This window comes from Streptomyces sp. NPDC021019, assembly GCF_044333295.1.
GTDB lineage: Bacteria > Actinomycetota > Actinomycetes > Streptomycetales > Streptomycetaceae > Streptomyces.
Genome location: NZ_JBIRQR010000004.1, coordinates 275,613 through 387,844 on the forward strand (window position 1 = coordinate 275,613; position 112,232 = coordinate 387,844).

General features: G+C 71.8%; 103 protein-coding genes, 1 tRNA gene and 3 pseudogenes (2 of these 107 cut by a window edge). 46 read left to right on the forward strand and 61 right to left on the reverse strand.

Annotated features, from left to right (window positions below):
* From glmU to ACH4RG_RS23920, 5 genes are all read left to right on the forward strand, one after another.
* Window positions 1-298, forward strand: the final stretch of a protein-coding gene (glmU, locus tag ACH4RG_RS23900; RefSeq protein WP_397921073.1) for a bifunctional UDP-N-acetylglucosamine diphosphorylase/glucosamine-1-phosphate N-acetyltransferase GlmU. 1,151 nt of this gene lie to the left of the window's left edge; 298 of the gene's 1,449 nt are visible here — the last part of the coding sequence; the start codon falls outside the window, past its left edge; its stop codon occupies window positions 296-298.
* 119 nt (window positions 299-417) lie between these two features.
* Entirely contained in the window at window positions 418-1,395 is a 978-nt protein-coding gene (locus ACH4RG_RS23905; protein WP_015609053.1) for a ribose-phosphate diphosphokinase, read from the forward strand.
* Between the two features lie 207 nt (window positions 1,396-1,602).
* Window positions 1,603-2,187 carry a 50S ribosomal protein L25/general stress protein Ctc gene (locus ACH4RG_RS23910; protein WP_397921071.1) on the forward strand — a complete coding sequence of 195 codons (585 nt, stop codon included), beginning with the start codon at window positions 1,603-1,605 and terminating at the stop codon, window positions 2,185-2,187.
* A 155-nt stretch (window positions 2,188-2,342) separates the two neighbouring features.
* Entirely contained in the window at window positions 2,343-2,936 is a 594-nt protein-coding gene (pth, locus tag ACH4RG_RS23915; RefSeq protein WP_397921069.1) for an aminoacyl-tRNA hydrolase, read from the forward strand.
* A gap of 104 nt (window positions 2,937-3,040) precedes the next feature.
* Complete coding sequence (locus ACH4RG_RS23920) at window positions 3,041-3,511, forward strand: hypothetical protein (RefSeq protein WP_397921068.1); 471 nt, start codon at window positions 3,041-3,043, stop codon at window positions 3,509-3,511.
* 30 nt (window positions 3,512-3,541) lie between these two features.
* Here the strand turns inward: ACH4RG_RS23920 and ppc are convergent, their stop codons facing one another.
* Window positions 3,542-6,271: a phosphoenolpyruvate carboxylase gene (gene ppc / locus ACH4RG_RS23925; RefSeq protein ID WP_397921066.1), complete on the reverse strand. Its 2,730-nt coding sequence runs from the start codon at window positions 6,269-6,271 to the stop codon at window positions 3,542-3,544.
* Window positions 6,272-6,667: 396 nt separating this feature from the next.
* On the opposite strand from ppc, the gene ACH4RG_RS23930 reads away from it, so the two are divergent.
* From ACH4RG_RS23930 to ACH4RG_RS23940, 3 genes are all read left to right on the forward strand, one after another.
* Window positions 6,668-7,654, forward strand: coding sequence for an acyl-CoA desaturase (locus tag ACH4RG_RS23930; protein WP_397921064.1), 987 nt, complete (start codon window positions 6,668-6,670; stop codon window positions 7,652-7,654).
* Window positions 7,651-8,337: a TetR family transcriptional regulator gene (locus ACH4RG_RS23935; protein ID WP_397921062.1), complete on the forward strand. Its 687-nt coding sequence runs from the start codon at window positions 7,651-7,653 to the stop codon at window positions 8,335-8,337. The genes ACH4RG_RS23930 and ACH4RG_RS23935 overlap by 4 nt, the downstream gene beginning before the upstream one ends.
* Before the next feature lie 102 nt (window positions 8,338-8,439).
* Window positions 8,440-9,045: a Uma2 family endonuclease gene (locus ACH4RG_RS23940; protein ID WP_398540281.1), complete on the forward strand. Its 606-nt coding sequence runs from the start codon at window positions 8,440-8,442 to the stop codon at window positions 9,043-9,045.
* A gap of 10 nt (window positions 9,046-9,055) precedes the next feature.
* Here the strand turns inward: ACH4RG_RS23940 and ACH4RG_RS23945 are convergent, their stop codons facing one another.
* Window positions 9,056-9,871: a trans-aconitate 2-methyltransferase gene (locus ACH4RG_RS23945; protein WP_398540220.1), complete on the reverse strand. Its 816-nt coding sequence runs from the start codon at window positions 9,869-9,871 to the stop codon at window positions 9,056-9,058.
* An 89-nt stretch (window positions 9,872-9,960) separates the two neighbouring features.
* Between ACH4RG_RS23945 and ACH4RG_RS23950 the strand changes: the two genes are divergently transcribed.
* Window positions 9,961-10,458 (forward strand): MarR family winged helix-turn-helix transcriptional regulator, encoded by a 498-nt coding sequence (locus ACH4RG_RS23950; protein WP_047177062.1) that lies wholly within the window; start codon window positions 9,961-9,963, stop codon window positions 10,456-10,458.
* On the opposite strand, the gene ACH4RG_RS23955 is transcribed toward ACH4RG_RS23950, so the two are convergent.
* Window positions 10,414-11,190, reverse strand: a complete 777-nt coding sequence (locus tag ACH4RG_RS23955) for a DNA-binding response regulator (RefSeq protein WP_397928329.1) — start codon at window positions 11,188-11,190, stop codon at window positions 10,414-10,416. The genes ACH4RG_RS23950 and ACH4RG_RS23955 overlap by 45 nt on opposite strands.
* A gap of 246 nt (window positions 11,191-11,436) precedes the next feature.
* Here ACH4RG_RS23955 and ACH4RG_RS23960 point away from each other — a divergent pair, with 246 nt between their 5' ends.
* Window positions 11,437-11,877, forward strand: a complete 441-nt coding sequence (locus tag ACH4RG_RS23960) for a GNAT family N-acetyltransferase (RefSeq protein ID WP_397921054.1) — start codon at window positions 11,437-11,439, stop codon at window positions 11,875-11,877.
* 18 nt (window positions 11,878-11,895) lie between these two features.
* Here the strand turns inward: ACH4RG_RS23960 and galK are convergent, their stop codons facing one another.
* The 3 genes from galK to galT are packed head-to-tail and all read right to left on the reverse strand — an operon-like array spanning window position 11,896 to window position 15,133.
* Complete coding sequence (gene galK, locus ACH4RG_RS23965; RefSeq protein WP_397921052.1) at window positions 11,896-13,098, reverse strand: galactokinase; 1,203 nt, start codon at window positions 13,096-13,098, stop codon at window positions 11,896-11,898.
* On the reverse strand, window positions 13,095-14,093 hold the full coding sequence (galE, locus tag ACH4RG_RS23970) for a UDP-glucose 4-epimerase GalE (protein ID WP_397921050.1): 999 nt from the start codon (window positions 14,091-14,093) through the stop codon (window positions 13,095-13,097). Before galE ends, galK begins: the two co-directional genes overlap by 4 nt.
* Entirely contained in the window at window positions 14,090-15,133 is a 1,044-nt protein-coding gene (gene galT / locus ACH4RG_RS23975) for a galactose-1-phosphate uridylyltransferase (RefSeq protein ID WP_397921048.1), read from the reverse strand. The genes galE and galT overlap by 4 nt, the downstream gene beginning before the upstream one ends.
* A 234-nt stretch (window positions 15,134-15,367) precedes the next feature.
* Between galT and ACH4RG_RS23980 the strand changes: the two genes are divergently transcribed.
* A complete protein-coding gene (locus ACH4RG_RS23980) occupies window positions 15,368-17,038 on the forward strand; it encodes a sodium:solute symporter family protein (RefSeq protein ID WP_397921046.1) in 1,671 nt (556 codons plus the stop codon).
* 15 nt (window positions 17,039-17,053) lie between these two features.
* Window positions 17,054-17,410, forward strand: a complete 357-nt coding sequence (locus ACH4RG_RS23985; protein WP_397928334.1) for a hypothetical protein — start codon at window positions 17,054-17,056, stop codon at window positions 17,408-17,410.
* Window positions 17,411-17,452: 42 nt separating this feature from the next.
* Here the strand turns inward: ACH4RG_RS23985 and ACH4RG_RS23990 are convergent, their stop codons facing one another.
* The 5 genes from ACH4RG_RS23990 to ACH4RG_RS24010 form a co-directional block, all read right to left on the reverse strand.
* Complete coding sequence (locus ACH4RG_RS23990; protein ID WP_397921042.1) at window positions 17,453-18,163, reverse strand: LuxR C-terminal-related transcriptional regulator; 711 nt, start codon at window positions 18,161-18,163, stop codon at window positions 17,453-17,455.
* 271 nt (window positions 18,164-18,434) lie between these two features.
* Window positions 18,435-20,285 carry a PQQ-binding-like beta-propeller repeat protein gene (locus ACH4RG_RS23995; protein WP_397921040.1) on the reverse strand — a complete coding sequence of 617 codons (1,851 nt, stop codon included), beginning with the start codon at window positions 20,283-20,285 and terminating at the stop codon, window positions 18,435-18,437.
* An 85-nt stretch (window positions 20,286-20,370) separates the two neighbouring features.
* The gene (locus ACH4RG_RS24000) at window positions 20,371-22,317 is read right to left on the reverse strand and encodes a PQQ-binding-like beta-propeller repeat protein (protein WP_398540221.1); all 1,947 of its coding nucleotides are present in this window, start codon (window positions 22,315-22,317) and stop codon (window positions 20,371-20,373) included.
* 237 nt (window positions 22,318-22,554) lie between these two features.
* A complete protein-coding gene (locus ACH4RG_RS24005; RefSeq protein WP_398540222.1) occupies window positions 22,555-24,273 on the reverse strand; it encodes a PQQ-binding-like beta-propeller repeat protein in 1,719 nt (572 codons plus the stop codon).
* Window positions 24,274-24,340: 67 nt separating this feature from the next.
* On the reverse strand, window positions 24,341-26,158 hold the full coding sequence (locus tag ACH4RG_RS24010; protein WP_397921034.1) for an ABC-F family ATP-binding cassette domain-containing protein: 1,818 nt from the start codon (window positions 26,156-26,158) through the stop codon (window positions 24,341-24,343).
* Between the two features lie 146 nt (window positions 26,159-26,304).
* On the opposite strand from ACH4RG_RS24010, the gene ACH4RG_RS24015 reads away from it, so the two are divergent.
* From ACH4RG_RS24015 to ACH4RG_RS24025, 3 genes are all read left to right on the forward strand, one after another.
* Window positions 26,305-27,039, forward strand: coding sequence for a lipoprotein (locus ACH4RG_RS24015; RefSeq protein ID WP_398540223.1), 735 nt, complete (start codon window positions 26,305-26,307; stop codon window positions 27,037-27,039).
* Window positions 27,040-27,137: 98 nt separating this feature from the next.
* Window positions 27,138-28,262, forward strand: a complete 1,125-nt coding sequence (locus ACH4RG_RS24020) for a hypothetical protein (protein WP_397921030.1) — start codon at window positions 27,138-27,140, stop codon at window positions 28,260-28,262.
* Window positions 28,259-29,341, forward strand: coding sequence for a hypothetical protein (locus tag ACH4RG_RS24025; protein ID WP_397921028.1), 1,083 nt, complete (start codon window positions 28,259-28,261; stop codon window positions 29,339-29,341). Before ACH4RG_RS24020 ends, ACH4RG_RS24025 begins: the two co-directional genes overlap by 4 nt.
* A 27-nt stretch (window positions 29,342-29,368) precedes the next feature.
* Here the strand turns inward: ACH4RG_RS24025 and ACH4RG_RS24030 are convergent, their stop codons facing one another.
* The 5 genes from ACH4RG_RS24030 to ACH4RG_RS24050 form a co-directional block, all read right to left on the reverse strand.
* Window positions 29,369-30,736: an acyltransferase gene (locus ACH4RG_RS24030; protein ID WP_397928345.1), complete on the reverse strand. Its 1,368-nt coding sequence runs from the start codon at window positions 30,734-30,736 to the stop codon at window positions 29,369-29,371.
* A gap of 82 nt (window positions 30,737-30,818) precedes the next feature.
* Window positions 30,819-31,718 carry a 4-(cytidine 5'-diphospho)-2-C-methyl-D-erythritol kinase gene (locus tag ACH4RG_RS24035; protein ID WP_397921024.1) on the reverse strand — a complete coding sequence of 300 codons (900 nt, stop codon included), beginning with the start codon at window positions 31,716-31,718 and terminating at the stop codon, window positions 30,819-30,821.
* A complete protein-coding gene (rsmA, locus tag ACH4RG_RS24040) occupies window positions 31,715-32,587 on the reverse strand; it encodes a 16S rRNA (adenine(1518)-N(6)/adenine(1519)-N(6))-dimethyltransferase RsmA (protein WP_397921022.1) in 873 nt (290 codons plus the stop codon). The genes ACH4RG_RS24035 and rsmA overlap by 4 nt, the downstream gene beginning before the upstream one ends.
* 113 nt (window positions 32,588-32,700) lie before the next feature.
* Window positions 32,701-33,576, reverse strand: a complete 876-nt coding sequence (locus ACH4RG_RS24045) for a TatD family hydrolase (protein ID WP_397921020.1) — start codon at window positions 33,574-33,576, stop codon at window positions 32,701-32,703.
* Between the two features lie 133 nt (window positions 33,577-33,709).
* Window positions 33,710-34,081, reverse strand: coding sequence for a hypothetical protein (locus tag ACH4RG_RS24050; protein WP_398540224.1), 372 nt, complete (start codon window positions 34,079-34,081; stop codon window positions 33,710-33,712).
* Between the two features lie 461 nt (window positions 34,082-34,542).
* Here ACH4RG_RS24050 and ACH4RG_RS24055 point away from each other — a divergent pair, with 461 nt between their 5' ends.
* The 5 genes from ACH4RG_RS24055 to ACH4RG_RS24075 are packed head-to-tail and all read left to right on the forward strand — an operon-like array spanning window position 34,543 to window position 38,506.
* Window positions 34,543-34,719 (forward strand): hypothetical protein, encoded by a 177-nt coding sequence (locus tag ACH4RG_RS24055; protein ID WP_007455151.1) that lies wholly within the window; start codon window positions 34,543-34,545, stop codon window positions 34,717-34,719.
* A 10-nt stretch (window positions 34,720-34,729) separates the two neighbouring features.
* On the forward strand, window positions 34,730-35,443 hold the full coding sequence (locus tag ACH4RG_RS24060) for a hypothetical protein (protein ID WP_397921016.1): 714 nt from the start codon (window positions 34,730-34,732) through the stop codon (window positions 35,441-35,443).
* Window positions 35,440-36,516: a DUF6895 family protein gene (locus ACH4RG_RS24065; RefSeq protein WP_398540225.1), complete on the forward strand. Its 1,077-nt coding sequence runs from the start codon at window positions 35,440-35,442 to the stop codon at window positions 36,514-36,516. The genes ACH4RG_RS24060 and ACH4RG_RS24065 overlap by 4 nt, the downstream gene beginning before the upstream one ends.
* A complete protein-coding gene (locus tag ACH4RG_RS24070; RefSeq protein WP_398540226.1) occupies window positions 36,513-37,442 on the forward strand; it encodes a DUF6895 family protein in 930 nt (309 codons plus the stop codon). Before ACH4RG_RS24065 ends, ACH4RG_RS24070 begins: the two co-directional genes overlap by 4 nt.
* Window positions 37,439-38,506 (forward strand): serine hydrolase domain-containing protein, encoded by a 1,068-nt coding sequence (locus ACH4RG_RS24075; RefSeq protein WP_397921010.1) that lies wholly within the window; start codon window positions 37,439-37,441, stop codon window positions 38,504-38,506. The genes ACH4RG_RS24070 and ACH4RG_RS24075 overlap by 4 nt, the downstream gene beginning before the upstream one ends.
* 65 nt (window positions 38,507-38,571) lie before the next feature.
* Here ACH4RG_RS24075 and rsmI read toward each other — a convergent pair whose 3' ends face one another.
* A complete protein-coding gene (gene rsmI, locus ACH4RG_RS24080) occupies window positions 38,572-39,480 on the reverse strand; it encodes a 16S rRNA (cytidine(1402)-2'-O)-methyltransferase (protein WP_398162930.1) in 909 nt (302 codons plus the stop codon).
* Window positions 39,481-39,533: 53 nt separating this feature from the next.
* Between rsmI and ACH4RG_RS24085 the strand changes: the two genes are divergently transcribed.
* The gene (locus ACH4RG_RS24085) at window positions 39,534-41,303 is read left to right on the forward strand and encodes a dolichyl-phosphate-mannose--protein mannosyltransferase (protein WP_398540227.1); all 1,770 of its coding nucleotides are present in this window, start codon (window positions 39,534-39,536) and stop codon (window positions 41,301-41,303) included.
* Window positions 41,304-41,456: 153 nt separating this feature from the next.
* On the opposite strand, the gene ACH4RG_RS24090 is transcribed toward ACH4RG_RS24085, so the two are convergent.
* Both ACH4RG_RS24090 and ACH4RG_RS24095 read right to left on the reverse strand, forming a co-directional pair.
* Entirely contained in the window at window positions 41,457-41,612 is a 156-nt protein-coding gene (locus tag ACH4RG_RS24090; RefSeq protein WP_397921004.1) for a hypothetical protein, read from the reverse strand.
* Window positions 41,613-41,772: 160 nt separating this feature from the next.
* On the reverse strand, window positions 41,773-42,186 hold the full coding sequence (locus ACH4RG_RS24095) for a hypothetical protein (RefSeq protein ID WP_397921746.1): 414 nt from the start codon (window positions 42,184-42,186) through the stop codon (window positions 41,773-41,775).
* Window positions 42,187-42,490: 304 nt separating this feature from the next.
* On the opposite strand from ACH4RG_RS24095, the gene ACH4RG_RS24100 reads away from it, so the two are divergent.
* Window positions 42,491-43,336: a hypothetical protein gene (locus ACH4RG_RS24100; protein WP_398540228.1), complete on the forward strand. Its 846-nt coding sequence runs from the start codon at window positions 42,491-42,493 to the stop codon at window positions 43,334-43,336.
* A 66-nt stretch (window positions 43,337-43,402) separates the two neighbouring features.
* Here ACH4RG_RS24100 and ACH4RG_RS24105 read toward each other — a convergent pair whose 3' ends face one another.
* Window positions 43,403-44,794: a hypothetical protein gene (locus tag ACH4RG_RS24105; RefSeq protein WP_398540229.1), complete on the reverse strand. Its 1,392-nt coding sequence runs from the start codon at window positions 44,792-44,794 to the stop codon at window positions 43,403-43,405.
* A gap of 234 nt (window positions 44,795-45,028) precedes the next feature.
* Between ACH4RG_RS24105 and ACH4RG_RS24110 the strand changes: the two genes are divergently transcribed.
* Window positions 45,029-46,666 (forward strand): penicillin-binding transpeptidase domain-containing protein, encoded by a 1,638-nt coding sequence (locus ACH4RG_RS24110; protein ID WP_397920998.1) that lies wholly within the window; start codon window positions 45,029-45,031, stop codon window positions 46,664-46,666.
* Window positions 46,667-46,682: 16 nt separating this feature from the next.
* On the opposite strand, the gene ACH4RG_RS24115 is transcribed toward ACH4RG_RS24110, so the two are convergent.
* Window positions 46,683-47,246, reverse strand: a complete 564-nt coding sequence (locus tag ACH4RG_RS24115) for an exonuclease domain-containing protein (RefSeq protein WP_398540230.1) — start codon at window positions 47,244-47,246, stop codon at window positions 46,683-46,685.
* 31 nt (window positions 47,247-47,277) lie between these two features.
* On the reverse strand, window positions 47,278-48,480 hold the full coding sequence (locus ACH4RG_RS24120; protein ID WP_398540231.1) for an MFS transporter: 1,203 nt from the start codon (window positions 48,478-48,480) through the stop codon (window positions 47,278-47,280).
* 51 nt (window positions 48,481-48,531) lie between these two features.
* On the opposite strand from ACH4RG_RS24120, the gene ACH4RG_RS24125 reads away from it, so the two are divergent.
* The 3 genes from ACH4RG_RS24125 to ACH4RG_RS24135 all read left to right on the forward strand — a co-directional run bounded on the left by ACH4RG_RS24125 (window position 48,532) and on the right by ACH4RG_RS24135 (window position 50,830).
* The gene (locus tag ACH4RG_RS24125) at window positions 48,532-49,353 is read left to right on the forward strand and encodes an AraC family transcriptional regulator (RefSeq protein ID WP_397920994.1); all 822 of its coding nucleotides are present in this window, start codon (window positions 48,532-48,534) and stop codon (window positions 49,351-49,353) included.
* 110 nt (window positions 49,354-49,463) lie between these two features.
* Window positions 49,464-49,982, forward strand: coding sequence for a YbaK/EbsC family protein (locus tag ACH4RG_RS24130; protein WP_397920992.1), 519 nt, complete (start codon window positions 49,464-49,466; stop codon window positions 49,980-49,982).
* Window positions 49,979-50,830, forward strand: coding sequence for an EamA family transporter (locus tag ACH4RG_RS24135; RefSeq protein ID WP_397928367.1), 852 nt, complete (start codon window positions 49,979-49,981; stop codon window positions 50,828-50,830). The genes ACH4RG_RS24130 and ACH4RG_RS24135 overlap by 4 nt, the downstream gene beginning before the upstream one ends.
* A 159-nt stretch (window positions 50,831-50,989) precedes the next feature.
* On the opposite strand, the gene ACH4RG_RS24140 is transcribed toward ACH4RG_RS24135, so the two are convergent.
* From ACH4RG_RS24140 to ACH4RG_RS24155, 4 genes are all read right to left on the reverse strand, one after another.
* Window positions 50,990-52,531: an alanine/glycine:cation symporter family protein gene (locus tag ACH4RG_RS24140; RefSeq protein ID WP_397928369.1), complete on the reverse strand. Its 1,542-nt coding sequence runs from the start codon at window positions 52,529-52,531 to the stop codon at window positions 50,990-50,992.
* A gap of 483 nt (window positions 52,532-53,014) precedes the next feature.
* Window positions 53,015-53,893: an alpha/beta fold hydrolase gene (locus ACH4RG_RS24145; protein ID WP_398540232.1), complete on the reverse strand. Its 879-nt coding sequence runs from the start codon at window positions 53,891-53,893 to the stop codon at window positions 53,015-53,017.
* A gap of 67 nt (window positions 53,894-53,960) precedes the next feature.
* Window positions 53,961-54,170: a DUF397 domain-containing protein gene (locus tag ACH4RG_RS24150; RefSeq protein WP_397920984.1), complete on the reverse strand. Its 210-nt coding sequence runs from the start codon at window positions 54,168-54,170 to the stop codon at window positions 53,961-53,963.
* Window positions 54,167-55,045 (reverse strand): helix-turn-helix domain-containing protein, encoded by an 879-nt coding sequence (locus ACH4RG_RS24155; protein ID WP_398540233.1) that lies wholly within the window; start codon window positions 55,043-55,045, stop codon window positions 54,167-54,169. The genes ACH4RG_RS24150 and ACH4RG_RS24155 overlap by 4 nt, the downstream gene beginning before the upstream one ends.
* Before the next feature lie 165 nt (window positions 55,046-55,210).
* On the opposite strand from ACH4RG_RS24155, the gene ACH4RG_RS24160 reads away from it, so the two are divergent.
* Together ACH4RG_RS24160 and ACH4RG_RS24165 are read left to right on the forward strand one after the other, a co-directional pair.
* The gene (locus ACH4RG_RS24160; protein WP_397920980.1) at window positions 55,211-55,651 is read left to right on the forward strand and encodes an ATP-binding protein; all 441 of its coding nucleotides are present in this window, start codon (window positions 55,211-55,213) and stop codon (window positions 55,649-55,651) included.
* A gap of 330 nt (window positions 55,652-55,981) precedes the next feature.
* A complete protein-coding gene (locus ACH4RG_RS24165) occupies window positions 55,982-57,055 on the forward strand; it encodes a hypothetical protein (RefSeq protein WP_397920978.1) in 1,074 nt (357 codons plus the stop codon).
* Between the two features lie 118 nt (window positions 57,056-57,173).
* On the opposite strand, the gene ACH4RG_RS24170 is transcribed toward ACH4RG_RS24165, so the two are convergent.
* Together ACH4RG_RS24170 and ACH4RG_RS24175 are read right to left on the reverse strand one after the other, a co-directional pair.
* On the reverse strand, window positions 57,174-57,836 hold the full coding sequence (locus ACH4RG_RS24170) for a DUF1345 domain-containing protein (protein WP_397928379.1): 663 nt from the start codon (window positions 57,834-57,836) through the stop codon (window positions 57,174-57,176).
* 173 nt (window positions 57,837-58,009) lie between these two features.
* The gene (locus tag ACH4RG_RS24175; RefSeq protein ID WP_398540234.1) at window positions 58,010-58,444 is read right to left on the reverse strand and encodes a hypothetical protein; all 435 of its coding nucleotides are present in this window, start codon (window positions 58,442-58,444) and stop codon (window positions 58,010-58,012) included.
* A 514-nt stretch (window positions 58,445-58,958) separates the two neighbouring features.
* On the opposite strand from ACH4RG_RS24175, the gene ACH4RG_RS24180 reads away from it, so the two are divergent.
* Complete coding sequence (locus ACH4RG_RS24180) at window positions 58,959-59,501, forward strand: nucleotidyltransferase domain-containing protein (protein WP_397920972.1); 543 nt, start codon at window positions 58,959-58,961, stop codon at window positions 59,499-59,501.
* Window positions 59,502-59,648: 147 nt separating this feature from the next.
* Here ACH4RG_RS24180 and ACH4RG_RS24185 read toward each other — a convergent pair.
* The 4 genes and pseudogenes from ACH4RG_RS24185 to ACH4RG_RS24200 all read right to left on the reverse strand — a co-directional run.
* Window positions 59,649-59,845, reverse strand: a pseudogene (locus ACH4RG_RS24185) (hydroxymethylbilane synthase); the annotation flags it as partial.
* Between the two features lie 133 nt (window positions 59,846-59,978).
* Window positions 59,979-60,446 (reverse strand): GNAT family N-acetyltransferase, encoded by a 468-nt coding sequence (locus tag ACH4RG_RS24190; protein WP_397920970.1) that lies wholly within the window; start codon window positions 60,444-60,446, stop codon window positions 59,979-59,981.
* 61 nt (window positions 60,447-60,507) lie between these two features.
* Entirely contained in the window at window positions 60,508-61,314 is an 807-nt protein-coding gene (locus ACH4RG_RS24195; protein ID WP_397920968.1) for an SDR family NAD(P)-dependent oxidoreductase, read from the reverse strand.
* Window positions 61,311-62,477, reverse strand: coding sequence for a serine hydrolase domain-containing protein (locus ACH4RG_RS24200; RefSeq protein WP_018961067.1), 1,167 nt, complete (start codon window positions 62,475-62,477; stop codon window positions 61,311-61,313). Before ACH4RG_RS24200 ends, ACH4RG_RS24195 begins: the two co-directional genes overlap by 4 nt.
* A 569-nt stretch (window positions 62,478-63,046) precedes the next feature.
* On the opposite strand from ACH4RG_RS24200, the gene ACH4RG_RS24205 reads away from it, so the two are divergent.
* Both ACH4RG_RS24205 and ACH4RG_RS24210 read left to right on the forward strand, forming a co-directional pair.
* Window positions 63,047-63,523 carry an SsgA family sporulation/cell division regulator gene (locus ACH4RG_RS24205; RefSeq protein ID WP_397920966.1) on the forward strand — a complete coding sequence of 159 codons (477 nt, stop codon included), beginning with the start codon at window positions 63,047-63,049 and terminating at the stop codon, window positions 63,521-63,523.
* 145 nt (window positions 63,524-63,668) lie between these two features.
* Window positions 63,669-63,761: pseudogene (locus tag ACH4RG_RS24210) on the forward strand (ABC transporter permease); the annotation flags it as partial.
* A gap of 196 nt (window positions 63,762-63,957) precedes the next feature.
* Here the strand turns inward: ACH4RG_RS24210 and ACH4RG_RS24215 are convergent.
* Together ACH4RG_RS24215 and ACH4RG_RS24220 are read right to left on the reverse strand one after the other, a co-directional pair.
* Window positions 63,958-66,189: an MMPL family transporter gene (locus tag ACH4RG_RS24215; RefSeq protein WP_397920964.1), complete on the reverse strand. Its 2,232-nt coding sequence runs from the start codon at window positions 66,187-66,189 to the stop codon at window positions 63,958-63,960.
* A 120-nt stretch (window positions 66,190-66,309) separates the two neighbouring features.
* On the reverse strand, window positions 66,310-66,882 hold the full coding sequence (locus ACH4RG_RS24220) for a TetR/AcrR family transcriptional regulator (protein ID WP_397920962.1): 573 nt from the start codon (window positions 66,880-66,882) through the stop codon (window positions 66,310-66,312).
* Window positions 66,883-67,075: 193 nt separating this feature from the next.
* Here ACH4RG_RS24220 and ACH4RG_RS24225 point away from each other — a divergent pair, with 193 nt between their 5' ends.
* On the forward strand, window positions 67,076-70,489 hold the full coding sequence (locus tag ACH4RG_RS24225; protein WP_397920960.1) for a S41 family peptidase: 3,414 nt from the start codon (window positions 67,076-67,078) through the stop codon (window positions 70,487-70,489).
* A 279-nt stretch (window positions 70,490-70,768) separates the two neighbouring features.
* On the opposite strand, the gene ACH4RG_RS24230 is transcribed toward ACH4RG_RS24225, so the two are convergent.
* From ACH4RG_RS24230 to ACH4RG_RS24245, 4 genes are all read right to left on the reverse strand, one after another.
* Window positions 70,769-70,963 carry a hypothetical protein gene (locus ACH4RG_RS24230; RefSeq protein WP_397928391.1) on the reverse strand — a complete coding sequence of 65 codons (195 nt, stop codon included), beginning with the start codon at window positions 70,961-70,963 and terminating at the stop codon, window positions 70,769-70,771.
* A gap of 100 nt (window positions 70,964-71,063) precedes the next feature.
* A complete protein-coding gene (locus tag ACH4RG_RS24235) occupies window positions 71,064-71,957 on the reverse strand; it encodes an SDR family oxidoreductase (protein WP_397920956.1) in 894 nt (297 codons plus the stop codon).
* A complete protein-coding gene (locus ACH4RG_RS24240; RefSeq protein ID WP_397920954.1) occupies window positions 71,954-72,907 on the reverse strand; it encodes an alpha/beta fold hydrolase in 954 nt (317 codons plus the stop codon). The genes ACH4RG_RS24235 and ACH4RG_RS24240 overlap by 4 nt, the downstream gene beginning before the upstream one ends.
* A complete protein-coding gene (locus ACH4RG_RS24245) occupies window positions 72,904-74,514 on the reverse strand; it encodes a flavin-containing monooxygenase (protein ID WP_397920952.1) in 1,611 nt (536 codons plus the stop codon). Before ACH4RG_RS24245 ends, ACH4RG_RS24240 begins: the two co-directional genes overlap by 4 nt.
* A 168-nt stretch (window positions 74,515-74,682) precedes the next feature.
* On the opposite strand from ACH4RG_RS24245, the gene ACH4RG_RS24250 reads away from it, so the two are divergent.
* The gene (locus ACH4RG_RS24250; protein WP_397921741.1) at window positions 74,683-75,327 is read left to right on the forward strand and encodes a MerR family transcriptional regulator; all 645 of its coding nucleotides are present in this window, start codon (window positions 74,683-74,685) and stop codon (window positions 75,325-75,327) included.
* Between the two features lie 94 nt (window positions 75,328-75,421).
* Here ACH4RG_RS24250 and ACH4RG_RS24255 read toward each other — a convergent pair whose 3' ends face one another.
* Window positions 75,422-76,237, reverse strand: a complete 816-nt coding sequence (locus tag ACH4RG_RS24255) for an exodeoxyribonuclease III (RefSeq protein ID WP_397920950.1) — start codon at window positions 76,235-76,237, stop codon at window positions 75,422-75,424.
* Between the two features lie 50 nt (window positions 76,238-76,287).
* On the opposite strand from ACH4RG_RS24255, the gene ACH4RG_RS24260 reads away from it, so the two are divergent.
* Entirely contained in the window at window positions 76,288-76,779 is a 492-nt protein-coding gene (locus tag ACH4RG_RS24260; protein WP_398540235.1) for a GNAT family N-acetyltransferase, read from the forward strand.
* Between the two features lie 69 nt (window positions 76,780-76,848).
* On the opposite strand, the gene ACH4RG_RS24265 is transcribed toward ACH4RG_RS24260, so the two are convergent.
* Window positions 76,849-77,310: a GNAT family N-acetyltransferase gene (locus ACH4RG_RS24265; RefSeq protein ID WP_397928392.1), complete on the reverse strand. Its 462-nt coding sequence runs from the start codon at window positions 77,308-77,310 to the stop codon at window positions 76,849-76,851.
* Between the two features lie 46 nt (window positions 77,311-77,356).
* Window positions 77,357-78,904 (reverse strand): sigma-70 family RNA polymerase sigma factor, encoded by a 1,548-nt coding sequence (locus tag ACH4RG_RS24270; protein ID WP_398540282.1) that lies wholly within the window; start codon window positions 78,902-78,904, stop codon window positions 77,357-77,359.
* A gap of 139 nt (window positions 78,905-79,043) precedes the next feature.
* Between ACH4RG_RS24270 and ACH4RG_RS24275 the strand changes: the two genes are divergently transcribed.
* Complete coding sequence (locus ACH4RG_RS24275) at window positions 79,044-80,177, forward strand: multiprotein-bridging factor 1 family protein (RefSeq protein ID WP_397928394.1); 1,134 nt, start codon at window positions 79,044-79,046, stop codon at window positions 80,175-80,177.
* Window positions 80,178-80,233: 56 nt separating this feature from the next.
* Here the strand turns inward: ACH4RG_RS24275 and ACH4RG_RS24280 are convergent, their stop codons facing one another.
* The 4 genes and pseudogenes from ACH4RG_RS24280 to ACH4RG_RS24295 form a co-directional block, all read right to left on the reverse strand.
* Window positions 80,234-81,457: a S1 family peptidase gene (locus ACH4RG_RS24280; protein WP_398540236.1), complete on the reverse strand. Its 1,224-nt coding sequence runs from the start codon at window positions 81,455-81,457 to the stop codon at window positions 80,234-80,236.
* A gap of 362 nt (window positions 81,458-81,819) precedes the next feature.
* Window positions 81,820-82,102: pseudogene (locus ACH4RG_RS24285) on the reverse strand (ATP-binding protein); the annotation flags it as partial.
* Window positions 82,103-82,212: 110 nt separating this feature from the next.
* Complete coding sequence (locus ACH4RG_RS24290; RefSeq protein ID WP_397928396.1) at window positions 82,213-82,884, reverse strand: hypothetical protein; 672 nt, start codon at window positions 82,882-82,884, stop codon at window positions 82,213-82,215.
* Window positions 82,881-83,282 (reverse strand): hypothetical protein, encoded by a 402-nt coding sequence (locus ACH4RG_RS24295; protein WP_398540237.1) that lies wholly within the window; start codon window positions 83,280-83,282, stop codon window positions 82,881-82,883. The genes ACH4RG_RS24290 and ACH4RG_RS24295 overlap by 4 nt, the downstream gene beginning before the upstream one ends.
* 77 nt (window positions 83,283-83,359) lie before the next feature.
* Here ACH4RG_RS24295 and ACH4RG_RS24300 point away from each other — a divergent pair, with 77 nt between their 5' ends.
* Window positions 83,360-84,904 (forward strand): DUF4157 domain-containing protein, encoded by a 1,545-nt coding sequence (locus ACH4RG_RS24300; protein WP_397920937.1) that lies wholly within the window; start codon window positions 83,360-83,362, stop codon window positions 84,902-84,904.
* 604 nt (window positions 84,905-85,508) lie between these two features.
* Here the strand turns inward: ACH4RG_RS24300 and ACH4RG_RS24305 are convergent.
* The 7 genes from ACH4RG_RS24305 to galU form a co-directional block, all read right to left on the reverse strand.
* A tRNA-Ala gene (locus tag ACH4RG_RS24305) sits at window positions 85,509-85,582 on the reverse strand.
* Between the two features lie 98 nt (window positions 85,583-85,680).
* Entirely contained in the window at window positions 85,681-86,898 is a 1,218-nt protein-coding gene (gene glpR / locus ACH4RG_RS24310) for a gephyrin-like molybdotransferase receptor GlpR (protein ID WP_397920935.1), read from the reverse strand.
* A gap of 162 nt (window positions 86,899-87,060) precedes the next feature.
* Complete coding sequence (locus ACH4RG_RS24315) at window positions 87,061-87,684, reverse strand: GNAT family N-acetyltransferase (protein ID WP_397920933.1); 624 nt, start codon at window positions 87,682-87,684, stop codon at window positions 87,061-87,063.
* Window positions 87,685-87,701: 17 nt separating this feature from the next.
* Complete coding sequence (locus tag ACH4RG_RS24320; protein ID WP_397921736.1) at window positions 87,702-88,202, reverse strand: molybdenum cofactor biosynthesis protein B; 501 nt, start codon at window positions 88,200-88,202, stop codon at window positions 87,702-87,704.
* A gap of 134 nt (window positions 88,203-88,336) precedes the next feature.
* Window positions 88,337-88,837, reverse strand: coding sequence for a cyclic pyranopterin monophosphate synthase MoaC (gene moaC, locus ACH4RG_RS24325; protein ID WP_397920931.1), 501 nt, complete (start codon window positions 88,835-88,837; stop codon window positions 88,337-88,339).
* Window positions 88,838-88,939: 102 nt separating this feature from the next.
* A complete protein-coding gene (glp, locus tag ACH4RG_RS24330; protein WP_397920929.1) occupies window positions 88,940-90,250 on the reverse strand; it encodes a gephyrin-like molybdotransferase Glp in 1,311 nt (436 codons plus the stop codon).
* Window positions 90,251-90,254: 4 nt separating this feature from the next.
* Window positions 90,255-91,157, reverse strand: a complete 903-nt coding sequence (gene galU, locus ACH4RG_RS24335; RefSeq protein ID WP_397920927.1) for a UTP--glucose-1-phosphate uridylyltransferase GalU — start codon at window positions 91,155-91,157, stop codon at window positions 90,255-90,257.
* Window positions 91,158-91,250: 93 nt separating this feature from the next.
* Between galU and ACH4RG_RS24340 the strand changes: the two genes are divergently transcribed.
* A complete protein-coding gene (locus ACH4RG_RS24340; protein ID WP_397920925.1) occupies window positions 91,251-91,862 on the forward strand; it encodes a 5-formyltetrahydrofolate cyclo-ligase in 612 nt (203 codons plus the stop codon).
* Between the two features lie 2 nt (window positions 91,863-91,864).
* Here ACH4RG_RS24340 and ACH4RG_RS24345 read toward each other — a convergent pair whose 3' ends face one another.
* Complete coding sequence (locus ACH4RG_RS24345) at window positions 91,865-94,609, reverse strand: penicillin acylase family protein (RefSeq protein WP_397920923.1); 2,745 nt, start codon at window positions 94,607-94,609, stop codon at window positions 91,865-91,867.
* A gap of 277 nt (window positions 94,610-94,886) precedes the next feature.
* On the opposite strand from ACH4RG_RS24345, the gene ACH4RG_RS24350 reads away from it, so the two are divergent.
* The 6 genes from ACH4RG_RS24350 to ACH4RG_RS24375 all read left to right on the forward strand — a co-directional run bounded on the left by ACH4RG_RS24350 (window position 94,887) and on the right by ACH4RG_RS24375 (window position 101,116).
* The gene (locus ACH4RG_RS24350) at window positions 94,887-96,512 is read left to right on the forward strand and encodes a potassium/proton antiporter (protein WP_398540238.1); all 1,626 of its coding nucleotides are present in this window, start codon (window positions 94,887-94,889) and stop codon (window positions 96,510-96,512) included.
* Window positions 96,513-96,870: 358 nt separating this feature from the next.
* Window positions 96,871-98,151, forward strand: a complete 1,281-nt coding sequence (locus ACH4RG_RS24355) for an MFS transporter (RefSeq protein ID WP_397920919.1) — start codon at window positions 96,871-96,873, stop codon at window positions 98,149-98,151.
* Between the two features lie 66 nt (window positions 98,152-98,217).
* Window positions 98,218-98,574: an FmdB family zinc ribbon protein gene (locus ACH4RG_RS24360; protein WP_397920917.1), complete on the forward strand. Its 357-nt coding sequence runs from the start codon at window positions 98,218-98,220 to the stop codon at window positions 98,572-98,574.
* Window positions 98,575-98,675: 101 nt separating this feature from the next.
* Window positions 98,676-99,560: an S-methyl-5'-thioadenosine phosphorylase gene (locus ACH4RG_RS24365; RefSeq protein ID WP_397920915.1), complete on the forward strand. Its 885-nt coding sequence runs from the start codon at window positions 98,676-98,678 to the stop codon at window positions 99,558-99,560.
* A gap of 303 nt (window positions 99,561-99,863) precedes the next feature.
* The gene (locus tag ACH4RG_RS24370) at window positions 99,864-100,460 is read left to right on the forward strand and encodes a hypothetical protein (protein WP_397920913.1); all 597 of its coding nucleotides are present in this window, start codon (window positions 99,864-99,866) and stop codon (window positions 100,458-100,460) included.
* 113 nt (window positions 100,461-100,573) lie between these two features.
* The gene (locus ACH4RG_RS24375; RefSeq protein WP_397920911.1) at window positions 100,574-101,116 is read left to right on the forward strand and encodes an MscL family protein; all 543 of its coding nucleotides are present in this window, start codon (window positions 100,574-100,576) and stop codon (window positions 101,114-101,116) included.
* Between the two features lie 16 nt (window positions 101,117-101,132).
* On the opposite strand, the gene ACH4RG_RS24380 is transcribed toward ACH4RG_RS24375, so the two are convergent.
* The 6 genes from ACH4RG_RS24380 to ACH4RG_RS24405 form a co-directional block, all read right to left on the reverse strand.
* The gene (locus ACH4RG_RS24380) at window positions 101,133-101,357 is read right to left on the reverse strand and encodes a hypothetical protein (RefSeq protein ID WP_097865675.1); all 225 of its coding nucleotides are present in this window, start codon (window positions 101,355-101,357) and stop codon (window positions 101,133-101,135) included.
* A 64-nt stretch (window positions 101,358-101,421) separates the two neighbouring features.
* Complete coding sequence (locus tag ACH4RG_RS24385) at window positions 101,422-101,817, reverse strand: hypothetical protein (RefSeq protein WP_397920909.1); 396 nt, start codon at window positions 101,815-101,817, stop codon at window positions 101,422-101,424.
* On the reverse strand, window positions 101,814-102,521 hold the full coding sequence (locus tag ACH4RG_RS24390; protein ID WP_398162952.1) for a ubiquinol-cytochrome c reductase iron-sulfur subunit: 708 nt from the start codon (window positions 102,519-102,521) through the stop codon (window positions 101,814-101,816). Before ACH4RG_RS24390 ends, ACH4RG_RS24385 begins: the two co-directional genes overlap by 4 nt.
* Window positions 102,518-103,120: a 4Fe-4S dicluster domain-containing protein gene (locus ACH4RG_RS24395; RefSeq protein WP_003968479.1), complete on the reverse strand. Its 603-nt coding sequence runs from the start codon at window positions 103,118-103,120 to the stop codon at window positions 102,518-102,520. The genes ACH4RG_RS24390 and ACH4RG_RS24395 overlap by 4 nt, the downstream gene beginning before the upstream one ends.
* A 6-nt stretch (window positions 103,121-103,126) precedes the next feature.
* The gene (locus tag ACH4RG_RS24400; RefSeq protein WP_397928411.1) at window positions 103,127-105,454 is read right to left on the reverse strand and encodes a molybdopterin oxidoreductase family protein; all 2,328 of its coding nucleotides are present in this window, start codon (window positions 105,452-105,454) and stop codon (window positions 103,127-103,129) included.
* Window positions 105,451-106,560 carry an MFS transporter gene (locus ACH4RG_RS24405; protein WP_398540239.1) on the reverse strand — a complete coding sequence of 370 codons (1,110 nt, stop codon included), beginning with the start codon at window positions 106,558-106,560 and terminating at the stop codon, window positions 105,451-105,453. Before ACH4RG_RS24405 ends, ACH4RG_RS24400 begins: the two co-directional genes overlap by 4 nt.
* Before the next feature lie 218 nt (window positions 106,561-106,778).
* Between ACH4RG_RS24405 and ACH4RG_RS24410 the strand changes: the two genes are divergently transcribed.
* Window positions 106,779-107,885 (forward strand): P1 family peptidase, encoded by a 1,107-nt coding sequence (locus ACH4RG_RS24410; protein WP_397920901.1) that lies wholly within the window; start codon window positions 106,779-106,781, stop codon window positions 107,883-107,885.
* 379 nt (window positions 107,886-108,264) lie between these two features.
* Entirely contained in the window at window positions 108,265-109,020 is a 756-nt protein-coding gene (locus ACH4RG_RS24415) for a DUF6227 family protein (RefSeq protein WP_397920899.1), read from the forward strand.
* 122 nt (window positions 109,021-109,142) lie between these two features.
* Here the strand turns inward: ACH4RG_RS24415 and ACH4RG_RS24420 are convergent, their stop codons facing one another.
* Window positions 109,143-110,747 (reverse strand): MFS transporter, encoded by a 1,605-nt coding sequence (locus tag ACH4RG_RS24420; protein ID WP_397920897.1) that lies wholly within the window; start codon window positions 110,745-110,747, stop codon window positions 109,143-109,145.
* A 61-nt stretch (window positions 110,748-110,808) separates the two neighbouring features.
* On the opposite strand from ACH4RG_RS24420, the gene ACH4RG_RS24425 reads away from it, so the two are divergent.
* Window positions 110,809-111,858, forward strand: a complete 1,050-nt coding sequence (locus ACH4RG_RS24425; RefSeq protein WP_397920895.1) for a helix-turn-helix transcriptional regulator — start codon at window positions 110,809-110,811, stop codon at window positions 111,856-111,858.
* 131 nt (window positions 111,859-111,989) lie between these two features.
* Here ACH4RG_RS24425 and ACH4RG_RS24430 read toward each other — a convergent pair whose 3' ends face one another.
* A protein-coding gene (locus ACH4RG_RS24430) for a sigma-70 family RNA polymerase sigma factor (protein WP_361879720.1) crosses the window boundary here: on the reverse strand, window positions 111,990-112,232 show its 3' portion. It continues 759 nt past the right edge of the window; 243 of the gene's 1,002 nt are visible here — the last part of the coding sequence; its start codon lies off the right edge, out of view; its stop codon occupies window positions 111,990-111,992.

Genomic DNA, 112,232 nt, shown 5'->3' on the forward strand with positions numbered 1-112,232 from the left:
CAACATCGGTGCGGCGAGCGTCTTCGTGAACTACGACGGTGTCGCGAAGCACCACACGACGATCGGCTCTCACTGCCGTACCGGTTCGGACAATATGTTTGTGGCGCCCGTCACGGTCGGGGACGGGGTCTACACCGCCGCCGGGTCGGTCATCACCAAGGACGTGCCCGCCGGTTCGCTGGCCGTGGCGCGGGGCCAGCAGCGGAATATCGAGGGTTGGGTGGCCCGGAAGCGGCCGGGCAGCGCCGCCGCGCAGGCCGCTCAGGCGTCGTCGCAGGAGACCGACGGGCAAAGCTGACCGGAAACAGGTGCGCCGGTGACGGCGTACCGTGATAGATGCTCACCCATTTCGGCTGGCTCGTTGCACATCGGGACCTATGCGTGCAGCGCCAGATACACGTCTGAGGAGACTGTGCTGTGACCGGGATCAAGACGACCGGCGAGAAGAAACTGATGCTCTTCTCCGGCCGCGCCCACCCCGAGCTTGCCGAGGAGGTCGCCCATCAGCTGGGAGTCGGTCTCGTGCCGACGAAGGCCTTCGATTTCGCCAACGGTGAGATCTACGTGCGGTTCCAGGAGTCGGCACGTGGCGCGGACTGCTTCCTGATCCAGAGCCACACGGCTCCGATCAACAAGTGGATCATGGAGCAGCTGATCATGCTGGACGCGCTGAAGCGCGCTTCGGCCCGCTCCATCACGGTGATCGTGCCGTTCTACGGCTATGCCCGCCAGGACAAGAAGCACCGTGGCCGTGAGCCGATCTCGGCGCGCATGGTGGCGGATCTGATGGCGACGGCGGGTGCGGACCGGATCCTCACCGTCGATCTGCACACGGACCAGATCCAGGGCTTCTTCGACGGCCCGGTGGACCACCTGTTCGCGCTGCCGATCCTGGCGGACTACGTGGGCGCGAAGGTCGACCGTTCCAAGCTGACGATCGTCTCGCCGGACGCGGGCCGGGTGCGGGTCGCCGACCGTTGGTGCGACCGGCTGGACGCGCCGCTGGCGATCGTGCACAAGCGTCGTGACAAGGACGTGCCGAACCAGGTCTCGGTCCACGAGGTCGTGGGCAACGTCGAGGGCCGGGTCTGTGTGCTGGTCGACGACATGATCGACACCGGTGGCACGATCTGCGCCGCCGCGGACGCGCTGTTCGCGCACGGGGCGGAGGACGTCATCGTGACGGCGACGCACGGGGTGCTGTCGGGTCCGGCGGCGGACCGGCTGAAGAACTCGAAGGTGAGCGAGTTCGTGTTCACGGACACGCTGCCGACCCCGGGTGAGCTGGAGCTGGACAAGATCACGGTGCTCTCGATCGCGCCGACGATCGCGCGTGCGGTGCGTGAGGTGTTCGAGGACGGTTCGGTGACGAGCCTCTTCGAGGAGCAGGGCTGACAGCAGTGACGATCACCCTCCGGTGATCCACTTTGGGGTGCGGCCTCCCCGCCGGGTAGACTCAGCGAGTTGCTCGGCGAGGGAGGCCGTACCCGTGTGTACGGCGGTCCGTTATCGACGCGCTCTTCGTAGCAGGCCTGTCGTGGGCCGGGTGACCGTCCGTGTTCCGTCTCCCGACGGCTCACCCACCTGACGAGGAGTGCAACCATGGCTGAGATCAAGCTCGCCAGCGAGGTCCGTACCGAGTTCGGCAAGGGCGCCGCCCGCCGCGTGCGTCGCGCCAACCGTGTTCCCGCGGTCGTCTACGGCCACGGCGCCGAGCCGGTCCACATCACGCTGCCGGGTCACGACCTGCTGCTGGCGCTGCGTACGGCGAACGTCCTGATCGGTCTGGAGATCGACGGCAAGGACGCGCTGGTCATCCCCAAGGCTGTGCAGCGTCACCCCCTCCGCAGCACCATCGAGCACGTCGACCTGCTGACCGTGAAGCGCGGCGAGAAGGTCGAGGTCGAGATCGCGGTGCACGCCGAGGGTGACCTGGCGCCGGGCGCCAACCTTCTTGAGTTCGTGCTGAACACGCTGCTCGTCGAGGCCGAGGCCACTCACATTCCCGAGTCCGTGACGGTCTCCGTCGCGGGTCTGGACGCCGGTGACTCGATCCAGGCCAAGGACATCAAGCTGCCGAAGGGCTCCGTGCTGGCCGGTGACGAGGACGCCATCGTGATCCAGGTCGTCGCCGCGCAGGCCGAGGAGCCGGCCGCGGACGGGGCCGGCGAGACCGCCGAGGCCTGAGCCGTACCGCTCACCGTTCCACCTGCTTGACTGACGGGGTGGTGGTTCCCTTCCGGGAGCCGCCGCCCCGTTTGCCTGCCCTGTGTGCCATGCGCGCCCTGTGTGCCATGCGTGCCAGTCCTGCCATCCCCTGCGTGCGAGGAGACCGAGCGCTGATGTCCGACGCCACCGACCCCTGGCTCATCGTGGGCCTGGGCAATCCCGGTCCCGACTACGCGGCGAACCGGCACAACGTCGGGTTCATGGTCGCCGATCTGCTGGCGACGCGGATCGGCGGGAAGTTCAAGCGGGCGCAGAAGGCGCAGGCGCAGGTCGTCGAGGGGCGGGTGGGTCCGCCCGGGCCGGGGAGCCGTCGGGTGATCCTGGTGAAGCCGATGTCGTACATGAATCTGTCGGGCGGGCCGGTGACGGCGCTGCGGGACTTCTACAAGGTGCCGACGGATCATGTCGTGGCGATCCATGACGAGCTGGACGTCGATTACGGGATGCTGCGGCTGAAGCTGGGTGGCGGTGACAACGGACACAACGGGCTGAAGTCGATGACGAAGGCCATGGGTCCGGACTATCACCGGGTGCGGTTCGGGATCGGGCGGCCGCCGGGGCGGATGCAGGTCGCGGATTTCGTGCTGAAGGACTTCTCGTCGACCGAGCGCAAGGAGCTGGCGTTCCTGGTGGACCGGTCGGCGGACGCGGTGGAGTGTCTGCTGGCGGAGGGGCTGGAGCGGGCGCAGAGCGCGTACAACTCCTGAGGCGCCCCGCCTCCCTCCACAACTCCTGACATTCCTGGTGCTGGTGGGGCGTTTTTCGGCCACAGGTTGACCGCGGGTGGGGGTCTGGCCAAGGATCGGCCCCCATGAAACGGAGCTCTTCCCAGCGTGCGGCGCTCGCGGGCCGCCGGGTGGCCATGGGGCTGGTCGTCCTGGTGCTGCTGGTCGCCGGTGCGTGGTCGTCGTGGAACACGGCGCACCACATCGTTCTGGCCAAGGGGCGTGACCACGGCACCGTGACGGTGACGGGGTGCGGCGAGGAGACGTGCACCGGTTCGTTCGAGCCGGACGCGGTGTCGCGGGAGCGGGCGCGGGTGAGCGTGGGCCGGTCCGTCGCGGCGCGGGAGGGGGATCGTTTCCCTGTCGTGGTGAAGCCCGGTTCCGATGCGGTGGTCCGCACGGGGGTGCCGGGCTTTCTGCATGCGTGGGTGCCGTTGGGCGGGGCGATGGTGCTGGCCGCGTTCGTGGTCGGCGGCGGGCTGCGGATGTCGCGGACGGCGTGGGGGGTGGGTACGGCGGGGGCGGTCCTGCTGGTGGCGACGTTCGTCGCGCTGTAGCGGGACCGCCCCTTTCCGGCGTGCGTGCGGTCAGCCGGTGTTGCGGAGTCCTGCCGCGACGCCGTTGACGGTGAGCAGCAGGGCGCGGGCGAGCAGCGGGTCGGCTTCCTCGCCGCGCTCGGCCGCCTGGCGCTGGCGGGCCAGCAGGGAGACCTGGAGGTAGGAGATCGGGTCCAGGTAGGCGTCGCGGATGGCGAAGGTCTGCTGGAGTACCGGGCTGGTGCCGAGCAGTTCGGTGGAGCCGGTGACCTTGAGGACCTCTCGTACGGTCAGGGCGTGCTCGGCCTCGATGGCCTCGAAGACGTGCTTCAGCTCGTCGGGGACGAGCGTGTCGACGTAGTGCCGGGCGATGCGCAGGTCGGTCTTGGCGAGCGTCATCTCCACGTTGGAGAGGAAGTTGCGGAAGAAGTGCCAGTGCTCGTGCATCTCGTCGAGGACGGTGTCGAGTCCGGCTTCGCGCAGGGCCTTGAGGCCGGAGCCGACGCCGTACCAGCCGGGCACGATCTGCCGTGACTGGGTCCAGCCGAAGACCCACGGGATGGCCCGCAGGCCGTCGAGGGAGACGCCGGAGCCGGGGCGGCGGGAGGGCCGGGAGCCGAGGTGGAGGTCGGCGAGCTGGTCGACGGGGGTGGAGGCGAGGAAGTACGCGGGCAGGTCGGGGTCCTCGACGAGCTTGCGGTAGGCGCTGTGGGCCGCGTCGGAGACGGTGTCCATGGCCGCGTCCCAGCGGGCGAGGGCCTCGTCGGACTGGCGGGGTGCGGTGTGCAGGGCGGAGGCCTGGAGGGTGGCCGCGACGGTGAGTTCCAGGTTCTCGCGGGCGAGGGCGGGGATGAGGTACTTGTCGGAGATGACCTCGCCCTGTTCGGTCACCTTGATCTCGCCCTCCAGGGTGCCCCAGGGCTGGGCGAGGATCGCGTCGTGGGAGGGGCCGCCGCCGCGGCCGACGGTGCCGCCGCGGCCGTGGAAGAGGCGCAGGCGCACGCCGTAGCGGTGGGCGACGTCGCGAAGGCGTCGCTGGGCGCGGTGGATCTCCCACTGGGAGGTGGTGATGCCCCCGAACTTGGAGGAGTCGCTGTAGCCGAGCATGACCTCCTGGACGTCGCCGCGCAGGGAGACGAGGCGGCGGTAGGAGGGGTCGGCGAGCATGGCGTCGAGGATGACGTCGGCGGCCTTGAGTTCGTCGGTGGTCTCCAGGAGCGGGACGATGCCGATCTTGGCCCAGCCGGCGTGGAGGTCAATGAGTCCGGCCTCGCGGGCGAGGACGGCGGCGGCGAAGACGTCGTCGGCGCCCTGGCACATGGAGATGATGTAGGACTCGATGACTTCGGGGCCGAAGCGTTCGAAGGCCTGCTTGATGGTGTGGAAGACGCCGAGGGTCTTCTCGCCGGCCGCGTCGAGCGGGGCGGGAGTGGGGGCGAGCGGTCGGCGGGAGCGGAGTTCCTTGGCGAGGAGCTTCTGCCGGTAGTCGCGGGGCATGTCGGTGTAGCGCCAGGATTCCTCGCCGAGCCGGTCGAAGAGCTGGCCGAGGGCGTGGTGGTGGGCGTCGGCGTGTTCGCGTACGTCCATGGTGGCGAGCTGGAGGCCGAAGGCGCCGAGGGTGCGGATGGTGCGGTCCATGCGGCCGTCGGCGAAGAGGCCGCCCTTGTGCGCGCGCAGGGAGGTCTGGATGAGTTCCAGGTCGGCGATGAGCTCGGCGGTGCCGAGGTAGTCGCAGCCGGGGCGGTGGGGGGTGCCTTCGGCGAGGCGCTCGCGGGTGTTGACGAGCTTCTGGCGGATGCAGGTGGCCTTGAGGCGGTAGGGCTCTTCGGCGTTCAGCCGCTTGTAGCGGGGGCTGATGCCGGGGAGGCGTTCGAGGTCGGCCTGGAGGGAGGTGAGGAGTTCCTCGGTGGCTCCGGCGTAGCGGATGGAGTTGGAGAGGAGGCCGCGGAGGTGGTCGATCATCTCCAGGGCGTCGGTGATGCCGTGCTCGTGCTGGAGGATCAGGACGTCCCAGGTGACGGCGGGCGTCACGTTGGGGTTGCCGTCGCGGTCGCCGCCGATCCAGGTGCCGAAGGTGAGGGGGCGGGTGCCGGCGGGCAGTTCCACGCCGACGCGTTCCAGTTCGGCGGCGAGGTCCTCCAGGACGTCTCCGACGGCGCCCGCGTGGAGTTCGTCGAGGTAGTAGATGGCGTTGCGGGCCTCGTCGGCGGGTTCCGGGCGGACGACGCGGAGTTCGTCGGTCTGCCAGATGAGGTCGATGTTCTCGGCGAGGCGGAGGTCCAGGCGGCGGCGGTCGGCCTCGATGACCGGGGTCTCCAGGAGGGCCCCGATGCGGCGCAGCTTGTTGAGGACCGAGCGGCGGGCGGCTTCGGTGGGGTGTGCGGTGAAGACGGGCCGGACGTTGAGGTTCTTGACCGTTTCGCGGAGGTGCTCGGGGTCGGCGTCCTTGAGCCGGTCGGCGGTGCGGGCGAGCAGGCCGCCCTCGGCCGCGCGGCGGTCGCGCATCTCGTGGGCGCGGTGGACCTGCTCGGTGACGTTGGCGAGGTGGAAGTAGGTGGAGAAGGCGCGCACGAGCTGTGCCGCGGTCTCCAGGTCCGTGTCGCCGAGGAGTTCGGCGGCGGCCTCGCCGTCGGTTCGGGTCAGGGCGCGGACCCGCTCGACGAGGTCGAGGAGCTCCTGGCCCTCCTGGCGGACGAGGGTCTCGCCGAGGAGGTCGCCGAGGCGGCGGATGTCGGCGCGCAGCGCGGGGCTGGCGGCAGGGGTCTGGTCGGCACTGCTCACAGTGTGCGGCTCCTTGCAGTGAATGAGGAGGTGCGTTCGCTTCGCCGTCCCCACAGGGGTGGTGGGGGCGGGTGGCGGGGTCCGGGGCCCTGCGGCTGGCAGCGGTGCTGTCGCCACGCCCCGACGAGCGGGTGCGGACCGCGCTGTCCGACGCTCCCAGGATAGGTGTCGTCGCAGGCGGCGTGTCCGTTGCCCCGACGGGCGTCGCGGTCGCCGCCCGGGACACCCGGGCCTCTATCCCCTTACCCATCGGGCGGGCGGGGTATCGCGGGTGACGGGTCCGAGCGGCCTCTCGTGTTGTGGTGCCCGTCACTGCCATACTTACCAAGCCGTAGGTTACGGAACCGTAGCCACGGCCGTCCGAGTCTTCTCCCTCACCCTCAGAGGTATCCCCCCATGGCGAGCACCCCCCGTGTGATCGACGAGACCGAGCCTCCCGGTGCGGCCGGAGCCTCGTTGCCCCCCGGCACGCTGGGCGGCGACAAGAAGCGGTCGATCGAGCAGTTCGCGCTGCTGGCGTTCATCGTGGTGCCGTTCGTGGCCCTGGTCGCGGCGGTGCCGTTGGCGTGGGGCCGGGGGGTGAGCTGGCTGGATCTGGGGCTGCTGGTGGTGATGTACTTCGTCGGCTGTCACGGGATCACGATCGGCTTCCACCGGTATTTCACGCACGGTTCGTTCAAGGCGAAGCGGCCGTTGCGGATCGCGCTGGCCGTGATGGGTTCGCTGGCGGTGGAGGGGCCCCTGGTGCGGTGGGTGGCCGATCACCGCAAGCACCACCGGTTCTCGGACGCGGAGGGTGATCCGCATTCGCCGTGGCGGTTCGGGGAGAGCCTGCCGGCTCTGATGAAGGGGCTGTGGTGGGCGCACATCGCGTGGATGTTCGACGAGGAGCAGACGCCGCAGCAGAAGTACGCCCCCGACCTGATCAAGGACCCGGCGATCCGGGGCATCTCGCGCCACTTCCTCTCCTTCACGATCGTCTCACTGGCGATTCCGCCGCTGGTCGGCGGCCTGGTGACGATGGAGTGGTGGGGTGCGGCGACGGCGTTCTTCTGGGGTTCGCTGGTGCGGGTGGCGCTGCTGCACCATGTGACCTGGTCGATCAACTCGATCTGTCACGCGGTGGGCAAGCGGCCCTTCAAGTCCCGTGACCGGTCGGGGAACGTGTGGTGGCTGGCGGTGCTGTCGTGCGGCGAGTCGTGGCACAACCTGCACCACGCGGACCCGACGAGTGCCCGGCACGGGGTGATGCGGGGGCAGATCGACTCCAGCGCCCGGCTGATCCGCTGGTTCGAGATGCTGGGCTGGGCCACGGATGTGCGGTGGCCGGATGGAGCGCGTATCGACTCCCGGCGCACGTCCGCACCGGCCGACGCGGCATGATTGACGACGTGGCGACCGACGGCAGCACGAGCAGCGAGAAGAGCACGACCTCCCCCTCCCGGCGGGCCCGGCGGGTCCGGATGACGGGCAAGGAGCGCCGCGAGCAGCTGCTGGACATCGGGCGCGCCCTCTTCGCCGACAAGGGTTTCGAGGGCACTTCGGTAGAGGAGATCGCGGCGCGTGCCGGGGTGTCCAAGCCGGTGGTGTACGAGCACTTCGGCGGCAAGGAGGGCCTGTACGCGGTGGTGGTCGACCGCGAGATGCGCCAGCTGCTGGACATGGTGACGGGGGCGCTGACGGCGGGTCATCCGCGCGAGCTCCTGGAGCAGGCGGCGTTCGCGCTGCTGGACTACATCGAGTCGTACACGGACGGTTTCCGGATCCTGGTGCGGGATTCGCCGGTGGCGCAGTCGACGGGCACGTTCGCGTCGCTGATCAGTGATATCGCCACGCAGGTGGAGGACATCCTGGGCCTGGAGTTCAAGGCCCGGGGCTTCGATCCGAAACTGGCCCCGCTGTACGCGCAGGCGCTGGTGGGGATGGTGGCGCTGACGGGCCAGTGGTGGCTGGACGTGCGCAAGCCGAAGAAGGCCGAGGTGGCCGCCCATCTGGTGAATCTGTGCTGGCACGGGCTGGAGAACCTGGAGGCGAAGCCCCGGCTGATAGGGCACCGGAAGAGCTGACCGCGCGACCCTTCCGCACGTCGTCACCCGTTGTGATGACGGGTGCGGATTTCCCGCCGTACTGTGGTCGGGAGGGCAGAGGATCCGTCCATGGGAGGAACCATGACCGCCGAGCCGACCACCGCGCACAGCTCCCGCTGGCCGGTGCCCCCGCAGGACGGATACACCGTGAACGATCTGTTCACGCTGCCCGATCTCCCGCCGCACACAGAGCTGATCGACGGGAGCCTGGCCTTTGTGAGTCCGCAGCGCAAGTTCCACAGCATGGTGATCGATTTGCTGGTGGCAGGGCTGCGCAGTACGGCGCCACCGGAGGTGAAGGTCCGTCGCGAGATGACCGTGGTGCTGGACCGGCGGAACGGGCCGGAGCCGGACGTCTCCGTCGTTCGCACCGAGGCTGACACCAAGGGGATGGAGCAGACGTCGTACGCCGCCGCCGACGTCCTCCTCGCCGTGGAAGTCGTCTCCCCCGACTCCGAGGCCCGCGACCGCGAGGCCAAGCCGCACAAGTACGCGACGGCCGGCATCCCGCACTTCTGGCTGGTGGAGATGACCGGCACCGACCAGCACCCCGTGGTGCGGGTCTACGAGCTGGACCCGGTGACGAAGGCGTACGCGCTGACCGGGACCCATCACGACCGGCTGAAGACGGGTGTGCCGTTCCCGGTGGACATCGACGTCTCGGCGGACGCGCTCAAGGAGCTGTAGGGCCCGTCGGTCACGCCTCCGGCTTCTTGCGGGCGACGGCGAAGATGCGGCGGAACGGGAAGACCGTGCCGTACGGGCCGGGCGGGTAGGCCTCGCGGAGCAGGTCGCCGTATTCGGTGAGGAACGCGTCGCGGGCCGCCGGATCGTCGGCCAGGGCGGTGAGGACGGGGCGCAGGGCGGTGCCCTTGACCCAGTCGAGGACCGCGTCGTCGCCGGACAGGGTCTGGAGGTAGGTGGTCTCCCAGACGTCGGCCGTGCAGCCCAGGTCGCGGAGGCGGGTGAGGTAGTCGGCGGGGTCCAGGGCGGAGGCGGTGCGGTCGCCGATGCCGTGGAGCAGGGGGCGCCAGCGGTCGGATTCGCGGAGGGCGGCCAGGAGGGTGTGGCTGGGGGCGGTGAAGTTGCCGGGGAGCTGGAAGGCGAGGGTGCCGCCGGGGGCGAGGGCGTCGAGCCAGCGGGGGAAGTGTTCGGCGTGGCCGGGGATCCACTGGAGTGCGGAGGTGGAGACGATCAGGCCGTACGTCTCGGTGGGTGTCCAGGTCGCGGCGTCGGCCTCGGCGAAGTCGAGCAGGGGAAGCCGGGCGTGGGCGGCGGCTTCGGCGAGCATCTCGCGGGAGGTGTCGTAGCCGGTGATCCGGGCGTCCGGCCAGCGGTCCGCCAGGAGGGCGGTGACGTTGCCCGCGCCGCAGCCGAGGTCGGCGATGCGGGGTGCGGGGTGGCCGGGGAGGTCGCCGACGCGGGCCAGGAGGTCGTGGAAGGGGCGGGTGCGGTGGTCAGCGTGGCGGAGGTACTGCTGGGGGTCCCAGGAGGGCTGGGCGGGTGCGGTCATGGGGGACAGGATCACGCCGATAATCTCTTGATGTCAAGACACTTGAATTCAAGAGACTTCATGTCGAGGGACCCTCTACACTGATCGGTATGGAGGACGAGGTCGACCGACTGGTCGCTGCATGGCGCCGAGAGCGCCCCGACCTCGACGTGGAACCACTCGAGGTGCTCAGCCGTGTCTCCCGACTGGCCCGCCACCTCGACCGGGCCCGCCGCATAGCCTTCTCCGAGCACAACCTGGAGCCGTGGGAGTTCGACGTGCTGACGTCGTTGCGCCGGGCCGGAGCTCCGTACCAGCTCTCCCCCGGGCAACTGCTCACCCAGACCCTGGTCACCTCCGGCACGATGACCAACCGCATCGACCGGCTGACCAAGAAGAACCTCGTCGAGCGGCTGCCCGACCCGAGCGACCGACGCGGCGTCCTCGTCCGGCTCACGGCCGAGGGGCGCGACAAGGCCGACCAGTCGCTGGCCGGACTGCTCGACCAGGAACGCGCCATCCTCGGCGAGCTCTCCCGCCAGCAGCGCGGCGAACTGGCCGGGCTACTGCGCCAGTTGACCGCCCCGTTCGACAACATTCCGACTTAGCGGCGGTTCGGCGGGGCCGACCCCCGCCCGGCGGGCCAGCGCCACCGCGGCCAGCGTCGAGTGCACCCCGAGCTTGCCCAGCACGTTCTGCATATGGGTGCGCACCGTGTGCGGGGAGAGGAACAGGCGCTCGGCGACCGCCTTGCGGCCGAGTCCCGCCACCATGCAGCGCAGCACCTCCCGCTCCCGGGGCGTCAGCGACTCCACCAGCAGCTCGCTCTCGGTGCGGTGCTTGCGGGCGGCGGTCAGCTCCCGCAGTACGCCGGTGAGCAGCGCGGGCGGCAGGTGCGTCTCGTCGCGCAGCACGCCCCGTATCACCGCCAGCAGCCGCTGCAACGAGCAGTCCTTGGCCACCCAGCCCGAGGCTCCCGCCTGGAGCGCCCGTGCGGCGGCCCGCGGATCGTCCTTCTCGGCGAGCACCACCGACCGGACGGCGGGCCGGCCCGAACTGACCTCGGCGACCAGGGAGATGCCGTCGACGACGCCCGCCCCCTCCTGCCGGGGCACGGGGACGGCGTGCGCGCCGTCGGCCGTCCCGGCGCCCAACTCGGCGTCCACCAGCAGCACGTCGTAACCGCGCCCCTCGGCGGCGGCCCGCTCCAGGGCGCGCAGCGCGGCCGGGCCGCTGCCCGCCGCGGACACGTCCACGTCGGGCTCGGCCGCGAGGGCCGCCGCGAGCGACTCGGCGAAGATGCGGTGGTCGTCGACCACCAGAACCCGGATACGCGCCACAGAACCCCCATCGGTGGGGGCGGACAGCTGCGGGTACGGCGTCCGGAGGCCTCGGCGCGGCCCGCCGTGCTCCGGCCGCCGCCTTCGCACCGCCTGCCGCCCCGCCCCCGGGCGCCGTACCCGGCTCTCTCGCTCCCCTGAATGAGCACCGGCCCCCACCGGTGCTGAGCATCAGCGTACGGGTGGGGGCCACGGGCGGAAGGCGATTCGCCGAACTGGTTGCCCAGGGTGTTTAGGGTGTGCTTCATGTTCCGTCTTGAGACAGAAGTGGACAAAGAACGTCGTATTCTGCTGAGCGGGCGTCTGCACGAGGACAACATCGCGGCCGCGGCCGGCCTGCGTGCGCTGCTCTCCACCCCCGCCGAGCACGAAGTCCCGCTGGAGGTCTGGGCGTTGGACGAGCTCGGGGCCCTGGCCGGTGGGCTGACCGGGCGCACCTGGGCGTACTGGCTGCATGTCGACCTGCTCTGGGTCGACGCCCCGCACCGAGGCTCCGGCCTCGGCGCGCGTCTGCTCGCCGAGGCCGAACGGACCGCCCGCACCGAGCGCGCCTGCACCCGGTCGCGGTTGGAGACCTGGGACTTCCAGGCCCCCGGCTTCTACCGCGGACAGGGGTACGAGGAGATCGGCCGGGTCGCGGACTACCCGCCGGGCGTCACCGAGTTCATCCTGGTCAAGGAGTTGTGAGCGCGGTGCCCCGGGGGCTCACCGCAGTCGGCGCGCTCCTCCCGAAGGAATGGCGTCGAAGATCCCCGGGGCCGTGTGCCCGGCCGCCGCGAACGCCTCGCTGACGGCCTTGGCCACGGTGCCGGCCGCCGCCGCCTCCACCAGGACGACCGCCGAGCCGCCGAAGCCGCCGCCGGTCATCCGGGCGCCGAGCGCCCCGGCCTCGTTCGCCGCCTCGACCACCAGGTCCAGTTCGGGGCAGGAGACCCGCAGATCGTCGCGGAGCGAGCGGTGGCCCTCGTTCAGGACGGGGCCCGCGGCGCGGACGTCGCCCGCGTCGAGCAGGGCGATGACCTGCTCGACCCGGCGGTTGTCGCCGACGACATGGCGTACGTAGCGGACGACGGACTCGTCCGCCCCGGCGTCGGCGAGCGTGGTGAGCGCCGCGTCGAGACCGGCGTACGGCAGGTCGCGCAGCATCGTTATGCCGAGCAGCCGGGCGCCCTCCTCGCAGCCTGCCCGGCGCTCCGCGTACGCCCCGTCGCCGAGCGCGTGCTTGACCCGGGTGTCGACGACCAGCAGCGTCAGGCCCTGGGCGGCCAGGTCGAAGGGGACCTGGCGCACGGAGAGGTCGCGGGTGTCCAGGTGGAGGGCGTGGCCCTCGACGCAGCAGGCCGAGGCCATCTGGTCCATGATCCCGCAGGGCACGCCGACGAAGTCGTTCTCGGCGCGGCGGCCGACGACGGCGAGTTCGGGGCCGGTGAGGCCGAGGTGGAAGAGGTCGTTCAGTGCCAGCGCGGTGACGACCTCCAGGGCGGCGGAGGAGGAGAGTCCGGCGCCCGTGGGCACGGTGGAGGTCAGGGAGATGTCCGCCCCGGTGACCGGGTGCCCCGCCTGGCGCAGCGCCCAGAGCACCCCGGCGGGGTAGGCGGCCCAGCCGTGGCCGGAGTGCGGGACGAGTTCGTCGACGCGCAGGGAGACGACGCCGCCGGGGACGTCGGAGGAGTACAGGCGCAGGACGCCGTCGTCGCGGCGGGCGACGGCCGCGACGGCGGTGTGCGGGAGGGCGAGCGGCATGACGAAACCGTCGTTGAAGTCGGTGTACTCGCCGATCAGGTTCACTCGTCCGGGTGCCGCCCAGACGCCGTCGGGCTCGCCCCCGTACAGCTCGGCGAAGGTGACGGCGGGGTCGGTCCGGTCCGGCTCCGCGAGGGGCGTGGACGGGGCGGTGGTCTCGGTCATGGGGTGGTCGTGTCCTCTCGGCGGGCGAACTGCCAGGCGTCGGCGATGATTCCGGCCAGGTCGGCGCGGGAGGGCTGCCAGCCGAGGCGCTCGACGGCGGTGGTGGCGGAGGCGACGAGGACGGCCGGGTCGCCGCCGCGGCGGGGGGCGGCGGTCTCGGGGACGGGGTGACCGGTGACCTTGCGGGCGGTCTCGATGACCTCGCGGACCGAGAAGCCGTTGCCGTTGCCGAGGTTGCAGATGAGGTGCTCGCCGACGGCTGCGGCCTCCAGGGCCAGCAGGTGGGCGTCGGCGAGGTCGGCGACGTGGATGTAGTCGCGGACGCAGGTGCCGTCGGGGGTGGGGTAGTCGTGGCCGTACACGGAGATCGACTCGCGCTTTCCCAGGGCCACTTGGAGGACCAGTGGGATGAGGTGGGACTCGGGCGCGTGGCGTTCGCCGCAGTTGCCGTAGGCCCCGGCCACGTTGAAGTAGCGCAGCGAGACGGCGGCCAGGCCGTGGGCGGTGGCCTCGCCGCTGATCATGTGGTCGACGGCGAGTTTGGACGCGCCGTAGGGGCTGGTGGGGGCTGTGGGGGCGGTCTCGGTGATGGGGCTGGAGACCGGTTCGCCGTAGGTGGCGGCGGTGGAGGAGAAGACGAGGGTGCGCACGCCGTGCTCGCGCATCGCGGCGAGCAGGGCAGTGGTGCCGCCGACGTTGTTGACCCAGTACTTCTCCGGGTCGACGACGGATTCGCCGACCTGGGAGAAGGCGGCGAAGTGCAGGACGCCGTCGTAGGAGGGGTCCAGGTGGCGGGCGGCGTCCTGGACGCGGCCCTCGATGAACGCGGCTCCGGCCGGGACGCCCTTGCGGAAGCCGGTGGAGAGGTCGTCCAGGACGGTCACCGTGTGCCCGGCCTCCAGCAGGTGCTGGGCGACGACGCTCCCGACGTAGCCGGCTCCGCCGGTGACCAGGTACTTCTTCGGGAGCTTGCCGGCCTTCGGGGAATCGCTCACTTGCTCGCTACCTCTCGCAGTCGCTCGGCCGCGGCCTCCGGCGGCACGTCGTTGATGAACACGCTCATGCCGGACTCGGACCCCGCGAGGAACTTCAGCTTGCCGGAGGTCCGGCGAATGGTGAAAAGCTCCAGGTGCAGGGCGAGGTCCTCCCGCCCGGGAACGCCGAACGGCGCCTGGTGCCAGGCGGAGATGTACGGGGTCGGCGGCTCGCCGGGGCCGAAGATCCGGTCGAAGCGCCTCAGGAGTTCCAGATAGACCCGGGGGAACTCCGTCCGCGCCCGCTCGTCCAGCTCCCGCAGGTCGGGGACGCGGCGGCGGGGGTACAGGTGGACCTCGTAGGGCCAGTGGGCCGCGTACGGGACGAAGGCGGTCCAGTGGTCGGTGGCGAGGACGACGCGCGAGCCGTCCTTCTCCTCGCGGGCGACCACGTCGTCGAAGAGGTTGCGGCCGGTCTCCTCGCGGTGGCGGGCGGCCGAGCGGAGCATCAGCTCGGTGCGCGGGGTGACGAAGGGGTAGCCGTAGATCTGGCCGTGCGGGTGGCCGAGGGTGACGCCGATCTCGGCGCCCCGGTTCTCGAAGCAGAAGACCTGGGTGACCTGGTCGAGTGCGGCGAGTTCGGCGGTGCGGTCGGTCCAGGCGGCGAGGACGAGGGCGGCCTGTTCCTCGGTGAGGTCGGCGAAGGAGGCGTCGTGGTCGGCGGTGAAGCAGACGACCTCGCAGCGGCCGGAGTCGCCGGCGAGGGAGGGGAAGCGGTTCTCGAAGACGGCGACGTCGTAGTCGCTGCCGGGGATCTCGCCGGCGCGTCCGTCGCGCGTGGGGCAGAGCGGGCAGGCGTCGGCCGGCGGGTGGTAGGTGCGCGCCTGGCGGTGCGAGGCGACGGCGACCGCGTCACCGAGCAGGGGGTCGCGGCGGATCTCGGACGAGGTCGAGACGGGATCCAGCGGGCGGTGGTCGACGGCGTCGCGGACGGTGTCGTCGGCGGAGTCGTAGTAGATCAGCTCACGGCCGTCGGCGAGGGTCGTAACCGTCTTCTTCACCAGGGTCCTCCACCAGGGTCCTCCAACATAATCGCACATAACAAATCACAAGCAAACACGCGCGTCAATGGCCGCGACCATCCCCAGCATGGCGCGATCCCGGATGGCATACCCGGACATTCACCCGCACTCGATCACGATCGAACAAAGAACCCCAACGAGACTGTTCATTTCCCGAATGCAGAGGCGTAAGTTCCGACGGGTTCAGTTCGCGCAACGAAGCGAGTACCCCCCATGCACACACTTGCCGAAGGGCTCCGGCTCCCCACGAACGGGCTCGACTACGCCATCCTGGCGATCTACTTCGTCGTCGTGCTCGGCATCGGCTTCGCGGCCCGTGCCAGTGTGAGGACGAGCCTCGACTTCTTCCTCTCCGGACGGTCCCTGCCCGCCTGGGTGACCGGGCTCGCCTTCGTCGCGGCCAACCTCGGCGCCACCGAGATCCTCGGCATGGCGGCCACCGGCGCGCAGTACGGCGTCGCGGTGGTGCACTGGTACTGGATCGGCGCGATCCCGGCCATGGTCTTCCTCGGCCTGGTGATGATGCCGTTCTACTACCGCTCCAAGGTGCGCTCCGTGCCGGAGTTCCTGCTCCAGCGGTTCGACAGGTCCGCGCACCTGCTGAGCTCCGTGCTCTTCGCCTTCGCGGCGATCCTCATCGCGGGCGTCAACCTCTACGCCCTGTCCATCGTCGTGGAGGCGCTCCTCGGCTGGCCCCAGTGGGTCGCGATCGTCGTCGCGGGCCTGTTCGTGCTGGTCTACATCACGATCGGCGGACTCTCCTCGGCGATCTACAACGAGGTGCTCCAGTTCTTCGTCATCCTCGCCGCGCTGATCCCCCTCACCGTCCTCGGCCTGAAGCGGGTCGGCGGCTGGGACGCGATGAGCGACTCGCTGACGAAGCAGCACGGCGGGGACTTCATGACCGCCTGGGGCGGCACCGGCATCGGTGACGCCAACCCGCTGGGCGCCAACTGGCTGACGATCATCCTGGGCCTCGGCTTCGTGCTGTCCTTCGGCTACTGGACGACGAACTTCGCCGAGGTGCAGCGCGCCCTGTCCGCGAAGAACCTCTCCGCCGCCAAGCGCACCCCGCTGATCGCCGCCTTCCCGAAGATCTTCATCGTCTTCGCGGTGATGATCCCGGGCCTGGTCGCCGCCGTGATCGTGCCCAAGATCGGCACCCCGGACTCCGACCTCACCTACAACGACGCGATACCCCTGCTGATGCAGGAGCTGCTGCCCAACGGCGTGCTCGGCATCGCGGTGACCGGTCTGCTCGCCGCGTTCATGGCGGGCATGGCGGCCAACGTGTCCTCGTTCAACACGGTGTTCACCACCGACATCTGGCAGCGGTACGTAGTGAAGGACAGGCCGGACGCCTACTACCTGCGCTTCGGGCGGCTGATCACGGCGATCGGTGTGCTGGCCTCGATCGGCACGGCGTTCATCGCCGCCAGCTTCTCGAACATCATGAGCTACCTCCAGACGCTGTTCTCGTTCTTCAACGTCCCGATGTTCGTCGTCTTCATCATCGGCATGTTCTGGAAGCGGGCCTCGATGAAGTCCGGCGTCTGGGGCCTGGTCGCGGGCACCGGGGCCGCGATGGTCAACTACTTCTGGATCTACCAGGGCGGGATCATCGACATCCCGTCCGACCAGGGCGCCAACTTCGTCTCCGCGATCGTCGGATTCGTCGCCGGAGCCGTCGTCATGGTCGCCGTCACCCTCTTCACCGCGCCGAAGCCCGAAGCGGAGCTGGCCGGTCTGGTGTACGGGACCGAATCGCCGGATGCCGACGAGGCGCTCGACGAGGCCGACAGCGCCTGGTACCGCAAGCCCGCACTGCTCGGCTGGGGCGCGGTCGTCCTCGCCGCCGCCTGCTACGTCCCCTACTCGTTCTGATCGGAGGCACTCACCATGTCCGACCCGCACCTGTCCGAACCGCGCACGTCCGACCTGCACAAGGAAGTCTCCGAGCTGGAGCGCGAGTCCGCCACCGCCGCCCGTCTCTTCGACATCCGGCGGATCATCGGCGGCCTGTTCGTGGTCTACGGCGTGATCGTCACCATCGCCGGCGTCAGCCCGTCCGACGCCGACCTGAAGAAGGCCGAGGGCGTCCACATCAACCTGTGGACGGGTCTCGCCATGCTGGCGCTCGGCCTGTTCTTCCTGGTCTGGATGAAGCTGCGCCCGGCCGAGGCCCCGACGGCCCCGGAAACCGGTCCGGACCCGGCTTCGGGCCCGGGCCCCACGCCGGAGTCCGGCGCGGGCTGACCCGCCCCACCGCTCGTCCGCGCTGCCCGCAGGGGCCGTACGTCACCCGCGCTGACCGGGGATGTACGGCCCCTGCGGCGTGCCGCCGTCGTCCGCGGCCCGCTCCAGCAGTCCCGTACGGGCCGCGAGGGCGGCCGCCTCCAGCCGGGAGCCGACGCCGAGCTTCATCAGGACCCGCTGGACGTGGGTGCGGGCGGTGCTCGGGGCGATGTCCATGCCGGCCGCGATCAGCCGGGTGCCCTCGCCCTCGGCGACCCGCACGAGCACCTCCGCCTCGCGCGGCGTCAGCATCCGCAGCAGCCGCCGCCCCTCGTCGTCGGGCTGGGCCGTCGGATTGAGCAGTTCGGCGAAAGCCCCCCGCAGCAGCTGCGGGGCGATGGCGCTCTCCCCCGCCCTCGCCTTGAGCATGGCCCGCTCGACGCCCTCGATGCGCTCGTCGTGCCGGACGTACCCCGCGGCCCCGGCGGCGAACGCCGCGGCGATCCCGCGCGGGCTGGGCACCGGTCCGAGGACCACCACCGCCACCTGCGGGCGCTCCTGGCCGATGCGCGCGATCGGGTCGAAGACCCCGGGGGCGGCGGGCGTGGCCGTACCGAACAGACAGACCTCCGGGGCCCTGCTGACGACCAGCTCCGCCGCCCCGGACGTCGGCGCCGCCGCCGCGAGCACCCGGTGCCCGCGCAGTTTCAGCGCCGAGGCGAGTGCCTCGGCGAGCAGCCGGTGATCATCGACCACCATGAGCCGCACACCCACGGTCCTCACCCCTCAAAGCCCTGTGTGCCCGGCCCCCCGGACTCCTGCCCCGGCAAGTTACACGCTTGTTCGACGCCGCGCGGCCCTTACGTGGGAGAAGCCCCCGGAAGGCCGAATTCTGCGCCACGCGGGCCTCGTCGACCTGCGTTCACGGCTCGTTGACCGGGACTTCGCGATCACTTCACGGGCGGAGAACGATCGGCCCCGCCGGTGAGGTGATCGACCGGCGGGGCCTGGCACTGCGGGACGCTCCCCGGGGAGAGCGCGGTGATCAGTCGGTGCGGTAGGCGACGACGAGGTAGCGCTTCTCGTCGGGGTTGACGGTGCTGGGCTTGTGGACCGAGCTGGTCGCCATGTAGAACCGGCCGTCGGTGTAGTGGAGTTCGGCCGAGCCGATGTTGAACCGCTTCTCGGCCTCCCGGACGGTCTCGTCGCTCGGGTTCTCCATCAGCAGGGTCTGCTTGAAGGTCTCGCCGTCGATGGAGACGACCTGGCCGCCCTTGTCGTACGGGCCCTCCTTGTAGGCGATGATGCTGGTGCCGTCCATCCGGAGCGGCGTCAGGGTGTGGCGGTCGCCCGCGTCCGCCCGGCCGCCGAGGAGCTTTCCGGTGGTCAGGTCGAAGGCGACGATCTCGTTCGTGTCGCCGTACTCGCTGGTGCCGTCGTGCCTCTCGGTCGGCAGGTAGAGCCGGTTGTTGCCGACGGCCATGTGCTGGCACTGCTCGACATCGGTGGAGCCGCACTCCGCCGCGTACTTGTCCGCGTCGGCGGGAATGCGGACGATCAGCTTGCCGGTGGCCGCGTCGATCGAGAAGAAGTCGGAGATGCTGCTGCCGTCGCCGGCGGTGTCGCCGACGTCGGCCGCGACCACCAGCGGCTTGGTGGAGACGATGCTCGCGTAGTCGACGCCCGCGGGCATCTGGAACGAGGACAGCGGCGCGCCGGTCGTCGGGTTCAGCGCCTGCACGGTGAGCTGCGGGCTGTCGGACGTGCCGCACCTGCGGACCACGGCGAGGGCTTCGCCTCCCGCGTAGCCACGGTCGTAGCAGCCGTCCGCGCCGACCTTCGGCTTCCAGAGTTCGGCGCCGTCGGCCAGCTTGAAGGCCGCCCCGCCGGAGGTTCCGCCCGCGGCGACGGTGGTCCCGCTGAGCGTGACCTCGTCGAAGCGGATCGGCCGGTCGCCGCCGGTGGCGGAGGTGACGCTCTTGCTCCACAGGAGCTTGCCGGCGCTCAGGTCGATCGCGCCGACCTGGTTGCACGACGGGTACTTGTTCTCCTTGGTCGCCTTCGTCTCCTGGAAGACGATGGCCGCCTTGTAGTCCTTGCTCATGTGCCGGGACACGGTGCAGATCTCGCCGGCGAGCGGGAAGGACCAGAGCTTGGTGCCCTTGTCGCGGTCGTATCCGGTGATCTCGGCGATGCCGGACTTGACGTACGCCTTGTCGGTGACCCAGGAGCCCGCGACCGTGGTGATGTCGGTGACCACCGGCTCCGGGAACTGGAAGGCGACCTTGGACTTGGTGTTGGCGGGCGCCTTCTCCTCGCCGCCGGCCAGGCCGCCCTCGCCGCCCTTGGCCTCGCCGCCGGTGGCGCCGGACGAGGAGGCCTCGTCCTTCCCGCCCTTGTCGTCGCCGGTGGAGGCGTAGATGAGCCCGCCGCCGATGATCAGCACCACGGCGACGGCCGCGGCGACGATGATCTGCATCTGGGTGGAGAACTTCTTGCCGCCGCCGGCCGGCTGCGGGGCCCCGTACTGCGGCTGCATCGGCTGGGTCGGGTAGCCGTAACCCTGCTGGGGCATCCCGGGCTGGCCGGCGGGCCCCTGCGGGTAGCCGTAGCCCTGCTGCGGGGCCTGGGGGTAGCCGTACCCGTTGGGCTGCGGCGCGGGCGGGGTGGGGTAGCCACCGGCCGGGGGCGGGGTGCCGTAGCCCCCGGCGGGCGTGCCCTGCGGGGCGGCTGGCTGCTGCGGCGGCTGCTCCGGCTGCTTGCCGAAGGGGTCCGCGGGCGGCGGGGTCGGCCCGCCGAACCCTCCCGGCGGCGGGTCCTGCGGCGCGCCGAAGCCACCGGAGGGCGGGGGCGTGTTCGGCGGTTCGTTGGGCGGCTGCTGCGGTGGCTGGGTCATGGCGTGCGTACCTCGGGAGACGAGTGGGTGTGGGGGCGCGTGGGGCCGGGAGGGGCCGGCCTCGGTCGGATGCCGCGGCGGACCGTCACTTGGTGAACACCAGCATCGTCGACTGCTCCAGCTCTTCCTTGTCGTTGCTCGCGCTCACACGCTTGCTGAAGATGTAGGAGCGGCCGTCCTGGTAGAGGACCTTGGACGAGAAGAAGCCGTTCTCGATCCGCCCGGCGGACGCCGGGTGCTGGAGCAGCGTCTTGGGAGTGCCGCCGGTCGGCGGCAGGGTCACGAGTGCGCCGGCGGTGTCGTACTTCGGCCGCATGTAGAGCAGCACGTCGCCGCCCTCCATGCCCAGCGGCTTCACAACGCGCTCGGCCGGGGCGGGCGCCTCCCACTTGGGCTTCCCGGTGTTCAGGTCGAACGCGATGACCTTGTTCGTCCGCGAGGTACCGCTGCTGTCGTCCTCGGTCGCGATGTAGAAGGTGTTGGCGTCGGCGGCGACGCCGCTGCACCCTTCGAGATGCGTGCCGAAGACCGCGAACCTGCCCCCGCAGTCGGCGGTGAGCTTGTCGCCCTTCGCGGGCGCGAGCTGCGAACGCAGCTTGCCGCTCTCGGTGAGCGCCGCGATGCCGTACTGCTTCTTCGCCTCGTTGTCGAACCTGACGACGAGCGGGTTGACCGAGTAGACCTTGCTGACCTCCCAGCCGCGCGCGGGCTGGTACGTCCACTTGGTCTTGCCGGTGACCGGGTCCAGCTCCTGGACCTGGTGCTGCGGGTTCTTGACGTCGTCGGTGCGGCAGCTGGCGGCGGCGATCAGCTTCGCGCCGCCGGCGAAGGCGAAGGGCTTGCAGTTGCCCTCGGGGTTGCCGAACAGCTCCTTGCCGTCGCTGACGCGGTAGGCGTTGGCGTTGCCGGTGCGCCCCACCGTGACGGTGTCTCCGCTGATGGCCAGACCGATGTCCGACAGGAAGTCCCAGGTGCCGTTCTTCTTGATCGTCTTCTTCCAGCCGGCCTTGCCGGTGTTGAGGTCGATCATCTGGAGGACGGAGCACTTGGCCCGGTCGGTGGTGCCGTCCTTCACTCCGATGACGAGCTTGCCGTCGGCGGTCGCGGTGTTGGGCGTGGCGCACACGTCGGCGGGGAGCTCGAGGGCCCACTTCTGCTTGCCGTCGGCGACGGCGTAACCGGAGACGCCGCGGTACATGGCCTTGGCGACCAGGTCGCCGGTGAACCAGGGGCCCTCGACGGACGCGCCGCCGCGCGGCAGGTCGACGTCGTTCTTCTGGAGCCAGGCGACCTTGGCCTCGCCCGGCTTGCGCCCGGCGTTGAGGTCGTCGTTGCCCTCGCGGCCGTCACCGGTGCCGTCGCCCTCGTCGACCGTCGGCGACTCGCTGGGGGGCTTGGGGTCGTTGCTCGTGCCGGCGACGGGCTTCTTGGGGTCGTCCCCGCCGTCGCTCACGAGGAACCAGGTGCCCGCCCCGGCGACCAGGACCACGGCGAGCGCCGCCGCGACCACGATGCCGGTCTTGTTCTTGAGGAACCCGCCGGGACCGGAGCCCGGTCCGCCGGGGGCGGGGGCGCCGGGGTGCTGCTGCGTCGGGTAGCCGTAACCGGACTGGGGCTGCTGACCGTACGGACCGGGAGCCTGCTGACCGTAGGGGCCCGAGGCCTGCTGACCGTACGGTCCCGGCGCCTGCTGACCGTAGGGGCCGGGCTGCTGGCCGTACGGTCCGGGCTGCTGGCCGTACGGTCCGGGGGCCTGGCCGGGCTGCTGCGGATAGCCGTAGCCGGGCCCGGCCGCGGGCTGCTGCTGCGGATAGCCGTACGCCGGGGCGCCCGGCGGGGGCGTCTGCGGCGGGCCGGCCGGGGGCCCGGGCGGCTGCGCGGGGGGCGGCCCCTGGGACGGCTGACCGGGCGGCGTCCGCGGCGGCTTCGCCAGGTTCGGCTGGTCCTGGGGCTGCTGAGGAGCTCCGTTCGGCGGCTCCTGCGGAGCCCCGAAGCCTCCCTGCGGCGGTTGCTGGCTGGGCGGCTGGCTCATATCAGCACGTCCCCCTTCGTGCGGCCCGGTGCGCGAATCGGTCTCCCCCGCATTCCCAAGGGGGTGAATTCCCCTCGGAAAGGAGCGAATCGGGCATGGCTTCCGCGGTGTTACGACAGTCGGGCGGGGCTTCTTTCTACCACCCGCCCGCCACTGGGCACCGGTTCGGGCCAAACCCTGTTCCCAAGGGAGAACCGCCTTGTGATGCCTCCGTTACGCCCCGGCGGGAGGTGATGGTCAGTCACCGAAGGCGATCATCACCGGCAGCTCCCTCTCCTCCTCGTCGGTGGCCGCGGAGACGAACGGGAGCATGAGCAGCGAGCGGCCGCCGGTGTAGAGGACGAGCGGATCGGTGAAGGTGCGCTCGGTCACCGCGGCCGACGCCGGGTGGCGCAGGACCTGGCGCGGTGCGCCGCCGTCCGGCCCGAGCGCCACGATGCCGCCGCCGACGCCCTTGGTCCCGCTCTTCGCGCCGGGCGGGCTGAGGTAGATCAGCGCCCTGCCGCCTTCGACGCGCAGCGGCATCAGGGTCTGGCCGGCGGGTGCGGGGACCTTCCATTTCTTCTCGCCGGTGCTCATGTCGAAGGCGACGACGTCGTTGGTCAGCACCCCGTCCGCGAACCGGTGCTTCGTGGCGGTGTAGAGCGTGTCGGCGTCGGCGGTCACTCCGACGCAGGTGTCGAGGTTCGCGCCCACGTTCCGCCGCATGCCGGTGCACCGGGCCTCGGGGACGTCGTCGCCGGCGGCGGGCCGGGAGCGGAAGGTTCCGTCGGCGTTCAGGACCGTGATCGCCCACTCGCCCGCCACCGCCCCGCCCTTGCGGAGCGAGATCACCGGCGGGTCGACGGAGTGGACTTCGTCGATCAGCCAGCCCTTCTCGGCCTCGTACGTCCACAGGGTCCGGCCGGTGGACGGGTCGATGCGCCGCACTTCCTCGACGACATCGTCGGACTCGGACTCGGACTCGCCGGCCGGCTGATCGCGGCAGCTGACAGCCGCGAGCAGGACGGCTCCGCCGGCGAGACCGTACGACTGGCAGGGGCCGGGCAGCTTGTCCCACAGGTGCTTGCCGTCTCCGACCCGATAGGCATCGGTGCGGCCGACGCGCCCGATCGTCAGGACGTCGCCGCTGATCGCCATGACGATGTTCGCGAGCCCGTCCTGCGTCGGCGCGCGTTCGAAGGTCGCGGACCAGCCCGCCTCGCCGGTGACCAGATCGATCATCTGGAGCTTGTCGCAGACCGAGTTCTCCGTGGAGGTGTCGGTCAGGAGACCGACGACGATCTTCCCGTCCGCGGTCGGCCGGGTGGGCGCCGCGCAGACGTCGGAGGGCAGACGCAGGCTCCACTTCCGCGCGCCGTCGTCGAGGGAATAGCCGGACGCCGTGCGGTACATGGCCTTGGCCACGACGTCGCCGGCGACCCAGGGGCCGAGGGCGGAGGCTCCGCCCCCCGGCAGGTCCACGCCGTTCCGCTGGACCCAGCGGACCTTCGCCTCGCCCTCCTCGCGGCCCTTGTTGATCTCCGCGGCCCCCGGGGCGGGCGTCGCCTTCGGGCCCGGCTCGGCGCCGGGCCGCTTCGAGGCGGCGCTCTCCCTCACGACGGGCTTCCCGTCGTCGGCGCCGTCATCGCCGCCCACCACGAACCAGACGCCGGTCCCGATGACGAGGACTCCGGCGAGCACGGCGGCGACGAGACCCGCGACCCGGCCCCGCGAGCGCCCACCCGGAGGCGAGGGCCGGGGCCCCGGCCGGCCGTACGACATGGCGGGCGGCTGCGGCTGCGGCTGCGGCTGCGGGTAGCCGTACGGCGCCGTGGGCGGCTGACCGTACGGGCCGGGCCGGGGCTGCGGCTGGGGCTGGGGCGGCACGGGGTTCCCGTACGCGCCGGGCTGCGGTTCGTACGGAGCGCCGAAGCCCTGCTGCTCCCCCGGCCCGCCCTGCGGCGGCTGCGACATCGGTGTGGTCCCCCTCGAACGTACGGTCCCTGCCGTCCCGTTCTACCACCTGCCGCATCGCCGTCCGTCAGGCGTCCTCGGCCAGCTCCAGCCAGCGCATCTCCAACTCGTCCCGTTCGGTGACGAGTTCACGCAGTTCGGCGTCGAGCCCGGCGACCTTCTCGAAGTCGGTGGCGTTGTCGGCGATCTGCTTGTGCAGCGCGGTCTCCCGGGTGGAGAGCTTGTCGAGCTGCCGCTCGACCTTCTGGAGCTCCTTCTTCGCGGCGCGGGCCTCCTGCGCCGAGACGGCCGGGGCAGCGGCGGAGGCGGTGGACGTACGGGGCGCGGCCGCGGAGGGGGTGGACTCCTCCTCCATCCGCTGCCGGCGCTCCAGGTACTCGTCGATCCCGCGCGGCAGCATGCGCAGGGCGCGGTCGCCGAGGAGCGCCATGACCCGGTCGGTGGTCCGCTCGATGAAGAACCGGTCGTGGGAGATCACGATCATCGACCCGGGCCAGCTGTCGAGGAGGTCCTCCAGCTGCGTCAGGGTCTCGATGTCGAGGTCGTTGGTGGGCTCGTCGAGGAAGAGGACGTTGGGCTCGTCCATCAGCAGCCGCAGGATCTGGAGCCGCCGGCGCTCGCCGCCGGAGAGGTCGCCGACGGGCGTCCACTGCTTCTCCTTGGTGAAGCCGAACTGCTCGCAGAGCTGACCGGCGGTCATCTCGCGGCCCTTGCCGAGGTCGACCCGGTCGCGCACCTGCTGCACGGCCTCCAGGACCCGGAGGTTCGGGTTGAGCTCGGTGACCTCCTGGGAGAGGTAGGCGAGCTTGACGGTCTTGCCGACGACGACCTTCCCGGCGGCGGGCTGCTCGTCCCCCTGGGTGCGGGCGGCCTGGGCGAGCGCGCGCAGCAGCGAGGTCTTGCCCGCGCCGTTGACGCCGACCAGGCCGATGCGGTCGCCGGGGCCGAGCTGCCAGGTGAGGTGGGTGAGGAGGGTCTTGGGGCCGGCCTGGACGGTCACGTCCTCCAGGTCGAAGACGGTCTTGCCGAGGCGGGCGTTGGCGAACTTCATCAGCTCGCTGGTGTCGCGCGGCGGCGGCACGTCGGCGATGAGTTCGTTGGCGGCCTCGATGCGGTAGCGCGGCTTGGAGGTACGGGCGGGGGCGCCGCGGCGCAGCCAGGCCAGCTCCTTGCGCATGAGGTTCTGCCGCTTGGACTCCTCGGTGGCGGCGATGCGCTCCCGCTCGGCGCGGGCGAACACGTAGTCGCTGTAGCCGCCCTCGTACTCGTGGACGGTGCCACGCTGGACGTCCCACATACGGGTGCAGACCTGGTCGAGGAACCACCGGTCGTGGGTGACGCAGACGAGGGCGGAGCGCCGGGTCCGCAGATGGCCGGCCAGCCAGGAGATGCCCTCGACGTCGAGATGGTTGGTGGGCTCGTCGAGGACGATCAGGTCCTGCTCGTCGATGAGGAGCTTGGCCAGCGCGATCCGGCGGCGCTCGCCGCCGGAGAGCGGGGCGATGACGGTGTCGAGCCCGTGCTCGAAGCCGGGGAGGGCGAGGCCGCCGAAGAGCCCGGTGAGCACGTCGCGGATCTTGGCGCTGCCCGCCCACTCGTGGTCGGCGAGATCGCCGATGACCTCCTGGCGGATGGTCTTCCCGGGGTCCAGGGAGTCGTGCTGGGTGAGGACGCCGAGTCGCAGCCCGCCGTTGTGGGTGACGCGGCCGGTGTCCGCCTCCTCCAGCTTGGCGAGCATCCGGATGAGGGTGGTCTTGCCGTCGCCGTTGCGGCCCACGACACCGATCCGGTCGCCCTCGGACACCCCGAGGGATACGCCGTCGAGCAGGGCACGGGTGCCGTACACCTTGCTGACCTGCTCGACATTGACCAGATTGACGGCCATTTCACTCCTGTCCCGGGGGTCCCTGCGGTGAGGACCGCTCGACGTACCAGAGTAGTCGCCGCGCGGAGCGCGATAACGTGCCGCGATCGATCACGGGAGCGGCCCGGGGTCGGAGCGGTGCGGAAGACATGCGGGGTGGGGACTTCATGACGAGGGCGCGTGGAGCGGCACGGGGCCTGATACCGGCGGCCCTGGCGGCGGTGACACTGGCCGGCTGTTCGTCGTCGACCGGGGCGGGCGACGGGGGCCCGGGCGGACCGGCGGTCAGCAGCACACCCGCCCCGGCCCCGGCCGGGGCCGGGGCCGGGGCGGAGAAGACCGGGGCGGACGAGGCCGGGGCGGACGCCACGAAGGCGGCGGAGAAGGGCGGGCGGGTCGGAGGCGCGGGGTCGGCGTGCGACCTGCCGGTGACCTTCGACATCGCCGCGCACTGGAAGCCGCGGGGGGCCTCGATGGACCTGGGCTCCGGGCTGGACCCCGAGCTGGCCGAGGAGCTGGCCGACCTCGCCGAGCAGGGCACGGTGAAGGTGGTCTGCGAGATCGACGCCAAACCGGCGGGGAACATCGGCTTCCTCCGGGTGTGGCGGGGCGAGGCGTCCGAGGACGACCCGCGCGCGGTTCTGAAGGCCTTCGTGGCGGATGCCCCGAATGTGAGCGAGGCCGTCTACACGCAGGTGACGGTCGGTGCGCTCGCGGCCGCCGAGGTCGGATACACCGGCCACAGCGAACTGCTGGACGAGCCGAAGAAGGAGCGCGCCTTCGCCGTCGTGACGCCCGACGGTCCGGTCGTGGTGCACCTGGGCGGAATGGACTCCGAGGAGCACGTGGCGATGCTTCCGGCGTTCGAACTGGCGAAGAAGACCCTGGAGCTCCGCCGATGACGGGTCGGTGAGCCGCGCTCGGCGGCCCCCGTGCTCGCCGGGGGAGGCAGGACATGCGGTAGCGTGCGCCGACTGATCATGGGGCCAGGGGGGTCGGAGTGGCGGCAACGGCATGGGAACGGTTCATCGGTCACCGGGTGCTGCCGAAGGCGACCGCCGTGGTGCTCGCCGCGGTGCTGGCGGCCGGGTTCCTCCTCGTCCGGTCCGAGCGGCGCGACGCCCATAACGCCGACGTGCTGGACACGGCGTGCGGGGGTGTCCTGCCGCGCGAGGCGGTGCGTGGCCTGCTGCCCGGGGACGAGACCTGGGAGCTGCGCGACGACCTGGACCTGACCGGGCCGTCCGGGCGGGGACCGCGCACCCTGCTGCGGTGCTCGCTGTCCTGGGGCGAGGACGGCACGCTGGATCTCGCGGCGGTGCCGGTGCTGGACGTTCCGCTGTCCGGCGTACGGCTCCGGGACGTCCTCTCCACGGCGGCCGCGAAGGAACCCGACTGGGCCACCGCGTACCGGACCGCCACCACTCAGGTCACCGCCGCCTGCCCGGCCGGTCTGCCCGGCTATCCCCGGCCGGTGACGCGCTTCCGCGTCCATGCCTCGTTCGGGGCGGACGGGTCGCGGGGCGTGCGGGCGGCGGAGGAGCTGGGCGATGCGGTGGCGACGGTCGCCAACCACGTGCGAGACCGCGGCCGCTGCGGAGGTACGGCGGTGGAGCCCTCGGACGTACGGCCGCCGCCGGGGCCCGAGGCGGAGGACTCCGAGAACTCCGACGAGGTCCCGCAGGCCTGCCGTTGGTTCCGGCCCGGGATGCTCGACGGCAGGACCCGGGGGCGCGACGACCGGGAACCTGACGGCGTCACGGCCGACGACGCGGACGCCTGCTCCCTGAGGGTGCCGCGTGCGAAGCCGGCGAATCGGCTGGACCACTTCGCCGAGGTGAGTTCGGTGAGCTGGCGGGGGCCGCTGCTGCCCGAGGCGCGCACGGCGTACGGGGCCGAGCTGGCCGCACTGTCCCTGGCCCCGGAGCCGGGGAGCGGTGGGGAGTCGTACACGCTGGCCGTCTGGGCCGAGTCCTCGTGCTCGGGGGCCCGGACGCTGAGCCGGGTGACGGTGACGACGGCCGCGGCCGCTCTCGCGGCCGACCGGGCCGACGGGATCCTCGACGCGTATCTGACCTCGTCCGGCTGCCGTGCGGCGAAGGTCCTCGGAAAGGTGTGGAAGTGAGCGACGTCCGTTCCCGGCGCAGGCGATCGGTGCGGCGCACGGCGGCCTGGACCACGACCGCGGCGGTGCTGGCGGGAGGACTCTTCTGGGTCTCCGGCGGCTACGACTCCTGGCGCGACGACCGGGCCCTGGACACGGCCTGCGACGGTGATCTGGCGGCCGGGGCGGTACGGGAGCTGTTCGACGGCGTATCCCTGACCTCGTCGGCCCGCTGGGGCGACCGCCGGCACTGCACGGTCAGCGCGGCCGACGACGACACGGACGCCGGCCTGGTGCTGTGGGCCGGGAGGACGGAACGCATGACGAACCTGGAGGACTCCGACGGGTTCGACGCCCCCCTGGGCCACGGCTGGACCGGTTCCTTCCGGTTCGACCCGGACAGCGAGGACAGGGACGAGGCGAGGGCCGTCCTGATGCTGAACTGCGGCAAGGAGTCCGGTCATGGGCAGCTGATGACGGCGGAGGCCGACCTCGGCCGCGGTGGTTTCGACGACCCGGTGCCCCGGGAGCGGCTCGTCGCCGTCCTCACGGAGACGGCCTCGGCGTACGCCCGGCGCACCGGATGTGCGGCTCCGGTCGGCGGGCGGGTGAAGCAGGTCGGCGTCACGACGAACCGCAGGGACCACAAACCCGTCGCCGCGGCCACGGGAAGCTGCGCGGGCCTGCTGGACGGGAAGACGGCCGCCCGGTGGGGCGTGCGCACGGTGCAGGAGATCACGGCGGCCCCGGCGCCTCTGGAGAACTGCGTCCTGGGCGGTCTGCGCGGTGCGTTCCTGTACGGGTTCACCGCTTATTACGGGCCGTCCGCCCGGGATGCGCACTTCCGGCTGGACACCCGGCTGGACCGCGACGCCGCCGCCCGCAGGGGCCCGGACGCGCCGACCGGGCACTATGCGCTGGCCGCCCGATGTCCCGGCGCGGGCGGGACCGCCCTGTACGAGGTGGACACCCTCGGCGACGAGAACGACCGGAAGCTCGCGGCGCCGGTCGTGGACCACCGGGGGCTGCGGGCGGCCCTCCAGCGCTTCGCCGAGCGCTCGGCGGAGAACCACGGCTGCGAGGCGCCCCGGGCGGTGTAGGGGCGGGATCGCCGCCTGCCGGTACCACTACGGCCGCTGAAGCCCATCGCGCCCCGGCCCCCGCCCCGCCCGCTCCACCAGCAGCCAGCCGCCCAGGGTCATCGCGACGGCGGCCGGTGCGCTGACGGGGATCGCGATCAGCAGGGCGGTACGGCCGTCCAGCAGGCCGCCGAAGCCGACCATGGACAGGCCCAGCACGCCGAGCAGGCAGAGCGTCGCGCCGAGGGCGGCGAGGGGGCCGGCTCCCGTGGCCCCGGCGGCTCCGGCGGCTCCGGGTGGAGCGGGGACCGGACGTTCGACAGCGCGGAAGGCGGCGACGAGCCCGGCGGTGAGGACCGCCGCGAGGGCGAGCCGCGGCGGGACCTGGGCCCACCAGGCGGCCGACGCCGGTTCGGGCAGCTCGACGTCGAGGGCGAGCAGCGCCCCGTACACCCCGAACATCGCGGTGAGGTGCCAGAGGAACGCGGTCATCGCCACCCCGTTGGCCGCCACCACCGTGCGCCAGACCCGGGGGCGCTCCAGCAGGCGGGCGGCCGGGGCGCGGAGCAGTTCGACCGCGCCGACGAGCCAGAGGCCGTGGCAGAGCAGGGCGAGGGTGGGCGGGGCCATGTTGCTGACCTTCTCGCCGGGCATCCCGACCATGGACAGCGGGTACGGCCCGAAGGCCACCAGCGCGCCGGCGGTGGCCAGGCCCGCCCCGGCGAGGAGCGCGGGGCGGCGGATGCGGCCGTCGGCGCGCAGGAAGCCGAGCTGGTGGACGGCCAGCCAGACGAACGCGAAGTTGAGGAACTCGACGTACGGCACTCCGGCCGCGAAGCGCAGCAGGTCCACCGCGAGCGCCGCCCCGGCCAGTCCGGCGAAGGCCCCCCAGCCGTGCCTCTCGTGCAGCTTCAGCAGCGGCGGGGTGAACGCGACCATCGCCAGGTAGATGCCGATGAACCAGAGCGGCTGGGTCACCATGCGCAGGGTGACGCCGGTCAGTCCGCCGCCCCCGCCGAGGAGTTGGACCAGGAGCGCCGCCGCACCCCACACCAGGACGAAGACCATGGTCGGGCGCAGCAGCCGCTGGAGGCGGGCGCGCAGGAAGGCCGAGTAGACGGAGCCCGTGGAGACCTCCGAGGCGGCCTCGGGTCGCTTGCGGAGCAGGGAGCGGTAGGACAGCGCGTGGGAGAAGCCGCCGACGAAGAAGAACACCGGCATGACCTGGAGCAGCCAGGTCAGCGGCTGGAGCTCCGGGACGACGGCGAGCAGGTTGCCCACCCCGTCGGGGGTGACGGCGGCCATCAGCCAGTGGCCGAGCACGACCGCGCCGAGCGAGGCGACCCGCAGGAGGTCGACGTAGCGGTCCCGGGTGGCGGGCGTCGCCCCGGCCAGTTCACGAACACTTGATCCCATGGGCGTACGGTCGCGCGGGCCGGGCGGGGCGCTGCAGCGCGGCCGTACTCAGATCCTGGGTGAGTACGAGGGGGCCGGGAGCTCAGATGACGTGTGCGCCCGGCGCGGACGAGGCCGCCACACGCGTGTCGCGGCAGGTCCCGGACGCCAGCAGCGCGGCCGCCACCTTCTCGGCCGCCGCCTCGTCCGCCACCAGGAACGCCGTCGTCGGCCCGGACCCGGAGACCAGGGCGGCCAGGGCCCCCGCCTCGGCGCCCGCGGCCAGGGTCGCGGCGAGGGAGGGGCGCAGAGAGAGCGCGGCGGGCTGGAGGTCGTTGCCCAGGGCCTTGGCGAGTGCGCCGGAGTCGCCGGAGCGCAGGGCGGCGAGGAGGACGGGGGACGCGGTGGGCTCCGGGACCTCGGTGTCGGCCGTGAGGCGGTCGAACTCCCCGTACACGGCGGGCGTGGAGAGGCCGCCGTCGGCCATGGCGAAGACCCAGTGGAAGGTCCCGCCGACCTCGATCGGGGTCAGCTTCTCGCCGCGTCCGGTGCCGAGCGCGGCCCCGCCGACCAGGCTGAACGGCACGTCGCTGCCCAGCTCCGCGCAGATGGCCAGCAGCTCGTCGCGGCTCGCGCCGGTCCCCCACAGGGCGTCGCAGGCGACGAGCGCGGCGGCCCCGTCGGCGCTGCCGCCCGCCATGCCGCCCGCGACCGGGATGTCCTTGGCGATGTGCAGGTGGACGGCGGGTTCGACGTCGTACCGCTCGGCCAGCGCGAGGGCGGCGCGGGCGGCGAGGTTGGTGGTGTCCAGCGGGACCCGGGCGGCGTCCGGGCCCGAGCAGGTGATGCGCAGTCGGTCGGCGGGGACCGCGGTGACCTCGTCGTACAGGCCGACCGCGAGGAAGACGTTGGCCAGGTCGTGGAAGCCGTCGGGGCGGGCGGCGCCCACGGCCAGCTGGACGTTGACCTTGGCGGGGACGCGGACGGTGACGGCGGCGCTCATTCCGACACCTCCGGCTTGTTCTCCGCGATCGCCGCGAACTCCTCCACCGTGAGCGCCTCCCCGCGCGCCTGCGGGGAGACCCCGGCGGCGACGAGCGCCGCTTCGGCGGCGGGCGCGGAGCCCGCCCAGCCGGAGAGCGCGGCGCGCAGGGTCTTGCGGCGCTGGGCGAAGGCGGCGTCCACGACGGCGAAGACCTCGGCGCGGCTCGCGGTGGTGGCGATGGGCTCGGTGCGCCGGACCAGGGAGACGAGCCCGGAGTCGACGTTCGGGGCGGGCCAGAAGACGGTGCGGCCGATGGACCCGGCGCGCTTGACCTCGGCGTACCAGTTGGCCTTCACCGACGGCACGCCGTAGACCTTGTTGCCGGGGCGGGCGGCCAGCCGGTCGGCGACCTCGGCCTGGACCATGACGAGGGTCCGCTCGATGCTGGGAAAGCGCTCCAGCATGGTCAGCAGGACGGGCACCGCCACGTTGTACGGGAGGTTCGCCACGAGCGCGGTCGGGGCCGGGCCCGGCAGTTCGGTGACCAGCATCGCGTCGGAGTGGACCAGGGCGAAGCGGTCGGCGCGCTCCGGCATCCGGGCCCGGACCGTGGCGGGCAGCGCGGCGGCGAGCACGTCGTCGATCTCGACCGCGACGACGCGGTCCGCCGCCTCCAGCAGCGCCAGGGTCAGCGAGCCGAGCCCGGGGCCGACCTCGACGACGGTGTCGTCCGGGCGGACCTCGGCCGTGCGCACGATGCGGCGGACGGTGTTGGCGTCGATGACGAAGTTCTGACCGCGCTGCTTGGTGGGGCGTACGCCCAGCTTCGCGGCCAGGTCGCGGATGTCTGCGGGGCCCAGGAGGGCGTCGGGCTCTGTGCTGCTCACCCGGTAAGCCTACGGCCGCGGCGCGACCCGGCCACCAGGCGTGCCCGCGGGGCCCGGCCCGCCGGTCGGAAGCCGGACCCGCCCGAAGGGCGGAAGCCGGGCACGCCCGAGGGTCAGAAATCGAACGCGCGCGCGGTGTTGTCGTAGACCGCGGCGGCCAGCACGTCCTCGTCCAGACCCTTCACCTCGGCCATGGCGCGGAGCGTGACCGGGATGAGGTACGGCGCGTTGGGCCGCCCCCGGTACGGGGCGGGGGTGAGGAAAGGGGCGTCCGTCTCGACGAGGACCAGCTCGGTCGGGGCGACGGCCAGGGCGTCCCGCAGCGGCTGGGCGTTCTTGAAGGTCACGTTGCCCGCGAAGGACATGAAGTACCCGGCCCGCGCGCAGGTCCGGGCCATGTCGGCGTCGCCGGAGTAGCAGTGGAACACGGTCCGCTCGGGCGCGCCCGCGTCGAGCAGGACCCGCAGGACGTCCTCGTGCGCGTCGCGGTCGTGGATGACCAGGGCCTTGCCGTGCCGCTTGGCGATCTCGATGTGGGCCCGGAAGGACTCCTCCTGGGCGGCGACGCCCTCGGGTCCGGTGCGGAAGAAGTCCAGGCCCGTCTCGCCGACCCCGCGTACGTGGTCGAGGGCGGCCAGCGCGTCGATCTCCGCCAGCGCCTCGTCCAGCGCCGCCCTGCCACCGGGCTCCCTCGCCCCCTGCCGCGCGGTGCCGGCGGTGCCCTCGACGCACCCGTGGACGATGCGCGGGGCCTCGTTGGGGTGCAGGGCGACCGAGGCGTGGACGGCGGGGTGCGCGGCCGCGGTGTCGGCGGCCCAGCGGGAGCCGGTCACGTCGCAGCCGACCTGGACGACGGCCGTCACGTTTACCGCTGCGGCCCGGGCGAGGGCCTCCTCGACGGTGGCGTCCTGCATGTCCAGGTGGGTGTGGGAGTCGGCGACCGGAACCCGCAGGGGCTCGGGCAGCGGCGGGGCTTCGGTACGGCTCATGCCGACGATCGTACGAGGGCCCCACCCTCGTACGACCGTCGGCTGGGGAAGCCACCCGGGTACGTCATCCGCGACGGAAGGCCCCACTCCATCCGCGCTGGAGGATCACGTCACCCGCAGTGGTCGGTCTGTGTCACCTGCGGTGGAAGGGGTGGAGCAGGTCGGACAGGCGCCAGTGGCGGACCGGGGTGGCGGCGGTCGACACCGCCCGGTCCTTCGCGGCGGCCTCCGCCGCGCGCGGCGTCCGCTGCTTCCGCAGCAGTTCCTGGACGCCGGCGACCCGCCCCGCCCGCATGATGCGCACCACGTGTCCGCCGCAGTTCGTGCAGGTGGGCGTGGAGAGCGGGGACGGCACACGCTCGCCGTCCGCCGTGTAGACGACGAAGGCGTGTCCGTGGACGTCGACATGGTGCTCTATCTCGTAGGACTGCTCCCAGCCGTACCCGCACTTCATGCAGGCGAAGGCATACGCCTCATGGACGGTGGTGGCTGCGATCTCGCTCATGCCTGCTCCTCGTGGCCGCGGGTCACGCGCTCCGGGGCGGGCGGCCCGCCCGAGGAATTTCGAGCAGGTGGCCCGTCCCTTCCAGTGGACACCTGCACCCGTACGGACGCACCAGCTCGGAGCCAATATTGGTGCGTTCTTGGCCTCCTTTGGAGGCCCTTTGCCGACGCATGGCAGTGGACGGGACCAAGGGAGGGCGGAGCGTGACCGCCGGGCCCGCCCGACCACCGAGCGCCCCCGAGCGCGCCGTGCGCCGGACCTGAATGCGCCCGGCGCACCACCCCGGCCCGCCCGCTGCTCCTCCCTGAATCCCCGGGCTTTTCCGCTCCCCGCGCCCCGTGAATTCACCATTCAATTGAAATCGCGATTTCCCCGGATGTCGCACGCCGATTTGCGGCGCCCCTCTTCTTCCTTTTCACTCATTACGTCCACCCCATTTCCCACAGGACGGGGAACAACCCATGTTCACCACGGACACCACTGCCACCGACATCGAGCTCGACCTCGACGCCGCACTCAACCCGGGCGAGGTCGAGGGCCTGTACCGCGACTCCCGCGAATGCGCCTATCTCGCGCTTCTCGCGGGCGGCGGCGCGCTGCTGCTCTCGCCCCCGACCCCGCGCCCGAAGAAGGGCTAGTCGACGGCACATGGACCAGACACATGCTTCGTCGCCCCTCGCGGGCGCCGTGCATGACCTGGCAACAGAGGTGGTCCTCGCTCTTCGGAGCGGGGACCACCTCGCCACGGTGTGCGGCGCGGCGGGAATCGACGAGGGAAATCGGACCGGAATCGCGGCGGCACGGGTCATCGGGGCCGACCTGCTGCTGCCCAGTGTTCTCTACGGACGTCACCCGCACCCGGGTGACGTCGCCGTGCTCGACCGGGCGGTGCGGGAGTTCCCGCCGAAGCCCGACGCTCCGGCCGCGACGGCCTGGAGCCACTGGCACATGATCTCCACGCTCCAGCGGCTGGCGCCGCCTCCACCGGGTGCGGCCGCGGCCGCTCCCGCGACGTACGCCGAGCCCGACGCCGCCTGGCTGGAGGGGGCGCCCTGGCAGGCGTTCACCCACCAGCTCTCGGTCCTCGCGCCGCTGGCCGTTCCGGCCGCCCCCTCGGCCGTGCGGCAGGCCGCGACGGGCCGGGCCGTCGACCTGTCGCGCGGCTTCGTCCGCGCGGTCCGGCGGCGCGACTGGCTCCAGGCGGCGGGCGCGGGGCGCTGGCTCGCGGCGATCGGCGGCGAACCGGCGACGCTGGGCCTGGAGCGCGGCCTGGACTTCGTCGAGCTGATGGGCGGCCACGACCCCCGGGTCGCCCTCCATACGCGGGCCGCCCGGCTGATGGCCGAGGCGAGGACGCGGTGACCACGACCGCGACCGAGGGCCCCTCCCAGGACCGTCCGGCCGAGGGCCCGCGGGGACGCCGGGCGCCGGGGCCCGGGGCCGCGGCCCACCGGGAGCGCCCGGCCCCCGGCGCCGCGCTCGCGGCCCTCCCCGGCGTCCTGGCCGGAGCCCTCGCCTGGACCGACGCGCACCGGGCGCACTTCACGCTCCCCGACGACGTCCTGGAACCTCACACCCAGGTCAACGCCACGCTGAAACCCCTGGGCGAGCTGGCCCAGCTCGGCTCCACGATCCGCCGCACCACCGCCCCCGGCAGCCCGGAACACGAGCTGGCCGGGGATCTCGTCACGTACGCCTGGGAGCAGGTGGAGGAGGGCGAGCTACTGCTGGAGCTGCTGCGCGTTGAGCCGTTCGCCGCGTACCCGTACGAGATCTACGCCGCCTTCGCCGGGTACGGGCTGCGCCACGAGGGCTTCGAGGCCCTGGCCCGCCCGCTCACCGCGACCCGTGCCTGGGCCCACACCGAGCAGCACGCCAACCGGCAGCTGGGCCTGGTCAACTCCGAGCGGCGGGTCGGCGTGGTGCCCCACACCGACGCGGGCGCGGTCCTGTCCCGGACCTGGCTCGGCGGCCTGTCGGAGCCCTGGATGTTCGAGGGCTCCTCCGGCTACGCGCTGACCCACACCGTCTTCCACCTCACGGACTGGGGCCGGATGCCCGACCGGGTCCCCGCCGGGGTCGACGGCTATCTGCGGACCTGGCTGCCCGCGTGGGCCGACGGCTGCCTGGAGAGCGGCCAGTGGGACCTCACCGGCGAGCTGCTGGCGGTGGCGGCGTCGTTGCCGGCCCCCGCGCCCGTCGAGCTGCTGGACGCGGTGTGGCCGGTGCTCGCCGACGTACAGCACGGAACCGGCTGTGTCCCGGAGACCGGCCCTCCGGTGCGGGACGCGACGGCCCCGGACCCGTACCCCTTCATCGACTGCTACCACTCCACACTCGTGACGGCCTTCGCCGCGGCCCTGTCCCTGCGGTCGCTGCGCGGGACGGCCGGGGCCGGCGAGGCCGTGCCCGACCGGGAAAGGCGGACCGCATGAGCAGCGGCATCCAGCAGATCCACGACGTGGGGGCGAAGGCCCTGGGCTGGCTGTACGAACACCGGGAGGGGTTCCGGCTGGAGGCCGACCCGTCCCCGGAGGCGGGGATGCTGGACCGCTTCAAGCCGCTGGGCGAGCTGGCGCTGATCGGCAAGGTCATCTTCCGCGAGGGCGTGGCCGGCTCGCAGCAGTCCTCCCTGGCCCACAAGCTCCTGGACCACGCCTGGCACGAACTGCTGGACTCCGGTGCGCGGCTGCTGGAGGGCCAGCGGCGTGAACCGCTGTCGCCGGTGCCGCTGGAGGTCTACGTACCGTTCCGGGAGCTGGGCTACCGGCAGCCGGACCTGGAGTCCGCGATCCGGCTCAACCACCGGCTGGCCAGCTGGGCGGCGCTGGAGGTGCTGCCGGTGCGGCGGCTCGGCCTGAGCGCGATCGAGCGGCGTTTCGGGGTGGAGCCGAGCATCCCGGAGACGGCGGCGCTGGCCCACACCTGGCTGGCGCGGCGGGCCGAGCCGTGGACGGTCGAGGGCCACATCGGCTACGACGTCACGCACACGGTCTTCCACCTCACCGACTGGGGTGAGAAGCCGGCCGGGCTCCCGGCCGACATCGCGGAGTACCTGGCGCTGTGGTTGCCGGTCTGGCTGGACGACTGGCTGGACCTGAAGCGCTGGGACCTGCTGGGCGAGCTGCTGGTCGTCGACGCGTGCCTCCCCGGACCGACGCTGGACCCGGCGGCCTGGCAGGGGTTCGCGCAGGCCCAGCAGCCGGACGGGGCGATGCCGGTGGTCGGCGGGATGCCGGAGGGCGACGAGGAGTCGGTGTTCGACCTCGTCTACCACCCGACGCTCGTCGCCGCGTTCGCCTCGGCGCTCGCGATGTCCCGGGCCCTGTCCGACCTCTCCGCCACCCCGGCCCCGCCATGACCGACACGACGGCGGTCCGCGTGGACACCCCCGGTTCCCCGGCCACCGCACGCCTCCTGGCCGAGGCCGCCGGTGCGGTCGACGCGCCCGACCTGGTGCTCGCGGTCAGCCGGAACGGGGTGCGCACCGTCCACACCGGGGGGAGCGGGGAGCCGGGCCCGGTCCCCCGTGAGCTGCTGGGCCACGAGCTGGGCTCGGCGTCGAAGCCGTACGCGGGGCTGCTGCTGGCCCGGTTGGTGGCGCAGGGCCGGGTGCGGTACGCGGACCGGGCGGCGGACCTGCTGGCCCCGGGCCTCCCGGTGCACCCGGCGGTGCGCCGGATCACCCTGCGCCATCTGCTCACCCACACCTCGGGGCTGCCGGGCCTGCCCGCCGACTTCTACCCGCAGGCGGTGCCCCGCTGGTCCACCGACCCGTACGGCGGCTACCCGGCCGACCGGGTGGTCCGGGCCTTCCTGCGGGCCCGCCCGCGCCACCGGCCCGGGACCCGCTGGCACTACTCGAACTTCGCCGTCTCGGTCCTCGGCCACACCCTGGCGGCGGCCACCGGCACGCCGTGGGAGGTGCTGCTGCACCAGCAGGTGCTGGCTCCGCTGGGCCTGGCGGCGACCCGGGTGCGCCCGGGGCCGGAGGGCACGGAGGCGGTCGGCCACCGCCGCGACGGGACGCCGGTGCCCGCGCTGGACACCGGGGGCTTCACGGCGGCGGGCGCGGTCCGGGCGACCCCGCTGGACCTGCTGACGTTCCTGGAGGCGCATCTGGAGGACCGGCCGGGCGGGCCCGACCTCCGGGACCCGACGCTGGGCGCCGCGCTCGCCGACGTGTCCCGCCCCCTGCTGCGGCGGGGCCTGCGGCACGCGCACACGCACACGCTCACGTGGTTCCACCACCCGTCCCCGTACGGCCCGGTCCTCTTCCACGCGGGGGCGACCCTCGGCCAGCAGGCGTTCCTGGGCTTCCGCCCGGACACGGGTCTCGCGGTGGCGGCGACGGCGACGCGGCGGGTGCACCGGGCGGACACGTTCGTCGCGACGGCGTACGGCCTGCTGACCGAGACGCCGTAGGCGCTACGGCCTGCTGACCGAGACGCCGTAGGCGCTACGGCCTGCTGACCGAGACGCCGTGGGCGCTACGGGTTCGGCAGCTCGCCCTTCCCCGCGCTCTTCTCCGCGCCCTTCTCCGCGTTCTTGGCGGCCACCACCGCGTCGAAGACGTCCCGCTTGGGCAGGCCCGCGGCGGCGGCGACCGCGGCGATCGCCTCCTTGCGCCGCTCCCCCGCCTCCTCGCGCACCCGCACGCGCCGCACCAGCTCCTCGGCGTCCAGCCCCTCGTCGCCGGAGTCGGTGGCGCCCTCCACGACGACGGTGATCTCCCCGCGTACGCCGTCGGCGGCCCACACGGCCAGCTCGCCGAGCGGACCGCGCTTGACCTCCTCGTACGTCTTGGTCAGCTCCCGGCACACGGCGGCGCGGCGCCCGTCGCCGAAGACCTCCGCCATCGCGGCGAGGGTGTCGTCGAGCCGGTGCGGGGCCTCGAAGAAGACCATGGTGCGCCGCTCGTCCCCGACCTCCCGGAGCTTGGAGAGCCGTTCACCGGTCTTGCGCGGCAGAAACCCCTCGAAGCAGAACCGGTCCACGGGCAGCCCGGAGAGCGCGAGCGCGGTGAGGACGGCGCTGGGCCCCGGGACGGCGGTGACGCGGATGTCCTTCTCCACGGCGGCGGCGACGAGCCGGTAGCCCGGGTCGGAGACGGACGGCATGCCCGCGTCCGTGACGAGCAGGACACGCGCGCCGCCGGTCAGGGCTTCGACGAGTTCCGGCGTACGGGCCGACTCGTTCCCCTCGAAGTAGGAGACGACACGCCCCGAGGTGTGGATGCCGAGCGCCTGGGTGAGCCGGCGCAGCCGCCGGGTGTCCTCGGCGGCGACGACGTCGGCCCGCTCCAGTTCGGCGGCGAGGCGTGGCGGGGCGTCCGCCACGTCACCGATGGGGGTCCCTGCGAGCACGAGCGTTCCAGTCGTTCCAGTCACATCAGCCATCCTCGCAGCACGGGCAGCGCCCTTCCTACAGATGCGTTCCCTACGATGGCGCGGTGACGAGTACCGCACCCGAGACCCAGCGGGGCCAAGACGCCGGGGACCCGCTCGGCGAACAGCCGACCTCCTGGCAACGGCGGCTCCGCCGCTTCGGCCATGTTCCCCGCCCGGAGACCTCTCTCCGCGACCGGCTGGACCCGCCGTACAACCGGCCCGGGCGGCAGGTGTGGTCGGTGCTCGCGATCCCGCCGCACGTCGCCGACCGGCTGGTGCGGTGGTCCGGCTGGGGCGGCCCGCTGCTGGTGACGCTGGTCGCCGGGCTGCTGCGCTTCTGGCGGCTGGACCAGCCGCACGCGGTGATATTCGACGAGACGTATTACGCGAAGGACGCGTGGGCGCTGGTCAACCAGGGATACGAGGGGTCCTGGCCCAAGGACGTCGACAAACTGATCCTGAAGGACCCCTCGTCCGTCCCGATCCCGACCGACCCGGGCTATGTGGTGCATCCGCCGGTCGGCAAGTGGATCATCGGGCTGGGCGAGCAGTTGTTCGGCTTCACGCCGTTCGGCTGGCGCTTCATGGTGGCGGTGCTGGGCACGATCTCCGTGCTCCTCCTCTGCCGGATCGGGCGACGGCTGTTCCGCTCCACGTTCCTGGGCTGCCTGGCGGGGCTGCTGCTCGCGGTGGACGGGCTGCACTTCGTGATGAGCCGGACCGCGCTGCTCGACCTGATCGTCATGTTCTTCGTGCTGGCCGCGTTCGGCTGCCTGGTGGCCGACCGGGACCATGCCCGCCGCCGACTGGCCGACGCGCTGCCGGTCGACGCGGAGGGGGTGCTGCGCCCGGACGCCCGGATCGCGGAGACCCTGCGCCTGGGGTGGCGGCCGTGGCGGCTGGCGGCGGGCGTGATGCTGGGTCTGGCCTTCGCCACGAAGTGGAACGGCCTGTACGTCCTGGCCGCGTTCGGCCTGATGACGGTCCTGTGGGACGTCGGGGCACGCCGCACGGCAGGGGCCGTGCACCCGTACCAGGCGGTGCTGCGCCGCGACCTGGTCCCCGCGTTCCTCTCCACGGTGCCGGTGGCGATCGTCACGTACGTCGTGTCGTGGACCGGCTGGATCGTCACGGACAAGGGCTACTACCGGAACTGGGCGGCCACCGAGGGCAAGGACTCCTCCTGGAGCTGGCTGTTCCCGGACTGGCTGCGCAGTCTGTGGCACTACGAGAACCAGGTGTACGACTTCCACGTCGGCCTGACCTCGGGCCACACCTACGAGTCCAACCCGTGGAGCTGGCTCGTGCTGGGCCGGCCCGTGTCGTACTACTACGAGGAGCAGGCGGGCTGCGCGGAGTCGGCGACCGGCAAGTGCGCCAGCGAGGTCCTCGCCATCGGCACCCCGCTGCTGTGGTGGCTGGCCTGCTTCGCCCTCGCGTACGTGCTCTGGCGCTGGTTCTTCCGCCGCGACTGGCGGGCGGGGGCGATCGCCTGCGGTGTGGTGGCGGGCTGGCTGCCCTGGTTCTTCTACCAGGAGCGGACGATCTTCCTCTTCTACGCGGTGGTCTTCGTCCCGTTCCTGTGTCTGGCCGTGACGATGATGCTGGGCGCGATCGCGGGCCCCGCGACGGGCACGGGCGCCCGGGCCGAACTGGGCCTCACCACCCAGGACCCCACCGGCGAACGCCGCCGCACGCTGGGGGCGATCGCGGTGGGCGTGCTGGTGCTCCTGGTCGTCTGGAACTTCATCTACTTCCACCCGCTGTTCACGGGGACCTCGATCCCGGAGGACCTGTGGCGGGACCGGATGTGGCTGGACACGTGGGTGTAGCCGGGAGAACGGCGTGACCGGCCCAGGAGCCGACATGCGGGCGGGCCGCGACGCATCGTCGTCGCGGCCCGCCCGCATGTCACAGGATTCCGTCCGTTCGACGGAATTCCCGGATCCCTCTTCCGGACCGACCGTCAGGAGTGGACCCGAAGGTCAGAAGAAATGCTTTCGCCCGCCCACCGCGCGGCCGGTCGCACCCAGGATCCACAGGATGGCACCGACCAGAATGAGAATGCCGCCGATGGTCGTCAGGAGCCCCACACCGACAAGCAGGCCGATGATCAGCAGAATAAGCCCAAGGATGATCATTTTCGTTTCCCATCGTCAAGTCAGTTCAGACGCGTATGCGCCTGCGCTTCACAACGGCCTCAGTGCACCTCACCGGTACCGCCCGGTTCCGAATGTCGCCAGAACCTCGTTGCGAAGGTCCTGGTGCCCGGCAATTCGGCATTCACACATCGCTCTCACATCATCGCAATGACGCGCGCCGCTGTCGCGCCAGATAGATCGCGGCCGCCCCCGAAAGCACCAGGAAGAGCGCGGCGGCCCCGCCCGACATCCACGCCAGCAGGGCCGCGCCGCCGCCCCCGACGTCCTCCTCGCGGGCGACCACCTGCGGGTTGTCCGCCTGGTACCGGACGGTCATGGGAGCGCCGACGGACCGCTTGCCGCCTCCACTGCCCACCGGGAGGTCCGCCACCACGGTCTGCCCGCCGGCCTCGAACTCGACCTCGCACTGGCCCGCCATGCACGCGCCGCTGGTGTGCAAGGTCGCCTGGGCGCGCTCGCCGTCCTGGAGGGAGCGCAGGTGCTCCGCCGCCGGAAACATCACCATCGCCGACAGCGCCCCCAGCAGCAGGCCGAGAGCCAACGACATCAGCATGGACATGCGGGGCCCCAGCCCGCTCGCTCCGCCGCCGGCCGCAGCCGCGTTCGCCGGGGCGCGCACTGCGGACGCGCCCCCGTTCGCTTCGCCGTCCACCTGGCTCGCCCCCTTGCCCGTCGGCGCCGAGCCGACGTACCGCTTCGTCGTGTCCGAGCAGGGTAGGCGGGTGACCAGGGGACTTTCACGGGGTGATGTCGGCACAACCGGGCCGACCCCGGCTGCCTGTTGTCGGCAACCGCGGCCGGGGTGTCAGAGCCCTCGCGTAGGTTGAGCGCCGTCGCAGTCGAAGGGAAGGCACACAGTGAAGGCGTACGAACTGGCGTTCGGGGAATCCGCGGACAAGTTGACGGTCCTCCCCGGCAAGCCCATCGAGACCGAGCTGCCCGGTGCCCGCGTCGCCGGGTGGTGCGGCGGTCGTGCGCCCGGCATCGGGACGGCCGCGTGGCCGCGGAGCCCCGTCACCGGACTGCCGATGATTCACGTCATCACCCTCGAACTGCCGGAGGACTACCGGCGCAAGGGCGAGGACCTGGTGGCCATCTCCTTCTTCCAGGCCGACGACCATGTCGCCGACGACATCGAAGGCGTCACCGAGCTGCTGGAGGGCACCGCGCCCACCGCCGAGCAGGCCGCCGATCCCTTCCTCGCGGCGGTGGCCGCGACCGCCGCGGCGCGCCATCCTCAGCACCGGGACCTGGAAGACCTCATCGGCGGCGCGCACGCGCTCCTGTGGCTCACCGCCGAGGAGTTCGCCGCGCCCCGCATCGGCCCTCCGGCCGACATCCGCCCCGCCGACCTCGGCGATCACTACAGCCGCGGCCAGAACGCCTGGGACGACAGCGCGCCCGAGACCACCGTCTGGCTCGGCGAGCGCACCGGCGACCCCAACACCGGCATCGCCCCTTCGGAGGACGGCGCGGGCGGCTATACGGCCGCCTGGTCCTCCGAGGACGAGCAGCTCCAGGAGTTCTGGTCGTGCGTCGAGGGAACCTCGCACCTGGGCGGAACGATCATGCCCTGCCAGGGGATGCCCGAGGGGCTGACCCCGTACGTCTTCGAGCTGGAGGACGGCGTCGGCGGGCTCAACCTCGGCGGCGGCACCGCGCAGATCGACCTGGAGTCGGACGTCTTCGACTGGGCGCAGTAGGGCGACAGGGCAGGGCGGCAGCGCGGTGGCCGGCACGACGGGTTGCCGCACAGGGCTCAGCCGGGGTCAGTCGCCCCCGCAACCGCCCCCGCAGCTCGACCCGCAACCGGACCCGCAGCCGCCCCCGCTGTGCCGGTCGCCGGAGCCGCTCCCGCTCGACCCGCGCGACGGGCGGGGCGGTGGGTTCCTGCGGCGCTCCTCCGCCTCGCGCTGTGCCCTCCGGTGGCGTTCCGCCCGCTCCCGGCCCTCGCGCAGCCGCTCCTGCTGCCGGGCGGCGCCGTCCGCCGGTTCCCACGGGCCCAGCCGGTGGCGGCGGTCCGGCCGGAGCGGGGCCGTGGTCACGGTGGCGTACATCCGCCCCATCTCCTGGTGGCGGTGGTATTCGGCGCAGGCGTAGGCGACGACGACCTCGTCGCCCTCCGCGAGGGTGCCGTACAGGACCGCTTCGAAGGGCTCGTGTTTCGGGTCGATGTCGTGGTGCCCGTTCCCCACCCCGTACGCCGAGCCGCCGCCCAGGAGCCGCGTCCGGTCGCGGGTGTCTCTCGTCCGGGGGATGTACGCGATCAGGGGCGGCGCGGTGCGGGTGCGGGCGTCCGCGCAGATCCAGTGGCGCCCGTCGGCCCCGGCGCGCACGCCCACGATCAGGGCCGGCTGCTCCTTCTCGTGCAGCCGCCGCGCAGCCCGGTGGGCGAGATGGCCCCAGCCGCCGAAGGTCGTGCCGACGACGAGGAGCACCAGGCCGATGCGCTGCTGCCCGACGGCGTCGTACCCGACGCCGCCCGAGGTCAGGTCTGCGACCAGGCCGTCGGTCAGGATCCCCACGGCGACGAGGCAGAGCGCCAGCCCGAGGTACACCTGCGCGTGACCGCGATGTCCGTCCGATTCCGGGACGCGGTCGGGCAGCGGGAAGCGACGCTTCCCGGCCGCTTCGAGGGCCAGGGCACGCTGCCGCCCGCGGGACCGTAGCCGGAGGCTGCTTCCCGCGAGCGCCACGGCGCAGACGGCGAGGACGACCAGGTGACCGGCTGTCGCCGGCCGGTCGGAGTCTCCGGGCCGGGCCAGGGACAGCCCCGCCGCCGCGGCGACGTACAGCGCGGCCGGAACGGCCGCGACCGGAACGTACCGGTACCAGAACGGCAGGGCGGTCAGCAGGACCACGCCCGGGTACCTCAGCCAGTCCGTCCCGGCCCCTCCGCCCCAAACCGCGGCCCCGGAGGAGATCCCGAACAGGAGGACGTACGCCACCACCACCAGGGCGGCGAGGATCCAGCCGCCCGCGACCGGGGCGAGCACGGCCGGGACCCCCGCTCTCCGCCACCGTTCGGCATCGGCGGCGGGCCAGACTGCGACGCCGCCGGACAGCCGGGAGACCGTGCCGCCTCCGGTCACGGACCAGGTGACGGAGGCTCCGTCGGGCAGGATCTCGGGGGGCAGCCGCTTGATGTGATACGCCGTCACCGGTCCGCCACCCGCCCGCATATGCCCATGCCGCACGCCCCCCGACGCTCGCTCCCCCGTGCATTCCCGGCCAGTCTGCCCACCACGGGCGACCGCCACACGGCGGAGAGCGCTTTCCGGCCAAGCATTCCGGTCCGGTAACAACGCCCTCACCGCCCGCCACAAGCCCTTAGGGTTCCTCACAGTTGCCCCTTGAACGTGTTCGAGGGGTCTCCTGGGGAGGGGGACTGCGAGATGCGCAGTGGAGCGAAGGTCGCCGTGATCGGCGGAGCGTTCGTCCTGGTGGCCGGCGGGATCGGCTACGGGGCGTACAGCATGCTCGGGGACACCGTCGGCGGGGACGGCGGTACGCGGAGCGCGTCCGAGTCATCGAAGGTGAAGACGGGGCCGCCGAGCGCGGAGGAGATAGCGGAGACGTCGAAGGGCTTCTTCGACGCGTGGGCGTCCGGTGACGCGACGGCCGCGTCGCTCCTCACCAACAACGAGGCGGGCGCGGAACCGGTGCTCGCCTCCTACGGCGAGGACGCCCGCATCGGCAAGGTGAAGATCACCCCGGGCCCGGCGGTCGGCACGAAGGTGCCCTACACGGTCAAGGCGACCGTCTCGTACGACGGGAAGTCCAAGCCCCTGTCGTACGCCTCGGAGCTGACCGTGGTGCGCGGCCTGACGACGGGCAAGGCGCTGGTCGACTGGGCCCCGACGGTCGTGCACCCGCAGCTGACGGAGGGCGCGACGCTGAGGACGGGCGAGGCCTCGACGCCGACGATCGAGGCCGTCGACCACAACGGGAAGGTACTGACCAAGGAGGAGTACCCCTCGCTCGGGCCGATCCTGGACACGCTGCGCGAGAAGTACGGTAAGAGCGCGGGCGGTTCGCCCGGCATCGAGACGTGGATCGAGCCCGCCGACGAGACCCAGCCGGACGTCAACCTTCTGACGCTGGCCGAGGGCAAGCCCGGCGAGGTGCGGACGACGATCGACGCGGACGCGCAGGCGGCGGCCGAACGGGCGGTGAAGAAGTACCCGGAGGCGTCCGTGGTCGCGGTGAAGCCGTCCACCGGGGCGATCCGCGCGGTGGCCAACAACCCGGCGACCGGGTTCAACGCGGCGATGCAGGGGAAGCAGGCGCCCGGCTCCACGCTGAAGATCATGACGGCGGCGATGCTGCTGGAGAAGGGCCTGGTCACGGCCAACGGGGCGGCGGAGTGCCCCAAGGAAGCCCGGTACTACACCCGCACGATCCACAACCTGAAGCACTTCTCGCTGCCGGACGGCTCGACGTTCACGCAGAGCTTCGCCAGGTCGTGCAACACCGCCTTCGTCAAGCTGATCGACGACGTCGACGACGACTCGGCGCTCGCCAAGGAGGCGCGGGAGGTCTTCGGGATCGGTCTGGACTGGAAGTCCGGTGTCGTCACGACCGACGGCAGCGTGCCGGAGGAAGTGCAGGGTGAGGCCGCCGCCCAGTACATCGGTCAGGGCACGGTCCAGATGAACGCCCTCAACATGGCGTCCATCACCGCCACCGCCATGACCGGCACCTTCAACCAGCCGGTCATCGTCCCGAAGTCCCTGGACAACCGGCAGTTGGCAGAGGCCTCGCGCTCGCTGTCGCCCTCCGTCACCCAGCAGCTCAAGACGATGATGCGCGCCACGGCCGCCTGGGGCACCGGCGCGGAGGCGATGGCCTCGGTGGGCGGCGACAAGGGAGCCAAGACGGGTTCGGCGGAGGTCGACGGACAGGACACCTCCAACAGCTGGTTCACCGGCTTCAGCGACGACCTCGCGGCGGCGGCGGTCGTCCAGACCGGCGGCCACGGCGGCGACGCGGCGGGCCCGGTCGTGGCGGAAGTGCTGAAGGCGGGCCGCTGAGTCCGCGGCCGAGGGCTTACCCCGCCGGCCAGTCCCCCCGCCCCGCCAGGTCCAGCACCAGGGCGGCGATATTCCACGCGTCGTCGTCGCCCCGGTGGTGGCGGCCCTCCAGCGGGAGACCGGCCACCTCCAGCGCCTGGGCCATGCCGGGGCGGCGGCGCAGCCCGTACGCGGCGGTGAAGGCGACCTTGGCATTCGTGTGCCGCTGCCCGAAGGGGTACTCCGCGCCCGCCGCCCGGCACTGGCGCGTGAACTGGTTACGGTCGTAGTCGCCCCAACTCGCCCACGGCAGGAGCCCGGTACGGTGCTCGGCAGCCAGCACCCGGCAGGCCTGGGCGAAGGGCAGGCCGCCGTTCACCTCCGCCTGCGTCAGCCCGGTCAGCTCCGTGCAGAAGGGGCTGACCTTCGAGCGCGCGGGCCGGACCAACAGCCGGTGCCTGGCCAGCCGTCGGCCCGCGCGCAGGTCAACGACGGTGAGGCCGATCTCGATGATCTCGCTCACCTGGCCGGGCGGCGGCTGCCCGTCCCAGCAGGTCGCCTCGACGTCGACCACGTTCAGCAGCTGCTCGCCCATGCCCATGGGGTGAGCGTAGGAGCACCCCCGCCCCGGGTCATCCGGGTTTCGCCGCCCCGCTCCCGGAGCGCGCGGCGACGACGCCCCCGGGCAATTCCGCCCCCGGCAGACCCGGTTCGGGCAGGGTGCGGAAGAACAGCCAGCTCAGCAGGGGCATCGCCACGAGCGGCGCCAGGGCGGTCCGCAGGGACGTCGCGTCGGCGAGCGCCCCGACGGCGGGGCTTGCCAGGCCGCCGATGCTGACGGTCAGGCCGAGGGTGATACCGCTGGCGGTGCCGACCCGGGAGGGCAGGTAGTCCTGGCCGAGGGTGACCTGGAGCGAGAAGGGCACGTACAGGCCGGCCGAGGTCAGCGCGAGGAACAGGAAGACGGCCGGGCCGGGCACCCACACCACGCCCGCGACGGCCGCGACCGTGGCCAGGTACGACCAGCGCGCGACCGCCACCCGGTCCCACCGGGCGGCGAGGGACCCGCCGAGCACCGCGCCGACCGTGCTGCCGAGGTAGAGCATGAACAGGGCCGCGGTCCCCACGGCGGTGCCGCCGCCCAGGCGTTGCCGGACGTACAGCGAGATGAAGGTGCTCAGGCCGATGAACGCGATCGACCGGAAGACCACGGCCAGGGACAGCCGCACGAAGGAGGCGACGTCGTCGCTCCCGGCCGGCGGCGGCGTCGGGGGCGCGGCGGCCTGCCGCTGCTGAAGGACGCGCACGACCGGCAGGCACAACGCGGCGCCGACGAGGGCCGGCAGCACCAACAGCGGCGTCCAGCGCAGCCCTCCGACGCTCATCACGGCGGCGACCATGAGCGGGGCGAGCGCGAAGCCGACCGTGCCGCCCGTGGAGAACCAGCCCATCGCCCGGTGACTGCCCCGGCCGGCGATCCGGGCGACCCGGGCGGATTCGGGGTGGTAGGCGGCCACCCCGATACCCGACAGCGCGACGAACACCAGGGTGAGCGCATAGGAGCCGCTCAGCCCGCTGAGCGCGATGCCGGCACCACCGAGCAGCGTGCTGACCGGCAGAAGCCACGGCATGGCCCAGCGGTCGGTGAGTACGCCGAACAGCGGCTGCGCCACGGAGGAGAGCAGCGAGGCGGCCAGCACGATGCCCGAGGCGACCGCGAGGGAGTAGGAGCGCTCGGCGATGAAGAACGGCACCAGGGCCGCGACGGAGCCCTGGTAGATGTCGACACAGGCATGGCCCACGGACAGCAGGACGATCGGCGTGTTCCTTCGCATCCCGCCATGTTCCGGCCCCGGGCCGCTGTCGCGCTTTCGATAAACTGCCACATGATGACGGACATCCGCCAAGCGTCCAGCGGCCGGGCTGCCACCCACCGGCCTTCCGTCCGGCAGGCCGTCACACCGCAGGCCGCCGTCCGGCACGATCCGGTGGCTCCGACCCGCACCCGACGGCTGGCTCCCGGCGGCTCGATCGACGCCCACCGGCACGACGACCACCAGATCGTCTACGCGGGCCGCGGAGTGCTGACCGTCACGACCAGCGCGGGGTCCTGGGTCGCCCCGGCCACGCGCGCCATCTGGGTGCCCGCCGGCACCGTGCACGCGCACCGGGCCTACGGCGAACTCGATCTGCACCTGGTGGGGCTCCCCGTCACCGAGAATCCGCTCGGCCTGGACACACCGACCGTGCTGGCCGTCAGCCCGCTGCTGCGCGAACTGCTCATCGCCTACACCCGGGCCGAGGGCGACGACCGCCCCGAACGGGCCCGCCTCCGCGCCGTGCTCCTCGACCAGCTGCGAGCCTCGGCCCAGCAGCCGCTGCACCTGCCGACACCCGCCGCCCCGCTGCTGCGCGCCCTGTGCGACATCCTCCGGGCCGACCCGGGCGACAGTCGTACGCTCGCCGAACTCGGCCGCCTGGTCGGGGCGAGCGACCGGACCCTGTCCCGGCTGTTCCGCAGCGACCTCGGCATGACCTTCCCGCAGTGGCGCACGCAGCTCCGTCTCCACCACGCCCTGATCCTCCTGACCGGGCGGACGCCGGTGACCTCGGTGGCGCACCAGTGCGGCTGGTCGTCCACCAGCGCCTTCATCGAGGTGTTCCGCCGCACGTTCGGCCACACCCCGGGCTCCCACCGGGCGGAGTGAGGGCCTCTGCCCGTCCGAGGGGAACGGCGTACGCGCCGGGGCGCGACCGCCTCGCGCCCACCGCCCGGAACCCCTCGCATGCATACTGCACCGACCGCTAGCGTGCAGCCATGAGCACTCCCGAACCTCTCGAAACCCCTCCCGCCGCCCCCGTCTCCCACGCCCACCCCCGGTTCGCCGAGGCGCTGGCCGAGCTGGGCCTCCAGGTCGAGGTGCGCCGCTTCCCCGACGCGACCCGTACGGCGGCGGAGGCCGCCGCCGCGATCGGCTGCTCGCTGAGCGAGATCGTCAAGTCCCTGGTCTTCACGGCGGACGGCGCCCCGGTGCTGGTCCTGATGGACGGCTCCTCGCGGGTGGACGTCGGGCTGGTGCGGCGTGAACTGGACGCACAGAAGGTGCAGCGGGCGGACGCGGACCTGGTCCGGGAGACGACCGGGTACGCGATCGGCGGCGTACCGCCCTTCGGCCACGCCACCAGGACCCGTGTCCTGGCCGACCGGCGCCTCCTGGACCACGCGGTGGTGTGGGCGGCGGCGGGCACCCCGCACACGGTGTTCCCGCTCGACCCGAAAACGCTGATCACCCACGCGGGCGCGACGGTCGCGGATGTGCGCGAGCCCGCCAAGTGACCCCTCTGGTCGCGCTCGCGGTCCTCATAGCCGCCGTCACGCACGCCAGTTGGAACGCCATCGCCCACGCGATCAAGGATCAACTGCTCTCGTTCACGCTGATCTCCGGCGGCGGTCTGCTGATCGGCGCGGCGATGGCCCTCTTCGCCCCGTTCCCGGCGGCGGAGGCCTGGCCGTATCTGGCGACCTCGGCCGCCCTGCATGTCCTGTACATGCTGCTGCTGATGCGCTCGTTCACGCTCGGCGACTTCGGGCAGATGTACCCGATCGCCCGGGGCACGGCCCCGCTGGTGGTGACGGTCCTGGCGGCGGTGTTCGTCGGCGAGCGCCCGGACGCCTGGGCCACGGCGGGCGTCGCGGTGGCCTCGGCCGGGCTGGTCGGGCTGGCGCTGTGGGGCATCCGGGGCTCCGGCAAGCGCCCGCACTGGCCGGCGATCGTGGCGGCCCTCGGCACCGGTCTGGCCATCGCCGGGTACACCACGGTCGACGGCGTCGGCGTGCGCGCCTCGGGCACGCCGCTGGGTTACGTCGCCTGGCTGATGGTCCTGGAGGGCCTGGCGATCCCGGCGTACGCGTACTACCGCCACCGCGCCGAACTGGTGACGCAGCTCAGGCCGTTCGCCGTACGCGGCCTGCTCGGCGCGGCCCTCTCGGTGGCCGCCTACGGGCTGGTCCTCTGGGCCCAGACGAAGGCCCCGCTCGCCCCGATCGCGGCGCTGCGCGAGTCGTCGATCATCGTGGGCGCGGCGATCGGCACGCTGTTCTTCAAGGAGCGCTTCGGGGCCCCGAGGATCGCGGCGGCGGGGCTGATGGTGGTGGGCATCGGCTTGATGCTGCACACGAGTTGACGCCTCCTGCCCTGCGTACGCACAGGACGGGAGGCGCCAGGAGGGGCCGGGCCGACCAACCAGTCCCGGCAGGTCAGGCAGGCAGGCCGGGGAGGTCAGGCAGGCAGGTCAGGCAGGTCAGGCAGGTCAGGCAGGTCAGGCAGGTCAGGCAGGTCAGGCTCAGACGCTCGCCTTCGCCGGCGCCTCGTCCTTGCCCCCGTCGTCCCCGCCCGTTCCGCCGGCCTTGCGCGTGCGGACGTACTCGAGGAAGGTGTTCAGCTCGCGCTTGACGACGGGCGCGAGGAGGTAGAGGCCGATGATGTTGATGACGGCCAGGGAGAAGAGCACCGCGTCGGCCAGGTCGATGAGGGTCTGCAGGGTGAGCAGGGACCCGGCGACGGCGAGCAGGGTGTAGAGCGACTTGAAGACGGTCTCGCTGGTGCGGCTGCGGCCGAAGAGGTAGGTCCAGGCCTTGAGGCCGTAGTAGCCCCAGGTGAGCACCGTGGAGAACGCGAAGAGAATCACCGCGACGGTCAGGACGTACGGGAACCAGGGCAGCACGGTCTCGAAGGCGTCCGAGGTGATCGTCACGCCGCCGATGGAGTCGTCGTTGCGGGCCTCGGCCCAGCTGGCGGGGTTGGCGATGACGATGGTCAGCGCGGTCATGGTGCAGATGACGACCGTGTCGATGAACGGCTCCAGCAGGGCGACCAGGCCCTCACTGGCGGGGTGCTTGGTCTTCACCGCGGAGTGGGCGATCGGCGCGGAGCCGAGGCCGGCCTCGTTGGAGAACGCGGCGCGCTTGAAGCCGATGATCAGTGCGCCGAGCACACCGCCCGCGACCCCTTCGGGGTTGAAGGCGCCGTCGATGATCCTGCCGATCGCGTCGGGCACGGCGGTGACGTTGACGAGGATGACGACGAGGCAGGCGACGATGTAGATGCCGGCCATCGCGGGGATGAGCCGACTGGTGACCGACGCGATGGAGCGGATGCCGCCGAGGAGCACGATGCCGACGAGGGCGGCGACGAGGATGCCGAAGAAGAGGGCGCCGGCGGAGGAGCCCATCGCCCCGTCCTCGCCGCCGGTGACGGAGACGAGCTGCGCGTAGGACTGGTTGACCTGGAAGAGGTTGCCGCCGAAGAGCCCGAAGAACAGGATCATGATCGAGGCGAGGACGGCGAGGACCTTGCCGAAGCTCTTGCCGTTCTTCCCGAAGCGTTCGGCGAGCCCCTTGGGCAGGTAGTGCATCGGTCCGCCGGAGACGGTGCCGTCGGCGTGGACCTCGCGGTACTTCACACCGAGGGTGACCTCGACGAACTTGGTGGCCATGCCGAGGAGACCGCAGAGGATCATCCAGAACGTGGCTCCGGCACCGCCGATGGAGACGGCGACGGCCACGCCGGCGATGTTGCCGAGGCCGACCGTGCCGGAGACCGCGGCGGTCAGGGCCTGGAAGTGGCTGACCTCGCCCGCCGAGTCCTTGTCGTCGTACTTGCCGCGCACCACGTCGATGGCGAGACGGAATTTGCGTACCTGGACGCATCCGAACCAGCCGGTGAAGACGAGGCCCGCCACCACCAGCCAGGCGACGATGAGCGGGAGGTCCGTCCCGCCGACGGGGACGGCGTAGAAGACGATCTTGCCGAGCCACTCGGCTATCGGTTCGAAGAACCCGCTGACGGCTTCGTCGACGTTCTCGGTTATGGATTCGAGTGACACGTTGGCTACCTCGATGACGCGGGAACGGCGGACAGGTGGGGTGTCTTCGCCGGTCGGTGTGCGATGGGGGGACGTTGGGGACGTTTCCGGAGGGATGAGCGAACGTCGTTGTCCGGTCGGCGATCCGGCGTGTCCCATGGGGTGGACGACGGCGACGGTCGCTCTGGCCTGCCACCGGGGCGGTCCCGGCGCACCTCTTCGGCGAGGGTTCCGCCTGCGAAGTTGGGCATTTGTACCACGCCGCTTACCCGATCATTAGTGATGCAGATCACATTTTCGGAGTGTGTGCGTGAAGATGCTGAATGGGTGACGTCATCGTTATGCGGAATCAGAGATGCGTTTATCGGACACCTATCGGCAGATCGGAGGGCACGCCTCCGGTCCGAGGGCTGTCTCCGACCTGAGGGCGCGCCTCCGGCCGGAGGAGGCTTCCCGCCCCGCGCACCCCCACCGGTCACCGCGTGGACAGACCGGCGCGGCTCATCACCCCGTCGCGACAGCCGCGCAGAGCTCCCGCACCGCGACGAGGACCGCCTCCGGCGACTCGTCCAGCAGAAGGTGCCCCGCCCCCTCGATCACCCTGAACTCCGCCCCGAGCCGACGCCGGGCGGCCGGCCCCAGATGACGCGGAGGCAGAAAGGGGTCGAATTGCCCCGTGACGGCCAACGTGGGCACAGAGCGCCGCAGTTCGAGCAGACCGGACGGGAGGGGCGACGGAGCGAGACTGGTACGGCAGCAGCGCCCGACCAGATCCATCCACTCCCCCAGGCCGTCGGCCACATGCCCTCGCCCCGGAGCCGCCATGTGACGCACCAGCGCCGTCGAACGGGCGACCGTGGGCCGCAGGAGCCAGGGGACGGTGGCGGCCAGCAGCGGGGCGGGAACCCTCAGCCGGACTATGCCGGCGCTGGAGAGCAGCACGCGGCCGACGATCTGCGGGGCGTCGCAGGCGAGGGCGACCGCGCCGCCCAGGGAATGCCCCACGACGACGACCGGCCCAGGCACCACTCGCGCGAGAGCCTCGGTCAGCCACCTCCCGTACCAGGACGAGCGCTTGGCACGAGGCCGTCGGTCCGCGCTGAGCCCCGGCTGGCCGGGCAGGTCGAGGACGACCACCCGCCGTTCCCGGGCGATCGCCTCCGCCACCGGCAGACAGAGAGCGGCGTTCATGTTCGTCCCCGGCAGCAGGACGACACCCGGCTCCCCGCCGCGCGGCTCCGGCCCTGCGGTCACGACTCCGGTGACCCCCGCCGAGGTCACCACCTCACTGCGGGCAGGGGCCAGGCCCGAGCCGTCGATCCGGTTCACGCACCAGCGCCGCACGTCCGCTCGCGCCTGTTCGCTCCGGTACACGGAAGTCATGAGGCCGTCCTGGTCAAGGGCGCTATCGGCATCGGAGGGCGCGCACCTCGCGATCGGGGCGGTGAGGTCAGTGCGCCGCGGCGTACGCGACGAAGCCCGCCCACGCGGCGGGGGCGACGGCGAGACGGGGACCCCGCGCGTTCTTGGAGTCGCGTACGTGAACGGCGTCGGGGGCGGTGGCGACCTCGACGCAGTCGTTGGGGTTGCTGCTGTCGCTGTAGCTGCTCTTGAACCAGTGCAGCTCGGAAGCATCCCTGGCAGAGGGCCTGTAGGTCATGTCTCTCCCAGCACTTGCTCGATGAAGGCCCGGGACTCCTCCGGCGTAAGAGCCCGGGCCCCGATGACGCCGTACCGCAGCTCAAGGATACGGAGTTGCTTCGGGTGCGAGATAGGCCTGCCCGCGAACTCGTCATCCGCCCGCCCGACAGCCGAGCCGTCAGCAATCTTCAGCACTTGGATCCGGCCACCCGTTCCCGGGTGATCCCACCGGCACGTCGGCATCACCTGAATGTCCACGAAGGGCAACTCCCCAAGAAGGAGCAGCCTTTCCAGTTGCCGCCGCCAGACCGCCACACCGCCGATCGGGCGACGCAGCGAGGCCTCTTCCTGGATGAAACTGAGTTCGGGCGCGGGTGCCCGGTCGAAGATGGAGTGCCTGGCGATGCGCCCGGCCAGCGCGCGTTCCAGCTCGTCCGGTGGCAGAACAGGGCGTCGCGTACCGAGCAGCGCCCTCGCGTACTCCTCCGTCTGCAACAGACCGTGCAGGTTGTGGCTGCCGTACGAGGCCAGTTCGACGGCCTTGGCCTCCAGCTTCGCCAAGTCCCGGATCTTCTTCGGGTACCGCACCTCCGCCAGATCGGACTTCATCGCCGCGAGCTTTCCGTCGGCGCCCACGACCACGTCCACGGCGTCGATGAACTCCGGACGGGGGATGCGCCGACCGCCCTCGACCTTGTAGACGAGGTCCTCGCCGTACCCCATGGCGGAGCCCAGCTCGCACGCCCGCAGGCCCGCCGCCTCGCGCCAGGCCTTGATCTGGCGGCCCACCGCCGCGACCACCGCCGCACCCGACTCGTCATCGGGGTCGACATCCCAGCCAGGCTCGTCCACCCCGCCGCCCGCGGACTCCGTACCGTCATCGACCACGCTCATGCGAGTCCCCGTTTCCAACGCGCCTGTCGTCCTTTTCCCAAGCGCGCCCCTTCCCCGCACGTCACGGGGGACAGCCGGGACAACGCCGGACAAGCCCAGGACAATCACCGTACGCAAGGGCTCGGTCACTGGGCACAGTACGCAGAGGCGGCCACGCTGAGTGCCATGAATCGAGAAACCGCACGCACCCAACACCTCCCCGTCGACCGTGCGTTCACCGTGCTGCTCTCCCCCACCCGCCGAGGGGCCCGGCTCGCCCGACTGCTCACGGCAGCCCATCTCGGCGCGTGGGGACTCGCGTCGGAGGCGGAGACGGCGGCGCACATCGTCGCGGAACTGGCGGCCAACGCCACGGTGCACGGGCGCGTGAAGGGCCGGGACTTCCAACTCGGCCTCTCCGTCGGCGGAGGAACGCTGCGGATCGAGGTCACCGACACGCGAGGCGACAGCATTCCGCCCGGACCGGGAGCGGTGAAGCCGCCCGAGGACGACGCGGAGACCGGACGCGGCCTGCTCATCGTGGAGGCGCTGGCCGACCACTGGGGCATCACTCCCGGGCCCGTCCCCCGTAAGACCGTATGGGCGGAGATCGACCTCGTACGGTGACGGCTCCCGCCGGGTCGTGCGATGCCGCGACCCGGTACCTCCCGATGGACCCCGACCGGATCGTTCTCGGCCGCGACCTGGTGAAGCGCGACATCAACTACTCAAAGAGACAAGAGAAAGAACCCCACCCGACCCACCCCGGCGACCAGCTGACGCATCCCAGGGGCTCGTCACCCACACGGGTGAGCTTTGCCAACTCAGCTCGCTTTCGGGCGGGTTGTCCGGCATATGCTCACGCCAGCAACACCCCACCCGACATACGTCGGCCCCCGACCGGGACTCCACATCCCAACCGAGGGCCTGACCACCAAGGAAGTCGAGACCTTCCCGATGGATACCCAGCAGAATACTGCGCTCACGCGCGCCCTGGCAGAGATTCCCGGGCCCCTCCCGGCCCGAGGCGTGATCCACATCGTCATCCCGCACACCGACCGCTTCACGATCGTCGGCAACCACCTCGCCCAGCACCCCGACCTCAGCTGCACCGCAGTCGGCATCGCGGTACGCATCCAGTCACTGCCCCAGGGCGTGGAGGTGAGCGTCAAGGCGCTCGCCGCCCACTGCCGGGAGGGCGAGAAGCGCATCGCCGCCGCCCTGCGCGAACTGGAAGCCCTCGGCTACCTGCAACGCGTCCGGGAACGGCTCCCCAGCGGCCGGGTCATCACCCGCACGGTGTTCTGCAACCAACCCACAGCGCTCTTACGCCCCCGTCGCCCGGCAGTTGCACCCCCTCACCCCCAGGCACCGGCCCAGGCCCAGGCACCAACACCGGCACCGGACCCGGCCCCCGCACCGGCGGCGAGGCCCGAACAGCCCATGCCGCCCGACCAGTCCGATCCGTCTGCACCCGAGACGCTCGCAGCTCCGCCCGCACCGCCGCCGCCCTCCTTCGTAACGCCCCCGGCAGCCCCACTCTTCGTACCGCTGGTCCCGCCCCCGACCGCACCCAAGCCGCCGCCCCGCCCCCTTCCCCGCCCCAGCGAGCCCACCCCGGAACTCGACCGCGCGGCCACCGCCTTTCTCAGCGACCTGCACCGCCACGCGCCCCAGTTCACTCTCTCCGAGGCCGACGTCCGCCGACTGGTCCCCGGCGTCGCGGCCTGGCTCGAACGCGCCGCCCGCCCCGACGCGATGCGCCACGCCCTCACCGACGACCCGCCCCACCCCCTCAAGCACCCCGCCAAACTTCTCAAGTACCGGCTCACCGAACTGCTCCCGCCGCTGCCTCCGGGCATCCACGACCTCGCCGCACTCGCCCGCCCTCGCATCACGGTCACGCCCTTCCAGACCTGCGACGACTGCGACCGGGCCTTCCGCTCCCCCACCCCCGGCCACTGCCGCGACTGCCGCGAACACCGCACGCACCAGGCGCACCGAACCGAAGACGTGCGGACCGCCGCGTGAGGGCCTTGCTCCACGGTGCTGATGGAAGCGCGCGGGGTATCACGGTCGAGGCAGTAGTCCGACCACCCGGCGGCCAGGTGATCACCGTCGGGCGGGTTGGCGGCTTGGCGGCTGCAACCTAGTCCTGGAGCGCGGAGACCAGGCTGGCGACGGTGACCGTGTTGAAGACGAAGGCGATGACCGCGTTCGCCGAGATGGTCCGCCGCATGGCGCGGGAAGTCACGTTGACGTCGGTGGTGCCGAAGGTCGTCATGACGGCCACGGCGAAGTAGACGTAGTCGGCCCAGGCCGCAGACCCCGCGCCGGGGAAGTCGAGCGCCGCTTCGTTCTCCACCAGGTTGTCGGCCTGGAAGGCAACGGCGAACGCGACGACGACACAGGTCCAGGCGATGACGACGAGCGACAGCGCCATCAGGGCGCGCGGCCCCTCGGCGAAGGTGGTGCTGAGGTGGCCGGGCAGCCACACGACAGCCACGGCCAACGCCGCTGCCGCGATGAGGATGGACGCCCCGGGACCGGGCGCGGTGCCCAGAACGTACCGCTGAAGGAACGTGCCTCGGGCTTCGCGGTCCGCCCAGGTACGGATCTGCTCCGGCGAGGCGCTCAGGAAGGCGGTCAAGGTGATGGCCAGGTACGGGACCAGGTAGGCGAAGAGCACCAGCACGCCGACGTCGTAGGCCGAGATCCGCACGACACTGTCGAGGGGCAGCACCAGGGCCGCGCTCACCGAGACGAGCAGGCACACGAGTGAACGGCGTCGTTCGGGCAGCCAGGAATTCACGGACGGGCTCCTCCGGGCATTCACGGTGCGGATGGCGGCGACGCTAGACGAGTCGGCTCCCGCCGGGACCGTGGGCTCTCTCGGCGTCCACGAGGTGGTGCGTACCGTCCCCCGAACGGCGCACGGGAGCCCCCGACGTGTCGCCTCACGCGTCGGCAGTGCCGAGTGGCGGGTCATGAACGAGGACGAGTGGCGGGCCCACGCCGGAACGGGTGTGACAGCGCCCCTGTCCTGCGGGCACGGGCATCGCAGAAGGCGAACGCGAACGGCCCCAGCATCGCCGCGCCCGCACTCGCGGCGAGCGCCGTGCCGGGCCGGAACCATGCCGGCAGATCCGCGAACAGCTCGCCGGCGGTGAACACCACGCCGATGAGCATCACCGCGGTCAGCAGGATTCCCAGCGCCGAGACGACCGCGCTGCGCTGGGCGAGGAGCCTCCACGCCCGTGCGCGCCCCGCCCCCGGCCCCTCGAGACGCAACGGTTCCAGGGCCTTCCTGACCTCCTCCGGCCATCGGACGACGAGCACGTCGTCCAGGTCGTCGGGGTCGTGGGTGACGTGCCGGAAGCCGACCGACTGTCCGACCAGGCGGCGTCCACTGCCGGACATCGACAGCGGGCAGATCACCCTCCGGCGGAGGACGCCGTGTTGCGGGGTGTCGGCGCTGATGACGAGTGTGTCGGGCTCTGCACCTCGCTGGGCCCCTCCTCGATCCCGCCGACGGCGAGGTTCCCCTCGGCGAATCGGTCCTCTTCCGGGCGGGCCGGCCGGCCAGGGCGTCCGAACCTCATCGGTGGCTCTCCTTCACGTCGTTGGGCCTCCGTCGACGAACGTGTCGTCCTCGTCGACGGGGTCGGATGCGGTGGGGCGGAAGCGGATCGCCCGACCCACCGGCGGTCGTCCGGCCCCGACGAGACTCCCGATGCCGCGCCGATGGTGCGCCGGAGCGCGGGCCGTCCGGAGTCTCCCGCCCCCCGTCCCCTCCTCGGTCTGCCCGCCGGTCATGATGCTGCGCCTTCCGCGCGTCTTCACACACGGATCATGAGGTCCCTAGCCCCATGCACGCAGACGTTTGCGCTATCGAGGGTGCCGGGATGGCGGGTGCCGCATAGTCTGCCGAACTGTGGACACCCGACGTGCTGGCCAGCAGCTCCGGCTCATTGCCGAGGTCTTGGAGGTCTCCGAGGCGAACGATGTCGCCGTGTGGCTTCGCGGTGGCTGGGCGATGGACTTCTTCCTCGGCGAGATCACGCGGGACCACGGGGACATCGACTGGTTCGCGTGGGAGGCCGGTGCGGGGAAGCTGGCCGCCGCCCTGGCGCGGAGCGGCTATGAGCCGGTCCCCGGACCACCACCACAGCAGCAGCTCGACTTCGCCAAAGCCGGTCTGGAGATCAGCGTCACGCTCCTGGCCGAGGACGAGGCCGGCCGCACCTGCGTCGCCGGCGGCCCGTGGGCCGGCACCCTGTGGCCCGAGGCCATGCCCGCTGCCGCCCCTGGTCGCCTGGCCGACCTGGAGGCCTCCATCGTCAGCCCACAGGGACAGATCGAGATCAAGCGAATGACTCCGGTCTGGGTACCCGGTATGCCGCGCCGGCCCAAGGACGCCGAAGACATCGCCCGCCTGGAATCAGCGCTGTCCCAACGCGGCGAGCGACACGCCTGAATCCCCTCGGGGGCAATCATCCGGCCGACCGTGCGCGCCCATCAACCGGGCCGGCTTGTCGTACGGTCCGGCCAACGCTCGCGGACGCCACCGGTGCCGGGGGCCGGGGGCCGGGGGCGGGGCTACGATCCCAGCCCATGACGTCCATTCCTTGGTGAACGCGCCCTGCCCTCGACCGCGCTGAGGTCACCCATCCACTTGTCGCCCGTCGTCCTGACCGGGACGACCTCTGTACGGGAGTCGGGGTGGAGGGCGGCCAGCTCGGCGCGGACGCGCTCCACCTGGGCGAGTGGCATGGGCGAGTCACGGGACACGATGCGAATGAGATCGGCGGACATGGAAATCACGGTAGACCGTCAGATGCGAGTTCCGACAAGAAGCCCCGATGCCCATGTTGCGGTGGTTCCAAGCAGGTTGGACTGCTCGGGCAGGTGTGCGAGGAAGTCGTCGACCCGTGCCTGGTGGTAGCCGGGCCCGCTACCCCCACTCCGCCACCACCTCCCCGTCCTCCTCCACCCCCGTGGGGCGGAAGCCGAGCGAGGTGTACAGGTGTGCGGCGGCCTGGTTCTCCGGAGCGTAGGAGAGGCGCACCGCCGTGCCGTTCTCGCGGGTGGAGAGCCAGGAGGCCAGGGTCCGTACGGCGGCGCGGCCGATGCCGGTTCCCTGGTGGGCGGCGTCGATCAGCATGCCTCCGATCCAGTGCGAACCGTCCTCGTCCCGGCCCCACATGATGTGCCCGGCCACCTCGTCGCCCGTGCATACGGCCAGCGAGGTCCAGGTGTCCTCGCGGCTGCTCAGCACCAGGTAGCGGGCGGCCAGGGCCGGGACCCAGTCGCGCTGGTCGTCGCGGGGCGCGCTGTCGGCGACCGCCCGCCAGTTGTCCGCGTCCACCTCGTGGAGGGTGACGGGGCGGCCGGTGTTGTCGGAGTGTCCGTGGTCGATCATCCGCGCAGGGTAGGTCCCCCGGGCGACGCTCGACCACGGGTTTGCGGCTGCGGCTGAGTCCTTACGGCTGCGCCATCGCCTGCCGGAAGCCCGTGTTCACCGCGAGGATCCCCCCGTCCACGCGCAGCGTCGTCCCGGTGATCCAGGCCGCGTCGCTGGAGGCGAGGAAGGCGACGGCGGACGCGATGTCCTCGGGGGTGCCGACGCGGCCCAGCGGGTAGAGGGCGGCGGCCCGGTCCAGTTCGGCGTCGCGGCCCGCCCAGGCGTCGGTGCGGATCGTGCCGGGGGCGACCAGGTTGACGCGTACGCCGCGCGGTCCGGCGTGGCCCGCCAGCGTACGGGTGAGGCTGGTGAGGCCCGCCTTGGCGGCGCTGTACGCGTGGCCGCCGAAGTCCTGTTCGCCGTTGACCGAGCCGATGGTCACGATCGCGCCCCGGCCCGAGGCGACCAGGTGCGGCAGCGCTGCGCGGGCGCAGCGGAACGGGCCGGAGAGCGTGATGTCCAGGTCGCGTTCCCAGGTCTCGTCCGTCTCGTCCTCGAAGAGCGGCTCGTCCTCGCCCGCCGCGTAGGCGTTGTTGACCAGGACGTCGAGCCGGCCGAAGGCGGCGACCGCGTGGGCCACGGCCGCCTCGACCGCCGCCCGGTCGGCCACGTCGCAGACGAGGGATTCGGCGGTGCCGCCCGCCTCGCGTATCGCCGCCGCCGTGTGGGCGGCGCGCTTCGCGTCGAGGTCGGTGACGAGGACGGAGGCCCCTTCCGCCGCCAGGCGGCGGGCCGTTGCCGCGCCGATGCCCTGGCCGGCGGCGGTGATCAGAACGCTGTGTCCGGCGAAGCGGGCGGCCGGGGTCCGGTCGGATGCTGGAGTCATAGCGCCGACCGTACTGCCCTGACCAGCGCCTGGGCACGGGGGTCGGCGGTGACTCCCTTCTGGAGGCCGTTGGTGACGTAGCCCAGCGCGATGCCCGACTCCGGGTCCGCGAAGCCCAGCGAGCCGCCCCGGCCCGGGTGCCCGAACGATCCGGGGCCCAGCAGCGGCGCCGCCGGGCCGTGCAGCATGTAACCCAGGCCGAAGCGGGTGTTGACGACCAGCACCCGGTCCGGGCCCGCCGACTCCTCCGTACGGGCCAGGGTGAGCGTGGCGGGGGCGAACAGGCGGCGGTGGCCGTCGACGGGGCCGATCATCGCGGCGTAGCAGCGGGCCAGGCCCCGGGCGGTCGCGATGCCGCCCGACGCGGGGAGTTCGGCCGCGCGGTAGGCGGGGTCGTTCTCGTCGGGGAACGGGTCGATCGCGCCGAACGCCCTGCGGGTGAGGGAGTCCGGGTCGCGGTAGGCCTCGACGACGGAGCGCTTGGCGCGAACGCGCAGGGCGCCCGACGCGGTGGCCGCCGCCGGGGGTTCCACCGGGCCGATGCGGCCGATGCGGTGGGCCTCGTCGGCCGGGAGCCCGAACCAGAAGTCGAGGCCGAGCGGGCGGGCGATCTCCTCGGCGATCCAGCGGCCGATGGTGCGGCCGGTGGCGCGGCGGACCAGTTCGCCGATCAGCCAGCTGTAGGTCTGGGCGTGGTACCCGTGGTCGGTGCCGGGCTCCCACTGCGGGCGCTGGGCGGCGACGGCGGCGGGCCCGGAGACCCCGTCGGCGGCCTCGGCGGGGGTGAGGGCGGTGTCCAGGGCGGGGACCCCGGCCCGGTGGGCGAGGAGGTCGCGGACGAGGACGCGTTCCTTGCCGTTCGCCTTGAACTCCGGCCAGTAGGTGGAGACCGGGGCGTCCAGGTCGACCTGCCCGCGCTGGTGGAGCAGCAGGGGGACGGCGGCGGCGATGCCCTTGCCCGCCGAGCGGACGATCTGGACGGTGTCGACGGCCCACGGCTCGGTGCCGTCGACGTCGCGCGTACCGGCCCACAGGTCGACGACCTTGCGCCCGTGGCGGTAGACGGCGACGGCCGCCCCGCGCTCCCCGCGCTGCTCGAAGTTGCGGACGAACGCCTCCGCGACCGGTTCGAACCCGGGCGCGACCGTGCCCCGTACGTCCACGGTGACGGCTGGGGCCACGGCTTCGGTCCCGGTCACGTGCGCTCCCGTGTGTGGTTCGGTTCCCGTACCTGATCCCGATCCCGTGCCTGGTTCAGCCCCCGTGCCCGGTTCCGCTGCCGTGGCTGATCCCGGTTCCGCTTCCGCGCCCGCCGTCGTGCTCACTCCCGCGCTCCCGCTCATCCCCCCATGGTGCACGCCCCGGCAGGGTGTTCGGGGGGCGGGTCGCCGTCACCACCGTGCTGTCACGACCTGTTTACGTCGGCGGAACCAGGGCTCCGGGAGCGAACGGCAGATCGCGGGTGACGGTCAGCGCGGTGACGTCGGCAGGTGCGTCGATGAAACCATCGGGTACACGCAGGGGAGGCTCCGCCTCCTGCGGGGTCCGCACGGTCTCCAGGCCCGCGCGGACCAGGTCCTGCGGGCAGGGTCATGAACCCGTGAAGCGCAGTGCCCTCCTGCGAACCGTATGCAAGGACGGAAGCCCGGCAGGCAGATCGGATTCATCGCGCCCCTTCCGCGAAATATGGGACATTAGAGGGCAGAGCGATACATATAGGAGGAGCCGGCCCATGCCCCCTGCGATCGAAGTACATGCGCGCGCCCGGCTCATCACCGATGGCCCCCTGACCCGCCCGGTCCCCGTCGTCCTGCGCTACGACCCCGCCGACGAGCGGCGCGCCGTCCACATAGGACTGCCCGACGGCACCGACTGGTCGTTCGGCCGCGACCTCCTGGAGCGCGGCCTGCGGACCCCGATCGCTCGCGGCGACGTCCGCGTCTGGCCGTGCGGCCGTACGCAGCTGATCGTGGAGCTGCACTCGACGGACGGGGTCGAGGTGTTCCAGTTCGAGATCCGGACGCTGATCCGCTTCCTCGCCCGCACTCGCGCGCAGACACCGGCCACCCCGCCGGACGCCGACCGGGAATCCCAGCCCCAGCCGCCGTCCCGCACCGCCCGCCCCGAGCGCGACGCGCAGACGGAACGGGATGCGCAGACGGTACGGGGTGCGAAGCCCGAGCGGGGCGCTCAGCCCGCCCGCGGCTGAAGCGCCGCCACGAGCCGCCGGGACGAGCGCCGGGACAGTTGCTCAGCCGCGGCCCGCGCCCGGTCCGGCAGAGCCGCCCGAAGTCGCGTCCGGTGCCGCTGCCGACGCCGACGCCGCATCCGGCGCGGGCACCGCGTGGAGAATCGGCTGGCTGGCCGTCGGCTGGAGCCTCGGCCTGGTGGTGCTCGGCTACCTGTGGTCGAAGTCGCTGTTCCTCCGCGACCCGGCGGCGCGCTGACCGCGTGCGGCACCGCGCCCGCGCCTCGCCCGCCCTCGACCGGAGGAACGCCGCAAGAGGAAAGCCCCCGTGCAGTGCGCACGGGGGCTTTCGCTGTGCCCCGGTCCCCGTCCCCCACAGGTAACCGGCGCTTCCGGGGTCACGCTCCGCTCGGACGCGGCCCCGGAGCCGGGAGGGCGCCGCCGGGACGGACGGGTCAGACGCGGGCGAGCTCCCGCTCACCCTCGCCGCCGTCCCCAGGCCCCTGCTCGGAGCCGGACCCGTCGGTCAGCTGCTTCTGCAGCTTCTCGCCCTCCACGTCCACGTTGGGCAGCGCCCGGTCCAGCCAGCGCGGCAGCCACCAGGCCCGCTTGCCGAGCAGGGCCAGGACGGCGGGCACGATCGCCATCCGCACCACGAAGGCGTCGAAGAAGACGGCGATGGCGAGCGAGAAGCCGATCATCTTGATCATCTGCTCGCTGGAGCCGATGAAGCCGGAGAAGACCGCCATCATGATCACCGCCGCGGCCGTGACCACCCGTGCACCGTGCTTGAAGCCGGTCACGATGGCCTGGCCCGGGCTCTCGCCGTGGACGTACGCCTCGCGCATCCGCGTGACGAGGAAGACCTCGTAGTCCATCGCGAGGCCGAAGACCACGCCGACCATGAAGATCGGCATCATGCTCATGATCGGACCGGTCTGCTCGACGCCGAAGAGCGAGCCGAGCCAGCCCCACTGGAAGACCGCGACGACCGCGCCGAGGGCCGCGACCACCGAGAGCAGGAAGCCCAGGGCCGCCTTCAGCGGGACGAGAATCGAGCGGAAGACCAGCATCAGCAGCAGGAACGCGAGGCCGACGACGAGCGCCAGGTAGGGCAGCAGCGCGTCGTTCATCTTCTGCGAGAAGTCGATGTTCATCGCGGTGGCGCCGGTGACCAGGACCTCCGCGCCGGTGTCCGACTTCACGTCCGCACCCGCGTCGCGGATGGAATGGACGACCTCCTCCGTGGCGTGGGAGGACGGGCGGTCCTTCGGAATGACCGTGATCGTCGCGGTGTCGCCGGCCTTGTTGAAGGCGGGCGGGATGACGGCGGCGACGCCGATGGACTCGATCTCCTCGGAGACCCGATCGGCGGCGGCCTTGCCGTCGGAGCTGTTCTTCGTGTCGACGACGACCAGCAGCGGACCGTTGAACCCGGGGCCGAAGCCGTCCGAGAGCATGTCGTACGCCTGACGCTGGGTGGTCGACGTCGGCTGGGCGCCGTCGTCGGGCAGGCCCATCTCCAGCGAGGCCGCCGGTACGGCGATGACGCCGAGGCCGAGAACGCCGACGAGCATGACCCAGACCGGCTTGCGCAGCACGAACCGCGCCCAGCGGGTGCCCATGTTCGGCTTGGCCTCGGTGCTCTTCTCCGCCGCTGCGGCCTTGCGCGCCTTGCGGCCCATGACCCGCTTGCCCGCGAAGCCGAGGGCGGCGGGGACGAGGGTGAGGGCGATGAGGACGGCGATGGCCACCGTTCCGGCGGCGGCGAAGCCCATCTTCGTCAGCATCGGGATGTTGACGACGGCGAGACCCACCAGGGCGATGACCACGGTCAGCCCGGCGAAGACGACCGCGGATCCGGCCGTCCCCACGGCCCGTCCCGCGGCTTCCTCGTGTTCCCGGCCCTCGGCGAGTTCGGCGCGGTAGCGGGAGACGATGAAGAGCGCGTAGTCGATGCCGACGGCGAGGCCGATCATCATGGCGAGGATCGAGGTGGTGGAGCCCAGGTCCAGCACGCTGGCCAGGGCGGTGATCGTCGAGACTCCGATGCCGACCCCGACGAGCGCGGTGACGAGCGGAAGTCCGGCGGCGACCAGCGAGCCGAAGGTGATGACCAGGACGATGGCGGCGATGACGACACCGATGATCTCGGCGGTCCCGGTGTGCGGCATGACCTGGAGGGCGTCGCCGCCGATCTCCACCTTCATGCCGCTCTTCTGCGCGTCCTTGCCCGCGTCCTCCAGGGAGTCCCGGGTCGCGTCGGTCAGCTCCATGGAGTTGGCCTGGTAGGAGACCGAGATGTACGCCGTCGAACCGTTCTGGCTCACAGCCTGCGTCTCGAACGGATCGGCGACCGAGGCGATCTGCTTCGAGCCGGACCGCAGCTCCTTGACGATGCCGGCGATCTCGCTCTTGTTGGCGGAATCAGTCACCTTCTCGCCCTCGGGCGCCTTGAAGACGACACGGGCGGTGGCACCGTCGGCACTGGTGCCGGGGTTGCGCTGTTCCAGCAGGTCGAAGGCGCGCTGCGCCTCCGTACCAGGAATGGAGAAGGAACTGGAGGTGGCGGCGGGCGCGGTGGCCGCGCCGATTCCGGCGACCGCCAGCAACGCCACCCAGATCAGGGCGACGAAGCGGCGGCGGCGGAAGGTGAGCCGTCCGAGCTTGTAGAGGAAAGTGGCCACGGGGGCGTACTCCCGGTCAGGTCGTATGAGTGGAATTGGGCGTGAGGAACCAGCCCGACGACGAGAGCGGCGTGTCAGGTGGAGCGTCGGGGAGAGGGCCGTACGGGTGGGACGGGGACGTCAGACACCGAGGGCGGGGAGAACCACGGAATCCACGTAGTCGATGAGGAACGCCTGGTCGACAGGACGGTCCTCGATCAGTTGCCGGGCGGCCAGCGCGCCGACCAGCATGTGCGGGATGTACTTCAGCGCCGGATTGTCCGGGCGCAGCTCACCCCGGTCCACCGCCCGTTGCAGCAGCTGGTCGAGACCGGTCATCTCCGGTTCGATCAGCAGCTCGCGCAAGGCAAGGAGCAGCTCGGGGTACTCATGGACGGCATGGCTCAGACCCCGCATCAGCGCGGCGTCCTTCTCCATCTGGCAGTCGTCGGTCCGGCTCAGCGCGGCGTGGAAGTCCCCGCGCAGCGAACCGCTGTCGATGTCCGAAAGGCTCCCCGGCTTGTTGTGCCGCAGCGCCTTCGCGACCAGCTCGGGCTTGGAGCCCCACTGGCGGTAGAGGGTGGCCTTGCTCGACCGGGTGCGTGCGGCGACGGCGTCCATGGTCAGGGCGTCGTAGCCGACCTCGCGGAGCAGGTCGAGGACGGCCTCGTACAGCTCGCCCTCACGCTCGGGGGTCAGCCTGGTGCGTGCCATGTGCCGACCTCCTTCGCCTCACTGTCCGGTCTCCCGCTCAACAGTCCGTTCCGCTCAGCGCTTCCGCTCACCATCGAACGAAACCGTTTCGTACACCTGAACCGTACCCGCACGAACCAGCGAAACGAAATCGTTTCGCTTGTGTTCTGCACCACAAGTTGCCCCGGACCCCGCGCACCGAAAACATTGGGGGGTGAGTGACGACGTCGCGTATCTCCGTTTCCCGCACCTTCACCAGGACTTGCTGTGCTTCGCGGCCGAGGACGACCTCTGGGTCGCCCCCCTCGCCGCCGCCGGACACCGCCCCGGACGGGCCTGGCGGGTGACCGTCGACCGGACCCGGGTCAGCCATCCACGCTTCTCGCCCGACGGCTCCTCCATCGCCTACACGACCTGGCGCACCCTGGACCCCGAGATCCACCTCGCCCCGGTGGACGGCGGCCCGGCCCGCCGACTCACCCACTGGGGATCGACCGACGCCCGGGTCTGCGGCTGGAGCCCCGATCCGGGCGAGGCCTGCCAGATCCTCGCCGTGTCCTCGCACAACCAGCCGTTCTCCTACTTCTCCTGGGCCTACAGCGTCCCCACCGACGGCGGCCCCGGCGGCAGGCTCCCCTGGGGCCCGGTCTCCGACATCGCGGTCGCCGACATCGACGGCGAGCGCCGCACCCTGCTGCTCACCGGCACGCCCCCGCACGAACCGGCCGCCTGGAAGCGCTACCGGGGCGGGGCCATGGGCCGTCTGTGGCTGCACGGCGAACGCCTGCTCCCGGAGATCGACGGCCACCTCGCCAACCCGATGTTCGTCGGCCGCCGCATCGCGTTCCTCTCCGACCACGAGGGCGTCGGCAACCTCTACTCCTGCCTGATGGACGGCACCGGCCTGCGCCGGCACACCGACCACGACGCCTTCTACGCCCGGAACGCCTCCAGCGACGGCCACCGGGTCATCTACCAGTGCGCGGGCGAGCTGTGGCTGGTCGAGGACCTGGAGTCGCCCGACGCCACCCCGCGCAGACTGGAGGTACGCCTCGGCGGCCCGCGCACCGGCCGGCGCGTCCACCAGGTGCCCGCCGCCAGCAACGTCGACTCGCTCTCCGTCGACGAGACGGGCCGGGCCAGCGCCGTCACCGTACGCGGCAGCCTCTACTGGCTCACCCACCGCGACGGCCCCGCCCGCACCATCGCCGACACCCCCGGTGTCCGGGTGCGGCTGCCGGAGATGCTCGGCAGCGGCGGTCAGGTCGCGTACGTCACCGACGCGGACGGCCCCGACGCCGTCGAGATCGCCTACCTTCCGCGCGCCAGCGGCGACCGCCCGCCGCGCAGGCTGGCCTCCGGGCAGCTGGGCCGGGTCCACGAGATGATCTCCGACCCGGAGGGGGAACGCCTCGCCATCGCGTCGAACGACGGCCGCCTGCTGCTCCTGGACACCGGGGACCCCGAGGCGGAGCCCCTGGAAACCGTGGGGAAGGAGAAGGCCCCCAGCGGCTCGACCCGCGCCGACCTCCACGCCGCCACCGGTGCGGCGACCCCGGACAGTGCCGCGCCGGTCGACGAGCACCCCGGCCTCACCGAGCTGATCCGCTCGGTCAACGGGCCCGTGCGCGACCTCGCCTTCTCCCCCGACGGCGACTGGCTGACCTGGTCGCACCCGGGCGTCGGCCGCTCGCTGCGGCAGATCAAGCTGGCCCGGATCTCCGGCCCCGGCGCCCCGGTGATCGTCGATGTCACCAACGGCCGCTTCGAGGACGAGAACCCGGTCTTCACGGACGACGGCCGCTACCTCGCCTTCCTCTCCTGGCGCGGCTTCGACCCGGTGTACGACGTCCACACCGGCGACCTGTCCTTCCCGCTCGGCTGCCGCCCGTACCTGGTCCCGCTCTCCTCCGCGACCCCGTCCCCCTTCGCCCTCTCGCCCGACGGCCGTCCGGCGGCGGGCGGCCTGGACCCGGTGGACGTGCCGGAGGGCGGTACGCCGGAGGGGTCCACGGTCATGGTCGAGTTCGAGGGGCTGGAGAGCCGGGTCACGCCGTTCCCGGTCTCCGCCTCCAAGTACTCGGCGCTGGCCCCGGTGAGCGGCGGCGGGCTGGTCTGGCTGCGCTGGCCGATCTCGGGGGCGCTGGGCGAGACGTTCGCCAACCCGGCCGACATGTCGGGGCGGCCGACCCTGGAGCACTTCAACATCGCGAAGGCCCGCAGGACCGAACTGGTCGACCACCTCGACTGGTTCGCGGTCAGCGGCGACGCGTCCCGCCTGGTCGTGATGGACGACGGCGAACTCCGCGCCGTACCGGCCACCGAGGCGGGCGACACCGACTCCACGGTCTTCCTGGACCTGCGCCGCATCCTGCACGAGGTCGACCCGGGGGCGGAGTGGCGGCAGGCGTACGGCGAGGCGGGGCGGATCATCCGCGCCTACTTCTGGGAGCCGGACATGTGCGGCATCGACTGGGACGGGGTGCTGGACCAGTACCGCCCCCTGGTCGAGCGGGTCGCTTCGCCGGACGAGTTCGCGGACCTGCTGCGCGAGGTGCTGGGCGAGCTGGGCACCTCGCACGCGTACGTCTCCCCCGCCCGCCGCAACGAGGGCCCGCCGCACTACCAGCGCGCGATCGGCCTCCTCGGCGCCAACCTGGTCTGCCGTGAGGGCGCCTGGACCGTCCAGCGCATCCTGCCCGGCGACTCCTCGGACTCCAAGGCCCGTTCGCCACTGGCGGGTACGGGGATCAGGGAGGGCGCGGTCCTCACCCACGTCGACGGCCGCCCGGTGGACCCGGTCGCCGGCCCGTACCCCCTGCTGACCGCGGCGGGCGGCACGACGGTGGAGCTGACCTTCTCCCCGGCGGGCGGCGGCCCGTCCCGCCGGGTGGCGATCATGCCCCTGGTCGACGAACGCCCGCTGCGCTACCAGGACTGGGTGGCCAAACGCCGTGACGTCGTACGGGAGTTGAGCGGCGGCAAATGCGGGTACCTGCACATCCCGGACATGGGCGGCTCGGGCTGGGCGCAGTTCAACCGCGACCTGCGGCTGGAAGTCTCCCGCCCCGCCCTGATCGTGGACGTACGGGGCAACGCGGGCGGTCACATCAGCGAGCTGGTCGTGGAGAACCTCACCCGCAAGATCCTCGGCTGGGACCTGACCCGCAACGCCCAGGCGGTGAGCTACGCCTCCAACGCGCCGCGCGGTCCGGTGGTCGCCCTGGCCGACGAGGCGACCTCCTCCGACGGCGACATGATCACCGCCGCGTTCCGGCTGCTGAAACTGGGCCCGGTGGTGGGCCAGCGCACCTGGGGCGGCGTGGTCGGCATGACCGGCCGCCACCGCCTGGGCGATGGCACGGTGATCACGGTCCCGATGAACGCAGCCTGGTTCGACACGTACGGCTGGTCGGTGGAGAACCACGGCGTGGAACCGGACGTGGAGGCCCTGCGCACCCCGCTGGACTGGGCGGAGGGCCGGTACGCCGTCCTCGACGACGCGGTCCGCCTGGCCCTGGAACTCCTGGCCACACACCCGGCGGCGACCCCGCCGTCGTACGAAACGGCCCCGGACCTGCGGCGGCCGCCGCTGCCGCCGCGGCGTGCAAGCCCGTCCGGCGATTGAGGACATCTTTTCCAGCCCGCCTCCAGCCCGCCTCCAGCCCGTCTCCGGGGCGCCTTCGGGGCTCCGCCCCGGAGCCCGCTCCTCAATCGCCGGAGGGGCTCAAGGATGACCACCTCGGCCACCAACTCCAGCCCGCCCGGCGATTGAGGGCATCCTTTCCAGCCCGTCCGGCGCTTGAGGACAAAGAAGGAGGCGCACCCGGTCACCCGGATGCGCCTCCTGGAGCGACGCGTACGCACGCGCGAACCGCAGCGCGCACGCGTCACACCTCAACGACCGTCAACGGTCAAAACGCTCGCGCGCCCGGTCCTTCGCGTCCTCGGCACGGTCCTTCATGCCCGAGGAGGAGTCCGCCTCCTGGTCACGGCCCTGGGAGGCCCGGTCCTGGGCCTCGTCCTTGCCCTGGCCGGCCTTCTGCTTGGCCTGGTCGGCGAGCTCCTGCGCCTTGTCCTTGAACTGGTCCGAAATACCCATGCTGTTCACTCCTGTGGGATGCGTGGGACAGGTGGGGGACGGCCCCCTGCGGGGCCTCGCCCAGCCTCGCACGCCGCGACATCCCACGCATTTCGTACCGTTACGTACGGTCAGCGCGCTCCGCACGCGCATCCTGGTCCGCCGCGCCCCCGGCACCCACCAGCCCCTTCGACACGGTGTGCAGCCGCGGCTCGAACCGCCGCATCTCGCGCTGCCCGCCGATCGCGATGACGGACGGCAGGCAACCGCGGACCGACTGCATCCCGCGCAGCCACCACTGGGCGTACACATGCGGGGAGCGCCGCGCGATACCGTCCACCATCCGGTCGACGGCCGGGCCGAGCGGGTACGTACGGTTCATCGGCCACGGCAGCCGCCGGCGCAGCTCGCGCATCACGTCGTCCCGGTCCGCCCCGCGCACCATGTCGGTGTCGGTCCAGGAGAGGTAGCCGACGCCGACCTTGACGCCCTTGTAGCCGACCTCGGCGCGCAGGCTGTGCGCGAAGGCCTCGACGCCCGACTTGGAGGCGCAGTACGCGGTCATCATCGGGGCCGGGGTGATCGCGGCCAGCGACGCTATCTGGAGGAAGTAGCCGCGGCTCTCCATCAGCACCGGCAGGAAGGCCCGCCCGGTGACCGCGCCGCCGATGAGGTTCACCTCGATGACCCGCCGCCAGGCGTCCGGGTCCGAGTCGGCGAACGGGCCGCCCGAGGCCACGCCCGCGTTGGCGACGACGACGTCGACCTTGCCGAAGCGCTCCTTCACCTCGCGCGCCACTCGGGTCATCGCCTCGTGATCGGTGACATCGGCGAACCAGTGGTCGCTCTCGCCGTGCAGCCGCTCGGAGACCTTCTTCAGCTCGTCCCGCTCCAGACCGACGAGCGCCAGCGTCGCCCCGCGTGCCGACAGCTTGCGGGCCAGCAGCTCGCCCACCCCCCGGGCCGCACCGGTGACGACGACGACCTGGCCCTCAAGACTCCGCTTGCCACTCATGCGACATCCTCCCTCTCCGCCGTGGCGGCCCTCCGCTCGGCGGCCGCCCCCGTGGCGACGTACCGGGTGACCAGCTCCCTGATCTTCGCCGTGACGGCCTCCGGGGCCTCCACCGGCGTCATGTGCCCCATGCCCGCCAGCTCGGTCAGCCCGAGCCCGACCGGCAGCGCGGCCGCGAGGGACCGCGCGTGGACCGGCGGGGTCAGCCGGTCGTCCGTGCCGGCGATCACCGCGGTCGGCACCCGCAGCTCGCGCACGCCCGCCGCGAGGTCCAGCTCGCCGAGCACCTGACCCCAGCCCACTCTCGCGCGGCGCGGGCAGGCGTGCACGATGCGGGCGCAGGCGTCGACCCGGTCCGGAGCGGAACCGGCTCCCATCGTCGCGTACTTGAGGACCTTCCTGGAGACCGGGTTGACCGGCCCGAGCGGTGCTTTGGCGCCCAGTACGGCGGTGGTGAGCCGGGTCCGCAGCGCACCCGCGCGCAGCGGCAGGACGCGGGCCTCGGCGGCCAGCCGCGTACTGCCGGTGGAACAGAGCAGCACGGCGGCGGCGTGCTCACGGAGTCCGGGGCGCGCCGCGGCGGCCATCACCGTCATCCCGCCCATGGAGTGCCCGGCGAGCACCGCCCTGCGGCCCGGGGCGAGCGTCGCGGCGAGGACCGCTTCGAGGTCGTCGGCCAGCGCGTTCGTGCTGTAGCCGCCGGGCCCCGGCGCGGGGGTGAGCCCGTGGCCCCGCTGGTCGTAGGCGATGACCCGGTGGTCGGCGGCCAGGTCGCGTATCTGGGCGTCCCAGAATCGGGTGTTGCAGGTCCAGCCGTGAGCCAGGACGACCGCCGGCGCGTCCTCGGGGCCGTGCAGTTCGACATGGATCCGGGAGCCGTCGGCGGAGCGTGCGGTCAGCTCGGCCGCGGGGACCGGCGGTACGGTGTCGCGGTGCAGGAGGCGGCTCATCGCGCGGCCTCCTCGGCGACGGCACCGGCACCGGAAGCCGTGTCGGAGGCGACGGTCACGGTCTCGCGATCGGTGCGGCCGGGCTGCTCCGGTACGCGACCGCTCCCGGCGGCCCGCCCCGCCCCGCCCGCCGCGCCGGCCCGGACGACGTCGTACTCGGCGAGGTCCACGGAACGCGTCTGCCGCCGGAACTCGCCCGTGGTGCCGGGCCAGACGGTGGTGTTGCGGCCCGCCTCGTCCAGGTACCAGCTGGTGCAGCCGCCGGTGTTCCACACGGTGCGCTTCATCCGCTGCTGGACCCGGTCGTTCCACGCGGTGACGGCGGCGGGGCGGGCGTCGAGCGCGGCGCGTCCGCCCAGCACGTTCAACTGCCGCAGGTAGTCGGCCATGTAGTTCAGCTGGGACTCGATCATCAGGATCATGGAGGAGTTGCCGAGCCCGGTGTTGGGGCCGATGATCGTCATCCAGTTGGGGAACCCGGCGGCGGTCGCGCCGCGCAGCGAGTTCATCCCGTCCTTCCAGGACTCGGCGAGCGTGACGCCCTCCTCGCCGACGACCCGCTGCGCGATCGGCATGTCCGTCACATGGAAGCCGGTGCCGAAGATGATCGCGTCGACCTCCGCCTCGCTCCCGTCGGCGGCGACCACGGTGGAGCCGCGTACCTCGCTGAGTCCGGAGGCGACGACGTCCACATTGGGCTGGGCGAGGGCCGGATAGTAGGTGCTGGAGAGCAGGATCCGCTTGCAGCCGATGCGGTAGTCCGGGGTCAGCTTCGCCCGCAGGGCCGGGTCCTTGATCGCCCGCGCCATGTTGGACTTGGCTATCTTCTCCACCAGCCCCAGCTGATCGGGGTGCTTGGTGAAGGCGCTGACCTGCAACTCCCTGATGCCCCACAGCAGTCCGCGGCGCGCCGTGCCGGTGGCGGGGACGGCCCGGTGCAGTGCCCGCTCGGCCTTGCTGATCGTGCGGTCCATGCGCGGCATGACCCAGGGCGGGGTGCGCTGGAAGAGGGTGAGCTTCGCGGTCCTCGGCTGGATCGCCGGGACGATCTGGATCGCGGACGCGCCCGTGCCGACCATCGCGACGCGCTTGCCGGCCAGGTCGTAGTCGTGGTCCCAGCGGGCGGAGTGGAAGACCTTGCCGGGGAAGGAGTCGAGCCCGGGTATGTCGGGCGTCCTGGGGTCGGAGAGCGGCCCGGTGGCGGAGACGACGACATCCGCGTGGAGCACGGATCCGTCGGCGGACTCGATCACCCAGTACAGGTTCTCCTTGTCCCAGGTCATCAGCTTCACCTCGTGGTTCAGCCTGATGTGCGGGCGGAGCCCGAAGGTGTCGGCGACCCGCTCCAGGTAGGCCCGGATGTGCTCCTGCCCGGAGAAGGTGCGCGGCCAGTCGGGGTTGGGGGCGAACGAGAACGAATAGAGGTGGGACGGTACGTCGCAGGCGCAGCCGGGATAACTGTTGTCGCGCCAGGCGCCGCCCACCGAGCCGGCCCGCTCCAGGACGACGAAATCGGTGATGCCTTCGCGGCGCAGCCGGACGGCGGCCCCCAGGCCCCCGAATCCGGTTCCGATCACCGCCACACGTACGTGTTCCTGCTGGGCCATGCTGCCGCCTCCCGCGGTACGTCACACGACTCTGCCAGCAATCACTGGCATTGTTCGGAGGGTAGAGCAGGACCGTACTGATGGGTAGGGGGCGGACCGAGGAAAGTTACCGGCGGTACAACATAGGGTGCCCCTGTGGCCGAAGGACGCGAGCACCGCGAATACCGCATGGAGGAGTTGGCCAGGGAGGCCGGCATCACCGTGCGGACCCTGCGCTTCTACCGGGAGCGCGGGCTGATTCCGCCGCCTCGCCGCGAGGGCCGCATCGCCTGGTACGACGACCACCACCTGGCCCGGCTGCGGACCATCACGGGCCTGCTGGAACGCGGTCACACCCTCAACGGCATCGCCGACCTGGCGGCCACCTTCGAGAGCGGCCGCGATGTCGCCGAGGTGCTGGGCCTGGGCGAACCGACGGAGGAGACCCCGGTCCGCCTCACCCCGGAGCAGCTCGCGGACTACTTCGAGGGCGAGGTCACGCCCGAGAACCTCGCCACCGCGCTGGACCTGGGCTATCTCGCCACGGACGGGGACGAGATCGTGCACATCAGCCGCCGCCTCCTGGAGGTGTCGGCCGAGCTCGTACGGGAAGGGGTGCCGCTCTCCACGGTGCTCTCCTCGGGCCGCCGCGTCCGCGAGCACGCGGACGCGCTCGCGGAGATCTTCGTACGCGTACTCCATGCCCACACCAAGGAGACCGAACCGGCTCAACTCCGCCCACTGGCCCGCGCGGTGGTGGACGCCGAGCTGTCCATGGCCTTCGACCGGAGGCTGCGCCGCGAGGACGGGACACAGCCCCCGAAGTCCGACTGACGCACGCCCTCCACGGGGTGTTGAGGGCGTCCTCCGGGGCGCCCGCCGGATTCTCCGGGGCGCCCACCGGAGACCCCCGGGGCGCCGACCGGACCTACCGCTCGTAGACGACCGTCACCGGCGCGTGGTCGCTCCAGCGCTCGCCGTGCGTGGCCGCCCGCTCCACCCAGGCCTTCACCGCGCGCCCGGCCAGCCCCGGGGTCGCCATCTGGTAGTCGATGCGCCAGCCGCTGTCGTTGTCGAAGGCCCGCCCACGGTACGACCACCAGCTGTAGGGCCCCTCGACCTCCGGATGCAGCGCCCGCACGACGTCCACGTAAGCCGCCTCCTCCAGGACCCGGGTCAGCCACGCGCGCTCCTCGGGGAGAAAGCCGGAGCTCTTGCGGTTGGCCTTCCAGTTCTTCAGGTCCGCCTCCTGGTGGGCGATGTTCCAGTCGCCGCAGACGACGACCTCGCGGCCGGCCGCCGCGGCCCGCGCCTTCAGCCCTTGGAGGTAGGGCAGGAAGGCGGCCATGAAGCGCTCCTTCTCGTCCTGACGCTCGGTGCCGACCTCGCCGGAGGGCAGATACAGGCTCGCGACGGTGACACCCGGGAGGTCGATCTCCACGTACCGGCCGCTCGCGTCGAACTCCTCCGCCCCGGGGACCCCGAACCCGCCGAAACCGATCTGGACCCGCTCGGGGGCCTGCCGCGAGTAGAGCGAGACGCCGGCGCGGCCCTTGGCGGCGGCGGGCGCGTGGACGGCGTGCCACCCTCCGGGGGCGCCCACACCCTCGGGCAGCTGGGCGAGCTCGGCCCGCACTTCCTGGAGGCAGACCACATCGGCGTCGGTCCCCGCCAGCCACTCGACGAAGCCCTTCTTGGCGGCGGCGCGGAGCCCATTAACATTCACGGAGGTCACTGTGAGCATCCCGAAACAGTACCCACTCCACCCCTACGCATAGATGTACGATACATAGCATGATTATTCAGACTCGGCCTTTCGACCACCCCGACGCCGTCAAACTCAACGACCAGGTTCAGCTCGAATACGACGAGCGCTACGGCGATGGGGGCGATCTCACACCGCTCGACGCCTCGATGTTCCTTCCGCCGCGCGGCCTGTACCTGCTCGCCTACGACGAGCTGGACCGCCCGGTGGCGACAGGTGGCTGGCGGACCCAGGACCGCAACGACGAGGGCTACTGGGATGGCGACGCCGAGATCAAGCGGATGTTCGTGATACCCGAGGGGCGCGGCAGGGGCCTGGCCCGGCGGATGCTGGCCGCCCTGGAGGAGGACGCGCGCGCCGCCGGACGGATCCGGATGGTCCTGGAGACCGGCGACCAGCAGCCCGAGGCCATCGCGCTGTACGCGTCGAGCGGCTACACGGTCTGCGAGAAGTTCGGCCACTACCGGGAGTACGAGAGCAGCATCTGCATGGCGAAGCCGCTCCAGCGGCCCGGAGCCTGACCCGGCTCCCCGTCCGCCGGGAAGCCGCCCCGTCCGCCGGTGAGCCGACCCGTCCGGCGCGGCGGTCGCTCAGGCGCCCCCGTCCAGCACCAGGACCACGTGCTCGTCCTCCCCGTGCCGCACCGTGCCGGTCGCCGTGAACCCGCACTTCTCCAGCAGCCGTATCGAGCCGGTGTTCCCGGCGGCGGGGTCCGCGTACAACGGGCGTGCCGTCTCCCGCTCCAGGAACGCGGTCAGCGCCCGGGTGCCGATGCCCCGGCCCCAGTACGGGCGGCCGAACCAGTAGCCGATGTAGCGCCGCTCACCGTCCCACCAGGCCACGATGTTCCCGGCCGTTTCGCCGTCCACGACGACCGTCTGCACGAGGTTGGCGGGGTCCCCCAGCACCTTCGACGTCCAGTGCGCCATGAACGCCTCCCGCTCGCGCGGCGGGAAACGCGATCTCCGGACCGCCTCCGGGTCGTGCTCGTACGCGAGGAAGAACTCCAGGTCCGCTGGTTCGACATCCCTGAGAAGCACGCTGTTGTCCATGCCGACCGAGTCTGGCACCCGCCACTGACAAGCGGCCGGGGGCCGCTCAGCGCGGAGTGGCCAGCACCTGGGTCCAGTAGGGGCCGCGCGGGGAGTCGGCGATGCCCACGCCCACATGGACGAAATCGCAGTTGAAGATGTCGCCGTCGCGGCCCGGGCTGCCACGCCACTCCTCGACGACCGCCGCCGGATCACTCATGCCGGTCGCGATGGTCTCCCCGACGGCCGCCCAGTCGTAGCCCGTGGCGTCGACCCGGTCGCCCGCGCCCCGGCCCGAGGAGTCCGTGTGGTCGAAGTAGTCGTGCGCGGCCATGTCCTCGGAGTGCCGCTGGGCCACCTCGGTCAGCCGGGGGTCGGTCTCCAGCTCCGGGCAGCCGTTCGCGGCGCGCAGGGTGTTGACCCGGGTGACCACGCCCGCTTCCGGGCGGGGGCGCGGCTCGGCGGGCTCGGTCGGGGCGGCGGGCGACGGGGTGACGGTGGGCGGCCGGGAGGCGGCGGCAGGGCTCGGCGTCGGTGAGGGCGAGGGCGAGGCCGTGGAGGGCGCCGGAAGCGGCTCCGCGGGGGCGGCCGCGGGCGGGGGCGGGGAGCTGTACGTGATGCCCCCGCCCCCGCCCCGTGATGCGGGCGGAGCGGGGGCGGAGGGCCAGATCAGTACGGCGAGGGCGGTCACGGCGGCCGCGCCGGCTATGAGCCCCGCCGCCTTCCCGGCCGAGAACGCGCCGGAGGCGGAAGGCGCGGAGGCGGCGGGGGCGGACGCGGCGGGGGCGGACGCGGCGGGGGCGGACGCGGCGGCCGGGGCCGCCGATGGGGCGAAGGCCACCGCCGCCTGCTGCCCGCTGTCGTAGAGCGGCACCACGAGGGCGAGCCCGGAGAGCAGGCCCTCCGGCGGAACCAGCCCCGTACTGCCGTCGGAGCAGGAGGCGCAGCCGCGTACGTGACGGGCGATCCGCTTGCGCCACAGCGGCGTCGGCGTACCGTCCCAGTCGCCCAGCAGGTCCTCCAGGGCCGGGCACCGGGGGTCGGACGCCAGCGCCCGGACGACCGCGCGGCCGACGTCGAGCTGGTTCTTCACCCGCTGGACGCGTACGGCGGCGTGCTGCGGGGAGAGCCCGAGCCCCTCGGCGAGTTCGGACCGGGTGAGGTCGCCGGTCGTCTCCAGCCACCACAGGGACAGCACGTCGCGCTCGGCGTCGTCCAGCCAGCGGGTGGCCTCGGCCGTCTCGCGCCGCTGGCCGGAGAGTTCGAGGCGCAGGATCGTCAGGTCGACGAAGTCGGCGGCGGGGTCGGCGGGCTCGTCGGTCGCCTCCAGCGGGGCCGGGCGGTGGCCGAGACCGGACCAGCGGGTGCGGACCTGGTTCATGGCGATGGCGACGAGCCAGGAGCGGAAACGGGCCGGATCGCGCAGCGAGGGCAGTCCGGACAGCGCCCGGAGCATGGTCTCCTGCACCACGTCGTCCACGTCCGGATGGCCGTTGAGGGCGCGTCCGACGACGTTGTAGACCAGCGGGAGGTACTGGGCGGCCAGCCGTTCCCCGGCGGCCCGGTCGCCGTTCCTCGCCGCGATGACCAGAGCGGTGCTGTCCACGCCGTTCACGCCCTTCGTTCGGTTCGCCACCGGGATGTGGGACAGGTCACCCCTGAGGGTTTTGTTATCCGTCCGCCGCCCGGTGGTCAACCAGTATGCGGGGGCCCGTAGGCCGTCCCGCCGAGAGAGTGCCGGGAACGGGAGGAACATGTCGAGCGATACGGACACCGACGTCACGCTGCCGAAGGCCACGGGCGGCGGAGCGAGCGACTCCACCGGTCGGGACACCACCGGAGCACGGGTCGCCGAAGCACAGGTCTCCGAAGCACACGCCACCGCGGCGCGGACGGGCGAGGCCATCACCGCCTCGGCCCTGCACGCGGCGGCGACCGGCGCCGACACCTTCCCCGGGGCGTTGCGGGAGGCGCTGAACCGCCGCGGCCTGTCCCTGGAGCGGGTGAGCGAACGGCTCAGGGTACGAGGCATCACCATCAGCCAGGCCACCCTCAGCAGCTGGCAGCGCGGCCGAAGCCAGCCCGAACGGGCCCGGTCCCTGCGCGCGGTGGAGGTGCTGGAGGAGATCCTGGAACTGCCCGCCGGAGCCCTGCGCTCGCTGCTCGGGCCGCGCCGCCCGCGCGGCCGGATCACCCCGCCCGGCGCGGAGGGGGCGGCGCTCCAGATCCTCGGGGAGGACTCGGTGGTCGAGAAGGCGCTCGGCGCCCGCTTCCGCCACTTCAACCAGGAGACCAGCTCCCTGATGGTCCACGACATCGTGAGGATGGGAGAGAGCGGCACCCTGAGCGCGATCTCCACCACCAACGTGCTGCGGGCCAGCCGGGCGGGGGCCGACCGGGCGGTCTTCGTGCTCAGCTTCGACGACGAGGCGGCCGAGCCGGTCGACATCAGGGTCAGCTGCGGTCGCCTCGCCGAGGCCACGTATCTGAAGGGGCTCAAATCCCTGGTGCTGGAGATCCACTTCGGCCGGGAGCTGGCCAAACTGGACACCACGGTGGTGAGTTACGCGGTCGAGGTGAGCCCGTCCGAGACGCCTGCCACCCACTACGAGCGCTGGTCGCGGACGAACCTCCACGAATACCTCCAGCAGGTCTTCTTCCACCCCGGCGCCCTGCCGTCGGACTGCCACCGCTACGTCCGGGAGAAGGTCGGCGCCCCGCCCCGCGCCCGGCGGCGCATCCCGCTGAGCGAATCGCACGACGTCCATGTCCTCACCTCCCGGTGCAAGCCCGGTGTCCACGGGGTTGCCTGGGAGTACGGGACGGGAACGGACGTGACGGCGAAGAACGGACCGGGAACGAGTGGAACGGGAGACCGCCCAGGATGAGTGGACGGCCTCCCGCGTCTGGGGGGTGGCCTTGGCCGGTCGGATCTGTGGTGCTGCTACTTGGTGTTGAGGGTCAGCCCGTAGTACGCGAGGGCGTCGTCGAGCGGCTGGAAGTAGGACGAGCCGGGCGAGTTGACCTGACCGTTGCAGCGCTGGTTGCTGGGACCGCCGGACGTCATGCCCTGGGCCTGGTCACCGGAGATGTACGCGCCTCCGCTGTCCCCTCCCTGGGTGCAGACGCTGGAGCTCGCCAGGCCGGTCACGACGGTGTCCGGGCCGCCGTTCTGGTCGGTGTAGGTGACGCTGACGTTGTACGAGCCGACCCGGCCGCAGGTCCACTGGGTGGTCTGCCCGGACTTGCAGAGCGCCGCACCCGAGGGGGCCCGCTTGCTGCCCTTGACCGGGACGGTGCCGGCCCGGCCGTACGTGGTGACGTCGAGGCCGATCGAGTGGCCGGCGTCGACGGTCGCGATGCCCATGTCCACGCTGCGGGTGCCCAGCGCGAACCGGGTGTGGGTGCCCTTGGCGAACCGGGTGCCGTTGTAGGCCAGGGCGGGCAGGTCCTCGATGCAGTGCCCGGCGGTCACGAGCACCTGCCTGCCGTTACGGTCCTTGGCACCGTAGCCGACGGAGCACAGGTAGCCGCTGAAGGTCATCCGGCTGCCGGGCGGAACGACGGCCTGGGTCTCCAGCTTCTCCTGGCCCTTCACGACGCGTACCGCGTCACCGTTGCTCTTCGCCGCCTTGAGGAAGCTGCGGGTCGCGGCGTCCGAGTCGCCGTTGACCTCGACGGTCACGGTGTCCGACGCGAGGTCGACGGACCACGCGGACACCCCGGCCGGGGCGCTCTTGAGCGCCTTGGCGTCGAGCTGGGCCTTGATCCGGTCCAGCTCGCTCTCGCCGCGCTCGGGGACGCGGGCCTTCAGCCCCGCGGCCCGGACGTCCTTCGCCGCTTCGGCGTCGGCGGCGTTGACGATCAGCGAACCGTCCTCGGCGAAGAAGGCCCCGAGCGTGTCGACCCGGTCCTTCCGCAGCTCCGCGAGCCGGCCCTGCTGGTCGGCCTCGCGGTCCAGTCGCCGCACCGCGGCCTTCTCGCTGACACCCAGGGTCGTGGCGAGCGCCTTGACCATCTCCGGCTGGTACGCCGGCGCCGAGGAAGCCGAGGGCTCCGTCGTCGTACCGTCGGCGTAGGCCCCTGTGGCGACTCCGGCCGACAGGAGAGCGCCGATCGAGGCGGCGACGATGTATCTGCGCGCGTTCTTCTTCCGGCTGTGCTTCACGCGATTCCTTCCGCTACGCGGGCGAGCGTCCAGACAATGGGGGGGTGGCCACACCGCGCCTGGGGAAGCACGGTGTGTTCCATGGACACTGCCCGGCGGCGATGACATGTTCCTGTCGCCGCGCCCCGAACTCTGGCCCAGCCGGAACTGCCGCGACAAGAAGTGGAGATGGGGCTCTTTTCTACAGAACTGGCCGAGAACTGTAGAGAGATCGCTGGAAAGCCCAGGTGCAGACCTTTGCGCCGGGAAAGTACGCCACACCGAGTCCCCGATCACCAGTGGCCGGCGGCGGGATTGCCTTCCCCATGAGGGCCACTTCCGTCGTCCCTGCGGACGACGGGCCGCTGAGCCGGCTGTGGAGGTCAGCCCGCGACGGCCGTTCGTTCGGCCCGCGCGCGAGTGGTGGCCCGGCGGTAGGAGTCGGTGCCGGTCTCGATGATGTGCCGTTGCAGGTGAGACGGTCGGCGATCGCGACGCGGAGACGAAGACCGGTGAAGGTCTTGGTCCAGCCGCCGAAGGACTCGTGGAGGCGATCGCGCCCCTGTTCCGTTCCTCGCGCTCGGTCAGAACCTGGAAGAGGAGTTCGGCGCCTCGGCGGTCGAGTTCCATGGAGCCGAGTTCGTCGACACAGAGGAGATCGACGCGGTCGGCGTGTCCGAAAGAGACGACGGGCGCCGGCCGGCCCCTGCCCGGTGGCCGAGCGAGCCCTTACGGTCCTTGCGAAGTCTTCCTGTGCGCTGTGCGCTGTGCGTCAGTCAGGAAACGGAATGCTCGGTCCGCATATGGCCGTCGATTCTCCGGATGGTCTCTCGTAGCGCGTCCTGCGAAACCCAGGGAATCCAACGTGTCACATGAGCGGACAACGCGTCAGACTGCGGAAAGAGCACGAGCACCGCTTGGGCATCGGCTACCAGTCGGGAGAACGTCTCGCCGCAGAACGGATGCTCCGCTTCGACGAAAGCCGCGATCGAATCGACCAGCGAAGGGTACTCGCCGTCATAGATCCAGTTGGCGCCGAAACCGCGAAGCTCCGGAAAGCGCACGGTCGCCTCCCAGTCCGCCAGGGGCAGATCGGCGAATCCGGCATCCGGCTGCCGCTCGGCCACCCTGATCAGACCGGCCAGCGCGCGCAAGTAGTCATCTCCCGGAACCGCATTCCGCGCCTCATCCAGCCGTTCGGTAAACGTACGGGGGAAGAACGCCGTGCCCTCCGACCGCAGCAGGTCGGCCGTGTGGTCGAGCAGGGCGGCGACAGACGCGACGGGAAACAGCCAGCGCGACGTGTCGGCAGCGCGCATGGTGCGAACGAAGCGCCTGATCTCGTCTTCCAGGTCGAGGGCGCCCTGCGACCGCTGGGCACGCAGTGCCGTATCGACCACACGTCCGACCGGCCCGTCGGCGAAGAGGGTACCGGTGTGCGAGATCACGACGCGACCATCTCCATAAGAGTGCCGGGGGCCTCAGGGGGCACCGGGTAGGACGTGATCACCACGGAAGGGGCCATGCCCTTCTGGTACTTCAGAGTGACCTGCGCGGAGAGCACCTCACTCGCGGTCGTTCCCATTCCGTGCGCATCATAGTCGGCACGCTCGACGGTCCACCCGGTGGCGCCCGGGCAGGTGAGGGCCGGCGCCGGGGACGCCTGGGGGTTGTTCGGGACCCGGGCGCAGCTCTTCCCCTCCCGATGTCGCACGCGCTCGATCCACTTCTCGATCCGGTCGGCGTCGTCGATGATCTGCCCGCCGGGGAGCCGGAACTGCGGGGCCTGCCCCGCGCCTTCCTGCCCCGCGCCGGAACCTGCCCTCCCGGCCGCCGCACTCTGCACTTGCATACCTCGCCCCGCGGGCCGGGATCGACGTATGAAGGAGAGAGTCCCACCCATGAACATGGAAAGGCCCCGGTGTGCGCACGCGAGACAACGGTCATGCAGGCAGTGAGGCAAAGCCCGCCCGGGGCCCGGCCACCCCGACCCCCGCGACCGCACGCCAGGGGCAGCGGCCGGAAAGCACCCCCGTACCGGCACTCCTGGCCCTGCAGCGCACGGCGGGCAACGCCGTCGTGGCCCGCATGGTCGAGGAGTCACGGCATCAGCACGACGCCGACTGCGGCCACCGGCAGACCGCACCGGCCACCGTGCAGCGCTCGGCCGTCCACAGCGTCCTGCGCTCAGGCGGCCGCCCCCTGGACGACGCCACCCGCGGCGACATGGAGGCCCGCCTCGGTGCCGACTTCTCCGACGTCCGCATCCACAACGACAGCGCCGCCAAAGCATCGGCCGCAGAGGTCGGCGCCCGCGCGTACACCTCCGGCAACCACGTCGTCCTCGGCGACGGCGGCACCGACAAGCACACCCTCGCCCACGAACTGACCCACGTCATCCAGCAGCGGCAGGGGCCCGTCGCCGGCACCGACAACGGATCGGGGTTGCGGGTGTCGGACCCCTCGGACCGGTTCGAACGCGAAGCGGAAGCCAACGCGACGCGGGTGATGTCCGGGCCGGTGAGGGAAGAAGGACGACCGGAGGCGACGGCCGACGCGGGCGGCACGCGCCCGCTGCAGCGATCAGCACGGACGATCCAGCGCGCGCAACTGTCCTTCGGTCAGATCACGTTCACCAACGTGTCCGCCAAGCACGAGGAATCCAGGGGCAAAGCCGAGCGGATACTCCAGCTCCTCGGCTCCCACACCGCGATCCAGCAGTACCTCGGGGACCGCCGGTGCGAGATCACGCTGGAGAAGCGCACCACGGAGACCCCCGCGGACGTGATCGACAAGGGGGAGGCGGGCGTGTTCGTCAACCTCGCCTCCTACTACTTCGAGAACTACGACATCGGCTACATCGCCGGGATGCTCTGCCACGAGTTCGGCATCCACCCGCTCGCGGAGAGCCTGCCGAACATGCGGGGGGAGGAGAGCGGCTTCAGGGGCATGCCCTTCCCCGTGCCGGGCCTTGAGGGCGAGGACAGGGGAGGACCCGACGGATTCGTGTCCATGAACTCCGACACCGCCAAGCAGGCCGACCACGTCCTCGGCGCCATCCCCGGCAGCCCGCGCTTCACCATCTACCGCGACGTCACCCTGGAGATGGCGCAACTGCTGCTGCAAGACGTGCACGACCATGCGGAGAACGCCCAGGAACAGGACGTCACCGACCTGATCGACTGCTTCCTGATGGACATCGCCTCCATCGCCGCCACCAACGACGACCGCAAGCGCGGAGCCCCGATCATCGGCAACAGCGAGGGGCCGACCGTACGTGCCGACATCGCGAAGGTCTACAACGCCTACAAGCAGCGGGTGGTGAACGGCCTGCCGCTCGAACGGCAGGACATCGCGCCGCTGTTTCCGCCGGACAAGACCCCTGAGGCCGTCAAGGCCGACTTCAACACGCTCTTCACGCGCATCGCGAAGGGAAAGTTCTGGGCATGGAGCATCGACAAGAGCTGAGCGGAAGGCCGGGCAGCCAGGAAACCGGGTAGCCGGATGGAACGCTGTGCGTCGGCCCCGCCGACGGGGAGCGGACGTCGAGGCGCCCCGGCCCGGCTGCACGCCGCGATCAATGCGCACCAGCCCTTGCGCTCGGGCGGGGTTGGCCGGCCTGGGGCCCTGCGCGGCGCATCTGCCGCGCCGGCAGCGCACCGACGGGCTCGCCCTGCTGGGGCTCGGGGCGAGCTACGGACTCACCCCGCGCGAGGTGGCGGCCGGCCGCGGCCGTGAATCCGGTCCGGCTGCGGGAGGATGGCCCGCTGCCGCACAGCGGCGCCGACCGTCTCGTCCCGCCCACGGACTCCCTCCGCCCAGCAGTCCGCATCGCCTACTGATCTCCCGGCGCCACACCGTGTCCCCGCGTGCCCGAGAACAGTCGGCCTGCCTCCCACAGCCGAACCACCCCCGAGAGTCCGGCTCACAGTCCCCGATCACTCCTCCCGGACCCACTCGCGCTCGCACAGCGCCTCGAACAGGACCCGGGAACGCCGGAATCCCGCCCGATCAGTAGATCGGACGGGATTCCGTCAACCATTCCCGAGCTGACTCAAGAACAGTCGTCTTGTGGACCTGTGGGGATTTGAACCCCAGACCCCCTCGATGCGAACGAGGTGCGCTACCAGACTGCGCCACAGGCCCTTGCGACGTGTGAAACTCTAGCACCCCCGCAGGGGTGCTTGGAAATCCGTTCCTCCGCTGGTCAGGAGTGTCGGGATTTCCGAGCTCCACCCACCGCCTCACTCGTTGGCCGCACGCGGCCGGTCCTCGTCGTCGTACTGGTCGAAGAGCGGCGTCCGGCCCCGGTCGCGGTTGCGGCGGGACGGGTTCGTGCGCTGACGCGGGGCCGGGTCGACCGCGGGGGCCGTCGGGTGCGACGTGCCCGTCTGGGTGGGCTCGGCGGTGCTGGAGCGGGCCGCGCTCCAGGTCTCCGGGTCGTTGACCTCCACGCCGCCCGTGGCCCGGGGGGCGACGGGCGCGGTGACATAGGTGGGCAGCGGTACGGGAACGGGCTCCCAGCTGTCGCCCTGGACGCGACCGCGCTCGCGCTGCTGGTCCACCCACTCCGCGTGATCCGTCTGCTCGACGAGGGCGCGGCGGCCGGCCTCCTGGGGGGAGACCGTGGGCTTCGGCTCCGGCTCCGGATCCCGGTGGTGGGCCTCGGAGTCGTCGTCGGGCTCGGCGGGGGCGGGCGCCGTGGGCTGGTGCCTGCGGGGGCGGTTCTCACGCAGCCGCTGCGCGGCGACCTCGGCCCGGCGGCGGTCCATGGTGAAGGCGAACCGTCGGCGCTCCTGGGCGCGCAGATGCACGATGTACGTGCTCAGCAGCACGGCAGGCACCGCGGGCGCCCACAGGAAGCCGAGGCCGCCGACCGCCGCGACGACCGCCCCGAGGGTGAAGGCCAGGAAGAGGACGACGGTGGTCCGCCTGCGCCGCGCCAGCACCTGGGAGCGCTGGGCACGCCGGGCCTGCTCGGCGTCGGCCGCGCCGGAGCGGGGGCGTCGCCGGGCGAGGGGCACGTCGTCCGTGGGGCGCTTGTCGGACCGGCGCTCGTGCGCCTGACGGCCCGACGGCTGATGCGCCGCCCGCCGGTCGTGCGCCGGGCGGTCGCCAGTCTGGTGGTCCGGGGCGCGCTGGGGAGCGTGCGCCGGGTCGGTCAGCCTGGCTTCCGTGTGCGCCGGAGGCGCGGCAAAGGCCCGGACGTCCACGGATTCCATGCGATCCGTTTCCCGGTCCGGGTCGACGTCGGGCGTCGCCTCCTCGGCGGTCCGCTCCCGCAGCTCCTTGGCATACCGGCGCTCCATCGCCGCCCGTCCGGACAGCAGCCGGATGGCGGTGCTGAAGCGTTCCGTCGGACGGGCCTCGTTGAGCTCGTCCTGCCTGCGGAGCCACATCGGTACCAAGTAGGCGGCCCAGGCCCCGACGATGACTGCGTAGATGAGGCCGCTGCTGCTCACGCTCACACCGTAGAGGGGTTTGCGCGGAAGGATCCGCCAATTGGCCCGGTGTGTCGCACGATCCGGCCGATATCCCGGACTTTTTTTGTGCTTGTTCGGATCAACAGCCGCCGATAGCCCGCCCCCATGCGGTCATCAGGCGATCACATTCGAACACTTATTTTATTCTGTCGGTCGGTCCGGGCTCCTTGGCGTCACCGGGCGCGACCGGTGCCAGCGCCGGAGCATCCCCTCGGGCACTTCCTCGGCGGTGAGGGCGAAGATCAGGTGGTCCCGCCAGGCGCCGTCGATGTGGAGATAGCGCGGGCGCACGCCCTCCGAGCGGAATCCGAGTTTCTCCACCACCCTGCGGCTGGGACCATTCTCCGGACGAATGCAGACCTCGATGCGGTGCAGGCCCACGGCGCGGAAGCAGTGGTCCACGGCGAGGGCCACGGCCGTCGGCATGACGCCGCGCCCGGCGACGCTCTGATCGACCCAGTAACCGACGTGCCCGGAACACATCGAGCCCCACGTGATCCCCGCGACCGTGAGCTGGCCGACCAGCCGGCCCTCGTACTCGATGGCGAACGGCAACATCCGCCCGGCGTTGGCCTCGGCGCGCAGGTGGCGGACCATCTGCCGGTACGTGGGGCGCCGCGCCATCGGACCGCCGGGGGCGGGCGGCGGGACCGTCGCCTCCCAGGGACGCAGCCAGTCACGGTTGCGCCGGTTGACCTCGCGCCACATCCGCTGGTCGCGCATTCTTATCGGGCGCAGGACGATCTCGCCGTCGGTCAGCGTCACCGGCCAGGTCCCGATGTTCAGCTCGGGCTCCCCGGTCGGGGATGGTCGCCGCCGCGGAGCTGATCGACGGCGTGCACCAGGAGCCGGCCGAGGACCGCCAGCCCGTCCTTCACCCCTCCGGTGGAGCCGGGGAGGTTGACGATCAGGGTGCGGGAGGCCACACCCGCGAGGCCCCGGGAGAGGGCGGCGGTCGGGACCTTGGCCAGGCCCTCGGCCCGGATCGCCTCCGGGATGCCGGGGATCTCGTGGTCGAGGACGCGACGGGTGGCCTCGGGCGTGGCGTCGGTGGGCGAGATGCCCGTACCGCCGGTGGTGATGATCGCGTCGTACCCGGCGGCGACGCCCGCGCGCAGGGCCGCCTCGACCGGGTCACCGTCGGGGACGACCTGCGGGCCGTCGACCGTGAAGCCGAGACCGGTCAGCGCTTCGGCGATCAGCGGGCCGCCCCGGTCCGCGTACACCCCGGCGGATGCCCGGTTGGAGGCGGTGACGACGAGAGCGGTGAGCGGGGAGGGCAGCTCGACGCCGGCGGGCACGGTCGTCCGCCGCTCGTGGCCGGGGGCACCCTGTGCGAGCGCCCGCAATTCGTGGCCCGAGGTTCCGGGCCCGGGCGTCCGCGGTTCGTGGCCGGAGGTTCCGGGCCCGGGCGGCGTCACGCGTCCGGTCCCTGCGGCGTGGTGCGCCGGTAGTCGCCGGACTTGCCGCCCGACTTCGCCTCGACCCGTACGTCGGTGATGACCGCGCTCTTGTCGACGGCCTTGATCATGTCGATCACCGTGAGGGCGGCCACCGAGACCGCGGTGAGGGCCTCCATCTCGACGCCCGTGCGGTCCGTCGTCTTCACGGTGGCCGTGATCTCCACCGCGTCGTCGGCCAGGCTCAGATCGACCTTCACGCCGGAAACAGCCAGCGGATGGCAGAGCGGGATCAGGTCCGGGGTGCGCTTGGCCCCCATGATCCCGGCGATCCTGGCGGTGGCGAGGGCGTCGCCCTTGGGGACTCCCTCGCCCCGCAGCAGCTCGATCACGCGCGGCGAGACGAGTACCCGTCCGGCGGCGCGGGCGACGCGGGTGGTGACGTCCTTCTCCGACACGTCGACCATGCGGGCCGCGCCCGCCTCGTCGATGTGCGTCAGCCTGTTCTGCGTACTCAACTCACTCCGCCTAGCGGTAGGGGCGCCCGTTACGCCTCGGGGAACCGGAGGGGGTCCCCCGGAAGGCACGGCGGCAGATACCGTACCGCCACCGGGCGGCGGTCAGCCGAGCAGGATCACGTCCGTCTCCGTGCCGGGCTCGACCGAGGTGACGTCCTCCGGCACCACGATCAGCACGTCCGCCTGCGCGAGCGCGGCGATCAGATGCGAACCGGAACCGCCGACCGGAGCGACCGTCCCCGCCTCGGCGTCGTACCGGCCGCGCAGGAACTGCCGCCGGCCGTCCGGCGACGTGAGCGCCTTGTCGGCGCTCAGCCGGGCGCGGGCCGTCGGGCGGTGCACGTCGGTGAGGCCCATCAGGGCACGGATGGCGGGGCGGACGAACAACTCGAAGGAGACATAGGCGGAGACCGGGTTGCCCGGCAGGGCCAGCAACGGGGTGTGGTCCGGGCCGATCGAGCCGAAGCCCTGCGGCTTGCCGGGCTGCATGGCGAGCTTGCGGAACTCGACCCCGCCGCCCGGCTCGTCCTCGTCCCCGACGGAGGACAGCGCCTCCTTGACCACGTCGTACGCGCCGACGCTGACACCGCCCGTGGTGACCACGACGTCCGCGCGGATCAGCTGGTCCTCGATGGTGGCGCGCAGTGTCCCGGCGTCGTCGGTCACCGCGCCGACCCGGTAGGCGATGGCTCCGGCGTCCCGGGCGGCGGCCGTCAGCGCGAAGCTGTTGGAGTCGTAGATCTGGCCGCCGGTCAGCTGCTCGCCGGGCTGCACCAGTTCGCTGCCGGTGGACAGGACGACCACGCGGGGGCGGGGCCGTACGACCACGGTGGCGCAGCCGATCGCCGCGAGCAGCCCGATCTGCGGGGGGCCGACGACCGACCCGGCGGCCAGGGCCAGATCGCCCGGCCTGACATCGCTGCCGCGCTCGCGCACATGGGCGCCGGCCACGACGGGCCGGTGCACCCTGACCTCGCCGGTGGCGCCCTCGGGCGCGTCGCTGTGGGCGCGCATGGCGGCGGCCGGGCCCTCGCCCGTACCGCCGTCGGTCCACTCCACCGGGACCACGGCCTCCGCACCGGCGGGCAGCGGCGCGCCCGTCATGACGCGGGCGGCCTGTCCCGGTCCCACGACCTGGTCGTCGGCGAGCCCCGCACTGCCCGCGGCGACGTCGCCGATGACGGTGAGGACCGCGGGGAACTCCTCGCTGGCGCCCTCGACATCGGCGATCCGGACCGCGTAACCGTCCATGGAGCTGTTGTCGAACGGCGGCAGGGCCACCTCCACGACGACGTCCTGGACGAGGACGCAGCCCTGCGCGTCCGGCAGCTGCAACTCGATGGGCTCCAGCGGCCTCACCGTCGCGAGGATGTCGTCCAGGTGCTCGTCCACCGACCAGATCGTGCTGCTCACAGGGTTACATCTCCTCAGCGACGTACTTGCGCAGCCAGGTCCGGAAGTCCGGCCCCAGGTCTTCACGTTCGCACGCCAGTCTGACAATGGCGCGCAGATAGTCGCTGCGGTCGCCGGTGTCATAGCGGCGGCCCTTGAAGACGACGCCGTGCACGGGGCCGCCGATCTTCTCGTCCGCGGCGAGCAGCTGGAGCGCGTCGGTGAGCTGGATCTCGCCGCCGCGGCCCGGCTCGGTGTGTCGCAGTATGCCGAAGACCGCGGGGTCCAGGACGTACCGGCCGATGATGGCGAGGTTGCTGGGGGCGTCGGCCGGGTCCGGCTTCTCGACCAGGTCGGTGATGCGGACCACGTCGCCGTCGACGGTGGCGTCCGCGGCGGCGCAGCCGTAGAGATGGACCTGCGAGGGCTCGACCTCCATCAGGGCGATGACGCTGCCGCCCTCACGCTCCTGGACCTCGACCATCCGGGCCAGCAGGGCGTCGCGCGGGTCGATCAGGTCGTCGCCGAGGAGCACCGCGAAGGGCTGGTCGCCCACGTGCGGGGCGGCGCAGAGCACGGCGTGCCCGAGGCCGCGGGGGTCGCCCTGTCGCACATAGTGCATGGTGGCCAGGTCGCTGGACTCCTGGACCTTGGCGAGGCGTTCGCCGTCGCCCTTGCGGGTGAGCGCGGACTCCAGCTCGTAGTTGCGGTCGAAGTGGTCCTCGAGGGGACGCTTGTTGCGCCCGGTGATCATCAGCACGTCGGAGAGGCCCGCTGCCACGGCCTCTTCGACCACATACTGGATGGCCGGCTTGTCGACGACAGGCAGCATCTCTTTGGGAGTGGCCTTCGTGGCGGGCAGGAACCGGGTGCCGAGACCTGCTGCCGGAATGACGGCCTTGCTGATCCTGGGGGGCGACTGAGTCATGTGCAGACCTTAACGGCTGCACACGGCCGGAAGCTGATATTCCGGTTAACTTCGTCCGTAAATATGCCCATACGAGAATCGTGCGAGTCACCCTTGAACACCGACAAGTCCGGAAAGCCGGCCGCGAAGAGCTCCCTGCGGCGCGAACTGCTCGCCGCGCGGGCCCTCCTGACGAAGGAGGACGCCGCCCGGACGGCCGCGGTTCTGGCCGAGGCGGCCCTGGGCCTGCCCGAACTGGCCGACGCCCGTACGGTCGCCGCGTACGTCTCCGTGGGGCGCGAACCGGGCACCCGCGCCCTCCTGGAAGCGCTGCGCGGGCGTGGCGTCCGGGTGCTGCTGCCGGTCCTCCTGACCGACAACGACCTGGACTGGGCGGCCTACGAGGGCCCGGAGCACCTGCTCCCGGCCGGGCGGGGGCTCCTTGAGCCGGACGGTCCGCGCCTGGGCCCCGCCGCCGTCCTCGAAGCCGAGGCGGTGCTGCTGCCCGGCCTGGCGGTGGACGGCGCCGGGATGCGGCTGGGGCGCGGCGGCGGCAGTTACGACCGGGTGCTGGCCCGGCTGACGGCTGCCGGGGCCCACCCTGCGCTCGTCGTGCTCCTGTACGACGACGAGGTGGTCGCGCGGGTCCCCTCGGAACCGCACGACCACCCCGTGGACGCGGTGGTCACACCGGCCGGAGCGCGGCGCTTCGTGAACCCTCGATAGGCCTACGGTTTCAGCGTCAGCGTGTCGACGGTGGACGCGTCGACCGCGTCCGCCCCGAAGGACCAGTCGAGCAGTTCACCGTCGACCCACTTGTCGGTCTGATCGGTGTAGTGCGCGCTGAACGCGTGCCCGGAGGCTCCGCTGAGGTTGATCCAGCGGGACTTGTCCCAGTCCCCCACGTTGACGACCATCCGCATCGACGGCACCCAGACGACCTCGTAGCCGCCCGCCGCGTTCCAGCCGGTGGCGTTGACCGCCGCCTCGCCGCCGCCGAGGTTCCAGGGGCCGCGGTTGAGCGCGCGCTGGAGCAGGCCGGGGCCTTCGGTGCCGAGGGTCTGGTTCTTCAGCGTCAGCCGGTGCAGGCGACCCCAACTCCAGGTGTTGATGTTCTTGCCGAGCTTGGAGGTCAGCTCCCAGCGGGCGTCCTCCATCGCCCGGGCGAACAGGTCGTCCCGGCTCTCCAGGGCGTCCTCGCGGCCTCGGGCGGGGGCCTTCCACCACTCGTTGTCCTGGTCGTCGACGATGTCGCGGACCACCTGGAACCAGCGGTCGCCGCCGTCCGGCTGCGCGGTGTCGCCGTCGCGCTGGCCGCACTCGCGGACGAGCTTCTTCTGCTGGTCGACCGGGCCGCTGTTCTTGGCCGGCGGCACGTTGAGGCAGTCGCCCTCGACCCGCATCTCCTTGGGCAGCTTGTTGCCGAAGGCGAGCTTCAGGATGTTGCGCCAGACGCCGTTGAAGTACGCGGCGGCGGCCGAGTCGGGTTCCTGGGTGTAGTCCCAGCCCTCCAGCAGCTTCTGGGCCTCGCGGACGCTCGGGTCGGAGATGTTGATCTTCTTCAGCTCGGGCACCAGCAGCGCGGCGATCTCGCTGAAGTTGTCCATCTGCATCTTCTGCATGTCATCGGTCGAGACCTTCTCGCCGCCCTTGATCTTCTGGGTCAGGAGGTCGTTGATCCGCTGACTGCGGGCGCCGTAGCCCCAGTCCTTGGTCAGGAGGTGGGGGTACTTCTCCTCGTCGATGACCGCCTGGTTCGCGGTGACGATGAAGCCGCGGTCCGGGTTGTACTCGTACGGCAGTTCCTCGAAGGGGATGTACCCCTCCCACGCGTACTTCGGGTCCCAGCCCGGCGCCGGCGCCGTGCCGTCGTAGCCCTCGGAGCGGACCGGGATCTTGCCGGGGGCCTGGTAGCCGATGTTGCCCTCGGTGTCGGCGTAGATGAGGTTCTGCGAGGGGACCTCGAAGTTCTCGGCGGCCTTCCGGAAGGTGGTGAAGTCCGTGGCCCGGTTGAGCGCGAAGACGGCGTCCATGGACTTGCCCGGTTCCAGCGCGGTCCACTTCAGCGCCACCGCGTAGCCGTCGGCCCGGTCCGGGGCCGCGTTGCTGACGGGGGCCTTCTGGCCGACCTTGTCCAGCTCCTTGCTGCGGTCGGAGACCAGGGGGCCGTTGTTCGTCTCGCGGACGGTGATCGTCCGGTCCCTGCCGCCGGCGACCTTGATGGTCTCCTCGCGGGTCTTGAAGGACTTGGTCTCGCCGTCGTACAGGTAGCCGTCGTCGGAGACCTTCTCCAGGAAGAGGTCGGTGACGTCGGCGCCCAGGTTGGTGAGGCCCCAGGCGATGTCCTGGTTGTGACCGATGATCACACCGGGCATGCCGGAGAAGGTGTAGCCGGCCGTGTCGTACTGGCAGGTCCTGGAGAGCTCCCGGCAGTGCAGGCCCATCTGGTACCAGAGGGAGGGCAGCATCGGCGCGAGGTGCGGGTCGTTCGCGAGCAGCGCCTTGCCGGACGTCGTGTGCTTGCCGTCGACGACCCAGGAGTTCGAACCGATGCCGTTGCCGTTCGGGCCGAGCAGCGCCGGGATCTCGTCGAGGGTGTCCGAGAGGGCGGCCATCTGGGTGCTGAGGCCCTCGGTGGCGCCCTCGGGGGTCGACGATCCGATGGTGTCCGACGGGGTCGCCTCGGGGTCGAACTTGCCGGTGACCGGAGAGATCGCGCCGTTCTCGACGATCGGCCTGTTCCGCTTGTACGGGTAGCCGGGGTACAGGTCCTCGATCTGGTCCTTGTCGAGGCGGCTGGTCAGCAGCGAACGGTCGATCTCGTCCTGCATGTTGCCGCGCAGGTCCCAGGCCATCGCCTTCAGCCAGGCCACCGAGTCGACCGGGGTCCACTCGCCGGGCTTGTAGTCGTTGGTCAACCCCAGAGCCGCGTACTCGACCGAGATGTCCCGGCCTTCCTTGCCCTTCAGATACGCGTTGACGCCCTCCGCGTACGACTGGAGGTTCTTCTTGGTGCTCTCGTCCAGGACCGTGTCGTACTCCTTCTGCGCCACCTTCCGCCAGCCGAGCGTCCGCAGGAAGGAATCGGTCTCCACCTGTCCGGAACCGAACATCTCGGAGAGCCGGCCGGACGTCATGTGCCGCCGCACGTCCATCTCCCAGAAACGGTCCTGGGCCTGGACGAAGCCCTGGGCGCGGAAGAGGTCGGCGTCGGAGTCCGCGTAGATCTGCGGGATTCCGTAGGAGTCACGTTTGACCTCGACGTCGCCGGAAAGGCCGTCGAGAGTCATCGACCCGGTGGTCTGCGGGTACGAGGCCCGCACCGTGGAGACGGACCAGTACGCCCCGTATCCGACACCCGCGACGAGCGCCAGCACCAGGACGAGCACGAGCAGGCGGGCGCGTCGCCCCTTCTTCCTGCCGGGCTTCTTCGCGTCGGAAGGTCCGGAAGAGGCGGTTGTGTTGGCGGGCATCGCTGTCCTTCGAGGGGCAGGGTGGTCCTGGGAGTGCAGGAGCAACCATAGGCGCAGCGGAGAAGCCACTCGGACGCGGTATAGGGATGCATCCATTTGCGTCTTCCTCGTACGAACACTCGAAGCCGTCAAGGAATCGTTAAAGATTAGGTAAGGTAACGAAGTAACTGGCTGCCGGAGGACGATCCGGCAGGCGCACGCAGGGAAGGAACGGACCCTGACTGTCCACGCGCTCAACGAACTCCTGCTCGTCTGCTCGCTCGTCCTGCTCGTCGCCGTGGTGGCGGTACGGATCTCCTCGCGCAGCGGGCTCCCCAGCCTGCTCCTGTATCTCGGCATCGGGATCGCCCTGGGGCAGGACGGCATCTTCGACGTCAAGTTCGACAACGCCGAGCTGACGCAGGTCTTCGGCTACGCCGCACTGGTCGTCATCCTGGCCGAGGGGGGACTCGGGGCGAAGTGGAAAGAAGTCAGACCCGTCCTGCCCGCGGCCGCGGTGATCTCGACCGTCGGCGTCGGCATCAGCGTGAGCATCACCGCCGCCGCCGCGCACTACCTGGTCGGCCTGGACTGGCGCCAGGCCCTCATCATCGGCGCGGTCGTCTCCTCGACCGACGCGGCGGCCGTCTTCTCCGTACTGCGCAAGGTGCCCCTGCCGCCCCGGATCAACGGGGTCCTGGAGGCCGAGTCGGGGTTCAACGACGCTCCCGTCGTCATCCTGGTCGTCGCGTTCTCCGCGGCCGGCCCGGTCGAGCACTGGTACGTCCTGGTCGCGGAGATCGCCATGGAGCTGGCCATCGGCGCCGCGATCGGCATCGCGGTGGGCTGGCTGGGGTCCCTGGGGCTGCGGCACGTGGCGCTGCCCGCCTCCGGCCTCTACCCGATCGCCGTGATGGCCATCGCCGTCTCCGCGTACGCGGCGGGCGCCATGGCCCACGGCAGCGGGTTCCTCGCCGTCTACCTGGCCGCGATGATCCTCGGCAACTCCAAGCTGCCGCACTGGCCCGCCACCCGGGGCTTCGCCGACGGGCTCGGCTGGCTGGCCCAGATCGGCATGTTCGTGCTGCTCGGCCTGCTCGTCACCCCGCACGACCTGGTCGACGACTTCTGGCCCGCCATCGTCGTGGGTCTGGTGCTGACCATGGTGGCGCGACCGTTGTCGGTCTTCCTGAGCCTCGCGCCGTTCCGGCTGCCGGCCCGCGAGAAGATCCTGATGTCCTGGGCCGGGCTGCGCGGAGCGGTGCCCATCGTCCTGGCGACCATTCCGATGGTGTCCGGAGTGGAGGGCAGTACGAGAATCTTCAACATCGTGTTCGTCCTGGTCATCGTCTACACCCTGATCCAGGGCCCGACGCTGCCCTGGGTCGCCAACAAACTGAACATCGCGGACGATCCGGCCGAGGCCGCCGACCTGGGCATCGAGTCGGCCCCGCTGGAGCGGCTGCGCGGACACCTGCTGTCAGTAGCCATCCCCACGAAGTCCAAGATGCACGGCGTCGAGGTCAGCGAGCTCCGGCTCCCGGCGGGTGCCGCGGTCACCCTGGTGGTCCGTGAGGGCAAGAGCTTCGTGCCGTCCCCGGCGACGGTGCTGCGGCGCGGGGACGAACTGCTGGTGGTGGCCACCGATCCGGTGCGCGACAGGGCCGAGGAACGGCTGCGGGCCGTCGGTGAGGGCGGCAAACTGGCCGGCTGGCTGGGCACGGGCAGACTCCCCGCTGCCGGCGCGCCCGGCACGGCGGGACCCCATGGCGGTTCAGCCATCCCCCAGGCGATGAAGCTGGCCAAGAAGCTCGGCGGTGCCGGTGCCAGCGCCAACGCCAACGGCAGCGGCAGCGGCAGCGGGAATGGAAGTGGACGTGGAAGTGGAAGCGTGAACGGCAGCGGCACGAAGACCAGCTCCTGAGGCTGCTCCCTGGAGCCTCCTGAGGCCCCCTGAGGCGATGACTCAGGTAATCCGCAGCGCACGCGTCGCAGATCACAGGCCGATACGGAAGCCCTGGACGCAATCACAGGCACACAGGGCTTCCTACCTGTACGATTAAGGGCAAACCTGATCGACCAACTCTGTCTGAAGCAGAGCTGGCGCGACCGTATGGCGGTCGTGGTGTCTCTTCGCCCGGCGTTTCTTCGCCGATTGCAGCGAGTCGCCCGGCATCTACCGCAGTTCCGCGCGAAGAGGACAGCTCTCGGCCGCTTCCGTCCGGCCCGCCCCACAAGGGCGCCGGGAAGCAGGGCCACCAGGCGGCAGAAAGGCAAGGACCGTGGCGACCACGGTCTCCGACCGCCCCGGATACGGGCAACTCCTGCGCACCCCCGGTGCGTGGACCTTCCTCCTCCCGGGCTTCGCCGCACGGCAGCCCTTCGCGATGCTCACCATCGGCATCGTCCTCCTCGTGCAGCACACCACCGGCTCGTACGGCAGCGCGGGCGCCGTCGCGGCGGTCTCCGGCGTCTCCATGGCGCTGTTCGCCCCGCAGAGCGGCAAGCTCGCCGACCGCTTCGGTCAGCGCGCCGTCCTGCTGCCCGGGGTGCTCCTCCACGCCGTCTCCGTGAGCGCCCTGACCGTACTGGCGCTGACGGACGCGCCCCTGTGGGCGCTGTTCGTCGCCGCCGTGCCGACCGGCGCCTCCATCCCGCAGATCGGCCCCATGGTGCGGGCCCGCTGGGCGGCGATGCTGGGGGCGACCCCCGACCGGCCCGCCTCTCCGCTGATGTCCACCGCGGCCGCGTTCGAGTCGGTGACGGACGAGTTCACGTTCGTACTCGGCCCGGTGATCGCCACCGCGCTCTGCACCGGCGTGCACCCGGCGGCCGGTCTGATCACGGAAGCCGCCCTGACCCTGGTCGGCGGCCTGTTCTTCGCCGCGCAGCGCGCCACCCAGCCCGCCCCTCGCAACGCCGCCACCGCGGCCGAACCGCACGCCTCGGCGCTCTCCGTGCCGGGTGTACGCGTCCTGGCCGTCGCCTTCCTGGGCATCGGCGCGGTCTTCGGCGGGATGCAGGTCTCGCTGACCGCGTTCTCCGAGGAGATCGGTCACCCCGGAGTGAACGGTGTCCTCTACGGAGTCTTCGCGGCGGGCAACATGCTGGCCGGCATCGCCTGCGGCGCCATCGCCTGGAAGAGCAGCCCGCGCCGACGGCTGATCGTCGGATACGTGGCGCTGACCCTCACCGCGTCCGGCCTGTGGGCCGTGCACTCGGTGCCGCTGCTGGCCGGGCTCGGCCTGCTGGTCGGCCTGTGCATCGCTCCGGCGCTGATCAGCGGCTACACCCTGGTCGACGCGCTGGTGCCCGCCACCGCCCGCACCGAGGCCTTCACCTGGCTGACGGGCGCCGTGGCACTCGGCCAGGCCGCGGCCGTGACCGTGGCGGGGCAACTCGCCGACGCCCATGGCGCGAGCACCGGTTTCCTGGTGCCTCTGGCCGGAACCGTGCTGGCGCTGATGACCCTGCTGGCCCTGCGTTCGCGGCTGACTCCGAGGTCATCGGGGCACACCGTCGCACGTGCGATCGGTCACCGCGAGCCGGTCACGGTGGACTGATTCGACGGAATACGTCAGTATGGAGCGTCGTTAGCACTCATTGAGTGAGAGTGCCAGGAGGAGCAAGTGCCGACCTACCAGTATCAGTGCACCGAGTGCGGCGAGGGCCTCGAGGCGGTGCAGAAGTTCACCGATGATGCCCTGACCGTGTGCCCGAGCTGCGACGGACGCCTCAAGAAGGTGTTCTCCGCGGTCGGCATCGTCTTCAAGGGTTCCGGTTTCTACCGGAACGACAGCCGCGGCTCCTCGTCGAGCAGCACGCCGGCGCCGGCGACCTCGAAGTCGTCCGACTCCGCGTCGTCCTCTTCGTCGTCGGGTTCGGACACGAAGGCGAGCGCGACAGCGTCGTCGTCCTCTTCGTCCGGCTCCTCCTCGTCGTCGGCCTCCGCGCCGGCCTCGTCGAGCGGTACGTCGGCCGCCTGAGCCCGCGTACGCCCCGTCTGCTTTCACCGGACCCCGCCGAGGCCACTCGGCGGGGTCCGGGCGTTCGTCCCGGGAATCGCTCCTCCGGATACGGTGACCGCATGGCGAACGCACTTGACGAAACGGGCTCCGGTACGGGTACGGCGGGTACCGGGAGCTCCGCGGAGATCGGTGTCATCGGCGGCTCGGGCTTCTACTCCTTCCTGGAGGACGTCACCGAGGTCTCCGTGGACACCCCTTACGGGAAGCCGAGCGACTCGGTCTTCCTCGGTGAGCTCGGCGGTCGGCGGGTGGCCTTCCTGCCCCGCCACGGACGCGGCCACCACCTGCCGCCGCACCGCATCAACTACCGGGCCAACCTGTGGGCGCTGCGCTCCGTCGGGGTCCGGCAGGTGCTCGGCCCGTGCGCGGTGGGCGGGCTGCGGCCGGAGTACGGGCCGGGCACCCTGCTCGTCCCCGACCAGCTGGTGGACCGCACGAAGGCCCGCGTGCAGACCTTTTACGACGGTGAGACCCGGGCCGACGGAACCGTGCCGAACGTCGTCCACCTGGGTTTCGCCGACCCGTACTGCCCCGAGGGGCGCAAGGCCGCGCTCACCGCGGCTCGCGGACGCGACTGGGAGCCGGTGGACGGCGGCACCCTGGTGGTCGTGGAGGGCCCCCGCTTCTCGACCCGTGCGGAATCGCGCTGGCACGCGGCGATGGGCTGGTCGGTCGTGGGCATGACCGGGCACCCCGAAGCGGTCCTCGCCCGTGAGCTGGGCCTCTGCTACACGACGATGACCCTGGTGACCGACCTGGACGCGGGGGCCGAGGCGGGCGAGGGCGTCTCCCACGAGGAGGTGCTCCAGGTGTTCGCGGCCAACGTGGACCGGCTGCGCTCGGTGCTGTTCGACGCGGTGGCCGGGCTGCCGAGGAGCGAGAGCCGCAACTGCACGTGCGCCCACGCCCTGGACGGGATCGACACGGGGATCGCTCTGCCGTAGCGTGCATCGCCGTCGCTCGGGCAGGGCGGACCGCGCCGGAACGGGTGACGGAGTTATCCCCAGCGCGAGGACTGTCCACAGGCCTCAGCGGGATCTGCGGGGGCGGGGGAAAGTGAGGGGAGTTCGGCCGGGTCAACCGGTCCGGACTCCCCTTTCGCGTTCCCTTCCCTTGCCCTCGTCCGCCCGAATCGAGGTGGTGACATGTCCACGCCCCCGTGCACGTCCGCATCCGCGTCCCTGTCCACATCCGCGTCCCCGCTCGCATCCCTATCCGCTCCCGCTCCCGCTCCCGCTCCCGGGTCCATGCCTCCTTACCCGTCTCGGTCCCCTTCGCCGTCTCGGTCCCCGTCCCGCTGCCCGGCTCCGCCTCCGGCGCCGGTGCCCGCCCCGTGCGGGGTGGGGCCGTTCGGGCCCCTGCGCGTGCGGGGCGGTGGCGCGGACCGGCTGCGCCGGATGCTGCGCCGACAGCGGCGGGCGGCGGCTGCGGGGCTCGCGCTGGCGGGTGCCGCGCTGGCCACCACCGGTCTGAGTGGTGCCGACGGAGAGGCCGGCCCACCGGAGGCTCCGCCGGGGGCCGGCAGGTCGTCCGTGCGGCTGGTCTCCGCGCCGGTCAGGATCGCGGACCCGGAGACCGTACGGCTGCTGCGCCCCGGGGACCGGGTCGATGTGATCGCGGTCGGTGATCCCGGCGACGACGCGCGCGTGGTGGCGCGAGGGGTGCGCGTGGCGAAGGTGCCGCACGCGACCGCAGGATCCGGCGGTCGGGCGGCGGACGTCTCCGGCGCCGGGGCGGCGGCCGGGGCGCTGGTGGTGCTGTCCGTGGAGCGGTCGACGGCCACGGCGCTGCTGGGCGCGGGGGTTTCGGGTCGGCTGGCCGTGGCGGTGGCCGATGCGAACTGACGTCTCCTCACGTCACCCGGGAGAACCAGCGGGTTGGACAGTGCTGCCTTCGCCCGCCTTAGGTGGCGGAGCAGTTTGCTCCCCTCACCGCCCATGCGAAGGAAGGCTCACCCGTGAGCGAGAAGAAGGTCAGTCTGTTGGAGGGCTTCAAGGTCTTCCTGACGCGCGGCAATGTGATCGACCTCGCGGTGGCTGTCGTCATCGGCGCCGCGTTCACCAACATCGTGAACGCTGTCGTCAAGGGCGTCATCAACCCCCTGGTCGGTGCGTTCGGCACCCAGGACCTGGACAGCTACAGCTCCTGCCTCCAGGGTCCCTGCACCACGGACCCGAAGACGGGAGAGATGGACGGGATCGAGATCCTGTGGGGATCGGTGCTCAGCGCCGCCCTCAGCTTCCTGATCACCGCGGCCGTCGTGTACTTCCTGATGGTGCTGCCGATGGCCAAGTACCTGGCCAGGCGGGCGGCCATGCAGGCCGCCAAGGAAGGCGTGCAGGAGACGATGGAGGTGAGCGAGCTGGAGGTGCTGAAGGAGATCCGCGACGCCCTCGTGGCGCAGCGCACGGGTGGGGCACCCGGCTTCACCGGACCGGGCTCGGGCGAAGGCCCGGACGGAACGGGCGGGGCAGCCCCAGGCCCGCGCCAGGACCGGTAGTCCTCCGGGCCATCGCTCAGATGTGGTGGGGCGGCTTCTCGTCCAGGAAGCGCGCGAGGTCGGCGGCGCTGCCGCCGGAGAGAGGCCGCTCGCCCCACCCCTGGTCCGTATCGTCCGCGGACTGCCGGTCCAGCGGATCGTCGAAGTCCAGAACCGGCTTGGGCTTCGGTTCCTCGTGCGGCTGCTCCTGTGGCTGCTGCTGCTTCGCATCGCGCGGGCTGGGGGCGGGGGCGGCGCTCATGTCTCCAGGGTACGGCGGCTCACCACGAGGTGTGAGCCGCCGCCGTGGAGCCGGGCGGCAGGTGTCAGCGGTCCTTCGGGTCGATGAGCCACAGGCCCAGCACGACGAGGAACGACAGGCCGAGGAAGCCGGCCCCCCACCAGGCCGTGCCGGTGTTGCCCTCCATCCACTCGTCGATCAGGACCGTCAGTCCCCAGAGCTGGCCGATGACGACGGTCATGGCCAGGGTGAGCCGGGCGGTCAGCTTCGACGAGCGCTCGGGGTCCTGGTCGGCGCCCGCTCCGGGCCCGGGGCCGGTGTGCCGGACGCGGGGGTCCCCGTATCCGCTGGTGGGGCGGATCTGCGGATACCTCTCGTGGACGGGCCGGTTCAGGTCGGGAACGGCGCTGCCGGGGTGGTACGTGGGGTAGTGGCTGCCGGGGGGCGGCAGCGGCTGTTCGGGGTGCGGGGTGTCGCTCATGCCCGCCTGCCCGGGTTCTCGGCGGTGGCGGAGGGCTCGCGCGCACCGGCGGTCCGGGGCGGGGATTCGGCTCCGCCGCCGATGTCGGGGCAGCCGATGCGGGAGGCGAGGTCGGGGCGGTCGCCGCCGAGCCGGCGGCAGAGGCCTTCCTCGATGCTCTCGCCGGAGCGGGTGGTCCCGACGGCCCAGATGCTGCCGTCGTCCTGCTCGATGACCACGACCTTGGGCAGCCCGCGGGGTGGCGGCCCTGCCGTGACCTCTCCGGACCGGGCGTCGAAGACTCCTTCGTGGCACGGGCAGTACAGCTCGCCCTCGCTCCCCCGGTCCTTGCGCCAGAGCACGGCGCAGGCGAGGTGGGTGCAGACGGCGGAGTAGCCGACGAGAGCGCCGTCGTCGAGGCGGACGGCGACGGCCCGGTCCTCCTCGCCCGGGTAGCGGAAGGCGATCGACTCGCCGGGCAGGAGTCGCCCGGCGATGCGCTTGGCCTCGGGGGCCTTGCCCTCCTCGCCGTCGCCGTGGCGGTGGAGCATGCCCGCGGCCACCCCGACGCCGCCGACGGCGAGGCCGCCGGAGACGGTGGTGACGATGCGGAGGTAGTCGCGCCGGGTGGTGAGGGAGTCGGCGGCGATCCGGTCCCGGAGGGCCTCGCGCGGGTCTCCCCCGGCAGGGCGCTCTCCGCCCGGCCGCTGATCGGTGACGCTCATCGGCGGACGTCCTTCCCGTTGATCTCGACGACGGGAAGCCCGCCGGGTACCGGCCACTGAACCCGTTCCGCGGGGACGACCATGGCCACACCGGTGCGGACCTCGGTCTCGCCGAAGACGAAGGTGTCGGCGACCTGGACGCCGGGGCGCTCCGCCTGGAGCTCCTCGACGGTTCCGTAGAAGAGAGCTCCGGTCGGGCAGACGGTGGCGCACATCGGGGCGAGACCGTAGGCGGTGCGGTCGTAGCAGAGGTTGCACTTCATCTGCAGTTTCGCCTGGAGGTCGATCTTCGGTACGCCGAAGGGGCAGGCGTTGACGCAGTTGGAGCAGCCGATGCAGCGGGTGGTGTCGGCCTGCTGCACGACACCGTCGGCGGTCACCAGGATCGCGTCGGCGGGACAGACCTCGGCGCACGGGGCGACCGGGTCCTCGCAGTGCATGCAGACGGTGGGAAGGGAGGCGACGGAGTGACCCTCGTCGGTGTAGTCGAGGTGGATCATCGATGTGCCGCGGTGCGAGTCGCACTCGCGGCAGGCGGAGACACAGGCCTGGCAGCCGATGCAGCGCCCCGGGTCGATGAAGATCGTTCTGCCCATCATGGGGCTTCAGCTCCTCTCCGAGGTGCCACGGCCCTGAGGGGCCGTGGGAGGCAGCGGGTCGGTACGGGAGACCTGGGTCTCCGGGTAGGCGACATGGCCGGGAGCGACCGGCGGGGCGGGGACCTCGTCGATCCGCTCGGCGTGCTCGACGCGGCAGGCGCACACCTTGTACTCGGGGATCTTGGACCGGGGGTCGAGGGCGTCGATGGTGAGGGCGTTGGCCGCGGTGGGGACGGGCCAGTGGTAGGGGATGAACACGGTGTCGGGGCGGATCGCCTCGGTGACCAGCGCGGGGAAGACCTCGCTGCCTCGCCGGGTGACGACGCGGACGGGCTCGCCGTTGCGGAAGCCGTGCGAGGGGTGGAGCTCGGCCCAGGGTCGCGGGGTCTGTTCGACGAGGGCGCCGAGCCTGCGGGTCTGGTTGCCGGAGAGGAAGTGGGCGACGGTGCGGCCGGTGGTGAGCGACATGGGGTGCTCGTCGTCGTACGGGTCCATCGGCGGGTGCCATTCGACGACCTGGAGGTGGATCTTGCCGTCGGGGTGGTAGGTCTTCCCGTCCTCGAAGAGGCGCGGGGTGCCGGGATGGTCGGTGGTCGGGCAGGGCCAGGCGATGCCGCCGGTCTCCTCCAGACGTTCGTAGGTGATGCCGTAGTAGTCGTTGACGGTGCCGGCGGAGGCGACGCGCAGCTCGTCGAAGACCGACCGGGAGTCGGGGAAGTCGAATTTGCCGCCGGCCCCGAGCCGTCGGGCGAGTTCGCACATCACCCAGGTATCGGTGCGAACGCCGGGTGGCGGGTCCTGGGCCTTGTTGTGCTTGACCACGCGGGCTTCCGCGTTGGCCATCACTCCTTCGTCCTCGGCCCAGGTGGTGACAGGGAAGACGACATGGGCGTTGGCCGCGGTCTCGGAGAGGAAGAAGTCGAATTGCGCGTGGAACTCGGTGGTGTCGTACCCCTCCTTGACCACCCGGTAGTTGGGCAGGGAGACGAAGGGGTTGTTGCAGATGCCGATGAGGCCACGGATCTCGCGGCGCTGCATCTGCCAGACCATTTCCATCATGGAGGTCCCGGCGGGCGGGAGCTCGGACTCCTCGATACCCCAGATCTCGCAGATCTGGCGGCGGTGCTCCTCGTTCATGATGGAGCGTCCGCCGGGGAGGAGGTCGGACTTCTGGCCGTGCTCGCGGCCGCCCTGCCCGTTGCCCTGGCCGGTGATGGTGCCGTAGCCGGCGCCGGGTCTGCCGATGTGGCCGGTGGCGGTGCAGAGGTTGATCACGGTGAGGCAGTTCTCGACGCCCTGCGAGTGGTGCTCGATGCCCCGGGCGTGCCAGGCCATGGCCTTGGGCGCGCGGGCGAAGGTCCGGGCCACCTGGACGATCTGCTCGGCGGGGATCCCGCAGATCGCGGCGGCACGGGAGGGCGGGTATTCGGCGGCCTTGGCCTTGACCTCCTCCCAACCGGTGGCGTGGGCCGCGAGGTAGTTCTCGTCGGTGAGCCCTTCCTCGATGACGACGTGCAGGACGGAGGTGAAGAAGGCGGAGTCGGTGCCGGGCCTGAGGGCGACGTGGATGTCGGCGGTCCGGGCGATGGCGGTCTCGCGCGGGTCGATGACGATGAGGCTGGCCCCGCGGTCCCGGGCCCCCCAGACGTACTGGGTCATCACGGGGAAGCACTCGCCGACGTTGGAGCCCGCGATGAGCAGGCAGTCGGTGAGGAGGATGTCGGAGAAGGGGTTGCCGGCCCGGTCGATGCCGAAGGCGAGCTTGTTGGCGCCCGCGGCGCTGACCATGCAGAGTCGCCCGTTGTAGTCCACGTGCCGGGTCTTGAGCGCGACCCGGGCGAACTTGCCCACCAGATAGGTCTTCTCGGAGAACAGGCTGGCCCCGCCGAGGAGCCCGAAGGCGTCGTTGCCGTGAGCCTGCTGGATGCGCCTGATCTCGGAGACGGTGAAGTCGAGCGCCTCCTCCCAGGAGACCTCGCGGAACTCCTCGTCGCGGGAGCGGCGCATCAGCGGGGCGGTCAACCGGTCGGGGTGGTTGACCTGCTGGTAGGCGTTGATGCCCTTGGGGCAGAGCCGCATCCGGTTGATGTCGTGGTTGCGGGGTTCGACACCGAAGACCTTGCCGCCGCGGTCCACGCGCAGATACATCCCGCACTGGACACCGCAGAAGCAGCAGTGGGTCGGCACGAGCGTCTCGCCGTTCTGGTCGGCGTGCCACTGGTCGGCCGGGATGCCGCCCGCGTCCCGGAAGGCGCGGGTGCCGGGAGGGGTGAGGGAGGGGTCCAGGGGGATGAACGTACGCCGTTCGGAAGCAGCTCGCGGATCCGCGGTCACTTGAAGCCCTTCTTCACATGGGAGAGATAGGCGCTGCCGCGCAGCACCCGCTTGCAGCGCGGGCAGTATTCGGCCCAGGAGTCGAAGTCGAGCCGGAGGTCGCGCATGGTGCCGCGCAGGTTCTCGACGTAGGGGCCGGTGTCGATGGGCTCCTCGCAGCGGCGGCAGGCGAACACCTCGTCGTCCTGGCGGCCGGTGTACTTGAACAGCTGCATGCCGACCGCGGCGGGTCGCTGGACGATGTGGAAGAACTTGCCGAACGGGATGTAGATGAGGGTGAAGACGACCGACGCCATGTGCAGGATCGCGAGGAACTGGTAGCCGCCGCCGTGCAGGAAGATCGAGGAGAAGGTGAGCAGCAGCCCCGTCACGGAGATGACGATGAGCGCGATCAGCGGCACCAGGTCGTAGGCGAAGCGCTGGCCGGTGGCGGCGCCGCGGTCCTTCATACGGCGCCACAGGAAGTACGAGGCACCGGGGATGACGAGGACGGCGGCGATGTCCAGGCCGTGGAACATCAGCCAGCCGAGGACGTTGAGCGAGTCGAATCCGAGGATCTTGAAGCCCCAGATCCGCATCTCGTAGCCGGGTCCCGCTCCGCTTCCGGAAGTGAAGGTGAACCAGCCCCAGGTGAGCGGGAAGGTGATGAGGGCGGCGAGGACGCAGCCCCAGAAGATCAGCTGGTGGGCGGCCCAACGGGCGTGGGAGCGGGCGCCGAGGAACTTCTGGAAGCCCAGATAGGTCGCGATCATCTTCGGCAGGGCGGTGGGGGCCCTGCGGAAGTTGTCCAGGGAGAAGAGGCTGCGCCAGCCCTGTTGGAAAAGGCGCCGGGCCCCGGGGGCGGAGATCCAGACGGTGTACCGGTAGGCGACGCCGAAAGCGAGGAAGACCGTGGCCACGGCATAAGGGAGGAGAGCCGAGTCGAAGGTGCGGAGCATACGGCTGCCGAGCACGATCGCGAGGATCAGCAGGGCGGAGACCACCACGCCGACGAGCGTCGCCCGGGCGGTGACGGACCGGGGTCCGGTAGCGGAGGGAGACGTGGCCGAAGGTCCGCCAGGGACGTCGGGCTCGGCTGCTGCGGTGGCTTCTGAGGGCTCGGTCACCTGGCCACCGTAGGACTATTTGGGTTGATTGAACCCGTTTTGGTGGGTGAGAGGGAGAGAGGTCGCCCGGACAGTCGCAAGGGTCGCCTTGCCCGGGGCGGGGCGCTTCGGGGTCACCGCGCCCCGCTCGCCGGTACGTTCGCAGCACATCGGCTTACGTTCGCAGCACATCGGTTCGCACTCCCGCGAGCCCCGAAGCCGACCGGAGGAGCCGCACGATGAACCCCGTGAACCCCGAGGACGACGCCGAGGACCCCGGGGCCGGGGCCGCCGGGTACCCGATTCCGCTGGACGCGCTGACCGATGTGGCCGGAATCCGCGTCGGTCACGCCGAAGTCGCCGGTGCGGGCGCGTTGAGCGGAACGACCGTCGTCCTGGCGCCCGAGGGCGGGGCCGTGGCCGCCGTGGACGTACGGGGCGGCGGACCGGGCACCCGGGAGACGGACGCGTTGGACCCGCGCAATCTGGTGCAGCGGGTCGACGCCGTCGTCCTCACGGGCGGCAGCGCGTACGGGCTCGACGCCGCGTCCGGCGTGATGGCCTGGCTGGAGGAGCGGGGCCGGGGCGTCCGGGTCGGCCCCGGACCCACCCAGGTGGTACCGGTCGTTCCGGCCGCCGCCCTCTTCGACCTCGGCCGGGGCGGCGACTGGCGGGCCCGCCCCGACGCGTCGACCGGCCGCGCCGCGGTGGAGGCCGCGGCAGCCACCGGAGCCGGGGAGCCCGTGGCCGAGGGCGGCGTGGGCGCCGGCACCGGCGCGGTGGCCGGGCAGCTCAAGGGCGGCGTCGGCACGGCGAGCACCCGCCTCACCTCCGGCGTCACGGTGGCCGCCCTCGTCGCGGTGAACGCGGCGGGCTCGGTGGTCGACCCCCGGACCGGGGTGCTGTTCGGGGAGTACGGGGCCGGGGAGCCGCCGGCCCACCCTTCGGCCGAGGTCCACGCCGCGGCGGGGCGGCGTCTCGCACGGGAGCGGGAGGCGACGGAGGCGGTCGGAGGCGGGGCCCCGCCGTTCAACACGACGATCGCGGTCGTCGCCACGGACGCGGACCTGACCCGGGCGCAGGCCCAGAAGCTGGCGGGCGCGGCACACGACGGGCTGGCCCGCGCGGTGCGCCCGGTCCATCTGCTGACCGACGGGGACACCGTGTTCACGCTGGCCACCGGGCAGGTGCGGGTGGCACCCGGGGACCCGGCCGCCGTCAACGAGATCCTGGCGGCGGGCGCCGACGTCCTGGCGCGGGCGATCGTCAAGGCCGTGCGGGCGGCCCGGAGCACCGAAGGGCCGGGCGGCAGGCTCCTCTCGTACACAGAGCTGTACGGCGGCTAACGGCACGCACGCGCACGGCGGCCGACCCAACGCGGCCGACCCAACGCAGTAGACGCCACGGCGGCCGACGCCACGAAGCTGTACGGCAGTCGGTGCCACGGCGTTCCACGGCGGCCGGTGCCACGGCGTTCCACGGCGTCGGCGGCCGGTCCGATCGGCGGAACCCCGGGGGCGCGCGGCGTGAGCGAGGGGCGCGCGGGCGGCCGACTCGCCGTCTGCGTAAGGGAGTTCACCTGAAGCGCCCGAAATGCACCGGGAACACGCGGGGAACTTTCTGCGTGCGCCCTACGTTTTCACGAACCCCGGTCACGATGTCGGACCCAGGGACTACGTTAAGCACGCACCAAGTAACACGCGGCGACGGCCTGGAGACACCACCTTGAGCGATCCGTACGAGACAACCGAGCACCACCTCGACCGACTCCTGCGACGCGCCCTCAACTCCTTCGACCTTCCCGACAGCACGGTCGACCGCCTCGGCACCGCGCTCGCCCACAGCAGTTCGCTGCACTCGTCGCACCACAGTTCCGTCCTGCACCGCGAGACCTACCGTCACACGTATCTCCTCGCCGACGGCTCCGCCCTCACTCTGTGGGAGCTGGTGCACAGCGGAGGCCGGGACGTGCGGATACCGCGTCGGCACGAGCTGTACGACGACGAGGGCGACGCCCGCATCGCCGCGTCCCGGCTCGCGGGAAGCCTCTCCGACTCTCCGGCCTTCGGCGACGAGGGGACGCAGGAGGCCCAGGGCGATCTGGAGATGCTGACGGTCCTGATGTTCGCCCCGCCGGCCCCGCTCCCCCGGACGTATGCCCCCGACAATTCCGCGGACCACGCCCGCCGGGTGCTGCGCCGCGCGGAGAACGCCGACCGGCCGGGGGAGCAGAAGGCGCGGTTGCTCCGGTCGGCGTTCGCCCACCACATCACCCAGGTCTTCGGGCGTCAGTGCCGCGTCGACGGCCGCTCGGCCGGTTTCACGCTCTACGAGCACGCGTTCCTGCTGCTGGACGGCAGCGAGACGAGCCTGTGGGAGGTCGAGCACACGGCGACGCCCGACGGCCGCCACATGTGCGAGGTGTACGAGGACGAGCACTCCGCCCGTGCGGCCATGGAGAACCGCACCCGGATCTGCTGACCCGGACACCATCGTGACCGGCCCGGGCGGACGCGCCGCCGAGGCCGGTCACTGGAGGGGGTCGGTCAGAGCGGGGCCCGGCCGCGCGCCCACGCGGGGCCGGGTCATGCCGCCCACACGGATCAGCGCGCGACACCCTCCAGGTTCGCGACACCCTCCACGTGGGCCTCGTCCTCCACGTGGGCCTCGTCCTCGACGTGGGCGCGCGGCCGGGCGGGCAGCGCGAACATGACCAGGAAGATCACCGCGAGCACTCCGGCCACCCACCACAGCGACTGCTGGAACGCGTCGACGAACGACGGGCCGACCTCTTCGGGGGCCAGCCGGTCGCCGATCGCCCCGAAGAAGACGACGGACACCAGGCCGAGACCGAGCGCCGTCCCCATCTGCTGCACGGTGTTGATCAGCCCGGACGCCGAACCGGCGTGCTCCTTGGGCACTTCGGAGAGCACGGCGTCGGTCAGCGGAGCCACGATCAGTCCCATCCCCACGCCGATGACCACCAGCGGGACGGCCATCTGCAAGGACGTGATGCCCATCCCGTACTGCTCGCTCTCCCACAGGTAGATCAGCAGTCCGGCGATCATGAGGAGCGCACCGGCCTGGAGGACCTTGCGGCCGAAGCGGGGCACCAGCTTCTGCACGGAGATCCCGGCGGCCACCGAGACGGCGAGGGAGAACGGAATGCCCGTCGTGCCGGCGCGCAGCACGCTCCAACCGAGACCCATCTGCATGTACATCGTCCAGACCAGGAAGAAGATGCCGAGGCCGACGCCGAAGGTCAGCTGCACGGCGATGCCGGCGGCGAAGCTCTTGACCCGGAACAAGGACAGTTCGATCAGCGGAGAGCCGTCGCTCAGCGCCTTCTGCCGCTGGTAGGCGACCAGCGCCCCGAAGACGAACAGGCTGCCCACCATCGTGAGATGGCCCCAGAGCGGCCAGCCCAGCTCGTGTCCCCGGGTGAGCGGGTAGATGAGCATCAGCATCGCCAGGGTGATGAGGGCGACGCCGGGCAGGTCGAGACGGACCACCCGGGGGGCCTTCGACTCGGTGATGAACTTCGCGCCGAGGATCAGTCCGGCGATCCCGACGGGCAGGTTGATCAGGAAGATCGGCCGCCAGCCGAGCCCGAAGAGGTCCCACTCGGTGAGCAGGGCGCCCAGCAGCGGACCGGAGACGGCGCCGAGTCCCACGACCGCGCCGAAGAGGCCGAAGACCTTGCCGCGCTCGTGGGCCGGGAAGGTGGCGTGCACGATCGAGAGGACCTGGGGCACCATCAGGGCCGCCGTCGCGCCCTGGAGGATCCGGGCCGCGACCAGTATCTCGGGGCTGCCCGCGAAGCCGCACAGGGCGGAGGCGAGCGTGAATCCGCCGATGCCGACGAGGAAGAGCCTCTTGCGCCCGTAGATGTCGCCGAGGCGGCCGCCCGTGATCAGTCCGGCCGCGAACGCGAGGGCGTAACCGGCGGTGATCCACTGGATCGCGGAGACCGAAGCCCCGGTCTCGCGCTGGATGCTGGGGATCGCGATGTTGACGATCGTGACGTCGACCAGGTCCATGAAGGCGGCGGTCATCACGATGGCCAGTGCGAACCAGCGCCGCCGGTCGGCCGGGGCGGGCGTGGGTGCCACCGGTGTCTTCACCGGTGCGGTCGGTGCGGGCGGCGTGGGCGTAGCGAGATGCGACGCCGTGGGCGGCGGGGGCGGCGGGGGTGCGGAAGAAGGCATGGGAAGAACCTAGGCATCCATTAGGTCAGATGATGACCTGATGGTCCGCCATCCTGCAGCCATGTCCGACACTCCAGCACGACTGCTGAAACTGCTGTCGCTCCTCCAGACCCCCCGCGAGTGGCCCGGCGGCGAGTTGGCCGAGCGGCTCGCTGTCAGTCCGCGCACGATCCGCCGCGACGTCGACCGGCTGCGCGACCTGGGCTACCCGGTCGAGGCCTCACGCGGCTCCATCGGCGGCTACCGCCTGGTGGCGGGCGCCGCCATGCCGCCCCTCCTGCTGGACGACGAGGAGGCGGTGGCCATCGCGGTGGGGCTGCGGGCCGGGGCGGGGCACGCGATCGAGGGTGTCGACGAGGCCTCCGTACGGGCGCTGGCCAAACTGGAACAGGTGCTTCCCTCCCGGCTGCGGCACCGGGTCTCCGCGCTCCAGAACGCCACGGTGCCGCTGTCCCGGGGCGACGGCGCCACCATCGACCCGCGGACCCTGACGACGCTGGCCTCGGCGGCCACCGGGCGGGAGCGGCTGAGGTTCGCGTACCGCAGCGGCGACGGCACCCGGACGAAGCGGCAGGTCGAGCCGTACCGGCTGGTGAGCACGGGGCAGCGCTGGTACCTGGTGGCCTACGACCTCGGCCGGGAGGACTGGCGTACGTTCCGGGTGGACCGGGTCGGCGAGCCGTACCCGACGGGAGCCCGGTTCGCGCCGAGGCCGCTGCCCGTCGAGGGCGCGGGGAGCGGCGGGAGCGACGCGCGCAGCCAGGCAGGGTGCGACGGGGAGAGCGGGGACGCGGCGAAGTTCCTGGCCCGGTCGATGCGGCGGATGAAGCCGGAGCTGTGCCTCGATGTGTGGTTCGGGGCGCCGGCGGAGTTCGTGGCGGCGCGGCTGCCCGCCCACCTCGGAGCGCCGCAGCTCGACGGGGAGGGCGGTTGCCGGCTGCGGACCTCGTGCACCGATTCGCTGGAGTGGGTGGCGTTACGGCTGATGTTGGTGGACTGCGAGTTCTCCGCGCAGGGGCCGCCGCAGCTGGTGGAGTACCTGGAGAGCCTCGGCGCCCGGCTGACCCGCGCCGCCCGGGGCCGACGCCCGGCCGATCCGGAACAGGGGTGAGCCCCGACGCCGGGGGGGGGTGGGCGCCGGGGCTCAGCTCAGGGACCGGTGAAAACCGGTCGGGTGACCGGAATGACCCGATCGGTCGGCCGGTGCGAACCGGCTTGATGGGGAGATTACGGGTTATTGGCTCACGCCGCAGCGTCAAAGCCCGTGTCGTGAGCCATTCGCTTCAATTCGAGCAGTGCGTGCTTCTCTATCTGGCGGATCCGCTCCCGCGTGAGGCCGTGCTGCTTGCCCACTTCGGTCAGCGTGCGCTCCCGGCCGTCCTCGATGCCGTACCGCATCTTGATGATCGACGCGGTCCGGTTGTCGAGCTTGCCGATCAGGTCCTCCAGCTCCTCGCTGCGGAGCAGGGTCATGACGGACTGCTC

Coding starts and splice junctions, on each gene's coding strand:
- ACH4RG_RS24075 (WP_397921010.1), top strand. CDS start 37,439: ATGACCGACACGACGGCGGTCCGCGTGGACACCCCCGGTTCCCCGGCC.
- ACH4RG_RS24030 (WP_397928345.1), bottom strand. CDS start 30,736: ATGGGATCAAGTGTTCGTGAACTGGCCGGGGCGACGCCCGCCACCCGG.
- ACH4RG_RS24370 (WP_397920913.1), top strand. CDS start 99,864: ATGCCTCCTTACCCGTCTCGGTCCCCTTCGCCGTCTCGGTCCCCGTCC.
- ACH4RG_RS24095 (WP_397921746.1), bottom strand. CDS start 42,186: ATGCTGATGTCGTTGGCTCTCGGCCTGCTGCTGGGGGCGCTGTCGGCG.
- rsmI (WP_398162930.1), bottom strand. CDS start 39,480: ATGGCTGATGTGACTGGAACGACTGGAACGCTCGTGCTCGCAGGGACC.
- ACH4RG_RS24380 (WP_097865675.1), bottom strand. CDS start 101,357: ATGAGCGCCGCCCCCGCCCCCAGCCCGCGCGATGCGAAGCAGCAGCAG.
- ACH4RG_RS24055 (WP_007455151.1), top strand. CDS start 34,543: ATGTTCACCACGGACACCACTGCCACCGACATCGAGCTCGACCTCGAC.
- ACH4RG_RS24015 (WP_398540223.1), top strand. CDS start 26,305: ATGACGAGGGCGCGTGGAGCGGCACGGGGCCTGATACCGGCGGCCCTG.
- ACH4RG_RS23935 (WP_397921062.1), top strand. CDS start 7,651: ATGATTGACGACGTGGCGACCGACGGCAGCACGAGCAGCGAGAAGAGC.
- ACH4RG_RS24070 (WP_398540226.1), top strand. CDS start 36,513: ATGAGCAGCGGCATCCAGCAGATCCACGACGTGGGGGCGAAGGCCCTG.
- ACH4RG_RS24005 (WP_398540222.1), bottom strand. CDS start 24,273: ATGTCGCAGCCGCCGCAGGGCGGGCCGGGGGAGCAGCAGGGCTTCGGC.
- ACH4RG_RS24365 (WP_397920915.1), top strand. CDS start 98,676: ATGGCGAACGCACTTGACGAAACGGGCTCCGGTACGGGTACGGCGGGT.
- ACH4RG_RS24145 (WP_398540232.1), bottom strand. CDS start 53,893: ATGACTTCCGTGTACCGGAGCGAACAGGCGCGAGCGGACGTGCGGCGC.
- ACH4RG_RS24115 (WP_398540230.1), bottom strand. CDS start 47,246: ATGGGCATGGGCGAGCAGCTGCTGAACGTGGTCGACGTCGAGGCGACC.
- ACH4RG_RS24090 (WP_397921004.1), bottom strand. CDS start 41,612: ATGATCATCCTTGGGCTTATTCTGCTGATCATCGGCCTGCTTGTCGGT.
- ACH4RG_RS24150 (WP_397920984.1), bottom strand. CDS start 54,170: ATGACCTACAGGCCCTCTGCCAGGGATGCTTCCGAGCTGCACTGGTTC.
- ACH4RG_RS23980 (WP_397921046.1), top strand. CDS start 15,368: ATGCACACACTTGCCGAAGGGCTCCGGCTCCCCACGAACGGGCTCGAC.
- ACH4RG_RS24060 (WP_397921016.1), top strand. CDS start 34,730: ATGGACCAGACACATGCTTCGTCGCCCCTCGCGGGCGCCGTGCATGAC.
- ACH4RG_RS24110 (WP_397920998.1), top strand. CDS start 45,029: ATGCGCAGTGGAGCGAAGGTCGCCGTGATCGGCGGAGCGTTCGTCCTG.
- ACH4RG_RS24240 (WP_397920954.1), bottom strand. CDS start 72,907: ATGAGCCGCCTCCTGCACCGCGACACCGTACCGCCGGTCCCCGCGGCC.
- ACH4RG_RS24260 (WP_398540235.1), top strand. CDS start 76,288: ATGATTATTCAGACTCGGCCTTTCGACCACCCCGACGCCGTCAAACTC.
- ACH4RG_RS24120 (WP_398540231.1), bottom strand. CDS start 48,480: ATGCGAAGGAACACGCCGATCGTCCTGCTGTCCGTGGGCCATGCCTGT.
- ACH4RG_RS24235 (WP_397920956.1), bottom strand. CDS start 71,957: ATGAGTGGCAAGCGGAGTCTTGAGGGCCAGGTCGTCGTCGTCACCGGT.
- ACH4RG_RS24255 (WP_397920950.1), bottom strand. CDS start 76,237: ATGCTCACAGTGACCTCCGTGAATGTTAATGGGCTCCGCGCCGCCGCC.
- ACH4RG_RS24125 (WP_397920994.1), top strand. CDS start 48,532: ATGATGACGGACATCCGCCAAGCGTCCAGCGGCCGGGCTGCCACCCAC.
- ACH4RG_RS24410 (WP_397920901.1), top strand. CDS start 106,779: ATGAACCCCGTGAACCCCGAGGACGACGCCGAGGACCCCGGGGCCGGG.
- ACH4RG_RS24205 (WP_397920966.1), top strand. CDS start 63,047: ATGCCCCCTGCGATCGAAGTACATGCGCGCGCCCGGCTCATCACCGAT.
- ACH4RG_RS23940 (WP_398540281.1), top strand. CDS start 8,440: ATGACCGCCGAGCCGACCACCGCGCACAGCTCCCGCTGGCCGGTGCCC.
- ACH4RG_RS24425 (WP_397920895.1), top strand. CDS start 110,809: ATGTCCGACACTCCAGCACGACTGCTGAAACTGCTGTCGCTCCTCCAG.
- ACH4RG_RS24130 (WP_397920992.1), top strand. CDS start 49,464: ATGAGCACTCCCGAACCTCTCGAAACCCCTCCCGCCGCCCCCGTCTCC.
- ACH4RG_RS24045 (WP_397921020.1), bottom strand. CDS start 33,576: ATGAGCCGTACCGAAGCCCCGCCGCTGCCCGAGCCCCTGCGGGTTCCG.
- ACH4RG_RS24230 (WP_397928391.1), bottom strand. CDS start 70,963: ATGGGTATTTCGGACCAGTTCAAGGACAAGGCGCAGGAGCTCGCCGAC.
- ACH4RG_RS23945 (WP_398540220.1), bottom strand. CDS start 9,871: ATGACCGCACCCGCCCAGCCCTCCTGGGACCCCCAGCAGTACCTCCGC.
- ACH4RG_RS24345 (WP_397920923.1), bottom strand. CDS start 94,609: ATGCCCGCCAACACAACCGCCTCTTCCGGACCTTCCGACGCGAAGAAG.
- ACH4RG_RS24160 (WP_397920980.1), top strand. CDS start 55,211: ATGAATCGAGAAACCGCACGCACCCAACACCTCCCCGTCGACCGTGCG.
- ACH4RG_RS24385 (WP_397920909.1), bottom strand. CDS start 101,817: ATGAGCGACACCCCGCACCCCGAACAGCCGCTGCCGCCCCCCGGCAGC.
- ACH4RG_RS23960 (WP_397921054.1), top strand. CDS start 11,437: ATGTTCCGTCTTGAGACAGAAGTGGACAAAGAACGTCGTATTCTGCTG.
- ACH4RG_RS24175 (WP_398540234.1), bottom strand. CDS start 58,444: ATGTCCGGCAGTGGACGCCGCCTGGTCGGACAGTCGGTCGGCTTCCGG.
- ACH4RG_RS24395 (WP_003968479.1), bottom strand. CDS start 103,120: ATGATGGGCAGAACGATCTTCATCGACCCGGGGCGCTGCATCGGCTGC.
- ACH4RG_RS24420 (WP_397920897.1), bottom strand. CDS start 110,747: ATGCCTTCTTCCGCACCCCCGCCGCCCCCGCCGCCCACGGCGTCGCAT.
- ACH4RG_RS24165 (WP_397920978.1), top strand. CDS start 55,982: ATGGATACCCAGCAGAATACTGCGCTCACGCGCGCCCTGGCAGAGATT.
- ACH4RG_RS24265 (WP_397928392.1), bottom strand. CDS start 77,310: ATGGACAACAGCGTGCTTCTCAGGGATGTCGAACCAGCGGACCTGGAG.
- ACH4RG_RS24000 (WP_398540221.1), bottom strand. CDS start 22,317: ATGAGCCAGCCGCCCAGCCAGCAACCGCCGCAGGGAGGCTTCGGGGCT.
- ACH4RG_RS23930 (WP_397921064.1), top strand. CDS start 6,668: ATGGCGAGCACCCCCCGTGTGATCGACGAGACCGAGCCTCCCGGTGCG.
- ACH4RG_RS23920 (WP_397921068.1), top strand. CDS start 3,041: ATGAAACGGAGCTCTTCCCAGCGTGCGGCGCTCGCGGGCCGCCGGGTG.
- ACH4RG_RS23910 (WP_397921071.1), top strand. CDS start 1,603: ATGGCTGAGATCAAGCTCGCCAGCGAGGTCCGTACCGAGTTCGGCAAG.
- ACH4RG_RS24220 (WP_397920962.1), bottom strand. CDS start 66,882: ATGGCACGCACCAGGCTGACCCCCGAGCGTGAGGGCGAGCTGTACGAG.
- ACH4RG_RS24195 (WP_397920968.1), bottom strand. CDS start 61,314: ATGACTCCAGCATCCGACCGGACCCCGGCCGCCCGCTTCGCCGGACAC.
- ACH4RG_RS24250 (WP_397921741.1), top strand. CDS start 74,683: ATGGAGGAGTTGGCCAGGGAGGCCGGCATCACCGTGCGGACCCTGCGC.
- ACH4RG_RS24155 (WP_398540233.1), bottom strand. CDS start 55,045: ATGAGCGTGGTCGATGACGGTACGGAGTCCGCGGGCGGCGGGGTGGAC.
- ACH4RG_RS24190 (WP_397920970.1), bottom strand. CDS start 60,446: ATGATCGACCACGGACACTCCGACAACACCGGCCGCCCCGTCACCCTC.
- galK (WP_397921052.1), bottom strand. CDS start 13,098: ATGACCGAGACCACCGCCCCGTCCACGCCCCTCGCGGAGCCGGACCGG.
- ACH4RG_RS24390 (WP_398162952.1), bottom strand. CDS start 102,521: ATGAGCGTCACCGATCAGCGGCCGGGCGGAGAGCGCCCTGCCGGGGGA.
- ACH4RG_RS23950 (WP_047177062.1), top strand. CDS start 9,961: ATGGAGGACGAGGTCGACCGACTGGTCGCTGCATGGCGCCGAGAGCGC.
- pth (WP_397921069.1), top strand. CDS start 2,343: ATGTCCGACGCCACCGACCCCTGGCTCATCGTGGGCCTGGGCAATCCC.
- ACH4RG_RS24035 (WP_397921024.1), bottom strand. CDS start 31,718: ATGAGCGCCGCCGTCACCGTCCGCGTCCCCGCCAAGGTCAACGTCCAG.
- ACH4RG_RS23985 (WP_397928334.1), top strand. CDS start 17,054: ATGTCCGACCCGCACCTGTCCGAACCGCGCACGTCCGACCTGCACAAG.
- ACH4RG_RS24010 (WP_397921034.1), bottom strand. CDS start 26,158: ATGGCCGTCAATCTGGTCAATGTCGAGCAGGTCAGCAAGGTGTACGGC.
- ACH4RG_RS23995 (WP_397921040.1), bottom strand. CDS start 20,285: ATGACCCAGCCACCGCAGCAGCCGCCCAACGAACCGCCGAACACGCCC.
- ACH4RG_RS24050 (WP_398540224.1), bottom strand. CDS start 34,081: ATGAGCGAGATCGCAGCCACCACCGTCCATGAGGCGTATGCCTTCGCC.
- ACH4RG_RS24275 (WP_397928394.1), top strand. CDS start 79,044: ATGTCGAGCGATACGGACACCGACGTCACGCTGCCGAAGGCCACGGGC.
- ACH4RG_RS24245 (WP_397920952.1), bottom strand. CDS start 74,514: ATGGCCCAGCAGGAACACGTACGTGTGGCGGTGATCGGAACCGGATTC.
- galU (WP_397920927.1), bottom strand. CDS start 91,157: ATGACTCAGTCGCCCCCCAGGATCAGCAAGGCCGTCATTCCGGCAGCA.